At 42.5% G+C, this 115343-nt stretch carries 101 protein-coding genes, 2 tRNA genes and 1 riboswitch (1 of these 104 only partly in view); of the genes, 49 read left to right on the top strand and 54 right to left on the bottom strand.

Annotated features, from left to right (window positions below):
* The 8 genes from sucC to sdhC form a co-directional block, all read right to left on the bottom strand.
* On the bottom strand, positions 1 to 381 hold the 5' portion of the coding sequence (gene sucC / locus ACR63N_RS00740) for an ADP-forming succinate--CoA ligase subunit beta (RefSeq protein WP_367104935.1). The gene continues 786 nt to the left of window position 1, outside the view; 381 of the gene's 1167 nt are visible here — the first part of the coding sequence; its start codon is at positions 379 to 381; its stop codon lies beyond the left edge, outside the window.
* Between the two features lie 102 nt (positions 382 to 483).
* Positions 484 to 1938 carry a dihydrolipoyl dehydrogenase gene (lpdA, locus tag ACR63N_RS00735; protein ID WP_367104934.1) on the bottom strand — a complete coding sequence of 485 codons (1455 nt, stop codon included), beginning with the start codon at positions 1936 to 1938 and terminating at the stop codon, positions 484 to 486.
* Positions 1939 to 2221: 283 nt separating this feature from the next.
* A complete protein-coding gene (gene odhB / locus ACR63N_RS00730; protein WP_367104933.1) occupies positions 2222 to 3529 on the bottom strand; it encodes a 2-oxoglutarate dehydrogenase complex dihydrolipoyllysine-residue succinyltransferase in 1308 nt (435 codons plus the stop codon).
* A gap of 243 nt (positions 3530 to 3772) precedes the next feature.
* The gene (locus ACR63N_RS00725; RefSeq protein WP_367104932.1) at positions 3773 to 6658 is read right to left on the bottom strand and encodes a 2-oxoglutarate dehydrogenase E1 component; all 2886 of its coding nucleotides are present in this window, start codon (positions 6656 to 6658) and stop codon (positions 3773 to 3775) included.
* A gap of 651 nt (positions 6659 to 7309) precedes the next feature.
* Complete coding sequence (locus ACR63N_RS00720; RefSeq protein WP_367104931.1) at positions 7310 to 8020, bottom strand: succinate dehydrogenase iron-sulfur subunit; 711 nt, start codon at positions 8018 to 8020, stop codon at positions 7310 to 7312.
* Between the two features lie 228 nt (positions 8021 to 8248).
* Positions 8249 to 10099, bottom strand: a complete 1851-nt coding sequence (gene sdhA / locus ACR63N_RS00715; RefSeq protein WP_367104930.1) for a succinate dehydrogenase flavoprotein subunit — start codon at positions 10097 to 10099, stop codon at positions 8249 to 8251.
* Positions 10100 to 10336: 237 nt separating this feature from the next.
* On the bottom strand, positions 10337 to 10741 hold the full coding sequence (gene sdhD, locus ACR63N_RS00710; protein WP_367104989.1) for a succinate dehydrogenase, hydrophobic membrane anchor protein: 405 nt from the start codon (positions 10739 to 10741) through the stop codon (positions 10337 to 10339).
* A gap of 2 nt (positions 10742 to 10743) precedes the next feature.
* Positions 10744 to 11130 carry a succinate dehydrogenase, cytochrome b556 subunit gene (gene sdhC / locus ACR63N_RS00705; protein WP_367106724.1) on the bottom strand — a complete coding sequence of 129 codons (387 nt, stop codon included), beginning with the start codon at positions 11128 to 11130 and terminating at the stop codon, positions 10744 to 10746.
* 987 nt (positions 11131 to 12117) lie between these two features.
* Between sdhC and gltA the strand changes: the two genes are divergently transcribed.
* Positions 12118 to 13413, top strand: coding sequence for a citrate synthase (gene gltA / locus ACR63N_RS00700; RefSeq protein ID WP_367104928.1), 1296 nt, complete (start codon positions 12118 to 12120; stop codon positions 13411 to 13413).
* A gap of 90 nt (positions 13414 to 13503) precedes the next feature.
* Here the strand turns inward: gltA and ACR63N_RS00695 are convergent, their stop codons facing one another.
* Together ACR63N_RS00695 and ACR63N_RS00690 are read right to left on the bottom strand one after the other, a co-directional pair.
* Positions 13504 to 14388 (bottom strand): hypothetical protein, encoded by an 885-nt coding sequence (locus ACR63N_RS00695; RefSeq protein ID WP_367104927.1) that lies wholly within the window; start codon positions 14386 to 14388, stop codon positions 13504 to 13506.
* Positions 14389 to 14601: 213 nt separating this feature from the next.
* The gene (locus ACR63N_RS00690; RefSeq protein WP_367106759.1) at positions 14602 to 15156 is read right to left on the bottom strand and encodes a type IV secretion protein Rhs; all 555 of its coding nucleotides are present in this window, start codon (positions 15154 to 15156) and stop codon (positions 14602 to 14604) included.
* 48 nt (positions 15157 to 15204) lie between these two features.
* Here ACR63N_RS00690 and ACR63N_RS00685 point away from each other — a divergent pair, with 48 nt between their 5' ends.
* Both ACR63N_RS00685 and ribBA read left to right on the top strand, forming a co-directional pair.
* A complete protein-coding gene (locus tag ACR63N_RS00685; RefSeq protein ID WP_472782312.1) occupies positions 15205 to 16494 on the top strand; it encodes a replication-associated recombination protein A in 1290 nt (429 codons plus the stop codon).
* A gap of 204 nt (positions 16495 to 16698) precedes the next feature.
* Positions 16699 to 17811, top strand: coding sequence for a bifunctional 3,4-dihydroxy-2-butanone-4-phosphate synthase/GTP cyclohydrolase II (gene ribBA, locus ACR63N_RS00680; RefSeq protein WP_367104925.1), 1113 nt, complete (start codon positions 16699 to 16701; stop codon positions 17809 to 17811).
* Positions 17812 to 17967: 156 nt separating this feature from the next.
* Here ribBA and ACR63N_RS00675 read toward each other — a convergent pair whose 3' ends face one another.
* From ACR63N_RS00675 to ACR63N_RS00650, 6 genes are all read right to left on the bottom strand, one after another.
* On the bottom strand, positions 17968 to 18438 hold the full coding sequence (locus ACR63N_RS00675) for an acyl-CoA thioesterase (RefSeq protein WP_367104987.1): 471 nt from the start codon (positions 18436 to 18438) through the stop codon (positions 17968 to 17970).
* Between the two features lie 136 nt (positions 18439 to 18574).
* Positions 18575 to 19561: a hypothetical protein gene (locus tag ACR63N_RS00670; RefSeq protein ID WP_367104924.1), complete on the bottom strand. Its 987-nt coding sequence runs from the start codon at positions 19559 to 19561 to the stop codon at positions 18575 to 18577.
* Between the two features lie 73 nt (positions 19562 to 19634).
* A complete protein-coding gene (locus tag ACR63N_RS00665; RefSeq protein ID WP_367106723.1) occupies positions 19635 to 20558 on the bottom strand; it encodes a uroporphyrinogen-III synthase in 924 nt (307 codons plus the stop codon).
* A gap of 126 nt (positions 20559 to 20684) precedes the next feature.
* Positions 20685 to 21692, bottom strand: coding sequence for a hydroxymethylbilane synthase (gene hemC / locus ACR63N_RS00660; protein WP_367104922.1), 1008 nt, complete (start codon positions 21690 to 21692; stop codon positions 20685 to 20687).
* A gap of 334 nt (positions 21693 to 22026) precedes the next feature.
* Positions 22027 to 22764 (bottom strand): LytR/AlgR family response regulator transcription factor, encoded by a 738-nt coding sequence (locus tag ACR63N_RS00655; protein WP_367104921.1) that lies wholly within the window; start codon positions 22762 to 22764, stop codon positions 22027 to 22029.
* A gap of 405 nt (positions 22765 to 23169) precedes the next feature.
* Positions 23170 to 24216: a sensor histidine kinase gene (locus tag ACR63N_RS00650; protein WP_367104920.1), complete on the bottom strand. Its 1047-nt coding sequence runs from the start codon at positions 24214 to 24216 to the stop codon at positions 23170 to 23172.
* A 212-nt stretch (positions 24217 to 24428) separates the two neighbouring features.
* Between ACR63N_RS00650 and argH the strand changes: the two genes are divergently transcribed.
* The 3 genes from argH to thiC all read left to right on the top strand — a co-directional run bounded on the left by argH (position 24429) and on the right by thiC (position 28678).
* Positions 24429 to 25802 carry an argininosuccinate lyase gene (gene argH, locus ACR63N_RS00645; protein WP_367104986.1) on the top strand — a complete coding sequence of 458 codons (1374 nt, stop codon included), beginning with the start codon at positions 24429 to 24431 and terminating at the stop codon, positions 25800 to 25802.
* 73 nt (positions 25803 to 25875) lie between these two features.
* Complete coding sequence (locus ACR63N_RS00640; protein ID WP_367104919.1) at positions 25876 to 26166, top strand: oxidative damage protection protein; 291 nt, start codon at positions 25876 to 25878, stop codon at positions 26164 to 26166.
* A 95-nt stretch (positions 26167 to 26261) separates the two neighbouring features.
* Positions 26262 to 26396: riboswitch (TPP riboswitch) on the top strand.
* Positions 26397 to 26641: 245 nt separating this feature from the next.
* Positions 26642 to 28678: a phosphomethylpyrimidine synthase ThiC gene (thiC, locus tag ACR63N_RS00635; protein WP_367106720.1), complete on the top strand. Its 2037-nt coding sequence runs from the start codon at positions 26642 to 26644 to the stop codon at positions 28676 to 28678.
* 114 nt (positions 28679 to 28792) lie between these two features.
* Here thiC and ACR63N_RS00630 read toward each other — a convergent pair whose 3' ends face one another.
* A complete protein-coding gene (locus ACR63N_RS00630; protein WP_472782311.1) occupies positions 28793 to 29683 on the bottom strand; it encodes a fructose bisphosphate aldolase in 891 nt (296 codons plus the stop codon).
* Between the two features lie 254 nt (positions 29684 to 29937).
* Positions 29938 to 30798, bottom strand: a complete 861-nt coding sequence (locus ACR63N_RS00625) for an EamA/RhaT family transporter (protein WP_472782310.1) — start codon at positions 30796 to 30798, stop codon at positions 29938 to 29940.
* Positions 30799 to 31109: 311 nt separating this feature from the next.
* Between ACR63N_RS00625 and ACR63N_RS00620 the strand changes: the two genes are divergently transcribed.
* From ACR63N_RS00620 to ACR63N_RS00610, 3 genes are read left to right on the top strand one after another with little or no spacing between them, the layout of a single operon-like run.
* On the top strand, positions 31110 to 33029 hold the full coding sequence (locus tag ACR63N_RS00620; RefSeq protein ID WP_367106717.1) for an ABC transporter ATP-binding protein: 1920 nt from the start codon (positions 31110 to 31112) through the stop codon (positions 33027 to 33029).
* Between the two features lie 46 nt (positions 33030 to 33075).
* A complete protein-coding gene (locus tag ACR63N_RS00615; RefSeq protein WP_472782309.1) occupies positions 33076 to 33984 on the top strand; it encodes an alpha/beta fold hydrolase in 909 nt (302 codons plus the stop codon).
* Positions 33985 to 34605, top strand: a complete 621-nt coding sequence (locus ACR63N_RS00610) for an alpha-ketoglutarate-dependent dioxygenase AlkB family protein (protein WP_472782308.1) — start codon at positions 33985 to 33987, stop codon at positions 34603 to 34605.
* A 31-nt stretch (positions 34606 to 34636) separates the two neighbouring features.
* Here ACR63N_RS00610 and ACR63N_RS00605 read toward each other — a convergent pair whose 3' ends face one another.
* From ACR63N_RS00605 to ACR63N_RS00590, 4 genes are all read right to left on the bottom strand, one after another.
* Positions 34637 to 36592 carry an EcsC family protein gene (locus ACR63N_RS00605; protein WP_472782307.1) on the bottom strand — a complete coding sequence of 652 codons (1956 nt, stop codon included), beginning with the start codon at positions 36590 to 36592 and terminating at the stop codon, positions 34637 to 34639.
* Positions 36593 to 36680: 88 nt separating this feature from the next.
* The gene (locus ACR63N_RS00600) at positions 36681 to 37439 is read right to left on the bottom strand and encodes an endonuclease/exonuclease/phosphatase family protein (RefSeq protein WP_367104912.1); all 759 of its coding nucleotides are present in this window, start codon (positions 37437 to 37439) and stop codon (positions 36681 to 36683) included.
* Between the two features lie 203 nt (positions 37440 to 37642).
* The gene (locus ACR63N_RS00595) at positions 37643 to 38482 is read right to left on the bottom strand and encodes a glutathione S-transferase N-terminal domain-containing protein (RefSeq protein WP_367104911.1); all 840 of its coding nucleotides are present in this window, start codon (positions 38480 to 38482) and stop codon (positions 37643 to 37645) included.
* A 150-nt stretch (positions 38483 to 38632) separates the two neighbouring features.
* Positions 38633 to 39745 (bottom strand): AOC03_06830 family ribosome hibernation factor, encoded by a 1113-nt coding sequence (locus ACR63N_RS00590; protein ID WP_367104910.1) that lies wholly within the window; start codon positions 39743 to 39745, stop codon positions 38633 to 38635.
* Between the two features lie 580 nt (positions 39746 to 40325).
* Between ACR63N_RS00590 and ACR63N_RS00585 the strand changes: the two genes are divergently transcribed.
* The 5 genes from ACR63N_RS00585 (at position 40326) to ACR63N_RS00565 (ending at position 45266) form a co-directional block, all read left to right on the top strand.
* A complete protein-coding gene (locus ACR63N_RS00585; RefSeq protein ID WP_367106712.1) occupies positions 40326 to 42569 on the top strand; it encodes a M3 family metallopeptidase in 2244 nt (747 codons plus the stop codon).
* The gene (locus tag ACR63N_RS00580; protein WP_367104908.1) at positions 42569 to 42826 is read left to right on the top strand and encodes a YheV family putative metal-binding protein; all 258 of its coding nucleotides are present in this window, start codon (positions 42569 to 42571) and stop codon (positions 42824 to 42826) included. The genes ACR63N_RS00585 and ACR63N_RS00580 overlap by 1 nt, the downstream gene beginning before the upstream one ends.
* Positions 42827 to 42941: 115 nt before the next feature.
* Positions 42942 to 43463, top strand: a complete 522-nt coding sequence (locus ACR63N_RS00575; RefSeq protein WP_367104907.1) for a hypothetical protein — start codon at positions 42942 to 42944, stop codon at positions 43461 to 43463.
* A gap of 56 nt (positions 43464 to 43519) precedes the next feature.
* On the top strand, positions 43520 to 44092 hold the full coding sequence (locus ACR63N_RS00570) for a hypothetical protein (protein ID WP_367111182.1): 573 nt from the start codon (positions 43520 to 43522) through the stop codon (positions 44090 to 44092).
* A gap of 202 nt (positions 44093 to 44294) precedes the next feature.
* Positions 44295 to 45266: a hypothetical protein gene (locus ACR63N_RS00565; RefSeq protein WP_472782306.1), complete on the top strand. Its 972-nt coding sequence runs from the start codon at positions 44295 to 44297 to the stop codon at positions 45264 to 45266.
* Positions 45267 to 45382: 116 nt separating this feature from the next.
* On the opposite strand, the gene ACR63N_RS00560 is transcribed toward ACR63N_RS00565, so the two are convergent.
* The 16 genes from ACR63N_RS00560 to tpiA all read right to left on the bottom strand — a co-directional run bounded on the left by ACR63N_RS00560 (position 45383) and on the right by tpiA (position 60730).
* A complete protein-coding gene (locus ACR63N_RS00560) occupies positions 45383 to 46306 on the bottom strand; it encodes a glutaminase (RefSeq protein ID WP_367104904.1) in 924 nt (307 codons plus the stop codon).
* A 111-nt stretch (positions 46307 to 46417) separates the two neighbouring features.
* Positions 46418 to 46702, bottom strand: a complete 285-nt coding sequence (locus tag ACR63N_RS00555; protein ID WP_367104903.1) for a type II toxin-antitoxin system RelB/DinJ family antitoxin — start codon at positions 46700 to 46702, stop codon at positions 46418 to 46420.
* Positions 46703 to 46909: 207 nt separating this feature from the next.
* The gene (gene pnp / locus ACR63N_RS00550; RefSeq protein ID WP_472782762.1) at positions 46910 to 49024 is read right to left on the bottom strand and encodes a polyribonucleotide nucleotidyltransferase; all 2115 of its coding nucleotides are present in this window, start codon (positions 49022 to 49024) and stop codon (positions 46910 to 46912) included.
* A gap of 564 nt (positions 49025 to 49588) precedes the next feature.
* Entirely contained in the window at positions 49589 to 49855 is a 267-nt protein-coding gene (gene rpsO / locus ACR63N_RS00545; protein ID WP_367104902.1) for a 30S ribosomal protein S15, read from the bottom strand.
* 348 nt (positions 49856 to 50203) lie between these two features.
* Entirely contained in the window at positions 50204 to 50389 is a 186-nt protein-coding gene (locus ACR63N_RS00540; protein WP_472782305.1) for a hypothetical protein, read from the bottom strand.
* A 116-nt stretch (positions 50390 to 50505) separates the two neighbouring features.
* The gene (locus ACR63N_RS00535; RefSeq protein ID WP_367104900.1) at positions 50506 to 50670 is read right to left on the bottom strand and encodes a hypothetical protein; all 165 of its coding nucleotides are present in this window, start codon (positions 50668 to 50670) and stop codon (positions 50506 to 50508) included.
* A gap of 205 nt (positions 50671 to 50875) precedes the next feature.
* Positions 50876 to 51400 (bottom strand): type 1 glutamine amidotransferase domain-containing protein, encoded by a 525-nt coding sequence (locus ACR63N_RS00530; RefSeq protein ID WP_367106708.1) that lies wholly within the window; start codon positions 51398 to 51400, stop codon positions 50876 to 50878.
* Positions 51401 to 51720: 320 nt separating this feature from the next.
* Positions 51721 to 52821, bottom strand: coding sequence for a tRNA pseudouridine(55) synthase TruB (truB, locus tag ACR63N_RS00525; RefSeq protein ID WP_367104898.1), 1101 nt, complete (start codon positions 52819 to 52821; stop codon positions 51721 to 51723).
* Positions 52822 to 52830: 9 nt separating this feature from the next.
* Positions 52831 to 53220 (bottom strand): ribosome-binding factor A, encoded by a 390-nt coding sequence (locus ACR63N_RS00520; protein ID WP_367104897.1) that lies wholly within the window; start codon positions 53218 to 53220, stop codon positions 52831 to 52833.
* A 135-nt stretch (positions 53221 to 53355) separates the two neighbouring features.
* Complete coding sequence (infB, locus tag ACR63N_RS00515) at positions 53356 to 56082, bottom strand: translation initiation factor IF-2 (RefSeq protein WP_367104896.1); 2727 nt, start codon at positions 56080 to 56082, stop codon at positions 53356 to 53358.
* A gap of 198 nt (positions 56083 to 56280) precedes the next feature.
* Positions 56281 to 57765, bottom strand: a complete 1485-nt coding sequence (gene nusA, locus ACR63N_RS00510) for a transcription termination factor NusA (protein WP_367104895.1) — start codon at positions 57763 to 57765, stop codon at positions 56281 to 56283.
* Between the two features lie 175 nt (positions 57766 to 57940).
* Complete coding sequence (gene rimP / locus ACR63N_RS00505) at positions 57941 to 58441, bottom strand: ribosome maturation factor RimP (RefSeq protein ID WP_367104894.1); 501 nt, start codon at positions 58439 to 58441, stop codon at positions 57941 to 57943.
* A 372-nt stretch (positions 58442 to 58813) separates the two neighbouring features.
* A tRNA-Met gene (locus ACR63N_RS00500) sits at positions 58814 to 58890 on the bottom strand.
* Positions 58891 to 59039: 149 nt separating this feature from the next.
* Positions 59040 to 59124, bottom strand: a tRNA-Leu gene (locus tag ACR63N_RS00495).
* A 216-nt stretch (positions 59125 to 59340) separates the two neighbouring features.
* Positions 59341 to 59649 carry a preprotein translocase subunit SecG gene (gene secG, locus ACR63N_RS00490; protein ID WP_367104893.1) on the bottom strand — a complete coding sequence of 103 codons (309 nt, stop codon included), beginning with the start codon at positions 59647 to 59649 and terminating at the stop codon, positions 59341 to 59343.
* A gap of 277 nt (positions 59650 to 59926) precedes the next feature.
* A complete protein-coding gene (gene tpiA / locus ACR63N_RS00485) occupies positions 59927 to 60730 on the bottom strand; it encodes a triose-phosphate isomerase (protein ID WP_367111178.1) in 804 nt (267 codons plus the stop codon).
* Between the two features lie 209 nt (positions 60731 to 60939).
* Between tpiA and pilB the strand changes: the two genes are divergently transcribed.
* The 4 genes from pilB to coaE all read left to right on the top strand — a co-directional run bounded on the left by pilB (position 60940) and on the right by coaE (position 65664).
* Entirely contained in the window at positions 60940 to 62646 is a 1707-nt protein-coding gene (gene pilB, locus ACR63N_RS00480) for a type IV-A pilus assembly ATPase PilB (protein WP_367104891.1), read from the top strand.
* Positions 62647 to 62731: 85 nt separating this feature from the next.
* Positions 62732 to 63955 carry a type II secretion system F family protein gene (locus ACR63N_RS00475; protein ID WP_367104890.1) on the top strand — a complete coding sequence of 408 codons (1224 nt, stop codon included), beginning with the start codon at positions 62732 to 62734 and terminating at the stop codon, positions 63953 to 63955.
* Between the two features lie 7 nt (positions 63956 to 63962).
* Complete coding sequence (locus tag ACR63N_RS00470; RefSeq protein ID WP_367111176.1) at positions 63963 to 64862, top strand: prepilin peptidase; 900 nt, start codon at positions 63963 to 63965, stop codon at positions 64860 to 64862.
* Between the two features lie 166 nt (positions 64863 to 65028).
* Positions 65029 to 65664, top strand: a complete 636-nt coding sequence (gene coaE, locus ACR63N_RS00465; protein ID WP_367104888.1) for a dephospho-CoA kinase — start codon at positions 65029 to 65031, stop codon at positions 65662 to 65664.
* Here coaE and rlmB read toward each other — a convergent pair.
* The gene (rlmB, locus tag ACR63N_RS00460) at positions 65627 to 66397 is read right to left on the bottom strand and encodes a 23S rRNA (guanosine(2251)-2'-O)-methyltransferase RlmB (protein ID WP_472782304.1); all 771 of its coding nucleotides are present in this window, start codon (positions 66395 to 66397) and stop codon (positions 65627 to 65629) included. The genes coaE and rlmB overlap by 38 nt on opposite strands.
* A gap of 171 nt (positions 66398 to 66568) precedes the next feature.
* Positions 66569 to 66904 (bottom strand): pyrimidine/purine nucleoside phosphorylase, encoded by a 336-nt coding sequence (gene ppnP, locus ACR63N_RS00455; protein ID WP_367104886.1) that lies wholly within the window; start codon positions 66902 to 66904, stop codon positions 66569 to 66571.
* Between the two features lie 647 nt (positions 66905 to 67551).
* Between ppnP and recN the strand changes: the two genes are divergently transcribed.
* From recN to ACR63N_RS00410, 9 genes are all read left to right on the top strand, one after another.
* The gene (recN, locus tag ACR63N_RS00450; RefSeq protein ID WP_367106701.1) at positions 67552 to 69231 is read left to right on the top strand and encodes a DNA repair protein RecN; all 1680 of its coding nucleotides are present in this window, start codon (positions 67552 to 67554) and stop codon (positions 69229 to 69231) included.
* A 90-nt stretch (positions 69232 to 69321) separates the two neighbouring features.
* Positions 69322 to 69885: a YqgE/AlgH family protein gene (locus ACR63N_RS00445; protein WP_367104884.1), complete on the top strand. Its 564-nt coding sequence runs from the start codon at positions 69322 to 69324 to the stop codon at positions 69883 to 69885.
* Positions 69878 to 70369, top strand: a complete 492-nt coding sequence (gene ruvX / locus ACR63N_RS00440; protein WP_367106700.1) for a Holliday junction resolvase RuvX — start codon at positions 69878 to 69880, stop codon at positions 70367 to 70369. The genes ACR63N_RS00445 and ruvX overlap by 8 nt, the downstream gene beginning before the upstream one ends.
* A 70-nt stretch (positions 70370 to 70439) precedes the next feature.
* Complete coding sequence (locus tag ACR63N_RS00435) at positions 70440 to 70907, top strand: hypothetical protein (RefSeq protein WP_367106699.1); 468 nt, start codon at positions 70440 to 70442, stop codon at positions 70905 to 70907.
* A 55-nt stretch (positions 70908 to 70962) separates the two neighbouring features.
* Positions 70963 to 71289 (top strand): sulfurtransferase TusA, encoded by a 327-nt coding sequence (gene tusA / locus ACR63N_RS00430; protein ID WP_367106698.1) that lies wholly within the window; start codon positions 70963 to 70965, stop codon positions 71287 to 71289.
* A 60-nt stretch (positions 71290 to 71349) separates the two neighbouring features.
* A complete protein-coding gene (locus ACR63N_RS00425; protein WP_367106697.1) occupies positions 71350 to 72579 on the top strand; it encodes a methyltransferase in 1230 nt (409 codons plus the stop codon).
* Positions 72569 to 73507 carry a site-specific tyrosine recombinase XerD gene (gene xerD / locus ACR63N_RS00420; RefSeq protein ID WP_367106696.1) on the top strand — a complete coding sequence of 313 codons (939 nt, stop codon included), beginning with the start codon at positions 72569 to 72571 and terminating at the stop codon, positions 73505 to 73507. The genes ACR63N_RS00425 and xerD overlap by 11 nt, the downstream gene beginning before the upstream one ends.
* 210 nt (positions 73508 to 73717) lie before the next feature.
* Positions 73718 to 74056 carry a DUF3817 domain-containing protein gene (locus tag ACR63N_RS00415; RefSeq protein WP_472782303.1) on the top strand — a complete coding sequence of 113 codons (339 nt, stop codon included), beginning with the start codon at positions 73718 to 73720 and terminating at the stop codon, positions 74054 to 74056.
* Between the two features lie 282 nt (positions 74057 to 74338).
* On the top strand, positions 74339 to 75199 hold the full coding sequence (locus ACR63N_RS00410; RefSeq protein ID WP_367106694.1) for a hypothetical protein: 861 nt from the start codon (positions 74339 to 74341) through the stop codon (positions 75197 to 75199).
* A gap of 282 nt (positions 75200 to 75481) precedes the next feature.
* Here the strand turns inward: ACR63N_RS00410 and ACR63N_RS00405 are convergent, their stop codons facing one another.
* Both ACR63N_RS00405 and ACR63N_RS00400 read right to left on the bottom strand, forming a co-directional pair.
* Entirely contained in the window at positions 75482 to 75658 is a 177-nt protein-coding gene (locus tag ACR63N_RS00405) for a hypothetical protein (protein ID WP_367106693.1), read from the bottom strand.
* Between the two features lie 92 nt (positions 75659 to 75750).
* Positions 75751 to 78273, bottom strand: a complete 2523-nt coding sequence (locus ACR63N_RS00400) for a penicillin acylase family protein (protein WP_472782302.1) — start codon at positions 78271 to 78273, stop codon at positions 75751 to 75753.
* A gap of 230 nt (positions 78274 to 78503) precedes the next feature.
* Between ACR63N_RS00400 and ACR63N_RS00395 the strand changes: the two genes are divergently transcribed.
* Together ACR63N_RS00395 and ACR63N_RS00390 are read left to right on the top strand one after the other, a co-directional pair.
* Complete coding sequence (locus tag ACR63N_RS00395) at positions 78504 to 78959, top strand: MgtC/SapB family protein (RefSeq protein WP_367104875.1); 456 nt, start codon at positions 78504 to 78506, stop codon at positions 78957 to 78959.
* Between the two features lie 169 nt (positions 78960 to 79128).
* The gene (locus ACR63N_RS00390) at positions 79129 to 79737 is read left to right on the top strand and encodes a class I SAM-dependent methyltransferase (RefSeq protein WP_367104874.1); all 609 of its coding nucleotides are present in this window, start codon (positions 79129 to 79131) and stop codon (positions 79735 to 79737) included.
* A gap of 80 nt (positions 79738 to 79817) precedes the next feature.
* On the opposite strand, the gene lptG is transcribed toward ACR63N_RS00390, so the two are convergent.
* Positions 79818 to 81017 carry an LPS export ABC transporter permease LptG gene (gene lptG, locus ACR63N_RS00385; protein ID WP_367104873.1) on the bottom strand — a complete coding sequence of 400 codons (1200 nt, stop codon included), beginning with the start codon at positions 81015 to 81017 and terminating at the stop codon, positions 79818 to 79820.
* A complete protein-coding gene (locus ACR63N_RS00380) occupies positions 81017 to 82264 on the bottom strand; it encodes an LPS export ABC transporter permease LptF (RefSeq protein WP_367109054.1) in 1248 nt (415 codons plus the stop codon). Before ACR63N_RS00380 ends, lptG begins: the two co-directional genes overlap by 1 nt.
* 413 nt (positions 82265 to 82677) lie before the next feature.
* On the opposite strand from ACR63N_RS00380, the gene ACR63N_RS00375 reads away from it, so the two are divergent.
* The 4 genes from ACR63N_RS00375 to sstT all read left to right on the top strand — a co-directional run bounded on the left by ACR63N_RS00375 (position 82678) and on the right by sstT (position 87222).
* Positions 82678 to 83283 (top strand): cysteine hydrolase family protein, encoded by a 606-nt coding sequence (locus ACR63N_RS00375; RefSeq protein WP_367109603.1) that lies wholly within the window; start codon positions 82678 to 82680, stop codon positions 83281 to 83283.
* Positions 83284 to 83571: 288 nt separating this feature from the next.
* Positions 83572 to 85248 carry a leucyl aminopeptidase gene (locus ACR63N_RS00370; protein WP_472782301.1) on the top strand — a complete coding sequence of 559 codons (1677 nt, stop codon included), beginning with the start codon at positions 83572 to 83574 and terminating at the stop codon, positions 85246 to 85248.
* Positions 85249 to 85291: 43 nt separating this feature from the next.
* Positions 85292 to 85819 carry a DNA polymerase III subunit chi gene (locus tag ACR63N_RS00365; protein WP_367106691.1) on the top strand — a complete coding sequence of 176 codons (528 nt, stop codon included), beginning with the start codon at positions 85292 to 85294 and terminating at the stop codon, positions 85817 to 85819.
* Positions 85820 to 86019: 200 nt separating this feature from the next.
* Complete coding sequence (sstT, locus tag ACR63N_RS00360) at positions 86020 to 87222, top strand: serine/threonine transporter SstT (protein ID WP_367104868.1); 1203 nt, start codon at positions 86020 to 86022, stop codon at positions 87220 to 87222.
* A gap of 86 nt (positions 87223 to 87308) precedes the next feature.
* On the opposite strand, the gene ACR63N_RS00355 is transcribed toward sstT, so the two are convergent.
* Positions 87309 to 87638 carry a chaperone modulator CbpM gene (locus ACR63N_RS00355; RefSeq protein ID WP_367104867.1) on the bottom strand — a complete coding sequence of 110 codons (330 nt, stop codon included), beginning with the start codon at positions 87636 to 87638 and terminating at the stop codon, positions 87309 to 87311.
* Between the two features lie 125 nt (positions 87639 to 87763).
* Positions 87764 to 88768, bottom strand: coding sequence for a DnaJ C-terminal domain-containing protein (locus tag ACR63N_RS00350; protein WP_367104866.1), 1005 nt, complete (start codon positions 88766 to 88768; stop codon positions 87764 to 87766).
* Positions 88769 to 89648: 880 nt separating this feature from the next.
* On the opposite strand from ACR63N_RS00350, the gene ACR63N_RS00345 reads away from it, so the two are divergent.
* Positions 89649 to 90011 (top strand): septal ring lytic transglycosylase RlpA family protein, encoded by a 363-nt coding sequence (locus ACR63N_RS00345; protein WP_367104865.1) that lies wholly within the window; start codon positions 89649 to 89651, stop codon positions 90009 to 90011.
* Between the two features lie 98 nt (positions 90012 to 90109).
* Here the strand turns inward: ACR63N_RS00345 and ACR63N_RS00340 are convergent, their stop codons facing one another.
* Positions 90110 to 92188: an ABC-F family ATP-binding cassette domain-containing protein gene (locus ACR63N_RS00340; RefSeq protein WP_367106690.1), complete on the bottom strand. Its 2079-nt coding sequence runs from the start codon at positions 92186 to 92188 to the stop codon at positions 90110 to 90112.
* Between the two features lie 458 nt (positions 92189 to 92646).
* Here ACR63N_RS00340 and erpA point away from each other — a divergent pair, with 458 nt between their 5' ends.
* The 9 genes from erpA (at position 92647) to ACR63N_RS00295 (ending at position 102127) form a co-directional block, all read left to right on the top strand.
* Positions 92647 to 93027, top strand: coding sequence for an iron-sulfur cluster insertion protein ErpA (gene erpA / locus ACR63N_RS00335; protein ID WP_367106689.1), 381 nt, complete (start codon positions 92647 to 92649; stop codon positions 93025 to 93027).
* A 433-nt stretch (positions 93028 to 93460) separates the two neighbouring features.
* Positions 93461 to 93817, top strand: coding sequence for a roadblock/LC7 domain-containing protein (locus tag ACR63N_RS00330; RefSeq protein WP_367106688.1), 357 nt, complete (start codon positions 93461 to 93463; stop codon positions 93815 to 93817).
* A gap of 296 nt (positions 93818 to 94113) precedes the next feature.
* Complete coding sequence (gene gshA, locus ACR63N_RS00325) at positions 94114 to 95676, top strand: glutamate--cysteine ligase (protein WP_367106687.1); 1563 nt, start codon at positions 94114 to 94116, stop codon at positions 95674 to 95676.
* A gap of 97 nt (positions 95677 to 95773) precedes the next feature.
* On the top strand, positions 95774 to 96292 hold the full coding sequence (locus ACR63N_RS00320; RefSeq protein WP_367104860.1) for a disulfide bond formation protein B: 519 nt from the start codon (positions 95774 to 95776) through the stop codon (positions 96290 to 96292).
* An 826-nt stretch (positions 96293 to 97118) separates the two neighbouring features.
* Positions 97119 to 97745, top strand: coding sequence for a copper resistance protein NlpE N-terminal domain-containing protein (locus ACR63N_RS00315; protein WP_367104859.1), 627 nt, complete (start codon positions 97119 to 97121; stop codon positions 97743 to 97745).
* A gap of 233 nt (positions 97746 to 97978) precedes the next feature.
* The gene (gene mpl, locus ACR63N_RS00310; RefSeq protein WP_367106686.1) at positions 97979 to 99544 is read left to right on the top strand and encodes a UDP-N-acetylmuramate:L-alanyl-gamma-D-glutamyl-meso-diaminopimelate ligase; all 1566 of its coding nucleotides are present in this window, start codon (positions 97979 to 97981) and stop codon (positions 99542 to 99544) included.
* A gap of 275 nt (positions 99545 to 99819) precedes the next feature.
* On the top strand, positions 99820 to 100074 hold the full coding sequence (locus tag ACR63N_RS00305; RefSeq protein ID WP_367106685.1) for a GlsB/YeaQ/YmgE family stress response membrane protein: 255 nt from the start codon (positions 99820 to 99822) through the stop codon (positions 100072 to 100074).
* A 213-nt stretch (positions 100075 to 100287) separates the two neighbouring features.
* Positions 100288 to 100842, top strand: a complete 555-nt coding sequence (gene def / locus ACR63N_RS00300) for a peptide deformylase (RefSeq protein ID WP_367106684.1) — start codon at positions 100288 to 100290, stop codon at positions 100840 to 100842.
* A gap of 109 nt (positions 100843 to 100951) precedes the next feature.
* A complete protein-coding gene (locus ACR63N_RS00295) occupies positions 100952 to 102127 on the top strand; it encodes a type III PLP-dependent enzyme (protein ID WP_367106757.1) in 1176 nt (391 codons plus the stop codon).
* A gap of 66 nt (positions 102128 to 102193) precedes the next feature.
* Here the strand turns inward: ACR63N_RS00295 and ACR63N_RS00290 are convergent, their stop codons facing one another.
* The 3 genes from ACR63N_RS00290 to dnaJ all read right to left on the bottom strand — a co-directional run bounded on the left by ACR63N_RS00290 (position 102194) and on the right by dnaJ (position 105378).
* Positions 102194 to 103042 (bottom strand): hypothetical protein, encoded by an 849-nt coding sequence (locus tag ACR63N_RS00290; protein WP_367104855.1) that lies wholly within the window; start codon positions 103040 to 103042, stop codon positions 102194 to 102196.
* A gap of 34 nt (positions 103043 to 103076) precedes the next feature.
* Entirely contained in the window at positions 103077 to 103907 is an 831-nt protein-coding gene (dapB, locus tag ACR63N_RS00285; protein ID WP_367104854.1) for a 4-hydroxy-tetrahydrodipicolinate reductase, read from the bottom strand.
* Positions 103908 to 104244: 337 nt separating this feature from the next.
* Positions 104245 to 105378: a molecular chaperone DnaJ gene (dnaJ, locus tag ACR63N_RS00280; RefSeq protein WP_367104853.1), complete on the bottom strand. Its 1134-nt coding sequence runs from the start codon at positions 105376 to 105378 to the stop codon at positions 104245 to 104247.
* A gap of 489 nt (positions 105379 to 105867) precedes the next feature.
* Here dnaJ and ACR63N_RS00275 point away from each other — a divergent pair, with 489 nt between their 5' ends.
* The gene (locus ACR63N_RS00275; RefSeq protein ID WP_367104852.1) at positions 105868 to 106527 is read left to right on the top strand and encodes a DUF2939 domain-containing protein; all 660 of its coding nucleotides are present in this window, start codon (positions 105868 to 105870) and stop codon (positions 106525 to 106527) included.
* A gap of 115 nt (positions 106528 to 106642) precedes the next feature.
* Here ACR63N_RS00275 and ACR63N_RS00270 read toward each other — a convergent pair whose 3' ends face one another.
* Positions 106643 to 107782 (bottom strand): thioredoxin fold domain-containing protein, encoded by a 1140-nt coding sequence (locus ACR63N_RS00270; protein ID WP_367106682.1) that lies wholly within the window; start codon positions 107780 to 107782, stop codon positions 106643 to 106645.
* Between the two features lie 80 nt (positions 107783 to 107862).
* A complete protein-coding gene (locus tag ACR63N_RS00265) occupies positions 107863 to 108567 on the bottom strand; it encodes a pseudouridine synthase (RefSeq protein WP_367106681.1) in 705 nt (234 codons plus the stop codon).
* Positions 108568 to 108730: 163 nt separating this feature from the next.
* On the opposite strand from ACR63N_RS00265, the gene ACR63N_RS00260 reads away from it, so the two are divergent.
* The 4 genes from ACR63N_RS00260 (at position 108731) to ACR63N_RS00245 (ending at position 111595) form a co-directional block, all read left to right on the top strand.
* A complete protein-coding gene (locus ACR63N_RS00260; RefSeq protein WP_472782300.1) occupies positions 108731 to 109324 on the top strand; it encodes a YigZ family protein in 594 nt (197 codons plus the stop codon).
* Positions 109325 to 109534: 210 nt separating this feature from the next.
* Entirely contained in the window at positions 109535 to 110602 is a 1068-nt protein-coding gene (locus ACR63N_RS00255; RefSeq protein WP_367106679.1) for a YheT family hydrolase, read from the top strand.
* Between the two features lie 40 nt (positions 110603 to 110642).
* On the top strand, positions 110643 to 111185 hold the full coding sequence (locus tag ACR63N_RS00250; RefSeq protein WP_367106678.1) for an acyl-CoA thioesterase: 543 nt from the start codon (positions 110643 to 110645) through the stop codon (positions 111183 to 111185).
* A gap of 155 nt (positions 111186 to 111340) precedes the next feature.
* Positions 111341 to 111595: a DsrE family protein gene (locus tag ACR63N_RS00245; RefSeq protein WP_367106677.1), complete on the top strand. Its 255-nt coding sequence runs from the start codon at positions 111341 to 111343 to the stop codon at positions 111593 to 111595.
* A 466-nt stretch (positions 111596 to 112061) separates the two neighbouring features.
* Here the strand turns inward: ACR63N_RS00245 and ACR63N_RS00240 are convergent, their stop codons facing one another.
* On the bottom strand, positions 112062 to 112814 hold the full coding sequence (locus ACR63N_RS00240) for an SDR family oxidoreductase (protein WP_367106676.1): 753 nt from the start codon (positions 112812 to 112814) through the stop codon (positions 112062 to 112064).
* A gap of 232 nt (positions 112815 to 113046) precedes the next feature.
* Here ACR63N_RS00240 and ACR63N_RS00235 point away from each other — a divergent pair, with 232 nt between their 5' ends.
* On the top strand, positions 113047 to 114090 hold the full coding sequence (locus tag ACR63N_RS00235; protein WP_367106675.1) for an NAD(P)H-dependent flavin oxidoreductase: 1044 nt from the start codon (positions 113047 to 113049) through the stop codon (positions 114088 to 114090).
* A 127-nt stretch (positions 114091 to 114217) separates the two neighbouring features.
* On the opposite strand, the gene ACR63N_RS00230 is transcribed toward ACR63N_RS00235, so the two are convergent.
* Positions 114218 to 115165, bottom strand: a complete 948-nt coding sequence (locus tag ACR63N_RS00230; protein WP_367106674.1) for an alpha/beta fold hydrolase — start codon at positions 115163 to 115165, stop codon at positions 114218 to 114220.
* Between the last annotated feature and the right edge of the window lie 178 nt (positions 115166 to 115343).

The following is a 115343-nucleotide window of genomic DNA, read 5'->3' as shown; positions in this document are numbered from 1 at the left end:
TGAGGCCATAAAAGTAACGCGGCGAGTTGAGCGATCAACCACGGCGCCAAGGTACAATTCATTCTGTACCGGATACATGTCTTCTGCTACCAACACAAAGTTGACGGGCTGACCATCAGCGTCAGTTTGAAAGGTCACCAAATTAGTGCCGATCAAATCGTCTGTCACTTGCTTGGCTTCTTCGCGAGTTTTAACGACTTTTACGCCGCCCGCTTTACCGCGGCCACCAGCATGAACCTGCGCTTTGATTACTGCCATATCGGTAGGCGTTTTATCAAAAGCGGCAGCGGCTTCTTCGCCACTATAAGCGGTAATACCTTCTTGAATGGGTAATCCGTAGCTTTTTAATAACTCTTTTGCTTGATACTCATGTAAATTCATTGATTGTATCCTTTATTTTTATCATTAATAAAAAATGAAAATGAGCTTATGAATCAGCCTTTAAATAAACTAAATCTAAAGCTCATCGTTTGCTTAAGCGGCTTATTTTTTACGCTTTTTGCGTTGAATAGCATGGATAGCGCGACCATCTGCTGATAGTGCAGCTTCATGTACCGCCTCTGATATCGTTGGATGCGCAAAAGTCATCAATTGTAGATCTTCGATACTAGAGACAAACTCCATCGCAATCATACCTTGATGGACGATATCGCCTGCGCCTGCAGAGATTGCATGCATACCTAACAAGCGGTCTGTTTTGGCATCAGCGACGACTTTGATAGAGCCTTGTGCCTCGCTTTGCGCCAAAGCACGACCGTTGGCGGCTAAGTTAAATGATCCCGTTTTGACTTCATGGCCAGCATCAACTGCTTCTTGCTCAGTAAGACCAACCCAAGCGATCTCTGGATGGGTATAAATGACATTGATAATAGTGTCATAGTTAACCTGAGCTTTTTCGCCGTGGATGCGCTCAACGGCCATCATGCCCTCTTCCATCGCTTTATGCGCAAGCATAGGACCACGTACCAGATCACCAATGGCATAAACGCCGTCAAGATTGGTCTGACATTGGTCGTTGACATCGATGAGACCGCGCTCAGTTAGCTTAACACCGCTATCATCACCAAGCAGTTTTTCAGAGTAAGCGCGGCGTCCGACACAGACGATCAACTTATCAAAACTCTCTTCCGATGATTCGCCGTTGTTTTCGCTGGTGACTACCACTTCATCGCCTTTAACTTCGGCATTGGTTACTTTGGTATCGACGCGAATATCTAAGCCTTGTTGTTTGAACATTTTGCGGGCTTCTTTAGCCATATCTTTATCAGCTGCCGCTAAGAACTCAGGAAGCGCTTCGTACACCACAACTTCACTACCTAAACGACGCCATACTGAACCCAGCTCAAGTCCAATAACACCTGCACCAATCACACCTAAACGCTTAGGGGTTTGGGTAAAATCAAGAGCGCCTGTCGAATCAACGATACGTTCGCCGTCCGTTGGAGCGACTGGAATCTCGATAGGTACTGAACCTGAGGCTAGAATGACGTGTTTAGCCGTAATCGTACTCTCGCTTTCGTCTTCAAGCGCGACAAATTTAATCTTCTTCTCGTCGCCTTTGCCATCAATTAGCGTACCCCAGCCTTGTAGCCAGTCAGCGCCATTACCTTTTACCAAAGCTGCGACGCCGCCCGTTAACTGCTTGACGATGCCTTCTTTGCGCTCAATCATTTGTTCAACGTTGATCTCAACATCGCCGGTGCTAATGCCATGCTCGTCAAGGTCATGCTTGGTCGCTTCATAACGATGTGAGGTGTCTAGTAACGCTTTGGATGGAATACAACCGACGTTTAAACAGGTACCACCGAGAGCCGGCTCCCCTTTATAAACACGTTTTTCGATACAAGCCACGCTCATACCCAGCTGACCTGCGCGGATAGCGGCTTCATAGCCACCAGGACCACCGCCGATAATGACTAAATCATAATTGTCTTTCATAGTAGGTTCCTATTATAACTTTTGATATAAAGTAACTAAAATAATGTAAATTTCAGTATATTTTTTTAGTCTAACTCTTAATTCATTTTGGCTTTTATCAATACTCAGCAAGCTTTGTCATATGTTATTTTACAACGGATAAACAAGCCCTAAATTATGCCTTGAGCTTATAGTTAATACACCAGTTTATAAGTCCGTATGAAGAATGCTTTTTGAATTGCAAGATGGTTTAGCATAAAAGCAAAAAGCTTGTATCAGCGATTGCTAATACAAGCTTAGAAGCTTATAGATCTAGTAGTAACATGGCAGGGTCTTCAACCAGCTCTTTGATAGTAGATAAGAATAAGACTGCTTCTTTACCATCAATCATGCGGTGATCGTAAGACAATGCCAGATACATCATAGGTAAAATCTCAACTTTACCATCAACAGCCATAGGACGCTCATTGATAGCATGCATACCTAAGATCGCTGTTTGTGGTGGATTCAAGATAGGCGTTGACATCAGTGAGCCAAATACACCGCCGTTTGAGATAGTGAAAGTACCACCAGTCATCTCATCAAGACTAAGCTTACCATCTTGCGCTTTACCGCCAAGCTCACGGATTTTGCTCTCGACATCTGCCATACTCATACGATCTGTATCGCGTAGTACAGGAACAACTAAACCACGATCTGACGATACAGCAACTCCGATATCATAAAAACCATGATAGACGATATCATCACCATCGAGTGACGCATTCACTGCTGGGAAGCGTTTAAGAGCTTCGGTAGCGGCTTTTACGAATAATGACATAAAGCCTAGGCGTACGCCATGACGCTTCTCGAACTGATCTTTATACTTGGTACGCATATCCATCAATGGCTTCATATTGACTTCGTTGAACGTTGTAAGCATTGCGGTTTCTTGCGTTGCAGATAGTAGACGCTCAGCTACGCGCTTACGTAGACGGGTCATAGGTACGCGTTTCTCACTACGCTCACCAACTGCTTCTGCCACAGGACGACCACTGTCTGTTTTGATGCTACTGTCTGCTTTAAGCTTTGGATCTGCCATATCAGACTTGGTAACTCGGCCACCGCGGCCACTACCTTCAACTTCTTTTGGATCAACGCCTGACTCTTTGGCCGCTTTACGTACTGCTGGGCTTTGATCTTTATGATCAGCTTCAGGATCACCTTTTTTATCCGTAACTTGTACAGGTTCGCCGCCATCTGTGGCTTGCTTTTTCTGTACTGGCGCTGCTGGTTGATCAGGATCGACTGCTGGAGCATCGTCCTTATCTTTGTCAGCGTCAGACTGTTGATCAGCTTCTGCGTCATCACTAGCACTGGTATCGCTACTGCCACTAGCGCCTGCTTCAAATTCGGCAATTAAATCTGCAGACTCAACGGTATCGTCAACTTGTTTAACAATCTTGGTCACCACACCATCATCAGGCGCAACAACTTCTAAAACGACTTTATCAGTCTCGATTTCTGCTAAAAGATCGTCACGGCTAACTTGTTCACCTTCAGCGACATGCCATTCAACAATGGTACCGTCGGCAACTGATTCTGGGAAAACGGGGGCTTTGATATCAGCCATCGAAAATACTCCTTAGATTTGAGTTTTGATATTTATTATAAGATAAACTGTTACTTCCTATAAAAGGGTGCGTCATAAAGAATGATACACCCTCATAAATGAAGAAGTCGTTTGTTCGTTGGTAAGTTTATTATTGATAGATAAAATACTTAAATAACGAACACTATCGTAGTCACTATTTACTTTAATAAATTATTCTAAAAGAGTCCTTTATCGTTGATAAAGAACCCTCGTTATAGGCTTTTATTTAGTTAATTCTTCAACGCTAACACCTAGACCCTCTGCCACCAACGTTTGCTGCTGCTGAGCGTGTAACTTAGGCGATCCTGTCGCTGGCGCTGCACTAGGAGGACGTGCCACAGGCTCCATGACTTTAGCTTTAGTCGGATGCGGTACTACGATACGGAACATATGCGGAGCTAAATAGTACCAAGCACCTTGGTTTAGTGGCTCCTCTTGCGTCCAAACGATCTCTTTTAGGTTGCTGTATTTTTCAATCTCAGCAATCAAACGCTCTTCTGGTAACGGATAGAGCTGCTCAATACGCACGATTGCAACATGTTCTAAGCCAAGCTCACGGCGCTGCTCAAGTAAGTCATAATAAACCTTACCACCGCATAATACTAAGCGCGTGATCTTATCAGCGTTGTGCTCATCAATCTCTGACAATACAGTTTCAAACTTGCCATCAGCCAGCTCTTCTAGAGTAGACGTTGCCAATTTATGACGCAGTAAACTCTTTGGTGACATCACAATCATCGGTTTACGGATTGGACGCACCGCTTGACGACGTAGCGCATGGAATATTTGCGCAGGTGTGGTGGGCGTAATCACTTGCATATTATCTTCAGCACATAGTTGCAAGAAGCGCTCAAGACGTGCCGAGGAATGCTCAGGGCCTTGACCTTCATAGCCATGTGGTAATAGCATAGTTAAGCCACAAACACGCTGCCATTTAGTCTCACCACTAGCGATGAACTGATCAATGACAACTTGAGCGCCGTTGACGAAATCACCAAATTGAGCTTCCCAAACGATCAAGGCATTGGGAACGGTCGTCGCATAGCCGTATTCAAACGCTAAAACAGCTTCTTCTGATAATAAAGAGTTGTAGATAGCAAAACGGGCTTGATCTTTACTGATATGAGCTAGGGGTACATACATGCTACCATCAGCGGTATTGTATATCTCGCTATGGCGATGCGAGAAAGTACCACGGCCTACATCTTCGCCCGTGATACGTACTAGTGTATTATCGTTAGCGACTAAACTGGCATAGGCTAGCGTTTCAGCTGCGCCCCAGTTCAGCGGTTCCTCACCTGTTTGCATGGCCAGACGCTGTTCAACGACTTTTTGTACTTGACGCTGCAGCTTATAACCTTCTGGCATCTCTGCCATTTTGCGACCATAATCTTTTAGCTTTTCTATATCGACACTGGTATCCCAATCATCAACCCAGTCATGGCCAAGATAGGGTGCCCAGTCTACAAAAAGCTTTTCATCAGGATCGCTCACTAGTGAATTGGCTACATAATCACCACGGTCTAAAGACTCACGATAGCTGTCTTCGTACTTCTTCGCTTCGTCACTATCAATGACACCTTCTTCGATCAGTTTTTCAGCATAAATTGCACGCGTGGTGGGCAGTTTTTTGATAACGGCATACATAAGCGGCTGAGTTGCTGATGGCTCATCAGCTTCGTTATGACCATTACGGCGATAGCAAAATAAATCAATAACGATGTCTTTATCAAACTCATGGCGATAATCAAGCGCTAGCTGGGCGGCAAATACTACCGATTCAGGATCATCTCCATTCACATGTAAAATAGGCGCATGTACCATTTTTGCCACATCAGTACAGTATTCTGTCGAACGGGCATCTTCTTGGCGGCTGGTAGTAAAGCCAACTTGGTTATTAATAACAATATGTACCGTACCGCCTGTAGTATAGGCACGGGTTTGTGACATCTGGAAAGTCTCTTGTACCACGCCTTGAGCAGCAAAGGCAGCATCACCATGAACCACGATAGGCAATACTGAGTTGCCATCCTTGTCACTATGACCCGGCTGATCGTTGCGGCGAACTTGGCGCGCGCGTACCGACCCTTGTAGCACAGGTGCTACAATCTCTAGATGCGAGGGGTTGAAAGCTAGTGCTAAATGTGCCTCCCCGCCCGGCGTCATGACATTTGATGAATAACCGTTATGGTATTTGACATCACCTGAACCTTTCTCTGGCTGCACTTTACCATCAAACTCATCGAACAAATCCGCTGGGTTTTTACCCAAAATATTGACCAGTAAGTTTAAGCGTCCACGGTGTGCCATGCCAATAACCATCTCTTTGGTACCATAGCTACCAGCACGTTGAATGATCTCATTGACCGCAGGAATAAAGCTCTCACCGCCTTCTAGACCAAAACGCTTAACACCAGTATATTTACGTGCCAAATACTTCTCTAAACCTTCAGCAGCACTTAAGCGCTCAAGAATAGACAAGCGTTTTTCTTTATCAAATTCGATATGGCCTAGGTTGCTCTCAAGATATTGCTCCATCCAGCGTTTCTCAACACTAGTAGTGACATGCATATACTCTACACCGATGTAGCGGCAGTAAACCCGCTCCATGATCTCTATAATCTCACGTAATGGCGCTTCTGATTTGCCAATATTAAGATCACTTGTCGGATATACCGTATCAAGATCATCTTCTGATAAGCCGTGATAAGCTAGTGTCAAATCGACAACTTCTTCGCGTGGATGTAGTCCTAGCGGATCAAGCTGAGCACGGCGATGACCACGGCGACGGTAGGCTGAGATAAGCTGTTGTACGCCCATCTGTTTAGGATCGGCACAGTCTACCAAACTTGTTGCATCGTTTGCAGCAGGCGCAGTCGTCACTTTATTAGCAGTTTGATTGCGCGCTAGCAGCAAGAATTGATCCTGAATGGCGTTGTGCTTAGCATCATCAGCAGACTGATATTGCTCAAAATACTCCTGCCAATCCTCGTCAACATTCGCAGGATCGTCAAGATACTGTTCATAAAGGGATTCAATGTAGTAAGCATTGTCAGCTGCAAGTTCAGTATGCCCTACATTAGCTGATTTTTTATTTGTACTATTCATAATAATCGTCTATTTAATAGATAAATGAATGGAATCGTGCTTGTTGTTATATCGTTTTTGTATGCTAAATTGCAGAAAAATGACTTAGGTCTATAGTAGTATTTGGTAGATATTAACCTTGTAATAAGGTAAAAATTAGTTATCTTTATGCTCTCATACCCAATAATTATAGTCTTTGTATAATCGTTAACTACGACTACTATAAGTTTTTCTAAAACTTGGCCCTATTGGCTCTAGTGTCAAGCATACATTGCCACATAGCCTATCATGTCATAAATAATTGATACAGTTTGTTTACTTAATACTAAGTATTTACTTAATGAATAACAAATATACTTATATTAATATTTTATCAATCATAACTAGAACTACAACTTGTTTTTCTATAACCTATGTTTAATGATATATGATAAATTTATTGAGTCATTACTATACTTTACTCTGCTAAAAATTATCTTATTCAATCGTAGTAATTACAAGCTAACAACGTATTAATAATATGACATTACGTACTTATGACGGTATTTGTATCAAAACTATCAGCTTTTAATACAAGAACACCGCCTATCTATAGACGGTGTTCTTAAGTAGCTACTACTCAATAGCATAGCACTGTAGCAATTGATACCACTCCACACTTATATAACGACATTAGCCTGCCTGATCAATAAGCATACTACGCAGATGTCCAATAGCTTTGGTAGGATTCAATCCTTTAGGACATACTGATACGCAGTTCATAATGCCGCGGCAACGGAACAGACTAAACGGATCTTCTAAACGAGCTAGACGTGCTTGCGTATCGCTATCACGACTATCCACTACAAAACGGTTAGCATTCAATAAAGCTGCTGGACCTAAAAACTTATCAGGGTTCCACCAAAATGAAGGACAGCTGGTCGAACAACAAGCGCATAAAATACACTCATATAAACCATTCAATTGTTCGCGCTGTTCAGGAGATTGCAAACGTTCGGTTGGCGGTGCTGGCTGATCATTAATCAGATAAGGGTGTACCTTTTCGTACTGTGCATAAAACTGGTTCATATCGACAACTAAATCACGAACGACCGGTAATCCTGGCAGAGGGCGAATAGTAATCTTTTCAGGTAATGTGTTCATATTGAGCAAACAGGCAAGACCATTTTTACCATTGATGTTCATACCATCAGAACCACAGATGCCTTCACGGCAGGAGCGGCGAAAGGTAATGGTCTCGTCTTGCTTTTTCAGACGTAATAATACGTCAAGCAGCATACGATCTGACTCTATTAGCTCAACCGTATAAGTTTGCATACGTGGCGCTGCATCCTTGTCAGGATCGTAGCGATAAATTTCGATGGTGCGAGTACCTCGGCTCATAATGCTAAACTCCACACATAGGTGACGGCGGGCGTACAAGGATTGCAATATACCAATACTAATAGGTTATTTAATAAACTATGAGACTGCTTATTTATCGATCAATTATTTCAACAATCAATACATTGGTATTTGCATGTAGCTGGCGGTCACCTTTTAATAAGTTGGTAATAATAAAATCTGGCTTTCAATCAAAATAATTTTACTATCGTTAAAATATTACTTTGACTAGTAAACCCGAACTTTTGGTTCAATATAATCTACTGTTAATGGCACCTTACGGACTGGCTTGTAGATTACGCGGTTGCCTTCAGAGTACCATAAAGTATGTTTCATCCAGTCATGATCGTTACGACCATTTGGTGCATAATCATCATCTTCTGGGCGATCATAGTCCGATACACTATGGGCACCGCGGCTCTCATGACGGTTAGCCGCTGAAATCATAGTAGCTTTAGCAACTTCATATAAATTAATAACTTCAAAAGCTTCAATACGTGCAGTATTGAATACTTGCGATTTATCAGCAAGATGGATATTTTCAACTTTTTCACCGAGTGCTAGAATTTTCTCTACGCCCTCATCCATCAGCGCTTGCGTACGAAAGACACTAGCGTGCTTTTGCATAGTAGCGCGAATCTCATCTGCCACTTCTTGTGCGTTGTAACCCTCGGTTGATTTTTGCAGCTTATCCAAACGGCTAAGTGTAAAATCAAGGACATGGGTATCTAGCGGCTTATAATTGTGATCGTTGTGGTGATATTCATCAACAATATGCTTACCAGCAGCACGGCCAAAGACGACCAAGTCAAGCAAAGAGTTGGTACCTAGGCGGTTGGCACCATGGACGCTGACGCAAGCACACTCACCGATTGCATAAAGGCCTTTGACTATCTTGCCTTCAGCGTATAGACCCTCTTCATCAGTGCCCGCTTCTAAATCAGGTACAATAACTTGACCGTGAATAGTCGTTGGAATACCGCCCATCATATAATGAATAGTTGGAATAACAGGAATAGGCTCTTTGGTGATATCAACGTTAGCAAAGTTTTTACCAATCTCAAAGACTGATGGCAAGCGCTTCATGATGGTATCAACCCCTAAGTGAGTCATATCCATAACGATATAGTCGCCATCAGGGCCACAGCCGCGACCTTCTTTGATCTCTTGGTCCATTGAACGTGATACCAAATCGCGCGGCGCCAAATCTTTTACCGTTGGTGCATAACGCTCCATAAAGGCTTCGCCGTCTTTGTTACGCAAGATAGCCCCTTCACCGCGGCACCCTTCGGTCAAGAGTACGCCCGCACCAGCAACACCTGTGGGATGGAACTGCCAAAACTCCATATCCTCTAGTGGCACGCCTGCACGTACGGCCATACCAATACCATCGCCAGTATTAATATAGGCATTGGTAGAGGCAGCGAATATACGCCCTGCACCGCCTGTGGCGAGTACAGTAATAGGGGACTGGAATACAGCAACCGTACCAGTTTCTTGTTCAATCGCGACTACCCCGTTGATGTTACCGTCTTCATCTTTGATCAGATCAAGAGCGATCCATTCAACGAAAAACTGTGTACCTTGCTCAAGATTCTTTTGATACAAGGTATGTAGTAAAGCATGCCCTGTACGGTCGGCGGCAGCACAAGCACGTTGCACCGCTTTTTCGCCGTAGTTAGAGGTATGACCACCGAATGGACGCTGATAAATAGTTCCGTCTTCATTACGGTCAAACGGCATACCCATATGCTCAAGCTCGTAGACGACTTTTGGTGCTTCGCGGCACATGTATTCAATAGCGTCTTGATCACCCAACCAGTCTGAGCCTTTTACCGTATCATAAAAGTGAAAATGCCAATTGTCGTTACTCATATTACCAAGGCTGGCACCAATACCACCTTGAGCGGCAACTGTATGCGAGCGCGTTGGAAACACTTTGGTGATAACAGCGACATTCATACCCGCTTCGGCTAACTGTAACGAGGCGCGCATACCTGAGCCACCACCACCAACAATCACAGCGTCATAGTTGAGATTTTTAATATTACTAATAGTATTATCTTGTCTTGTTGCCATTACAATATTCCTAATGCTTGTTGATGCCTAGAAGGTAGATATAGAGATCATCTATATATCTAAGCTCAATAAGTAATTGATATGTGCCCTATCGTTATCGAAATTAACACTAGCTCACTAACTGATCTATTATGACTTACTCGCCAGTTATTAAATAATTAATCTGTTATAAATTAGGCAATAGTTATCTAGTACTAAATCTCTATAATAAAAAGTTATGATTATAAAACTGACAACTTATACCGCGATAACGCCGAAGCCACTGCCCCAAAAAATCATGATACCCCAAAATAAATAGACTAAAATAGCAATGATCATTAAGGTCTGTAACACTAATCTTAATTTTGGTGCATCTTCACCCATTTTCCCAGACGTAATATAGTCAGTAAAGACCGTCCACATACCTACCCAAGCATGTCCAGCAAGCGCAAGAACAGCGACTAAACTAAATAATCGCATGGGCAAACTTGTCATAAACGCTGTCCATGAATAAAAATCTACATTACTGTGCGTTAAAAAAAAGCCTAGTAATACAACACTATATACCGCTAGAACAACAGCGCTAATGCGTTGTACCATCCAATCACGGGTACCTGAGCCTGTCAGACCAGTAGCACTCTTAATTCTTGAATCATTTTTTATCATTAGAACATCACCCATATAAATGACATGACAATTAAAATCGCTGCAATCACAAAGCATATATTAGAAACCATACGTGCAGATTTTAGCTCTTCGTTCTTGCCGTTATCTGCAAATAAATGTTTAATGCCCATTACAAAATGATAAGCGATTGCAGCAACAAATATCCATGTTAGAAAACGAATAAAAATATTGTCAAATACCGTCTCAAAGCTCTCAGGTGAAGCTAGAGAGGTTTGTAATAGCCATAACATGACAGGGATTAACAAAAATAAAATAATGCCAGATATACGATGTAAGATTGAAGCAATTGCGATCGGTGAACGATTAACGCTAATTACTTGACTTAGAGGTAAATTAATAGGTCGGTTGCTTTTCACAGCGGGCATCCTTTTGCGGTTATACTCCTGTATCTGCTATCAATACTTAATAAAGCCAACTTAAGCAAGTACCAGTATTGAGCAACACACGAGACGAATAAAGTAATAAGGAGGAGCTAGCTGACCTTGCTGATTGTGTCTGCTGGTTACTTCTTCAGCTATCAATTCTATACACAGCAGTACTATGGAAAACATTATGATATAGGCTGTTATAATGTAGTCATCAACCTATGTGACTCACTTGTGTCTCAAAAATAAGAAGACGATGCTAGATCCCATTAAAAATATGGTTAAGCATGGTCATCTTTATAAACACATCTTTGTTAATCTACAAACAGACTTTTAACCATAGCAAAATATAAGTCAGCGGCGTGCTTTATCAATAACTCTTTGATAGCGGATAACACCGACTGACCTCAGCAAAGCTTATGTCAGTTAAATTGTGCTAATTATAAAATGACTGCCCACTAATTACAAACTTATCACGCAAATATTAGGTATGACTTTTGATATCAAGAATAGTAAGGCTCCGTAATATTACTACTTAAGTATTACGCCTTGTCGTTTATTTACAATTTGCATCTTATCTGCTTGATATGCATTCTCTAGCAGTCGTTGCCAGTTAAAATTATAAATTTAGGCTAAACAATTTTTTGAATAATTAACTTCTCTTATTCAATTATTAATAGGTGTCATTGTTTTTTTAAAGCTCTTTTGTAGATATAAATATAGGGTTAGACATATTTTGATACAAAAATTACAGGGTATAAGTACCCTGAAACCGTGTGACATAGGGTGATTGCTACTAAAAGTCTTTTCAAATTATATAGAATTACTGGTAACATAGCCGAAATACTGATGCAATCGACTCTGTATTTGCCTGTTCAATTATTAATGACGCAAACAGCATATGCAAAAAAAAGGCGCATGATACAAGCAAGGATGTGCGTCGACAGTACTTTTATTCTAATAAACCAAAATCGATGGAGAAAAATTATGGCTGACAACATTAAGTCTGATAACGAAGCCACATTAGCTGTAGATGGTAAGGAATACCAACTGCCTATTATAAAAGGTACTTTAGGTCGTCCCGTTATCGATGTTGCTAACCTACAAGATTCAGGCTTTTGGTCGTACGACCCAGGGTTTAAAATAACGGCTCCGGTTGAGTCAAAAATTACTTTTATTAATGGCGGCGAAGGTGAGCTACTATATCGCGGCTATCCTATTGACCAATTGGCTAATGAAGCTGAATATTTAGAAGTCGCTTACGCGCTTATTCATGGCGATCTGCCTAACAGTGAGCAAAAAGAAGACTTCTACGCGAAAATTCGTAAGCACTCAGGGGTTCATGACCAACTACGTAAGTTCTTCGAAGGCTTTCGCCGTGACGCGCATCCAATGGCTATTATGGTCGGTGTCGTGGGTGCTTTATCCGCGTTTTATCACGAAGATCTAGACATCAGCAATGAAGATGATCGTGAAGCTACGGCCATACGTTTAGTTGCCAAAATGCCAACACTTGCTGCCATGAGTTATAAATACTCTCAAGGCGAGCCATTTATGTATCCGCGTAATGACTTTAGTTATGCAGAGAATTTCTTATATATGATGTTTGCAACCCCTGGCGACGTCGATTATAAAGTGAATCCAATTATCGCCAAAGCAATGGATAAGATTTTCACTTTACACGCTGATCATGAGCAAAATGCTTCGACCTCTACAGTACGTTTGGCAGGTTCTACTGGTGCCAATCCTTACGCTTGTATCGCAGCTGGTATTGCAGCGCTTTGGGGCCCCTCACATGGCGGCGCTAACGAGGCCGTTCTTGAGATGTTAGATGAGATCGGTACTGTTGAGAACGTTCCAGCATTTATGGAAAAAGTGAAGAGCCGTGAAGTTAAGCTGATGGGCTTTGGTCACCGTGTCTACAAAAACTTTGACCCGCGTGCTCAGGTGTTAAAAGAAACCTCAGATGAAGTACTAAGCGCTCTTGGTATCGATGATCCTAAGCTGCAATTGGCTATGGAGCTTGAAAGAATAGCGCTAGAAGATCCGTTCTTTATTGAGCGTAATCTTTATCCAAACGTTGACTTTTACTCGGGTATCATTCTAAAAGCTATTGGTATTCCAACGTCGATGTTTACCGTAATTTTCTCTTTGGCCCGTACCTCAGGTTGGATCAGCCATTGGCTTGAGATGCACAGTGCGCCATTCAAAATTGGTCGTCCACGTCAGCTATATACTGGCGAGACCAAGCGCGATTTTGTAAAAGTCGAAGATCGCAAATAGTCTGTTAGATAGCTAGCATTAGCTTATAGATATAAAAATCCCGCTTGTAGCGGGATTTTTTATACGTTTACATTGCTAGTTATTTTATGGTCACTGAAACTCTTCTAGAGTTTGTTCGTATTTGGCAATTTGTTCATCATAGCTCTCAATAGTATCGTTAAATTTTTTCATCAGCGCCTCAAACTCTTGCTGCTGATTTATTTTCATCTGCTCCATATCGAGCGCTTGTTGTACTTCTATTTGTTGCCATACTTGGTGCTGAGTAATCAGACGAGCAAGCGCCGGACTTTTTATACTTACGCGCTCAGCAATCTCTGCATGCTCAAATAGCTCTGGCAACAAGGTCATGATATTAAGCAAAGTATCAATATCCTGTGCACTAAGAGGTATCGAAGCTGGCTCATAAAGTGCTTGCATAGCTTGCTGATAACGCTCTATAAGCTGATTTTCAGTCAAAAGGCTGGGTTTACGAGGACCAATTCGAATAAGCTTTAATACTTCTAAATCACGCTCGCCAACCTCAGTACTAGTGTTTATCTCAGCTCCAGCCTTGTCAGTAGACACCGCGCTAGTGTCTGCATTCGAAGCTGTATTTTCAGAAGTCGCTGCTGTCGTTGTACTGTCTGTGTCAGTATTCTTATCAGTATCATTAGGCGTAGGCTTTGACACGCTATTAGGTAGTATGCTGCTACTATCAGGCGCATCGGCTGCTTGTAGGGCTTCGTATTCAGCTTGCAAACGCTGCTGCAATTCTTGCATCTCTTTAACGTATAAAGGTTCAAATTCTTCTATACGCGCAGCCGCGGAATCGCTTTGCACGCCAGGCTTAGAGTCAGCCTCTGATTGCGAGCTTACTTGGTCGTCATCTGCAGGCTTTGCTGTGGGCTGACATCCTGTCAATGATAATGTTCCTAAAAACGATGCTACTATTAGCATAGATATTGGGAGCATCGATACGGGCTGCCTGCTATTCATAAGCTTGTTATCTCCATAGCAGTCCCTTCTTTTATGTATAACTTTTTTTTGCTTATTACTGTCCAATTTTGCAGTCAAAAAAGTAAATATCACAACACAGATCCTTGGTTGAGGCCGAAATTTATTATTGTTAAATGATACGAGTTAAATGACTAATAGTCATAGTTGTTGGAAACTACTTTATAATAGCGTTTATTAGGCGTTAGTTGAAAGTTAAATGTTGAGTGAGCTATCGCTACTGACAGTGTTCTTGTTGTTGTCTGCGGCTATTATGCCTAAATTGGTATCTAAAAAAGGAATGCAATCTGCCCATGCCTGACAGTCTTGTCCGCGTTGACGACGTATAAAATAGTCTTGCACCATTTGCGCTTGCTGCTCTATTCCATAGCTAAAAAACGACTTACCCTGTTTTAAATGATAACGATAACGGCGGTTGATAATAGCGCCGCGTACCACTTTTAAACCTTGTTGTAATTGCCACACATGAGTAAGCTCATGGATCAGCCAACTCTGCTTACCAATTGATGCCGCGCTAAAGTCCGTAATCCAGTTTTCAGGGTGAAAGTAAATATAACCATTAGGACTTACCGCATAATTTTTGAGCACCCACCAAGCGGTTTTCAGCTGTACCTTATCAACATCAAGGCTATGGCCAAATACTGAACGTGCCAGCGCTTTTTCACCTTTGGTAAGTGGGCGTGATTGTTGTTCAAACCGGCTTGATAAACGCCGCTTTTGGCTCAATAACTGCTTTGTTGTCTGCCATATTTTGGTCAATTAGTATCTCCGTTATTTTTATTGTAAGTTGAGAATGTTATGTCCCCTACTTTTCATGCCAAGACTCCGCTTGCTCAGCGTATGCGTCCCAGCTCTCTTGACGCTATTATTGGTCAAGAGCATTTATTGGCTGATGGCGCGCCGCTACGCCGCTTAGTTGAGCAAGGGCATCTACCATCAATTATACTACACGGTGAGGCCGGTATTGGTAAAACTACTATTGCTATGCTACTGGCTGATGCCGCCCGCCGGCCTTTTCACGCTCTATCAGCGCTCAATACTGGCGTTAAGCAGTTGCGAGAAGTATTGGACAGTAAAGATGGTTTAAGCTTTGACGCGCCTGTAGTCTTCATTGATGAGATCCACCGTTTTAATAAAGCGCAGCAAGACGCTTTGCTTGGCGCAGTAGAATCAGGTGATATTACCTTGATCGGGGCAACAACTGAAAATCCCTCTTTTAGTGTCAACAACGCTCTATTATCGCGCTGCCAAGTTTATCGATTGGAGCCACTCAGTACCGAGCAAATCGAGAGCGTTCTGGCGCGCGCTATCGATGAAGACCCTATATTTCAATCATTATCTATTGATTTGCAAGCGCAAGATTTTATCAATCAGCTAGCGCATGGTGATGCTCGTAAAGCGCTTAATTTATTGGAGCTGGCGGTACAGACGGCAGACCCCAAGCAGTCACCTATTATCATTGATGATGAATTGGTAAGCCGGGTCGCTCAAACAGCGCTGGTACGCTACGATAAAGATGGTGAACAGCATTATGACATCGTCTCAGCGCTGATCAAATCCGTACGCGGCTCCGATCCTGATGCTGCTTTGTACTGGATGGCGCGCATGTTAGTTGGCGGTGAACCTGCTGACTTTATCGCGCGGCGCTTGGTAATTTTAGCCAGCGAAGATATCGGTAATGCTAATCCTAACGCTTTATTGCTCGCGGATGCTGCCCTGCGTAGTGTGCAGTCCATTGGTATGCCCGAGGCACGGATTATTTTAGGTCAAGTAGTGGTTTATCTGGCGACCAGTGCCAAAAGCAATAGCACTTATAAAGCCATCAATGCGGCGATGACGCTGGCCGAAAAGGATGCCTCGCCAGTACCGCTACATCTAAGAAATGGCGTGACCAAGCTGATGCGCGAGCAAGGCTATGGCAAAGGTTATACTTATCCGCATAATTATCCCAATCACTACTACGCGCAACCCTATTTACCTGATAATTTAACAGGGACACGTTTTTATGAGTATGCAGACAATCAGCGTGAGCAGCACAGTAAACAGTTTATGGACTGGCTAAAATCGCAAGCAGCAAGCAATGATTAACAAGCTACGACTATATCGTTAGGTTTTAAGCCATCAAACGCCAAGTTATAACCATACAACGGCTTATTGCGACAAAAAATTTTAAAATACACCCATGGTAAAACTATAGGGGCTGATACAATAGACAAATCGCCTTTTATACCTTACTTTTAACTGACTAATAAATCTAACCAACTAATAGATAATAAACCTTGAGACTTTTTTATGAATTTAAACACTATTCCTGAGATTATCGAAGACATTCGTGCTGGCAAGATGGTTATCTTAATGGATGATGAAGATCGCGAAAACGAAGGCGACATTATCATGGCAGCCACGCATGTACGTCCTGAAGATATCAACTTTATGATTACTCATGCCCGCGGCTTGGTTTGCTTAACTTTATCGCAAGCACGCTGTCAGCAGCTGGCACTACCACTGATGTCTGATCGCAACGAAGCAAAATTCAGCACCAACTTTACCGTATCTATTGAAGCGGCAGAAGGCGTTACCACTGGCATATCAGCCGCAGATCGTGCGCGCACCATACAAGCTGCAGTTTCGTCCACTGCCAAGCCTGAGGATATTGTACAACCGGGTCATATTTTTCCAATCATGGCGCAAAATGGCGGCGTCCTACATCGCGCCGGTCACACTGAAGCGGGCTGTGATCTAGCGCGCCTTGCAGGTCTTGAGCCAGCTGCGGTGATCGTTGAGATTATCAATGCCGATGGTACGATGGCACGCCGTGACGATCTTGAGATATTCGCTCAAGAGCACGGTATCAAAATCGGAACGATCGCTGATCTTATTAACTATCGTATCGCTAATGAGCAAACGATAGAAGAGGTCGACAGCTATCCTTTTGAGACTGAATATGGCACTTTTACTTTGCACCGTTTCCGTGAATTCGGTGCTGATGAGACGCATCTGGCTTTAGTCAAAGGCGACGTGAATGAAGGCGTCAGTACCGTACGTGTCCATGGTTTTCATCCGCTACGTGATTTATTTGCCGCAAAAAAAGACACGACAGGGCGCAGTGGTTGGAGTGTCCAGTCTGCATTAGAGGAGATTAATGCTTCGGAGCGCGGCGTCTTGGTATGGATTGGTAATCATCAACCCATTGATTTGGGCGATGCTTTAGATAAAGCTTCAAACAATCAGTCGCTCTCAACCCTTACTCAGCAGCCTTATCGTAGCATTGGAGTCGGCGCGCAGATTCTGCGTCATTTAGGGGTGCGTGATATGCGTTTATTGTCTTCACCGATGAAGTTCTATGCATTATCAGGATTTGATTTAAACGTAGTTGATTTTATACACGCTCCTAAAAAGGTTTGATGGTCTTTAAAATTAGATAGTTTTGGGATTGAAAACTTCTTAGTGCTACCAAAAATACTCTGATGTCAAAAAGGTACGCTACTTATGGTAACGTACCTTTTTTATTAACTGGCTTTATTAAGTAGCACCTTATTGTTCAGAACATCAACAGCGTTATTATAATTCTGGCTCATGACCAAACTTGCTTTCTAAGGCTGACAAACGAGCGCGTTCATCAGCGCTCCAAGCCAGCTTATGTTGTCCTGCACTATCTAAACGTACAATCACAGCTTCAGCAGTAGCAACGATAGCTTGCTGCATGCAGCTATAATAACTGTATTCTAATACGATGCTAGTATTACCCAAACGTTGACAGCGTACCCCTAATAGTAACGTATCAGGATACATCACCGGACGCAAATACTGACAGCTCGACTGAGCCAGCATAGTCACCATACTGCCATCAAACATACCCAGCGCCTGTAGGTAGGCGATTCGCGCTGACTCAGCATAACGGTAATAAACGACATTGTTAAGATGGTTAAAAGCGTCCATCTCGCCCCACTGAATAGGCTGATAGTGAATAATAGGATACTGCGCTAATGCGCTAGGAATCTCTTGACAAGTATTGCCGTGGGCAAAGTCCATCGGACTTCGTCTGGGACTGTTTGTATTATCTGTATTATTATTCATAACTGACCTATGTTTTACTATTCATATTAAAGGCTTTGCACTCAAAGACTTATGTTCAAGGCTTTTATATTTACGTAGGATTTATTTTTATCTAAGATAAAAACTCCTGCCTTAGAATTTGAGTGGTGACCAAGGGTGTGGACGTCGGCGCGTTAGCAATCAATTTATCAAGCCACCCAATCACCTCTTGAATATTTGCTGGCGGCGCCGTCGTTACTAAGCGAGCTTCGCTTTCAGATGCTTTTATCCTATCTTCTAAAGAGGATTGCACTGTACTGGCTGGTGTTTTTTGAGTAGTTGCTTGATTCACAATTAGCGTCTGTAGACGATCACGTGCTTGGCGCAAGTAGTCATTTAACTGCTCCGGTTCGCGCATATTACTAGCTTGAATAGCCAAATTTAAGGTCATTATCGCTTCATGAACTACTAATTGACGCCGCGTCAATGCTACGCTGTTGTCAGCCGTAGTAGCGATTGCAGCTGTATTGGTGTCTTTGCTACGCTTGTTGGTACTATTGATGTGCTCATAGCTGTGCAAAAACTCTTGAATATTTTGAATGGCTATGTTTTGTAGCTGCCAAGCATTGGGTTGTAAGCTTTGCGCCTGCAAACGTTCGATATCTTTGGCAAGGCTTTGTTTAATTACAGTTGTTAGCGCCGGCGCAATCTCATTACTGTCTTGCGACAACTGCCATTGCAAACTACGCAGTAAATCTATAGAAGCGCTATAGTTATTATCAGCAAGCAATCGATCAGCAGCTTGGATCTGAATACGCAGTAAGTCTAGCTGATTTTGCGCCTGATTACTCGCAGCTGTGTTAGGTTTTGGTGATGCTTGCTGGTTAATGGCGAATAGGCGATCATCCATCTCATTTAAACGGCTGATTACTTGCTCATTGTTTTGCAGACGATCGTTGGTTTGGTTTTGAAAACGCTGCTGACTGACGTAGAGCCAAACCAAGGCGATAATTAGTAACAAAATAAGCAGCCACTGCAAACGCACTAATAACCTATGTGCTTGTCGACGCTGCCGATTTGGAGAGGGGCTATCAGGTGAAGCAGTAGGCTTAGTTGACATAAGGCAGCCCCGTCATTGATAAATTTGCTAGTATTTCTCGTTTAGAGATAGGTGGACAATTTAGGGTTACCATCTATGAATCATTATCCCTAATAGTTGCCAAAATAGTCTCAGGCGCTAAATCTTCTACTTGCCAGTGGTCAAGCTGTTGATCGGCTACCATAGCAGCCAAACGCTCGCCTAATACAATGTAAATATAGTCTGCTAAGCTTAGCGCTAGATGATTTGTAGTCGAATCTACCTCTATAGATTGCGTCTGTCTCACTATACTTGACCAATGCTCAAATGCGGTACCACTACTAATGATGACTATAGGCTTTTGCTGTGTAAACTGCTTTGTTTGTGTAGCAAATTGCTTGACAAATTGTTCAAGCCACTGTCGGTAATGAGTACTGGCATCGTTGGGCTGCGTACGTTCATACCAAGCAATACTATCAATATGGACGCCGCGCGCTTGCAGCGTATCAACCAGTAATCGTCTTCCGCCAAGACCACGCCAAATCAGTAACTTATCACCAGCTTGCAGACTTTGAATCTCTGGCATAGCAAGCATTCCTTCATTGTTAGCAATGATAGGTTGTAGCACTTGATAATCCGCTTGCTGTAAAACAGCTGCGGTCGCAGCGCCAACTGCAATTAAATGACTTGGCGGCTTCTTAGGATTAGCAGTGGTCAACTGTGATGTTGATACTTGACTACTATTTGAGTCTTGATCAAAGACATGCATCTCTGGAGCTAGCGTCTGCCATACCTCTAGTCCTGAGGCTGCTGCGGTTGGACTCACTATGACTAAGGCTTGGTAGTGGCCAGCAAGCCAGCGCTGCATGATATCGATGTCTGCAGCACTGGTCGGTAGCGGTTGTAGGTCCAACATGGGTATATCAACTACGCTTAAACCAGCTGCTTGCAAATAGCGGGTTAAGGGAGCCGCGCGCTCAACAGGACGCGTATTGATTACGATCGGTGCTGCCAGGGGTAAGCTTGATGATTGAGGCATAAAGATACCACTACCTAAAACTAATGAGTAAATAGAGTAAGTCATCGCAGCAAATGAGTCATCGCCGCAAACAAAGTATAAGCTTGGTTTATTCTACAATAGATAAGCTTATCGCTAATATCACCACTACGGATTATAGATGGCCTCTAAAATAGCGCCTGCACCCTCAGCGAGTAGTTTTTTGGCGACATCAATACCTAGCTGATTGGCCTGTGCTTCTTGTTCTGCTTGTGTACCTGTCAAAGTAACACGCTGTTCGGCTTTGAGTAGCTCACTACCGTCTGCTTGTCCAACCCGCCCCCGCAGCCATAAAATATGACCGGCGTCGTCATTGTTATTGTTATCGGTCTCAGTGGTTTGCAGCACAGCAAATGCAGCAATAGGGACTTGGCAGCCGCCTTCTAGATGCCGATTTAAAGCGCGCTCGGCGATCAGGCGAATGCGTGCTCTGTCATCATTGAGCGGCGCAAGCAGTGCCAGTACCTCAGGATCAGCTTCGCGGCACTCAATCGCTAAAGCTCCTTGCCCTACCGCTGGTAGACAAGTATCAATATCTAATTCACCGCGAATACGTTCATCAAGCTCAATACGTTGTAGGCCACTAGTAGCTAAAATGATAGCGTCATACTCGCCAGCATCAAGCTTACCTAAACGCGTTCCTACGTTACCACGTAGAGTTTTTATTTGTAGATCTGGACGATACGCTTTGATTTGGCACTGGCGACGCAGACTTGAGGTGCCGACTATCGCTCCATGTGGTAGCTCATCGATATTATTATAGGTGTTAGAAACAAAGGCGTCAGTAGGCGCAGCCCGTTTGCAATAAACACCAAGCATCAACCCTTCTGGTAATTGCATCGGCACATCCTTTAAAGAATGCACAGCAATATCTGCTTTTTTGTCATATATAGCTTGTTCAAGCTCTTTGACAAATAAGCCTTTGCCACCGATTTTGGCAAGCGGCGTATCCAAAATTTTGTCACCTTTAGTGACAATCTTCAGTAGGTTAATAGTTAGATCTGGATATAATTTTAACAACCTATCACGAATATGCTCTGCTTGCCATAATGCTAATGGGCTCTGACGAGTGGCAATATTCAGAGTATGTAAGGTAGATGGCTGTGTAGTGCTCATAAAAGACCTCAAAATTATTAATATATTATTGCTAATGCCAAGTGTGTCGTTAACTGATATGCCGTTAACTAATATGGATGTCGTTAATAATGCGCTTAATGCATCAGTAAGCTTTGCCTTAGTAAGCTCAAAGCGGGCGCAAAAAAATACCCCTATTTAAGCATAAATAAGGGTTTGATGATATGACTTAAGCGCTTTGATATCTTATCGATTCTTAAAAATTGTTAGATGACTGTTAAATAGATACTTATTAAACTGGTTCCTACTAAACAGATAATTATCAAATCAAACATTTATTTCGGAGCAATTGAGTAGTTAGTAAGAATGCTTGTAATCACATACTTTGAATTTTATCTCGCAACGATGGTAGATGACGACGACTAACAGACAAGGTTTCATCAAGGCCTTTAAAGCGAACTTGGTACTGACCAGAATCTACAGTTTCTAAATAATCCAAAAAACTCAAATTAATGATGGCGTTACGATGTACTCGAAACAGACGATTCTCAAATTCTTGCTCAAGCTCTTTTAAGGTTTCATCGATAAGTACTGTGCCCTCTTTATGACGTACTTTGACGTACTTTTGATCAGCTGTAAAGTAGTAAATGTCTTTGAGCTTAATCAGCTCTACACCGCGATGGGTACGAGCGGCAATATGTTCGCGCACAGGCCGAGCAGTAGGGTCTTCAAGCTTGCGAATTTCATTTAACTGGGCGGCGTTTAAGTTTTTGGCCTTACTCAAAGCTTCAAGTAATTCATCCTTATTGGCAGGTTTTAATAAATAACCAATAGCATTCGCTTTAAAAGCCATAATAGCATAGTGATCATAAGCGGTTACAAAAATGACCGCCGGCGGATAATCAAGCTCATTGAGCGCTGCCGCGCAGTGTACGCCATCCATCTCTGGCATGCGGATATCAAGTAAAATCACATCAGGTTGCTGCGACTTTACGGCAGTAATGGCTTCAATGCCAGTAGTGGCTTGCGCGACCACCTCATGCCCTGATTCTTGTACAATTCTGACCAAACGCTCACGAGCGAGTGGTTCATCGTCACAAACAACAATTCGCATGTAAATTCCTCTCTTACAGCATGATGAGTATATTATTAATACTGTATCGATAACAGGTCTAAGACGCTCTAAAGTTTTAGTCTATACCTATAGCTCATACATTTATGAACAATTATAATCAAAAATCTATTTATAATAAGCTTACGAAAGTATAAAAATAATACGTTCTAAAAGAACTCTGCTCTTCTACATTTTAAATAAAATAAATTTCTAAGTTAAAAATTATTTGTATATTTTGTATATTAAGGTTTTAGTTAAAGGCTTGTAGCTGCGGCTTTTCTAGAGCTTGCCAATAAACAACTATTACACAATAAGCATTCATAAGGTAACAAGCAATAAATATGCCATAAGTGTTCAAATAATAGACAAGAGACAAATTAAGTGCAGAGATTGATACTAAGAAAATTAAAACCCAACATCATACAAAGGATAATCAATCACTGTGACAATCTGTTCACTAGTGACTTTACTTTGGATGTTAGCGCTCTGATCAAAATAAGCTTTGAGGCGTTCTGCCTGAATATGGAAGTCTACGTGTCGGCGTAGATCGTGGGAAATCATCAAAGTTTTGCTTGGAAGTTGAACGGTGACCGTAATAGTAACGCGATGCTGTTGCCACTTTACACTAATAACAATGTAGATGGTTTCAGTGGTCATCTCGACGACATTGAGGAGCATTTTTTCAAGGACGGTTTGGAGTGTTAATGCTGTGATAACCATATCGTACATGATGTCATCATCAGGCAGATCCCAGCTTACTACCAGCTTATCTGCCAATCGGCTCGACTCAATCGCCAAATAGTGCTCACAAAGTGCCACTTCCTCCTCAAAACTAATCTCGCGCGCGCCATTAAAGCTGGCTCGGAAAAGCGCGGAGACATGCTGCAAAAGATCAGCTGCCCGCGGCGGATTAGACTCAATAAGTGATATCAAGGTATTAACAGTATTAAAGAAAAAGTGCGGCGCGATACGCGCTTTCATCAAATCATTTTGGGCGGTAAGTTTGTCTTCAAACGATTGTTTAAGCGCCATCAGCTCACGGTAACGGCGCATAAAATAGAGCAAAAATACAATAGTAAAACCACTGGTAATCAAGACATTAAACAATATATTTAAGATAAATGCTTTACGGTCATACACCATCCAGCCCATATTTATCATGACTAACATAACCAAAGTCACCGACACTATAGCAGTAGTCGTCAGTATTAGTAAGATACGTATACTGACGACAATAGGATTAGCCCGTTTAAAAACTGGACGCAGATAATCAATCAAATAAAACGAGGGAATAATGCTTAGCGTGTATTGAACAATTCGGCTAACAAACTTGATGAAAAAATCTGACCACGTTGCTAGATCATGACGATCAATAGTGGTCACAAACAACGACCAAAAAAATATATAGAGCAGCCACTGCCAAGGTTTCATTACCTCCATGAGCTTTGGCATAAAAAACTCTAAGCGCTCGGCTAGTAAGGCAACCTCATCCTTTGCTATACTTGAGCTCTTATTCTCTTGACTTGTCTTAGACCAATATGAACGCAACTTCTTCAAATTCCAACATTCCTGAGCAAAATAAAAATCCAAGTGCCACTGATTTTAGCATAAATGCAGCGGATAGTACGTTACAAAGCGGCGCGACCAATAGTCAAGGTCAGCAAATGTGGGGCGGACGCTTTAGCGAAGCGACAGATAGCTTCGTCGCCGCCTTCACCGCCTCGGTAGGCTTTGATCAGCGTTTTGCTCGTCACGATATCGAAGGTTCTATCGCGCACGCGACCATGCTCAAAGAGTGCAATATTCTAACCGACGAGGAAGTCGCCACTATTATCGATGGCCTCAAGCAAGTATTAAGGGAGATTGAAGCGGGCGAATTCAATTGGTCTACTACCCTTGAAGACGTGCACATGAACGTTGAATCGCGCCTGACTGATATCGTAGGCGCAGTCGGCAAGAAACTGCATACCGGACGTAGCCGTAACGATCAGGTAGCAACCGATATTCGTCTTTGGCTACGTGAAGAGACCGATAATATTATTGCGCTACTGGTGCGTTTGCAAAGCGGCTTGCTTGATTTGGCCAAGCAGCATACCGATACGATTATGCCAGGCTTTACCCATCTGCAAACCGCGCAGCCAGTAAGCTTTGGTCACCATGTAATGGCATGGTTTGAGATGCTCTACCGTGATACCCAACGCCTTGTCGACGCGCGGCGCCGTATTAATCAGCTACCGCTTGGCAGCGCCGCTCTTGCTGGCACGACTTTTCCAATAGATCGCACTATTACCGCTGAACTGCTCGGTTTTGAAGGTATTTGCCAAAACTCCTTGGATGCGGTCTCTGATCGTGACTTTGCTATTGAATTTACCTCCGCTGCGTCCATTTTAATGATGCATCTATCGCGTATGAGCGAGGAGATTATCCTATGGATGTCGGCGCAGTTTAACTTCGTACAAATACCAGATCGCTTTTGTACCGGCTCCTCAATCATGCCGCAAAAGAAAAACCCTGATGTGCCGGAGTTGGTACGTGGCAAAGCGGCGCGGGTCTTTGGACAGCTGATGACTTTGCTTAGCCTGATGAAAAGCCAGCCACTGGCGTATAATAAAGACAACCAAGAGGACAAAGAGCCGCTATTTGACTGTGTGGATACGTTGACCGGCTCGCTCCTCGCTTTTGCTGATATGCTGCCGAACATTGTCCCAAACAAAGAGAATATGCGTGCGGCCACTATGAAAGGCTACGCAACGGCTACTGATTTGGCCGACTATCTAGTGCGTAATGGCGTTGCTTTTCGTGATGCCCATGAAGTAGTTGGTAATACTGTCGCTTTGGCTATAAAGGAAGGCGTTGACTTGAGCGATCTGTCTTTAGCACAGTTGCAACAATTTAGCACTGCGATCGGTGATGATGTGTTCGACTTTTTGACGCTCGAGGGCTCACTGGCTGCCCGTGATCATTTAGGTGGTACTGCGCCCAATCAAGTCAAGCAAGCCGTTATTAATGGTCGTGCACGCCTAAAGGCTTTCGCTTAATTGGATCAAAACAGTAGACAACCAAACCCACTACCAAACTAATAATTATCACACTAATAATAGGGAGTTACTCATGGCTGATACTTTTAATCCCCAAGCTAATACAGTTTTTTGCCGTAAATACAAGCAAGATCTACCAAAAATGGTCAATCCTCCTTTTCCCAATAAAAAGGGACAAGAGATACAGGAAACAGTTTCTGATAAAGCATGGCAAGAATGGCTTGAGCAGCAAACTATGCTGATCAATGAAAACCACCTTAGTATGATGGATCCTGAAGCTAAGAAGTTCTTAACAGAGCAACGTGAGAAGTTTTTAAATAACGAAGATTACGAGCGCGCGCAAGGCTGGACGCCTGAGAAATAAGTTTATTGCTGTTGTTTTTAGAACTACTACATAAGCCAGCTGACAAATAGCTACTTATCCTCATAAAAGTTTGCTAGTATAAAAGACTCACAACACTGACAGACTCGGGGTGCGGTGTATTTTAGTTTAACTGCTTTTTAAAAGCACTTAATCAAAGTACATTCGCTGAGAGACCACCCGTTGAACCTGATGCGGTTAATACCGACGCAGGGAAGTCTTCAGCAAAAAGTTTACATACAAGCGACGCGCAGAAATGCCTTTTTCATAGTCACTGTTTTATTAGTCATTGCTTTGATACAGCTTTAACTTTAAAAGTGATAATAGATAAAAGCGACGTCTAATTATTGATTAAAACCGTCTATTACTATTCGCTTTATTACTTTGACCGTTTTAACTCAATCAGTTTTGTTTGTGAACCTTTGCTTCCTCCGCGCTCTGCGGTGTTGCTTTTTTAAACAACACGCTAGGAGCACCTATGACGACTCAAGCCCCCACTCAGACCAAAAAATCAACCAAAGCCGATGCTTTAAAAACACCTGCCCATCGTCATCAAAAAGACGCTCGTTTTGAAGAGGACGCGCGCGATTTACATCGCATTCTTCCAGCCTCCAAAAAAGTCTATATCCAAGGCTCAAGACCAGATATTCGAGTGCCAATACGCGAAATCACTTTGGATCCCACACCTATTCAAGGCGTCGATGCGTCCAATTGGGAGCAAAACCCGCCTTTTTATACCTATGATACCTCAGGCGTATATACCGACCCTACTGTTGATGTCGATCTCACTAAAGGTCTGCCAAAACTGCGCGAAGGCTGGATAAAAGAGCGCGGTGATATCGAAGAGCTTAGCGGTCTATCTAGCTCATACGGTCAAGCGCGTGCTCGCGATATCACTACTGCTAATCTAAGATTTGCCCATATCGACAAACCGCGCCGCGCTAAAACAGTCGATGGCAAAGCAGGTAATGTCACGCAAATGTATTACGCGCGCCGCGGGATTATCACCCCTGAGATGGAATATATCGCCATTCGTGAAACTCAAAAGCAGCACGAGCAGACTGATATGCGCCAGCATGACGGTGAAAGCTTTGGTGCCAATACCCCTGAAATTATCACCCCTGAGTTTGTCCGTAGTGAAGTCGCAGCTGGTCGCGCCATTATCCCTAATAACATCAACCACCCTGAATCTGAGCCGATGATTATCGGTCGCAACTTTTTGGTCAAAATTAATGCCAATATCGGTAATTCAGCGCTTGGCTCCTCTATCGACGAGGAAGTCTCAAAAATGACGTGGGCGACGCGTTGGGGCGCGGACACTATCATGGACTTATCTACAGGTAACCATATTCACGAAACCCGTGAGTGGCTGATTCGTAACTCGCCTGTGCCTATCGGTACGGTGCCTATTTATCAAGCGTTAGAAAAAGTCGATGGCGTAGCAGAGGATCTGACATGGGAGATATTCCGTGATACTTTGATCGAACAAGCTGAGCAAGGCGTCGATTACTTTACCATTCACGCTGGTGTGCTTTTGCGTTATGTACCGCTGACTGCCAACCGCTTAACGGGTATTGTCTCACGTGGTGGTTCTATCATGGCGCAGTGGTGTTTGGCGCATCACAAAGAGAGTTTTTTATACACTCATTTCGAAGACATCTGCGAGATTATGAAGCAGTACGATGTCGCGTTTAGTCTTGGTGATGGACTGCGCCCCGGTTGTCTGCAAGACGCTAACGATGAAGCACAGTTTGGCGAACTGCGTACATTAGGAGAGCTTACGCAAGTGGCGTGGCAGCACGACGTACAGGTGATGATCGAAGGTCCCGGACACGTGGCGATGAACCGTATTAAAGAGAACATGGATTTACAGCTTGAGCTGTGTAACGACGCGCCTTTTTATACCTTAGGACCACTGACCACAGATATCGCGCCCGGCTATGACCATATTACCAGCGCTATTGGCGCGGCGATGATTGGCTGGTTTGGCACCGCGATGCTGTGCTACGTAACTCCCAAAGAGCACTTAGGTCTGCCTAATAAAAAGGATGTCAAAGATGGTATTATCACCTACAAGATCGCAGCTCACGCGGCTGATCTAGCCAAAGGTCATCCGGGAGCGCAAGCACGCGATAATGCGTTGTCCAAAGCGCGTTTTGAGTTCCGCTGGGATGATCAGTTCAATCTAGCACTCGACCCCGATACCGCGCGTGAGTATCATGACGAGACGCTGCCTAAAGACGCGCATAAGTCGGCGCACTTTTGCTCGATGTGTGGACCGAAGTTTTGCTCGATGAAAATCACTCAAAACGTGCGCGAGTACGCCAAAGGTTTGGACAATGCTGTGACGCCAAGTACCGGCGATCTTAAGGATGCCAACCACCGTATCAAACAAGTTGATACTGATCTGGTCGAGCAAGTAGGCGCAGGCACTCCTGAAGAAGTACGTCAAGGGATGGAGGAGATGAGTGAAAAGTATAATCGTGAAGGTCGTCAGCTGTATAAAGAGGTCTAGTCTGAATGATTTAGCTCTGTATTTGCATCCGTAAAAAAGCCCTGCTTTTAAGTACTCACTACTTATTTAGCAGGGCTTTTTTTTGTTAGAATTATTTTCTCATTTCAATAGCCACTAGACTTTTGACGCCTCATAAATCTCATTAATCGAATGATCAATAGTATCGGCAAATTCCTCATCGCTTTGTTGTTTGCTCAAACCTTCGGTAAAGGCACGTGAGAAACTAGCAATCATACCCGGATTCTGCTCAAGCTTATCACAAGCCTCTTTACGGCTATAACCACCTGATAACGCTACGACTTTGAGCACCTTTGGATGATTAATCAGCTCTTGATAAAAACCCTCTTCTTCTGGCAGAGTCAACTTAAGCATGACTTGATGATCATCGTCGAGATAATCCAAATGACGTAAGATCGCTGTTTTTAATACCAGCTCACAGTCGTGTTTTTTGGTGCTATCAATATTGACTTCTGGCTCTACGATAGGCATAAAACCTTTTGAGAGAATTTGTTTAGCGACATCAAATTGCTGCTGCACTACTTTCTCAATACCATCGACACTAGGCTCGTAAATGACTGAACGCATCTTAGTACCAAACACTGGATACTTTTTAGCCTTATCTAATAGCGCATTTAGACCTGGTATCGGACGCATTACTTGTACGCCATCCATTTGCTCAGCAAGACCTTTATCTACCTTTAAAAAAGGTACGATATTTTTATCTTCCCAAAGATAATTAGCGGTAGGTTTACCGTTAACTTCGCGATCCATAGTGTCTTCGAATAAAATAGCACCAAGGACGCGCTCATTATCAAAGGCATTACAGGTCATGATACGAGCGCGCATCTCATGTACTAAATCAAACATGGATTCATCATTATCATATTCATCGCCGCTTACGCCGTAGTTCTCTAATGCTTTTGGCGTACTGCCACCGCTCTGATCGAGCGCTGCAATAAAACCTGAACCATTCTTTATCTGTTGTAGTTGCTTTTCGTATTCCATTAATCGTACATCCTATGCTTATTGGTATTAATTAAAGTTAATAAAAGTCAAATTTTATGATTCTATATTAAAAAATATAAAACACTATGCATACTGTTTATCTAATTATAAATAACCTTACCACAAGACATATCAGGTGCCTATATTCAATAAGTTAACGAAACGCTTATTTTAAGAACAGTTGTTGGTATTTTGTAGATTATCATTACGCTTTATTATATATATTGCTACCAGCATATACAAACTGAACCTTTTTATGCCAAAAACAATACCACTACGCAGGCTACTGCTAATATGAGCCCTATTACATTAACTCGGTTCAAAGATTCTTTAAAAATACCTACCCCGATGAGTGTCGCAACTGTGATAACGCCCACGTTCATGCCGGTAAATACAATACTCGGCGACTCAGATAACACTTGATGAGCACGCACATAAGCATAAATGTTACCCATGTTCAGCGCACCTAGCAACAGCCCTGCTACCAGTGCCTTGCCTTGCCAGCGTACCCGTGTAATGAGTAGATAGATGAATAATAATAAGCCGGCCAGTCCAAAGCTTACCAATAAAGTCAGCGCAAATGCCGCTCCTTGTTTGGCAACCTGCTTAAATAAAATATCGATAATACCGTAGCCTGCCCATACCCCAAATAGCCAAAGTGGTGTCTGCCGAGCCGATTTATTAGCAGTATTATCTATAGCCTGTTGATGCGGACGATAAACCAATGCTCCCAAAGCTAGAAATCCTAATATCAGTCCCAATATACGAGTTCCTGTTAGTATTTCTCCAAATAAAAGGAATGCGGCAATAATGGGAATAATTAAGGATAGACGCTGGGCGGCGTCAGTTGCGACCATACCAACCGCTGCAATAGCTCGGCCTAGAATAACGAACACAGCAGGCAACAAAACTCCAAGGGCAATAATAATGCTCCATACGCTGCCAAGGGTACTTAACCCGCTTATATCCGGGTCTAGTAAAACCAAAGTGAGCAAAAAGGCAACAGGGTAACCTGCCACAATAGTTTGACGAATATCTATATTTTTTTGCCGCAGCACTTTTAAAAGTACTGAGACTGCTACACTACATAACACTGCAATCGTCAAATACACCATAGTTTCTATCCTTGAATAAAAATGTAGCAAGATTATAAAAGTTGATTATAAGTAAATCGTTCGGCTATAGAATGTAACAATATATTTCATAGTTATCAATTTTTATATTTTGACTAAACCGTCTACTCTGTTTTATTTTATGTCGTTTATTAATGACACCAGTACTAGTCCTCAAGCTCAAATTACAATTAGCAAGCAGGATGGATTAATAAGTTTTGCTAAAATAATGTACTTTTTTTACACCCCTAACCGCTCAAGATCGCACTGGTAAGCTTACTGATCCCGTCTTAGCCTATGGTTATTAATTACTTATGAATGCTCTATTTCGCTTTTTTGAAAATCGGCTTCCCGCCTTTCCTGAAACCCCTATGATGTTGCCCTCTCCTCGTGATGGGCTCCTAAAATTTTTGTGGGCCTGTACGAAAGGTCTACGTGGCTGGCTGCTACTATTCATGATCTTGTCGGCTGGTATTGGGGTTTATGAAGCGGTACTGTTTGCTTGGATTGGGGACATTGTCAATTGGCTTGGCCTTTATACGCCGCAAACGCTATGGAGCGAGAAAGGCGATATGTTGCTGCTCATGCTGGCCGTGATGGTGCTGAGTCCCATTTGGATTGCTTTAGCGTCATTTGTCCATTTCCAAACGATCAATGGCGTGTTTCCGATGCAGATGCGCTGGCGTTTTCATCAGCATATGCTGGGTCAATCGATGCAGTTTTATCAAGATGAGTTTTCAGGTCGTATCTCTGCTAAAGTGATGCAAACGGCGCTAGCAGTACGTGATACAGTAATGACCGTCACTGATATGTTTACTTATGTTGGCGTGTACTTTATCACCTCTGGTATCATCTTATTCAATCTTGATAGCTTATTATTAATACCATTTATCATCTGGTTTATATTGGTTGGCTTTAATCTGCGTTTCTTTATTCCTAAGCTTAAACGCACCGCTATTGTACAAGCCGACGCCCGTGCCTTGATGGTGGGACGAGTGACCGACGCTTACGCCAATATTATGACCGTTAAGCTATTTAGCCATTCACGCCGCGAGCTGGGTTATGCCAAAAACGCTATGGGCCAGTTTTTAGAAACGGTGCATGGGCAAATGCGCTGGGTTAGTCGTTTGGAAGTCTCGACCCATGTCATCAGTGTCGTTTTGATCGGTAGTACCGCTGGCATTAGTGTTTATCTTTGGCAACAAGGCGCTATTGGGGTGGGAGCGGTTGCAGCCGCAACAGCAATGGCGCTACGATTAAATGGTATCACCCACTGGATTATGTGGGAGACGGCAAGATTGTTTGAGAGTATTGGTACCGCGCAAGATGGTATGCGCACCTTGTCAGCGCCGCAAACCATTATCGATGTGCCCAATGCACCTGCTTTAAAAGTCACCGAAGGTCATATTATCTTTGATCACGTTGATTTTAGTTATGAGAGCGTACAAGACGCAGATAGCTTAGAAGGTGAAAAAATTAGCGATGTTAATATTGATGAGTCTGAGCTTAGCGCCTCGCCAGTGAAGCTACTTGACGACTTTTACCTAAATATTAAACCTGGCGAAAAAATCGGTTTGGTCGGACGCTCAGGTGCTGGTAAATCAACCTTGGTTAACTTGCTTCTGCGTTTCTTCGATGTCGATAGCGGTAAAATCTGTATCGATGGACAAGCGATCAATGAAGTCACTCAAGAGTCTCTACGCCAGCAAATCGGTATGGTGACGCAAGATACGTCTTTGCTGCACCGGACCGTACGCGAAAACATCGCCTATGGTCGCCCAGGGGCTAGCGATGCAGAGATTATCCATGCCACCAAGCAGGCACAAGCTTGGGACTTTATTAAAGATTTACATGATGATAAAGGCAATACAGGCCTTGATACCCAAGTCGGTGAGCGCGGTGTTAAGCTATCTGGTGGTCAACGTCAGCGTATCGCCATCTCACGGGTTATGCTAAAAAATGCGCCTATTTTGTTGTTGGATGAGGCCACCAGTGCCCTTGATTCTGAAATTGAATACGCTATAACTGAGAGCCTAAATGATATCATGATGGGCAAAACTGTCATTGCTATTGCCCATCGTCTCTCGACTATTGCTGCTCTTGATAGACTGGTAGTGATGGATAAAGGTCGTATTATTGAGCAGGGCAGTCATGAAGAACTGTTGGAGTTGGATGGTGTTTATGCTGGATTATGGGAGCGTCAAAGTGGTGGTTTCTTGGGAGCAACTGAGTAAGACGATAAGACATCAAGCTGGATCATTATAAGGACGTAGCATTTTTATGGAAACCTTTGTAAAAAGCATAATGATAAATGGTAAGCAAGCGCGCTATTACGATTTATCTACTTTGACGCAAAATGCAGGTGAAAATACAAAGCCAGCAGCGCATTTTTACGGGGGCAATGGTTTTGCGGTTGGTACTTATGAGCCCCTACTCAAAGCGCTGGCACATGAGCTGAATCTTAGCGCTCTTGCATTACAAGGTTATTGGTATGACACGCCAACAGCTAAAATAATGACTCGCGAGCAAGACGCCGATATGCTCATTGAGTTTTTGGAGCAGACGCAGGATAAACCGGTCGTCGGCATTGGGCACTCGCAAGGCGCGTCTGCTACGGCGATGGCGGCGGCTAAGCGTCCTGATTTGTTCTCACAGCTGTATCTTATCGATCCGGTAACCTTTACCAAAGCGCAGTCGCTCCTGTATGGAAATACTCCTAGACGTATTTTGATGACCCAAGAACCTTTTAAAAGCACTGCTAAAAAACAAGCTGAATGGGTAAGCATTGATGATTATTATCAATTTTTGCGCCAGCACCGAGCGTTTAGACGTATCAGTGATGAGCATCTTTATACCTTTGCTAGCAACAGCTTAGTCAAAAGAGACGATGGCAGTTATACCTTGCTCTTTAAGCCCAAATATGAATTAGCCAGCTATTTTGGTACTCCATACATTACTAAGGCCTTAAAAAAGCTCAATAAAATCAATCTGCCTTACACCTTAATCCTTGCTAAACCCTCAGTGTTTAATAGCAATAAAGTTCGTAGTAGCTGGCAAGGAGTAGTACCGGATAATCGTATCGTTACTTTATCGAATTACGGGCACTTAGTGCCTATGGAAGCGCCAGAGAAATGTGCTGATATTATTCTTGACTCAAACCGCTCTTTTAACTCCAAAATAGCCAGTTAGATGAGCAATTTATTTACACCTCACGCTACTGATAACCTATTGCCTTACGATGGCAGGGTTAGCGATTTAGGCATTGTTATTGATGATACTGATGTTCTTTATAATACTTTACTAGCTGAGCTTCCTTGGCAGTCTGACATCGTGACTTTATTTGGTAAAACTCATGTCACCAAACGCCAGATCGTTTGGATGGGTGAGGATAGCATCAGCTATCATTATTCTGGTCACTTGCGCCGCACCGCTCCTTGGTCAACTATAGTATTGCAAGTAAAACAACTTGTTGAGCAAAGACTTCTAAGCAACGGGATTAATGCCAATTTCAATTCATGTTTATTAAATTACTATCCTTCTGGTAGCGAAGGTATGGGCTATCATGCTGATGATGAGAAGGAGCTAGGCGAGCAGCCTACCATAGCCTCCTTATCTTTAGGGGCTACTAGAAAATTTGTCCTTAAACATAAAAAAACTCAAGACAAAATCGAGCTTCATCTTGAGTCCGGTCAGCTTATCGTCATGCATGGTGTGACTCAAAGCTTTTGGAAGCACACTATTACTAAGACGACCAAGGTAAATGAAGGACGCATCAGCCTTACCTTTCGGCGAACGCTAAGCACGCCTTAACCTTTTATCCTAGCTACTGTCTAAACCTACTTTATTCAGCAGCTTGACGATCCAAAAAACGCTCGCGATAGCATTGATAAGCGGCTTCACAAACGCTTGAAGTATAGCTAGCATTAACGCCGCCTGCGACCATAGCTCCTACCGCTGGAATGATTTGCGCCGCTTTAGTCTTGACCATATTGGTCGCCACTTTAGTTGCCGTTTGGCGCAGCACTCGTGAAGCTACTTTTTCGTTAACCTTATTAAAGGCTAGAACTTCTGGGTCTTTTATTGTACTAAAGGTATCATCAAGTGCCGATTGGCGTTCTTCAGCAGAAGCGGAAGTGGCAACCGCCAATAGTGACATAGCAAATAATTGCTCGTTTTTATCACTCATATCAAAACCGTAGTAAGTCGCGTATTCACCGATAGCACGCAGATTAGCGGTAATAAGACCCATTATATCGGCAGGAATGCCTGCCCAGCCAGCGATACCTGTTGCCACGCCTTGAGCGCTAGTTAGCGCCACATATTTACTCTTAAAGAGTTTGACTTGCTTATCGACGATGGCGATAGGCAAATTTTCGATGTCTTGAAGCTTTTTAACCTCTGAGCCGTCAATATCTGTTTCTTTTTGATAAGCTTCAATGGCATCTTGCACGTCTAATGTCCAATTCGCCGTATCACTTAATGTAGTTATCATCTTTTCAGTAGCTTGCTTCAAAGTTTCACCGAACTGCGGCGCCGCCATAAGCGTTTCCCCCGCTTTATCGATCGGCATACTAAAGGTAGCAAATGCTTTATCTAAAAGGCTTTTTTCAGGGTTCTTCCAAGCTTGTATTTGTTGGCGAACCTGAGATTCATAAGCTTCTTTATCAGCAGTACCGTTATTCTTAGTACTGGTATTAGTAGTGTCCTGTTTATTCGCTTCTTTACTAGTACTTGTCTGGTTATTAGTAGCGGTTTTCTCATCAGTACTTGTTTCTTCATTTTTATCATCAGCGACTGCTAGGACAATTTTACCAAAGGTATCGCCTTTTTGTAGCTGAGTGTGGGCTAAGGCCACCTCCGATAATGGATAAGTCTTTTGAATATGCAATTTAAGCTCACCATTAGCGACTTGCTCTAGCGCCTCTGCCATGGATTGGCCACTACGCTCAGCCTTAAAACCGTCTACCTGTAGATTTTTTTGGCTACCTGCCTCTTTAAGTTTATCAACCCAAATCGTTGGTAACACGTTGACACGCCCGCCAGATTTAAGCGTTTTAAGCGCACGAACGCCTGCATCATCACCGACTAAATCTAGCAGTACGTCAGCCTGCAGATCAGGGAAATCCTCGTCTTTGGTATAATCGATCCAGCCTTCAAGTTTAGTTTTATTGATAAACTGATCAAGCTTATCGTACTTGTCAGGTGAGCAAATAACTGTCACTTTTATATTGTCTTTTGCAGCTTTGTCCATCAATAGCTGTACGACCAATTGCCCAACGCCGCCTGCGGGCGCATTCATTACCACATGCTCACCAGCTTTAATGTCCGCAGATTCTACAAACTGTAGCGCGGTTTGACCCACACAAGGCAATGCTCCAGCTTGTTCTAAAGTGAGCGCCTTTGGTACTTTAGCCAATAGATTAGCATCAACTGCCACAAACTGTGCATAGCAACCACCGCCAAAAGTCAAGGCAGCAACCTTGTCACCAACTGCATACTTGGCACTATTACTTTTGACCACAGTGCCCGCCACATCAAAACCTAATATAGCAGGCTCATCGTGATCGAATTTATCTTTTTGAATAGCCTCTGCGCCCCAGCCTTTACCTTGACGGGTTTTATAATCCACAGGGTTAATACCAGCGTATGCTACTTTTATGAGCACCTGCTCATCATCAGGTTCCGGCATGGCTACGCCGTCCTGGTACTGCATAACTTCAGGCTCACCAAATTTACGTATAAGCACCGCATGCTGGTTCGTTGGTAAAGATTTATTTTCAGAGAAAAGATTAGACATAATAAAATATCCTTTTTTATATGTGAATGAGAACTACTAAAAGCTATTGATTTCTTCGGGCTTAAAACAACCTTGCAAAATTTTAAATTTATGCCAAAATCAGCTCCGCGCTAATAGGCAAATGGTCTGATAGCGTTGACCAAGGTTTACCACTATGCACCCAAGCGTTTTTTACCTTTAAATTGCGTACATAGATACGATCCAAACTCAAAACAGGCAGTTTTGCCGGAAAAGTAGGTGACAATTTGCCATGACAGTGTTTAAAAGCTTCCGTCATGCCCAGACTGACTGCCAGCTTATCACAAGACATCTTTTTCCAATCGTTAAAGTCACCTGCCAATATCAAAGGTTGATTAGAGTCAATCTCGTTTTGCACGTAGTCAGCTATAGCCTGATACTGCTTAATACGATCGCGCTCAAACAAGTTTAGATGCGCGCATAAGACTACTACTGGTTGCTCCCAACCCACTGGCTGTACTTCACAGTGCAGCACCCCGCGCTGCTCAAGCTTATTAACCGTAATATTAACATTATGCTTGGGGTCTAGAGGAAAGCGGCTAAGCACGGCATTACCGTGGTGACCATTATCATATTCTGAATTCTTACCATAGCTATTTTGCAATTGTAGATACTCTCCAAACCATTCGTGCTGCGACTGATCGGGGTATTCGTTGTACTGTATGTTGCGTTTTAGGTTTTGGCCTTGGACTTCTTGCAAACACAATATGTCTGAACCTATCGTATCAAGCGCTTGCGCAATACCTTGCATCTTGACTTGACGATTGAGGGGCGACATACCTTTATGGATGTTGTAACTGGTTAGAACGAAGGAGCGGATCATGGTCATAGATTCAATAATTTATTAAAAGTTAAGAAAAATCGTTATTAAAATAGGTTTGATAACTTATCGATAGACGCGTCAAGATTATAGACTGACGTCAAAACCGTTTGACAATAAAGCAAGTAGCAAACTAACGGGGAAGCTAAAGTTTCAGAATTATAAAAATTGTTAGGACTATCATCAATCAGCTTAGCAAAAATACGGCTTGATTACCCGTAAGTCTCATCTAAATAATCAATAATTTCTTTTGATTCGTACAGGACAACATTGGTATTGGGATCAATAAGATAAGGAAACTGCAGTTTTCTAGTCATGACCTGATCTTTAATGCGTTCGCGTTTGCCGCCTTTGACCGGACGATACTTTTTAGGATGGCGAGGAGCGCTAAAGACACTAAGATTGATACGTTTGCCAAACACTCCAATGTCCTCTATTTGCTCACGAGCAACGTTGTGATTAATATAGCCCACTTCAAGCTCGCTTAGCTTTTCACGTACCAAACGACAAAAGGGACTAGCCTCAAAACCGTAAAGATGCAGGAGCTCATCAGGCTTACCTCGAGCTTGATTATGCGCTGGATTCTCAGCTTTGACGCCGCGCATCATAGAGACCACACTGGCCACTTTATTGACCAAGGTAGCATGATCATCAGTACTTGGTTCTTGGTAGTCTTTGGGCGTTATCCCTTCTTTAGAATAGTGAGTAAAGAGGTGATCAATGATAGCTTGTGAATCGAGTATATAATCATCAGTGTTAACATCAATTAAAAAAGGGACTTGTACCTTGCCAGCGAGCTCTTTGAGCTCGTCACGATATACATGGCCTTCATGGGGACTAGGACGACTCTCAAAATCCAAATTCAAATAAGTCATTACTTCACGCACTCGGCACGAGTAAGGGCAAGCTTCGTGCTCATATAAAATAAGAGCTTCGCTTGGTTGCATTGGGAACGGCGTACCCATATTACCGCGTCCAGCGCGCAGCAGAGTTGAGGTCGTCGCCTGCAAACTCTTTATCGTATATCCCAGAGTATTGTTTGGAATTTTCATGACTAGCCTCCTTGTTAAGTTAATCAGCGTTAGCAATAGTAATGTCTGTAGCTACTAAAAATATAAAGTATTTAATGAAAAAGAGCATTGGATCGCAAAGAACCAATGCTCTAATTATTTACTGGTATGTCTTTATAGACACATTAATAATTAATAGCGTGTAACTAGAGCAATAGGCTGATCTTCACCCATAATCTCTTGCGGCATAAAGACCACTTCACCCCCATTATGCATAACTTGCTCAATAATCTCGCCGATAGCATCGTCAGTAACACCTTCGCCAGCAGCATCATCTACCATAGTAAGCGTTTGCGCTTTTTCGTCGATTTTTGCAGGCTGCATATAACCACGGCGTACATAAAGGGTCTCGCCTGCCCCTTGGAAAGCCCCGCGATAAACTTCTTGTAAGTCAGTACGTAGCATCTGTACCCCACGAGCTCTATCAATCTCGCCAAGCGCCGCTTCGTGCAATGAAGAGCGATACGCTTCTACTGCTTCTTGCACACCATCAATGATGTGCTGGGCACTACCATCTTCTAATTGAGTAACGTTAGTAACCGTACCGATAATATTATCTGGGCGATCACAGACTTCTTTATAGTAACCAACGTTTTTTGCATCGCCGACGATAACGAGCGGCATTTTATGCTCGCCCCATAGCTCTTGCACGCTTTTATCTACTTGGTTAAAGAACTCTTTTAGATGGCTACTTTCGTTGTTTGATGAACGATCAGAACCACCGTCACCAGTAGTATATAGGCCATTATTTTCGATAGGAAATGGGATGTTTTCCATGTTATTTTGGATGTTATCATCCGTATCAAGCTCTTTGACTACACGGTCGTTGGACGCTTCAATTAAACGCGCCATATCGCGAGTGATTACCACAGCATAGAAATGTACGGCGCTTGCCATATCACGAACCAAGTCGCGGGTAGCGAAACTGTCTGAGATAACGACACGCTCAGTGGTATCAAGCGGCATACGAATGATTTGCACATCATCAGTGCTGGCAAAAATAGCTAACGTATCGAGATTATAGTTGTGGTTTAGCTCGTCCGTTTTGGCATGAATACCTTCCATAATCGTAGCGGCGATATGCTTGTCGTATTCATTCGTCAATCGTTCTTCTGCGACTTTTAATTGGTTCTTTAGAGCAATAGGATCTTGATCATTAGCGGGATGTTCACGATGGGTTTTAACAAAAATACTAACCGCTGGATCGGCTTTGGTTTCACGTAGGCTCTTAAGCGTTGCTTTCATAGATAATTTTCCTTCTTTTGTTGTCGTCAATTTTAAATAATGAATAGAATCTAATTTTATTTATAAGATAGTTATTTATACTACATTCTATTCATGGTACTCCAAATAAATCTGCTTTGGTTTTAATTGCTAACTTTTCAACTATCAGCTTTTTATTACCCGTTAACTTCTTAATTGTTTTGCTTAACCATTACGATGCTAACAAGTTCCCGCCAATAGCTGTATGGTTAGTTTGCAAGCAAATGATGACGCTTTGTAAGTACAGTCGTCAAATTGAGCACTCTAAACCATCTAATCTTAACAAAAAGATGGATACCTTTAAATAATCACTAGCTATCTTTTAGCGACTTGTATTCAGGCTAGAACATACCCATCTTTAAAATAACTTACTGTTAAACGTCTGATAAGCAGTTTATATTCAATTCATCCATCATTGAATTGTTATTGAACATTTATAATGAAGGCCTATAAAAGGACAGAATAATTATAATATTGACCGCTGTTCATCCAAATATTGACCGCTTTTTAACAGTTTCAACTCAATTCAATCTTTTCGCTCCGCCTATTAGGGAATATTTTTATGACTACTTTTGCAGCAGATTTGCACCTTGTGGACTTTACAGCAGCAAACCCTAACGACTTGCAAGTACAAGTCAATGCAGCTATTGACAAAGCCAATGCTTTTTTAGATGAGCTGTCAGTAACAGAAGACAACCAAGCTGATAGTAAAAGTATTGATACTACAAAAAATAATGTTGATGCTCAGCAAGCATTAGCAGATATTATTGATTTTGATCATATTAATTTAGCGCTAGATCGCAGTTGGGGTATTTTATCGCATCTAAACAGCGTGATGAGTAATGATGAGATTCGTCACGTTCATCATGAACTACTACCCAAGTTATCGGCTTATGGCACTCGTGTGGGTCAACATCAGCCACTCTTTAGTCGCTATCAAGCAGTAGTGGCTGATAAGGATTTTTTCGCCAAGCTTGAGCCTGCACGCGCACGTGCTATTGAGCTTGCGCTGCAACGATTTGAGTTATCAGGGGTCGCGCTACCAAAAGATGAGCAAGACAAATTCGCTGCTATTCAAAGTCAGTTATCCACCTTATCAGCGACTTTCTCAGATCATGTTTTAGACGCTACCCAAGCCTTTGCATTACCGCTTAAATCCGAGCAATTAGCAGGTTTGACCGAAAGTGGTTTGGCGCTGTTAGCTGATGCCGGCGAGCAATACAAAGCCAATCAGCGTAAAAATGATACGCTCAGCCAAGACGAGATTGACGCGTTACCAACACCTTATTATGTGGCGACTTTAAACATTCCCGTCTATTTGGCGGTGATGACTTATGCCGATGATCGACAGCTACGTGAGACACTATACCGCGCCTACGTGACCCGTGCCTCAGAGTTTGATGACCACACTAACAATAAAGGTGAGTCGTTAAATAATGCTGATGTCATGAGCGAGATCTTAGATCTGCGCGAAAAAAAGGCTAAACTATTAGGCTTTAGCAATTACGCTGAAGTATCATTGTCTACAAAAATGGCGGACAACGTCGCTGAGGTTGAAACCTTTTTACGTAATTTAGCTGCTAAAGCCACGCCTACCGCTAAAGAGGATTTAGCTGAACTACAAGCGTGTGCGCGTGATTATGATATCGCTGAGCTGCAACCTTGGGATAGCGCTTACTTGGCTGAAAAGATTAAGCAGAGTAAGTTTAGCTTATCGCAAGAAGAGATACGTCCTTACTTCCCACTACCTAGAGTGATTGATGGACTGTTTGCTATTGTTGAGCGTCTATATAGTATTACCGTCAAAGAGCAAAAATTTGACGATATCGTTGAAGGCACAGATACCATATCAACCGGGACTGTCTCACGCTGGCATAATGATGTACGTTTTTATCAACTGTTCGATAGCGACGATAGTTTAATCGGTGGTTTTTACTTTGATCTATTTGCGCGCAGTGGGAAGCGCGGCGGTGCTTGGATGAGTGGTTTTCAGGCGCGCTATCGTCATGAGGGCGAGGACTATGAGCAATTACCAGTCTGCTTTATGGTCGGTAACTTTACTCCGGCACTCGATGGTAAGCCCAGTCTTTTGACCCACAATGAAGTGTTAACTTTGTTCCATGAGTTTGGTCATGGCCTCCATCATTTGCTGACGCAAGTGAGCGTTGGTGATGTTGCTGGGGTTAACGGCGTTGAATGGGATGCAGTCGAGCTACCCAGCCAATTTATGGAGAACTGGGCGTGGGATAGCGAGGGTATTGCCCTGATCAGTAGCCATGTTGAAACCGATGAACCCTTACCTAAAGACAAACTTGAGGCTTTACTTGCTGCCAAAAACTTCCAAAGCGGTATGCAAACCTTGCGTCAGATTGAGTTTGCTTTGTTTGATCTACTGATTCACGCTCATACCCCAGCCCTTGACTATGACGGTATTTTAGCGACTTTAGATAAGGTGCGCGGCGATATCGCAGTGATGGATACGCCTGACTATAATCGTTTTGCCAATGGCTTTAGTCATATCTTTGCGGGCGGCTATGCGGCTGGGTACTACTCGTATAAATGGGCAGAACTGTTGTCAGCTGACGCTTTTAGTAAGTTTGAAGAAGACGGTATCTTTAATCCCATTACTGGTAAAGCGTTTCGCGAAACTATCTTATCAGTAGGCGGCAGCTTGCCGGCTAAAACTAACTTTGAAAATTTCCGTGGTCGTAGCGCTAGTATTGATGCGCTACTGCGTCATAGTGGTTTTGACAACCCTACATTCAATAATGCAGCCAACGATCAGGACCAACAGGAGGTGGGCTAATGCGTTACCAATCCGATCGTCCAAAGCGACGCTTTTTAGCAGGTGTTAGTTGCCCTAAATGCCAGGCCATGGATGCCGTAGTACAAGTCAATGTTGTGACGCCTGAACCTGACGAGTATATTGAATGTACTGAGTGCCAACATACTGAGCATCGCCCTGACCCTAGTGTAATTAGTGCCAAAAACCATCTTGAAGATCAACTCACTCGTGACGCTATGACCACCGGTACTAGCGGGACCATAAAGTTTAAACGGTAAATTTGTACGTTAGCATACTCGTTATTTAAAAAACAAAAGCCTATCTACTGATAGGCTTTTGTTTTGAGTTTTGTTATAGTAAGGTAACTTTGTTTTGATATAACTTGGCTTACGCATGACTTCTAAAAAAGCATCACTTAAACCGAATAATACTCCAAAATCCGCTCCACATATTAGTGCTCGCTCAAAAAAATTGATAGCTGTTATTTTATTGCTATTAATTATGGTCATTGGTTATTTTATCTGGCAACGCTCCTCTTTTACCATCCCATCATCCGTACAACAGACATCCGCAGTCTCTGAAGAAGCTCAATTAGAACCTGCTGGGAGCATTAAGAATACTAATATTGACAATACTAACATCAAAAATACTGATAACGACCCTATGGGTGATGAAATTGTTGATACCCAAATACCTACAGCTGAAAAAATACTAAATGCTCCGCTACCAAAAACAGATAGCTTAGCGAAAGAAGAGATTGATCGTTTAGAGGACGAATACCAACGCCTTACAGAGCAAGAACAACTGGCCAGTGAACAAGTACAAATGAATAAGAAACTGACCGAAATGAAAGCAGAGCAAATTAAGTTACTTGAACAGCAAATAGCACAGTTAGAAGCCGCACCAACTCAATAATAACTATCAATTTTGGCTATATTATTTATTAAAGTATCTACTCAGGGGGTTATATTATGACTACTTTACAGCTTACTCATGCCCCTATTTTAAATAGTAGCGCGCAAGTACTAATCTTGCCTGTTAACACAGCTAGTATTTTTTTAGATCCTGTTTTGATGCGTACCAAAACCCTATACCCTGATAACTATCAACGCTATCATCGTGCCTGCCGTGATGGTAGTTTAGAGGTAGGAAGTTGTCTGCTACATAAGCGTGTTCGCGAGCAAGCGGGTCTTAGCGCCTCCCATAACGGCAATCAACCAATTTATGTCGCCAATCTCACAGTCTCCGATCATCCTTATCACCCGGCTCGATCCCAATGGTTAAAGACTGCTCTCGTTGATTTGCAGCAGCAACTAATACCACTAATACGCTATCAAGGTGTGCGTAAAGTGGCTTTACTAGCAAGGCCTCTCATCTTTGATCATTCATCTACTAACATAATAAGTAAAGAAGAAAGCTCAACTAACAGCCTACCTTTAGATTGGCAGACCTTTACTTTACCGCTAATAACTCAATATCTGCAACACTTACCTAAATTGCGTACTGAAGTGCATGTACCAAGAAGTGTTCCTATCGCAAGCTAACAAAAATATAAACATTACTATATTCTGCTTTGTAGAATAAGCTATTGCAAAAAATAGAAGTCGCAACACTAGAATGTGTTTTTCTGTAGACATTAAAGGGTAGATTTATATCAAGATATTGACTAAGAAAAGACCTTAGCCTAGTATCATTAGTATTGATGGTGAATGATTTTTACCTAAACTTTAAAAAGGATAATAATTTATGTCAAACAACACTTCTAAGAACAATATGAAAGACAAGTCAGCAGACCCTCTTAAGAATGATGCAGTAACAGCGGTGGAAGTTGTCAAAGATGATACCGTAGTATATGAGGAAGGCGACTTCGAAGACTATAATGCCGATCATGACTATCAAGAAGAGACAGACGCTAGTTCGACCAGTAGTAATAAATCAGGTAAAGGTAAGTCAGACAAAGAAGATAAAGCTGAGAACACCAACAAGAATAAAAACGCTGGTAAAGATCAAAAGTCTAGTGAAGAAAAGTCATCTGGCAAGGATAAAACATTAGTCGAAGAAAAAGAGTCGCTTGAAAAAGACAGTAAATCTAGTAAGGACGATAAGTCTGATAAAGATCAGAAATCTACTAAGGATGATAAGTCTAAACAAGACAATGACTCTGATAAAAATGTAGAATCTAGCAAAGATAAACAATCTAAGCAAGATACTGATTCTGACAAAGAGGGCACATCTAATAAAGAAGAGTCTTCTGAGAAGGATGATAAATCTAGCGAAGAAGAGACTGATGCTAAAGATAATGAATCTGAGCAAGAAGATAGAGCTGACGAAAAAGAGCAGTCTGAGCAAGATGACACTGCTAGTATGACAATGTCTGGTATGTTTCAGTGGGCATCTAAGCTTCGAGAAGACTTTATGTCTGAAGCAATGAATATTACCAGTGGCGTCACAGAAAAAGCGACTGCCATGACGCTGCAAAGGTTAATATCTGTGGTAGATATGGAATTAGCAGCTTTTGATAGGAGCGTTGAAGTTGCTAAAAACCTTATAGCCAACGTAGAAGAAGAACGTACTAAGATTGCTGATAGAAAAGAGAAATACCAAGATATGCTTGATAAACTTGATCAAAAGGACCAAGACAATCAGAACGATCAAGACGATCAAAAAGATCAGGACAATCAAGACGACAAAGAAAATCAAAACGATCAAAATAAATAATCATATATAAAGTATAACTGATCCAATGTTAGACGTTTAAAATAAGCGTTTAACATTGGATTTTTTTGTCGCTTTAGGTTTCCTTACTGGTCATGACCTTGCTGGTATTAACACCTTTATTGTGAAAAAACAGACCATCCTGTTTTCTTGACTAGACGCTCCAGTGCTTTTGAGCCCAGTTTAGAGTTACCTACCGGATTAAGGCCTGGTGACCAGACAGCGATTGCGCCTTTACCCGGCGCTATCGTCAAAATTCCGCCGCCAACGCCGCTCTTACCTGGCAAACCGACGCGATAAGCAAACTCACCAGAGCCATCGTAGTGACCGCACATCATCATTAAGGAATTGATCCGTCTAGACTGTTGTGAACTGATCACCCTCTCCCCTTTAGGTTGATTGACACCATTGGACACCAAAAACAAGCCTGCACGGGCTAACTGCTCGCAGCTCATGGCAATCGAGCACTGATGAAAGTAGGTGTTAAGTATCTTATCCACATCATACTTTAGATGACCAAAAGACTTCATAAAATGCGCTAATGCTGCGTTGCGATTTTTGTGATCAATCTCAGACGTTGCCACTTTATAATCAAAACAAATCGACTCGTCACCTGTCACAAAGTGCACGAACTGTAAAATCTCATCCAATATCTCTTTAGGCTCGCGTCCCATCGTTATAGCATCGACTACCGCAATGGCGCCTGCATTGATAAAAGGGTTGCGCGGCCGGCCCGATTCATACTCCAATATAGTAATGGAGTTAAAAGGGTCGCCGGAGGGCTCACGACCCACATGACTCCAAAGCGTACTTCCTAATTTGCTAAGAGCAAGGGTTAAAGTAAAGACTTTGGAGATACTTTGGATCGAAAACAGTGTGCTGGCATCCCCTGCTGAATACATCTGCCCATCAGGGGTTGCCACAGCAATGCCAAACTGGTTGGGGTCGACATGAGCGAGCTGCGGGATATAATCCGCTACTTTGCCACGGTCAGTCTCACAAGCTATTTCTGCGGCAATATCATCTAAAATTTGTTGCATCATAATGGAGTAACCATGTTTTCACTGTTTTATCGAATTATGCTAAAAAATCGTTGCAAACTATAGAGGATCACTGTATCACCCTACGAACTATTTGCTTTTCTGTGAACTCAGTTATATATGTTTTTCGGCCATTCTAATAGCTAGTTTCAATAAATCATCGGCTGTTATGTCTTTTAAAGGTTCTAGTTTATCTATATCCTCGGTTTTTATAACCTTTGCCATTGTGTCCTGTTGGCTTGCCAAGTTGAGCTTTTTAGAGTTATCAACATACTCTTGCATCATCTCACGTATGACTAGCGATTTTGTATAGCCGTTCTGCTCAACTACTTGCTTGAATTCGTTTGCCAACTTTTCATCGCAACGAATATGAATAGATGCTTGCTTAGGTTTACTCATAAATATTTAAGCTCCTTTGTATAAAAATTAAATATTTTGTAGTAACAATTGGTACTGTTGTATAAATATCTACTGTAACATTTGTGGCCTATTTTGCAACACATTATCCTTGTGCCTACATTAACAAGCAAATAACAGCCAAAAAAAACGCCTTGAGTGCTATTACTAACAGCTCAAAGCAGTTTTTAATCTTAACCGAAAAACTATTTATTCAATAGCAGCAGTAGCTTCCTGCTCAACACCTTTCATAGTCAACTTGATACGACCACGATTATCTACGTCTTGCACAAGTACTTTAACGGTTTGGCCTTCTTTTAGATAATCAGAGACATTCTCTACGCGCTCTTCTGCGATCTGTGAGATATGTACCAGACCATCAGTGTTTGGTAAGACGTTTACAAACGCACCAAAGTCAACGATACGCGCAACGGTACCTTCATAAGTTTTGCCGACTTCAACTTCAGCGGTTAGTGCCTCAATTTTACCAATAGCTGCTTTGGTTGCGGCTTTATTCTCACCAAAGATACGAATGGTACCATTATCATCGATATCGATAACCGCGCCCGTCTCTTCGGTAAGCTGACGAATCATCGCACCGCCTTTACCAATAACATCACGGATTTTATCAGCATTGATCTCGATAACCGCATAGTTTGGCGCATGAGCGTTGATCTCAGTACGGCTCTCAGGCAATACTTTATTCATGGCCTCCAAGATATGGATACGACCTGCATGAGCTTGTTTAAGCGCTTGCTCCATAATGTCAGGGGTAATCCCCTCGATTTTGATATCCATCTGCAGCGCAGTAATACCGTCTTTTGAACCGGCAACTTTAAAGTCCATGTCGCCAAGATGATCTTCGTCACCCAAAATGTCAGATAGTACGGCAAAGCGCTCCCCCTCTTTGACCAGACCCATTGCAATACCAGCGACCGGCGCTTTCATCGGTACGCCTGCATCCATTAGTGCTAAGCTTGCGCCGCAAACAGAGGCCATAGAAGAAGAACCGTTCGACTCGGTAATCTCTGATACCACGCGGATGACATAAGGAAAGCGTTCGCTATCGGGTAGCATCGCTTCTACGCCGCGGCGCGCTAGGCGACCATGACCAATCTCGCGGCGTTTTGGAATACCTTCACGTCCAGTCTCGCCTACTGAGAAATGCGGGAAGTTATAGTGCAGCATGAAATGATCGCGGATCGTACCTGCAAGCGAATCAATCATATTGACATCACGGCTGTTACCAAGCGTGGTCGTTACCAATGCCTGAGTCTCACCGCGAGTAAATAATGCTGAGCCATGCGTATAAGGCAATACCCCAACTTGGATATCAAGAGCACGAACCGTTTCAAGGTCACGACCATCAATACGCGGCTTACCGGATAAAATATTATCACGTACCGTACGGTATTTTAGATCATTATAAATGTCTTTAAGCTCAGAGACCTTGCTATCATAGTTCTCAGACTCCGCCTCACCTGCTAGAGCTTCAATAGCAGCGTCTTTGATCTCATCAAGCTTGGCATAACGATCTTGCTTATCAGTAATCGTATAAGCGTCGGCAACTTGTGCGCCAAACTGCTCTTTCATACTAGACTCTAAAGTCTCATTATGCTTAGGGGTTTCAAATTGCTGCTTGGCAGTGCCTACTTCTTCGGCAAGTGAGATGATGTTATCAATAACGATTTGCTGCTGCTCATGACCGTACAATACTGCGCCTAACATCTGATCTTCTGACAGCTCTTTAGCTTCAGACTCAACCATCAATACCGCAGACTTAGTACCAGCAACAACCAAATCAAGATCACTATTTTCTAACTGCTCAAGCGTTGGGTTTAATACATATTCGCCATCTATAAAGCCTACGCGTGCGCCGCCTACGGGACCGTTAAAAGGGGCATCTGAGATTGCTAGAGCAGCTGAAGCACCTATCATTGCAGCAATATCTGCATGACGAGATTTGTCTGATGAGACGACTGTGGCCGTAATTTGAATCTCGTTGACATAACCTTCAGGAAATAATGGACGAATAGGACGGTCAATCAAACGTGACGTTAGCGTCTCAAACTCGCTAGCACGGCCTTCACGCTTGCCATAAGCGCCAGGGATTTTGCCCGAGGCGTACATTTTTTCTTGATAGTTTACGGTTAGCGGAAAGAAGTTTTGACCTTCCTTGGCTTCTGATTTGACTACGGCTGCTACAAGGACTGAAACACCGCCCATATGTACCATGATAGAGTTGGCTTGACGGGCGATACGGCCAGTCTCTAATACCACCTGCTGATCACCGTATTGAAATTCACGTTTAATAGTATTAAACATTGTCGGATTTGTCATATATTTTTCCTAATGTTGGATAACAGGGCCAATACCAGTCCTACGTCTGTTTTGATATTGACTGTTATAGTTCTATAGTACGATTATTATTACTATTGCTTTTAGATAGTTTAAATTCGGTTTCGATAACTGCTAGTGATTTTAATGAAATAAAGGTAAGCTTTTTGCTCTTTACATGAGCAACTATCTATAAAACAGCTTAAAGAGTATGACAGCCAACTATACTTATAGTTAACTATGTTTTTTATAGTGCACTATTTTACAGGGATTTATAGATATTGACCAATCAATTGCTAAACTGAACAGATTTTAGTGTTTTTGACCAATGTAGATCCATTATTGATAGGTCGTTGTCGTCCTCTACCTTGTCCATTTAGTTTAATGGCTAATGACCATAAAAAAACGGCGTGAAACTATTTTCACACCGTTTTTATACTACTCATATTTTATGTCGATAACTTTATGCGAGCTATCTTTATCAACTTAAAATGATCGTGAAACTTTACAGTATCTCTAAAGTAGATTCCTGCTTGCAACACAGTCGCTGAATTAACGGCGTAAACCTAGTTGGCTAATCAAAGTGCTATAACGACCAAGATCTTTACCTTTTAAATAATCAAGTAGTTTACGACGAGTATTAACCATACGAATAAGACCACGACGGCTATGATGATCCGCCTTATGAGTTTTGAAATGGTCTTGTAGATCATTAATACGAGCACTTAGTAGTGCAACCTGAACCTCAGGTGACCCTGTATCATTCTCACTGCGTTGATATTGAGCAATAATGTTTTGACGATCAGTATTAGTTAGCATAAATTTCTCCAGCAATGCTAAAAGTTTCGATATTTGCTCAATCAGTTTGAGCACTTATGAAACTATAGAATAAATAAAAAGCTCACTACCCATTCAGGACAACCCTGCATTACTAGAGTTGACCTAGTGGACAATAAGCACAATAGATTGGCTTAGCACAGTACATAAAACAGTATTATTGAGTAAAAACAATCTCGTTAAGATAGCTTTTTCAAAATACGGTAAAAAACTGGCACATAGCTCGGCGGTTATTATAACAAAAAACTGCTGAACTAACAGCAGTTTTCAATATTAGTTTTGACATTTTTTCAGAGTTATGCAGTAAAGCTAACTTGATTTATATAGTACTTACTTGCTTTTGTTTTGCTTAACGTCATCTTCGGTAGCATTACCACCAAGAGCATCATCATCAAGCGGTACCGTAGTGGCTTCAGCCAAACTATCAGGTGCTCTGTCTTGTCTAGGATTAATATCCTCTGCAAGCTCCTCGATCTTTTTCTCTTGTTGATCCATACTTTTTTTTGAACTATCCATACTATCTTCCTATATCACTAAACTTCTCGTAACTAATATTTCTAATAATAGTAGCTGAACATATAACAACAGCTACTATTTGTTATTAGATTCTATAAGCAATCATTTAGTAAAGGCTATTTATCTTCTTCTTTAGCATTTTCTAAGTTATCAGCGATACGATCTGCTGCATCTTCAGTTTCTTCTTTATAGTTATTCTCAGTTTGATTCTTCAATGATGAGATTTCTGATTCAGATTTTTGTTGCTCAAGTTTGGTATCATTTGGATTAGGCTGTGTCATAATATTTTTCCTTTGTAGTTATCAAATTGTAGTTATTAAATTAAATGTGATTATAAGGACATAAGTTGGCAATTATCGCTAAGTTATGCAAAACACATTATATATCATATACCACGTACCAAGTAATAGATACTATTTGGATCATTTACCCATATTGAGGCATCTTCTCAAATAAATACTCAGTAATAGTATAGGAACCAAGCTATTACGCCAAGGCTTTGTCAATAGCTTCAACGAAGTTATCAATATCGTCAGGGTTACGCGAAGTAATCAAATTACCATCTACTTGTACTGTTTTGTCCACAAAAGTTGCACCAGCATTTTCTAAATCTGTTTGCAAACTGGGATAAGCAGTTAGTGTCTTACCCTTTGCAATGCCCGTATTGGCTAAAATCCAAGGGCCATGACAAATAACGGCTAGTGGTTTATTAGCGTCGTTAATAGCATTAACGATGCTATGCGCTTCTCTATTACCGCGTATAGTATCAGCATTTACCGTACCACCAGGGATTACAAGAGCATCATAATCACTGACTTTAGCATCTTTTGCAAAGATATCAGCGGTAAAGGTATCGCCTTTGTTAACATCTTGGTTCATGGCTTGAACCTCTTTGTCCTTATTGGTAGTAATAAGGACAGTCTCATAGCCTTTATCTTTTAGTTTATTATTAACTTCTTCATACTCTGCTTGTTCAAAATTATTATGAAGTAAAAAAGCAATCGTTTTCATAGTATTCCTTATATCATTATAGTTGAGCTTTAGAAGAACACACTGCCAAAAAACCATTCTAAACAAGTTTGGCGTTAGTTTTTTTATTGTATGCAAACTTTTTAGTGAATACGTTTCTTATGAATTGACTTCTCATATAGTGCCCTTTGTCTGACACAATTAGTGTATAAAAAAAGCAGATTTCACCATAGGTGAAACCTGCAATTAAATGTGACGATATGTGATTAGTGTAAGGCACTAGTAAGCTATATAAAGCTTTAGTAAATATTGTAGAAATATAAAAGATTTAATAAGAGCCTTAATAATTCTAACAAAAATATTTATAACTGAATAAGCTTTTTAGGTTGCAAACGACCATTTAAACTTACCGCTCCTAAACCGATAAACTGTCCTTGCTCATTGACAAGACGTATATCTATAGGGATCTCATAACTTGGCAGCTGCTCTACATTATCTCGGCTATTAGAATCGGGAGCTTGACTGATACTACTATTTTGTTCGTCGACTATAGTGTTATCAAGATTACCTGTATGGTCTATACTTTGCTCAACGTTATTTAAAATATAGGCTTTAAGATCGCTTGTAAGCTGCTCTGTTACATTCAAGCGTTGGCCTTGTCGTACCCGGCTGCTTTGCTGCGCTGACAGTATTAGCTTGGGCTCAATATTTACACAAGCTTCTACAGGCAAGAGCGGATCAAATCTACTCCTAAAATTTAGCGCTTCTAATTGCTCTAATGTAAGGGCATCCTCAACTTTAAAGTCGCCAACCTCTAAACGTCTCAGTGCCGTTAAATGTCCAAGTGTGCCTAAAGCATTGGCTATATCTTCTGCCAAAACCCGAACGTAAGTACCTTTAGAGCAAGTTACCGTCAGCTGAATATGATGGGCGTCTATCGCTACTAGCTCAATCGCTTTGATTACTATATTCCTTGGTTCTCGTTCAATCTCTATACCAGCACGAGCATACTCATATAGCTTTTTACCGTCTTTTTTTAGCGCAGAATACATAGGCGGAATCTGCTGCTGCGCTCCTAAAAATGCCTGAGCAGTACTATCAAGTAAAGCTTTAGTGACGATTGGTACGTCCTTTTGAGCTACTATCTGCCCATCCGCATCGCCTGTATCGGTCTGCTGACCAAGTAATATTGTCGCTTGGTAAGACTTATCAGCATCTAATTGATAATGACTAAATTTGGTGGCCTCACCTAGACAAATCGGCAATAAACCTGTCGCCATCGGATCAAGCGTACCCGTATGACCTGCCTTTTTACTGTCGTGCTCAGGTGATTTGAATAAATATTTGACCTTGGATACCACTTGCTGCGAAGTCATACCTATAGGCTTATCAATCAAAATAACCCCTGAAACCTTTTGTTTACTGGGTTGTTTATTAGACTGCTTATTCGCTTGTTTTGACATAGTGGTAGATTACTCGTCAGCTTCATTTTGCTCAGTTTTAGTAACGGCTTGATTGATCAAATCCATCATATAATTACCACGAGCGGTCACTTCATCATAATGAAAACGCAAGCGCGGCGTAGTACGAGTTTTCAAAATATGACTGAGCTGCGTACGCAAAAAGCCAGCTGCTTTGTTTAGTACCTCAATGCTTTGTTCATGATTGGTCTTGGTCATCGCATCGTTAAGCTCAGGCTCCATAATAGTGACATAAATATCAGCATAACCTAAATCGGAGCTTACTTTTACGCTTGAGATAGTCACAAAACCGGTAAGACGTGGATCGTTCACCTCATCTCGAATGAGAACAGCAAGTTCACGCTGAATCTGATCCCCTAAACGCTGTAGACGTTGGTTCATACTTTTATCCTATATTTATATTTTGAGTTAATAAGGCAGATGTGCGATAAAAAAGGCCTAGCAGGATGGACCTGTTAGGCCTAAGTAAATTTTAATCTAAGACTTAAACTAACATAATAGGTCTAAGCGGTAGGTTTAGATAGTACGCTCGAACTCTTGAATCTCAAAGACTTCAATCTTATCGCCTACTTCTACATCATAACCACGAACCGCAAGGCCGCATTCCATACCAGTACGTACTTCGTTGACATCTTCTTTGTAACGGCGCAGTGATTGCAGTTGACCGGTAAAGATCACCTTGTCATCGCGCAGTACGCGAATCGGTTTGTTACGATAGATCGTACCTTCAACCACCATACAACCAGCAGCGGCACCAAATTTGCTAGAGCGGAATACTTCACGCACATCAGCAATGCCAAGAATTTTCTCACGGTGTTCAGGAGCCAGCAGGCCGCTCATAGCCGCTTTGACATCATCAATTAAGCCGTAGATGACGCTGTAGTAGCGGATATCCATGTTGGCAGTATCAGCTTTGCGGCGCGCTGTAGCATCTGCACGCACGTTGAAACCTAACAGCACCGCTTCGCTAGACTCAGCAAGAGTGACATCGGACTCAGAGATAGGCCCCACGCCTGAGCTAATCACTCTGACTTTGACTTCATCAGTTGATAAATCGTTCAGTGCAGAGAGCAGCGCTTCAAGCGAACCGCGAACATCAGTTTTTAAGACGATATTTAAGAACGACACATCGCCTTGTTCCATCTGATCGAACATGCTCTCTAAACGCATAGCATTTTGACGTTCAAGTTGACGCTCACGCTCACGATTAGTTCTAAAGTCAGCCACTTCACGAGCTTTTTTCTCATCAGTAACGACTAAGAACTCGCTACCAGCTGCAGGTGTCTCGGGTAAGCCCAATATCTCAACAGGAATAGAAGGACCCGCTGATTTGATCCGTTGTCCACGCTCATCAATCATCGCACGAACTTTACCGTAATGCTCACCAGCTAGCACCAAGTCACCTTGCTTTAGCGTACCCTTTTTGACCAGTACACTAACCACAGGGCCACGACCTTTCTCAAGTTTTGATTCAATGACCACGCCTTGAGCAGCACCATCTAAAGGTGCTTCTAACTCCATCAGCTCGGCTTGCAGACTGATAAGCTCTAAGAGCTCATCAATACCTTCACCAGTCTTAGCTGAGATACGTGCCATTGGCGTATCACCGCCCCACTCTTCTGATACCACTTCTTTCGCGGTCAGCTCGTTCAGTACCCGATCAGGATCAGCACTTGGCTTATCCATCTTGTTGATAGCGACAATAAGCGGTGTACCAGCAGCGCGAGCATGATCAATCGCCTCTTCGGTTTGCGGCATCATGCCATCATCAGCGGCGACAACCAGTACTACAATGTCAGTCGCTTGTGCGCCGCGCGAACGCATCGCACTAAAGGCGGCGTGACCTGGAGTATCAAGGAAAGTTACTACTCCGCGGTCTGTTTTTACATGATAGGCACCGATATGCTGAGTAATACCGCCAGCTTCACCAGTAGCCACTTTGGTTTCGCGAATTTTATCGAGTAGCGAAGTTTTACCATGATCAACGTGACCCATGATGGTTACTACTGGTGGACGCGCCTGAACGTTGCTACTACGCTCATCAACCGCTTCGTGAAGATCATCTTCAACTTTAGTGTCGCTTACCGGTACTGGATTATGACCCATCTCTTCAACGATTAAACTTGCTGTCGCTTGATCAATAGTATCAGTCTCGCGTGCCATCTCACCCATTTTCATAAGCAATTTGGTAACTTCACGAGCTTTGACTGCCATACGTTGAGCCAGATCTGCTACCGTAATATGCTCACTAATCTCAACGTCATAAACGATTTTCTCAACAGGTTTCTCAAATTTATGCTGATTAGCCTGAGTTGAACGTAAACCATTTTTGGTGTTTTTGATCTCACGCTCGCTTTGGTTCTTACGACGACGACCACGTGCACCAGTACTATTAGCACCGCGTTTAATCTCGCGACGCTCTTTTTCAAACGACTCTTCTAGTGCGTCACCAACCAAACCTTCGGCCAGTGGCTCATCTTTACGCACTTCGGCAACCGGTTCACGGTCATTATATTTACCCGCCATTTTACGCATTTGTTCAAGCGTACGTTTTTGCGCTTCTTCAGCTTGAGCACGGCGAGTTTCAGCTTCGATCTCGCGTAGGCGATTCTCTTCTTTTTCGCGTGCTTCACGTGCTTTACGCTCAGCTGCGCTCTCAACTTTCGGTTTAGTAGCGACAGTTTTCTTCTTCTCTTTTTCTTTAGGCTTAACCTCAGCGGTAGCTTTGCCACCTTTTTTCACTACCACTGATGCTGCAACATCTTCATTCTTGCCGGTTGCGCTTTTGTTAGAGCCAAGACTTGCACGCATAGCTGCCAACGTTGCTGCCTGACGCTCTTCTGCTTCTTTTTTAGCAGCCGCACGCTCCTCGGCTTCTTTAGCAGCACGAGCTTGCGCCTCAATCATTGCTTGTTCACGTGCAGCCAGTTCTTTAGCTATTTTTTCAGGATCAGGCTTGTCAAATACTTTCTTTTTGCGCACCTCAACATTGACATTCTTTGATTTACCTGAGGAGCCAGTTACGCGTGCCGTACTTGTCGTTTTAGATTTGAGGCTAATACGACGTTTATCTTGTTGGCCGTGACTCTGCTTCAAATACGCCACTAGCTTTTCTTGCTCGCTTTCGCTGACCAAGTCATCTTCTGCACGAGCAGGCAAGCCAGCATCCTTTAGTTGCTGTTGTACAGCACTAGCGGTTTTGCCTACCATATCTGCCAGTTCTTTGACGGTCTTATCTGCCATTTATTATCACCCACTGTCTATTATTTGCTATATGTTCAATTCAATTGTTGGCTACAAATGATTGCGTTTAGGCTGATATCAACGTTATTTATTATAATTAAAATTAAATCAGTATAAGTATAAAAGGTAACGAGATTTTTTATCAGCACTTTATCGTCGATAGCATACCACCAAAAGACAGCGATATGCAGCTAACGCCTATTCATCGAACCAAGATTCCCGAGCTTTCATGATAAGCTTACCTGCGGTTTCGCTATCTAAGCCTTCAATATCTTCTAAATCAAAAACCGCTTGTTCAGCTAGATCATCAACGGTAATAATGTCTTTTTGTGCCATTTTATAGGCCCAACTAACAGTCATTCCTTCAAGATCTTGTAGTTCTTGACTCGGCTCTTTCATATTTTGTTGTTTAACGAGTTCATCTGCAATGACGACCTCTTTGGCACGCTCTTGAATCATATCAATAGCTTCGTCGTCCAAACCTTCTATATCATAAAAAGTTTCAACGGGTACATAAGCTACTTCTTCGATACTTGTAAAGCCAATATCAACTAATGCTTGTGCCAAATCATGATCTACTTCTAAACGATCATAAAAGAGCTCAATAAATGCTTTAGTTTCGTTTTCTTGACGCTGTTGATACTCTTCTTCTAGCATCATATTGAGTTTGTAACCGGTAAGCTCGGAGGCCAAACGAACATTCTGTCCTTGTGATCCAATAGCGCGTGCCAGCTGATCATTAGTGCTAAAAACAATGTCTGCTGTCTGAGTATCTTCATCTAAGATAATACTACTAACATCAGCAGGCTCAAGTGCGCTAATAATGTACTGCGCCGGATCATCTGACCACACCACGACATCAATACGCTCACCATCAAGCTCTTGCTGAACCGCTTGAATACGCGTACCGCGCATACCGATACAAGCACCCACCGGATCTATACGATTATCATTAGTCTTGACTGATATTTTAGCACGGGTACCAGGCAGGCGCGCGACATTACGAATCTCGATAATTTCTTCTGCAATCTCAGGCACTTCTTTTTGCATCAAGGCCGAGAGCATTTCAGGATGCGTACGCGACAATAGCAATTGTGCACCGCGATTTTCACGATTCACATGATACAAAATTGCGTTGATACGTGATTTCACCCGTAGCTGCTCGCGTGGCAGCATATGATCACGCGACAAATACCCTTCAGCATTGTCTCCTAAATCAATAATATAACCATCACGCGTCTGTTTTTTGACCTCGCCATACATCATCTCGCCAACGCGCGATTCAAAAGCGTCTGCTACTAAGGCACGCTCAGCTTCACGAATTTTCTGAATGATGACTTGTTTAGCTTGCGTGGCGGCAATACGACCAAACTCAATCGATTCAATTTGCTCTTCTTTAATATCGCCAATGGACCACTCATCTTGATCAAGATCAGTAATAGCTAATTGACAAGCTGGCATCTCATGATCTTCATCAGCAACTACTGTCCAGTAACGATAAGTATCATAATCACCAGTCGTACGATCAATAGCCACCCTTATAGCTACTTCTGGTTGATCGGTGTACACTTTTTTCTTAGTCGAAACCACTAAAGCGTCTTCTATTGCTTCAAAGATATCTTCAGGATTCAGGCCCTTTTCATTGCTGACGGTTTCAACTACCGTTAAGATTTCACGACTCATGATATACCTGTCCTATCATTCTATAATTAACTTAAATTTCATAACTTGTGTATTAACCTTGTATTGCTAAAGCAATCAATACGTCATTTGTTGTTTACTAAAGCGTTGCTTGTATGCAAATGAGAACAACTTGTAGATTTATTGTACATCTGACAGAATATTCAACCTTTTAAAGTTAGATATCTGTAAAAATTAAATTAGCCTTATCAATATTGCTAAAAGCGATCTCAAAGATCTCATCATCGGTGGCAGTAATCTGTAAAGCTGTATCGCTCATACTATCTAAAATACCTGTTACTTTGCGACGCTTCTTATCACCTTGCCCTATCGCTTGTATCAGACGTAAACTTACCGTCTGGCCAATATAATCGCGCATCTGCTCTTCTGAGAAAAACGCCCGATCAAACCCAGGTGACGATACCTCTAAGACATACTCACCAGCGATAGGATCATGAACCTCTAAAACCCCACTTACTTGGTGATTTACAGCAGCACAGTCCTCAATAGTTACTTGCTTATCTTGAGCTTGCTCTTCTGGCAATGACTCAATATAAATGCGTAATAAAGAGCGGCGGCCTTGCGGTACAAACTCTATACCCCAAAGCGCTACATCACAAGCAGCTACTGCTGGCTCAATAATATTGGTCAATTCTGTGACTTTAGTCGAAAGTTTCATATTTTATCTATTACTTCCTATTGACTGGTATTTAGGGTTTAGTAAAGCTTGATGGCCGTTAATAAAGAGCACTTTTAATGTTCGCTATAAGTATAAAAATACTTTAGATAGGCAATCGTAAAATGAGGCCTCACGACTCTTGCATACTAATTTACTGAAATATTATGGGATAGGCTCTAAGCTTACACTACTGACTTTATCAGTAAGCGAGCTCACTTAACTCTTCAATATACAGCGTATTAAAGTAACTTAACTCAAGAAATACAACGTAGCTGACCAAGTAACACTGTCTAATAGGTACAAAAAAACCCACAAACTAATGGTGGGCTAATTGCAACTGAAAATTTAGTGTACAAAAATCAGTATTGAAAGTGGTAGCGGGGGCTGGATTTGAACCAACGACCTTCGGGTTATGAGCCCGACGAGCTACCAGACTGCTCCACCCCGCATCAATTTAGAATGCATATTATAGGGAGATTCTATCAACCTGTCAATCTTTATTTAAAATTAACTTTAAATCAAATGACTATAAATACTAATAGTATTTAAGACCTACAGTACTTAAAGAAGTATCTATCTACTGCTACTATCTAAAAGTTGGTGCGATTGGGGGGACTTGAACCCCCACAGCTTGCGCCACCACCCCCTCAAGATGGCGTGTCTACCAATTCCACCACAATCGCTTATTACTTCCATCGAGCCTATTATATATAGAGCTCCATTATGGTAATAATTTTTACTATATCGCTAATATCAAGCTAAATTAACTGTAGTTAATGTCATGAGGATGACAACAAAATATAGCTATAACGAAATAAAAACGAGCAAGCATTGTAAAACTAACCCAATAAAATAGCAAGCGCTTCTAAGAAGAACAGCTTAAAAGTATTGCCTAACAGCTATTGAGGGTTTTCTGTTAATGGTCTAGGAGTTTGCGGCGCAGATACAGGAGCGTCTAGACGAAACTGATCTTCAGCCTGCTCACGCGCTTGAACCGCAAGGATCATACTGGTTACAAAAAACACCGCAGTCAGTACAGCAGTTGCGCGGGTCAAGAAGTTTGCAGTACCCGCTGCACCGAATACAGTGCCAGAAGAACCTGCACCAAAAGAAGCCCCTGCATCTGCCCCTTTACCGTGCTGAATCAAAATCAAGCCGATCATAGCAATCGCTACAATAATATGCAGGGCTAATATAAACGTAAACATGGTGGCCTCTTTTGCCGTGTAATGACGACTGCTAACAAAAATTTAAACTCAAACTTAAAAACTTGACGTTAAAAAACACTTAACGTTAAAAAATTAGGCATAGATTAACACCGTATCGGTATCTATCTACAGTGGTAAAAATACAATGACAGTAAATAAGGCGCATTGTACACGATTACAAGGGATAAATTAAACTCACTTTTAATAACTCATAAGGAGTTTTTAGACAATCTAACCTTCATAAGTCAGCATACTGCTTATCTTTTGATACTACTGCCTAACTTTTAGCACGATTAAAGGCGTTGGCAATAGCCAAAAAGCTATCTGCTTTTAATGAAGCGCCTCCTACTAGAGCCCCATCTATCATAGTGCTGGCAGCAAAATCATCGGCATTATCGGTATTGACGCTACCACCGTATAACACGGTAACCGCAGGCAAAGCTTTATCGAAAGCGGCTACAGTCTGTTTAATATGTTCATGAGTGGCACTTACCTCCTCTACAGTAGGTACTTTGCCCGTCCCAATAGCCCAAACCGGCTCGTAAGCGATAATTAGGTCCTCAGAGAGTTTTTTGCTATCAATATGTTGCTCTTTTAACTTAGCAATACTGTCTTTTATCACCGCCAATTGTTTATCAAGTACTGCAAAAGTTTGTTTATCATCGTACTGGGTTTGAGTTTCCCCAATACAAAATACCACGCCTAAATTGTGTTCAAACGCATTGTTGACCTTATTGACTAGTGTCTGGTGCGACTCCTTGTGATACTGACGGCGTTCAGAGTGCCCCAATATGGTCCATGTCGCGCCTGCATCCGCTATCTGCTGCGCTGAGCAGTCGCCAGTATAAGCGCCGATACTACTACTATGAGCACTGATATCTTGGGCAGCAGCTAATATAGAGGTGTTTTGCAAACGCGCGCTAACGCCGGCGAGATGAATACAGCTTGGCGCTACCATAAGCTGGCAGTGTTGATCATTAGCGTCTTTGTCTTCGGTTGCCGCTAACAAACTATCTAATAACGTATTCACTTCATCAATCGTTGCCGGATTTTGTTTCCAATTTCCAATTACAGCGTGCATTAGACATCTACCTTATATTATTTGATTTTGCCAACATGGCTATTGAGCGCAAGTATAACAAATATTTGTTAGAGCTACAGCACTGCACTACAGCTCAGGGTTGTACGTTGACTACTGCCAACTTCAAAATGACCTTGACTAAAATTGTCATGTTTCTTGCATACTCTTAGCTGTATTTAGTATATGAAGATCAAACTGAGGAGAGATCGATGTCTACGGTAGCTACGTTCGGTGGCCTAGCACAGCAGCTAACTAATGCCGGTGTGGTGAGCGAGGCGCACATGAAAACCGCGCAAACTGAGGCGCAGCAGCAGCAAATTAGCTTGGTTACTTATCTAGTAGATAATAAGATGGCAAACGCCTATCAGCTTGCAAAGCTGATGTCGCAGTCGTTCGGTGATCCACTTTTTGATCTTAATGTTCTTAGTAACGATATCATTCCAAAAGATTTAGTTGATGAAAAAATAGTACGCAAATTTAATGCTCTACCTATTTTTAAACGCGGACAGCGCTTATTTGTGGCGCTAAGTGACCCGACTCGCATCGACGCTATTGACGCTATTGCTTTTAATTCACGGTTGTCCATTGAGACCGTAGTGGTTGAAGAGGATAAGCTCAAAAAGCGTATTGAAAGCATTTATGCCGATACGATGCAAAGTTTTGGCGGTTTCGCTGATGGTGATTTGAGTGTCGATTTTGAGGACAACGAAGAAGATGCGGGCGAAACTAAGTTAGCGGACGGCATCGATGAAGCTCCTGTGGTAAAGTTTGTCAATAAAATGCTAGTCGATGCTATTCGAATGGGCGCATCTGACTTGCATTTTGAGCCTTATGAGAAATCTTATCGTGTGCGCTTTCGCGTTGATGGAGTGATGGAGAAAATAGCCAGTCCACCGGTACAGCTGGCCAGCAAAATCGCCGCACGTCTAAAAGTCATGTCACAAATGGACATATCTGAGCGGCGCATTCCACAAGATGGTCGTATTAAGCTTAAACTCTCCAAAAATAAAGCCATTGATTTTCGGGTAAGCTCCCTGCCAACCTTATTTGGCGAAAAGCTGGTTCTACGTATTTTAGACCCCTCTTCTGCAATGCTTGGTATTGACGCACTAGGCTATGAGACTGATCAAAAAGAGATGTTTTTGGAGGCGCTGCATAAGCCGCAAGGCATGGTACTCATCACCGGTCCAACAGGTTCTGGTAAAACGGTATCTCTTTATACCGGTATTAACATTTTAAATACCGGAGCGACCAATATCTCTACGGCTGAAGATCCGGTTGAGATTAACCTTGAGGGCATCAATCAGGTCAACGTTAACTCTAAAGTAGGCCTAACTTTCTCAAGCGCCCTTAAGTCCTTTTTGCGCCAAGATCCAGATATCGTCATGGTTGGTGAGATTCGTGATCTTGAGACCGCTGAGATCGCGATTAAAGCGGCGCAAACCGGTCACATGGTACTCTCAACACTGCACACCAACTCCGCACCTGAAACTCTAACTCGTCTGCGTAACATGGGCGTAGCTTCATTTAATATTGCCACCTCAGTAAACTTAGTTATCGCTCAGCGCCTTGCTCGCAGGCTTTGTAAAAACTGTAAAACTCCTCTTGATGTGCCAAGGCAAAGTCTGCTTGAGATTGGCTTTACCGAGGAAGATTTGGACAACCCCGACAATACCATTTACGAGCCCGTGGGTTGCTCGGAGTGCCGCGAGGGCTATAAAGGACGAGTCGGTATTTATGAGGTGATGAAAATTGTGCCTGATATCTCACGCATTATTATGGAGGATGGCAATGCAATCGATATCAAAGATGCAGCTCTCAAAAACGGCTTTCGTGATCTACGCCGTTCAGGAGTGCTCAAAGTACTGCAAGGCGTGACCAGTATCCAAGAGATGATGCGCGTGACTTCTGAATAATTAAATAAAATAGCACTACCAACAACTAAACAGCACCGACAACTATATAAGATGTATAAACTAGGTAACCTTTGAGGATAGAGACATGGCAAAAGCTAAGACTGACATGCTATTGGACTTTGTCTATGACGGTGTCAATCGGCGTGGACAAAAAATAAAAGGGGAGACTACCAGTCGCAGTTTGGAGCTTGCAAAAGCGACTTTGCGTAAGCAAGGTATTACGGTTAAAACCATTAAGAAAAAACCTAAACCGCTTTTCACCGTCAAAAAAGCCATCAAGCCCATTGATATCGCTATCTTTTCACGGCAACTGGCCACTATGATGAAAGCTGGGGTACCGCTTACTCAGTCGTTTGAGATTGTCGCAGATTCCTTAGATAATCCTAGTATGAAAGACTTGGTATTACAGATTAAAGGAGATATTGAAGCAGGCGGTACTTTTGCTTCAGCGCTACGCAAACATCCGCGCTACTTCGATGATCTATTTTGCTCTTTGGTCGAGTCTGGTGAACAATCAGGCGCACTTGAAACCATGCTTGAGCGTGTCGCTACTTATAAAGAAAAGAGCGAGCTACTCAAAGCGAAGATTAAAAAGGCTATGAAATATCCTATCGCCGTCATTGTCGTGGCTGTCATCGTAACCATTATTCTACTGATCAAAGTCGTTCCTGTATTCTCTGGACTATTTGCCTCCTTTGGTGCAGAATTGCCCGCTTTTACGCAAATGGTCGTAAACATGTCGGAATGGATGCAGTCATGGTGGTTTATTTTAATTATCGTGATTGGTGCTACTATCGTAAGCTTCTCTGAAGCTAAAAAACGTTCGAAGAAATTTCGTGATTTTTTGGACCGTGCTGCATTAAAGGCACCGATATTTGGTAATATTGCTTATCAAGCGGTCATTGCTCGTTTTTCGCGTACGCTTTCTACTACTTTTGCCGCTGGTGTACCCTTGATTGATGCTTTGGACTCTACGGCTGGCGCGGCCAATAACGTGGTCTTTTATAATGCGATTCAGCAAATAAAAAATGATGTCTCAACCGGACAGCAGCTACAGTTTTCTATGCGCACCACTAACCTTTTTCCAAGCCTAGCCATTCAAATGGTCGGTATCGGTGAAGAGTCAGGGAGCCTTGAGGAAATGCTCGATAAAGTGGCAGTATATTATGAGAACGAAGTAGATAACGCTGTCGATGGATTAACTAGTCTAATGGAACCACTCATTATGGCGGTATTGGGCGTATTGGTCGGTGGTCTGGTCATCGCCATGTATTTACCAATCTTCCAGATGGGCTCAGTGGTAGGATAATAATTTGATGGCGTTTATAGCATTACTACAAGACAATCTAATCCTAGCACTCGTAGTATTTGCGATCTTAGGTCTCTGTATTGGTAGTTTTTTAAATGTGGTGATTCACCGCATGCCGCTTATGATGATGTACAGCTGGCGGCAAGAATGCAGTCAGTTTATGGCGCAGCAGCCTGATATGCCGCCTGAGCATAGCGCGCCTTTAACAGCGATTACCGCGAACGACACCCCGATTACTTTGAGTCGACCTGCGTCGCGTTGTCCGCACTGTGCCCACAAGATTAGATGGTATGAAAACATTCCCTTAATTAGCTGGCTGCTCCTACGCGGACGTTGCTCGAGCTGTCATGCTCCTATCAGTATACGTTACCCTCTCGTTGAGCTAATCACAGCTCTACTCTCAGCCTTAGTTATCTACAAATTTGGGGTTACGGCCAGCGGTTTATCGGCGCTTGTATTGGTATGGACGCTGATTGCGCTAACCGGTATTGACTTTGATACCCAGCTGTTGCCTGATCGCTTGACTTTTCCATTAGCTGGTCTTGGTTTGGCGGTAAATTCGCAAGGCTGGTTTGTAACACCCACTCAGTCCATTTGGGGTTTATTGTTTGGGTTTTTATCGCTATGGGTCGTGGTCAAAATCTTTTATCTCATCACTAAAAAGCACGGTATGGGGCAAGGTGATTTTAAACTATTAGCGGTGATGGGTGCTTGGCTTGGCCCTATGATGCTGCCTTTAGTAATCTTGCTATCTTCCTTGCTTGGCTCTATCGTCGGTATTATCCTCATAAAAAAACAAGGCGAGAGCCGCCCGTTTGCTTTTGGCCCGTATATCGCTATGGCTGGCATAGTGGCTTTATTATACGGTACAGATCTGGTCAACTGGTACTTAGGTATGTACGTTTAGCTAGCAAAGCATCTTTTAGTCATCTCTTTTTAGAGGCATGAAACGACTGATGGTATAAATTACGATATTGCAAAGTCATGGGCATACCTTTATTATCTATGAGAATAGATCTACTCTGACATCAATGCCCTTCTTAATTTCAATATCTTAGCGGTAGCAAGCGAAAATGACGAATAAAACTCTAGTAGTTGGATTAACAGGCGGTATCGGTAGCGGTAAATCGGCGGCTAGTGACTGGTTTGCTGAGCAAGGAATTGACATTATTGATGCTGATGTCATCGCGCACAAGGTTGTGGCAAAAGACAGCGCAACCTTAAGAAAAATTCAAAAAAGATTTGGCGATTGGGTTATCAAACCAGACGGGCAAATGGATCGCGCCGCAGTACGTACCCATGTTTTTACTCATCCTGAGGCGCTTATAGAGCTTGAAGCCATTACCCATCCTGCCATACGTGAAGCGGCCAAAAGACAGCTGAACGAGAGCACCTCGTCATATGTTATCTTATCAGCGCCGCTATTGATTGAGGGCGCTGAAGCTGGGCTTGCTAACTTGTGTCAGCGCATTTTGGTTATTGATGTCAGTGAAGATACCCAGCTTGCTCGTGCCAGCTTGCGCGATGAGCAAAGTATGTCGAAGATTAAGGCTATTATGGCAAACCAGCTCGAGCGTACTGAACGCAACCGCCATGCAGATGACATCATCATTAATGAAGAGGATCTAGCGACTTTGCATCGACAGCTAGAACCCTTACACCAGAACTATCTTACCCTTGCCCAGCAGCTAAAGTACGCTGTCGATTAACTTCATATAGCGCCATACCAGTTGCGACACTAACATTTAAGCTTTGCAGATTCCCATGCTCGTTGCCGGACATGGGAATGTATACCAATTCATCACAGCGCTCAAGCGTTAAGCGGCGCATCCCTTCGCCCTCAGACCCCATAACCAAAGCGGTTTTCCCCGTTAAGTCTACCGTATGTATTGATTTGGCGTCTTTACTGAGCGCCGTACCAAATACGAAGACGCCTGCCTCTTTGATCTGTGTAAGCGTGCGCGCCAAATTGGTAACGCTGATAATAGGCATCATCTCAGCGGCGCCTACCGATACCTTTGCTACTGTTGGGGTGAGGCTTGCAGCATGATGCTTGGGACAAATAACCGCGTCAACGCCCATGGCCACTGCCGTACGTAAGCATGCCCCAAAATTATGGGCGTCAGTAATCTGATCAAGTACGAGCAGCAAGCATTGATCATGCCCAGAGATGGTGTCCAATAAACCCTCGTCAGCAAATGCCAATGGACGCGCATGCAACACCACACCTTGATGCTGCGGGCTGCCACACAGCTGTGTCAGCTTATCTTTTTGGGTCGGCTGAATACTTACGCCATAGCCTTGCGCTCGCGCGATAATGTCTTGTACGTGGCTATCGTTCTCACGGCCTTGCTGCACAAATAGGCTCAGGGCATCAAGAGGACGATGGGCAAGTAAAGCATCAATAGCATGAATGCCATAAAAATAGCTGGGTTTTGCCATAAAAAAACCTACTGGTTGTAAATAAGGTAGCAGCTAATATAATAGAAAATTGCTACGGTCATAAAAAATTGCATAAAAAAAGAAACGAACAAAATCTGATTGATATTATTAGTTTCTTTTCGGTTTGCTCTTTTAGCTGTAGCTAAAGCTAAAATTGACTTAGCGCTAGCGTCAGCCTTCTAGATGACAGACATATTGTACAATCTCTTCGGTACGCAGATTAAAACTGCTATTGCCTTCAACGACGAAAGACTGTCCGGCGCGGTAGTAACTAAACTCTTCATCTCCATTAATCTTGACTTCACATTCGCCGCTAGTAATCTCAATACGCTCAGAGGTATTGGTGCTAAAGTGGTACTGCTCAACAGCACTATCACAAGGCAGAATGACGCCCAGTGTTTTGTGACGTCCATCTTCGAACATAATAGTATGACTTGAACAACGCCCATCATACGTGACTGTAGCCTGAGCATTGACTGTTACGTTAGTATATTGTGCCGCTGACATAGTGGCTTCCTTATCAAATAATTATGACTAAACTAAAAAATAAGTGTCTGATGACATTACAACTTAAACCTTAATCTTTAATACAGCTTATTTTAAAACCACGACTTTTGACATCGTTATTTTTAATAAATGCACTGTAATACCAATCTAACTGTCCAATTCTCTAGATTCAACCCATAAGGTTACATAGGGCAAGAAGCCATAAGACAGCATGTGTAGCGCTTGTCGCAGAAGTTTACGATTAAGTGAGATTATGCTACCACATTATCTCCAAAAAGTTTGTTACAGCAGTGCTAGAAATGATGTTTATTGCTTATATCGATGTGGCACTCATGCTTTCAAGTAAGATCAGTAACTGCATGGTTGATACTATGTTTGCTATAACATGCATACTAAGTTAGTTTAAAATAACGGGTTAAACAAAGTTGCTTTTCATGCCTCTTATAGTTAGGCTAAATGATTAGAATATTTTAATACTATCAATCTGTTATTAATTTAACAGCGGTTAGTTTACCAACACTATATTATGAACTCTGAAGTCTTAAGGTTTGTATTTAAAACCTTTTACCACTATATATCATCCATTGGGCCAAATCTTTTATAATAGGATTTTATTTGATGTTCATTGTCTGTCGTGAGAGACGTTGATGCTTTTATCATTAACTTTATATCAATTTGCACTGATTGCTGAGCATGAGCTGAGCGTCGCTGAAGGCTTTAACGTCATCACTGGTGAGACGGGCGCGGGTAAGTCTTTATTACTTGATGCCTTGTCGTTGTGCGTAGGTGAGCGGGCAGATAGCGCTATGGTTAGACATGGTGCAGATTTTGCTGACATTTATGCTCAGTTCGATGTTGCCGACAATAGCGTAGTAGCAGATTGGTTTGTCGCGCATGAACGCGATTTGGAAGAGCCGGAGGTATTAATTCGTCGGCAACTAAGCAGCAGCGGCCGCTCAAAAGCGTGGTTGAATGGTACACCAGTAAGCCTAGCCGAGCTTAAAAGTTTAGGCGCGCTTTTAGTGAATATTCATAGCCAACACGCGCAGCAAGCTCTGCTCAAGCCGCAGTTTGTCGTACAGTGGCTTGACGCTATGGCACAAGTGACAGGGCTTGCTGAACAAGCTGCCAGCAGTTATCAGCACTATCAGCAGCTCAAACGTCAAGCCGATGAGATTGCTAGTCGCGAAGCCCAGCGTAAAGACCGCATTGAGCTTCTACAGAGCCAACTGGCCGATATTGCGCCGTTGTTAGAGGTTGATTATGCTGATATCGAAGCTGAACACGAAGAGCTCTCTAACATTGAAGCTTTGATGACAGAGGCTGGTCGCAGCTTGTATTTACTTGATAACGATACCGATGAGCCAGATGTTATGACCTTGCTTGGGCAAGCGATTAAGCTGTGTGATCAGCAGGTGGGCGTTAGTCAAACCTTTGGGCTGGCCTCCGAGCAGCTACATTTAGCTCAGCAGCAGATTACTGAAGCCACCGCTTTGCTATCTGACTACGCCGAACAGCAATTGCCCGATCCTGAACGTTTGCAAGCATTAGATAGTTTGATTAGCTTGGGGCACCGATTATCGCGCAAACACAATTTGCCAGCCAGCGACCTGATAGCTGAGGCCAAAGTATGGCAACAGCAATTAGAGCAGCTAGAAAATGAGCCAAGCAGTGATGTGTTGGCCGCCCAAATTGAGGCAGCTTGGCAAGATTATCTTAAGCTGGCAGACGAGCTTAACGATAAGCGTATGCAGGCGGCGCCCGCGATTTGTGCGCAATTGATTGCTCAGTTGCAGCCGCTGGCTCTGCCCAACGCCCGCTGCGAGTTTGTTTTTACTAAAAGAGCTGATCCCAGTCACTATAATGCTCAGGGCTGCTTTGATATTGACTTGCTGTTTAGTGCCAATGTTGGTATGCCAATGCAGCCGCTCCATAAAATTGCCTCGGGCGGTGAGTTGTCTCGTATGGCACTGGTCATGCAGGTTCTGCAAGCAACGAGTTCTGAGAGTAATGCTGCCAAACCCATGCTAGTATTCGATGAAGTTGATGTCGGTATCAGCGGCGGTACTGCGCAAGTAGTGGGTGAGCTGCTGCGAGCACTTGGTCAAACCCAGCAGCTGTTGGCGATTACTCACCAAGCGCAAGTAGCCGCACAAGCGCATCAGCATATCTTGGTACAAAAGCATCATGATAAGCAAACTCAAAGCGAGCTTGTTATTTTAACTCCAGAGGCGCAGATAGATGAATTGGCTAGGATGTCAGGCGGCATCAATATCACTGACGTCACGCGAGATCATGCACGTAGTCTATTGACCGATGTTAGATAGACATCAGTTAATACCGCCTTCTGTTGATTTTTTATCGATGATCATCATATAGTAGTGTCTCATCCCTTTATTTATGTTGCATTTGCCTCTATGTTCAAAGCTAATTTGACCCATCATTTCTTAATTGCGGCGCCTAGTTTATCAGACCCCAGGTTTGAGCAGGCGCTGATCTATATCTGTCGACATGATAAACATGGTGCCTTAGGCTTGATGGTAAATCGTCCGCTAAAACAGGCACGCGTGGGCAAACTACTAGAAGATTTAAATATCAATGTCACCAATCCGCAAGTGATGGATGATCTGGCGCTAGAAGGCGGTCCTATGTACCCTGAGGTGGGTTTTGTGCTACATACGGGGCAGCCGGAGTGGGCATCCTCTTTTGCTATCTCAGAGAATGTCTGTATCACTACCAGCCAAGATGTGCTCAAACGTATTGCAGCTGGCGAAGGGGTTGGCTATTATCACTTGTGCTTAGGCCACGCCAGCTGGAGTAAAAAACAGCTTGAACGCGAAATTGAGAGCGGTGATTGGCTCATCTGTCCGGCCGATTTAACTTTATTATTTGACACTCCTTTTGAGGAACGCTGGCAATCCGCTGCTGATAAGATCGGCGTTAATTTCGATTATTTGAGTAGTGATATTGGTCATGCTTGATAATGTAGCCGAAGCGATAGTTAAACCTCATCTTATGTTAGGACTTGATTACGGTGTCAAAAAAATGGGCATGGCGCTGGGTAACACTGTGACCGAAACCGCGCGCGCCTTTGATATTTTAGCAATGAACAACGGGCAGCCAGATTGGGATAACTTGCTAGGTATTATCAAGGTGTGGGGCGTGACCCAAGTGGTGGTAGGTTTGCCACTAAATATGGATGGCAGCAGCTCCATGCTAAGTAGGCGCGCGCATAAGTTTGCGCGCCGCCTAGCGCACCGTTTAATGGAGCAACGTTTACCAGTAGCAGTTAAAATGTGTGATGAGCGTTTGACCTCTATAGAAGCACGCGAAATTGCTTGGGAGAATGGCTGGATTGAAGATGAGCGCGACCCCATTGATGATATCTCAGCTTGTATTTTACTATCTACATACTTCTCCGACCCCAGTAGCGCGATGGCTATTGATACCATCAAAGTAGATTGAAAAGCTAAAGTCGATTAAAAACATCAAGCTTAGGGTATTATAAAAATATGTCTATAAAGGGCTAACTGCTATGACCACTGTTTTAGATCGATCCGGCCAGCATGGTTTTGCGCCCTTGGCTATTGCTCGTATTAAAGGCGCTCAGAACGCGAACCGAGTAGCCATCTATATGTTATACGCTGCGATTATTGCTTTTATCGTCTTTGGTACGATTGCCAGTATAAAGATGTTTCACGGCAGCCAGCTGCTTTATTGGTTGTACTTCAATCTACCTTATACGCTAATTACACTGACCATCCCTATTACCATCTATGATGCGCTAGTGATTTATCGTTATCGGCTAAGCCAGCCATCAATGATTGTGCTCAGTATCGGCGTATCTACTATTATTCTGCTTGGTGGCTTATTATTTGCTGATGCGGCGTGGCTAGGACTGTCTTGCTGGCTTGGCGTGGCATTTTTATTTAAATCTAACTTTAAGCGCTTTTTTGATTTTCTAGCCACTGAACAAACCGCTACAACAACTGTAGAACAATAACGAATACTGGTAAACATCCTTTAAATTCATTGAATAAACGTTTTATATGACTACTATGACAACTTCAACCCTTAACACTTCTATCGATCATCATTTGGATACGCAAGGTCTCATTTGTCCAGAACCGGTGATGATGTTGCACAAAACTATTCGTCAAGCAGATGGCGGCGAGGTGATTGAAATACTCGCCACTGATCCTGCGACCACGCGCGACATTCCCAATTTTTGTCGTCATCTAGGGCATGATTTGATTTATCAAGAAACGCTGGCTGAACAAGTAAATGTAGCTATTGATCCTGATGAAATAAGGGTTGATAGCGATGATAACAAACCTACTAGCGCGAGTCTTTATCGATACGTGGTAAAAAAGAAAAGTGCTTAAGACCGTTAAACATTAAAGCTTTATAACAGTCCTATCATCCCCCTATGAAAGGTAGATCACTTGTTACCAATAGAAAAAAAGTATGTGCAGTGGCATGAAAACGAAAACGGCAAAGATACCTTACGTCATGCTCGCTGGTTATCTGCAAGTGACTATACGCCGCCTACACGTGTTGTGTTAGTCGATGATAAAACAAGCGCTGATGAAGCTTACCGCTTAGCCTGTGCTGGCACATCAATGTTGTATCGCGGTGACTTTTATAACGGGCGGCAACTCTTGCAAGCGATCACTCGGCGTATTGAGCGTACTAATGAGCGCTCAAAGCTGCGTAAAATGAAAAAAGTGGTTAAGCAGCCTGCTAAGTCTAAGTCCATAGAAAAATCTCAAGAAACACCTAATCTTTTTCATCAACAGCGGCAACTGCAAGCCCAACGTGCGCGTATATTAAGCCGTTTACTATTAGAGCTGGATACTGGTTATGTCAGTAAGCTGCGCCGTGCCCCTGATGTGAGCGCAGCCTGCATAGCAGCTTTTGGCCAGTTGGAAAAAGGGGTAGATGAGTCGTGTCTGCTCTCATTTCGAGACTTGCAAGGTGCGTTAGGTGCGGCGCAGTGGCGCGAAAAAGGCGTAGCGATTGAAAGTTTAGGCCTCTCGATATTCCCGCATTATGGGGTCTTTGCACCCACCCGTCATGAGTATGTACAGCTATTGATCGATGCGCCCCTGCCAGATGCTTGTAATATTGCTTATGACATCGGTACGGGTACCGGATTGTTAGCCATTATTTTAGCGCAGCGCGGTGTGAAACAAGTAGTTGCTACGGACTTGAATCCGCGTGCTTTAGACTGTGCTCGCGAGAACTTCGCGCGCTTGCAACTATCTAGCATACAGTTACAGCAAGCCAATTTGTTTCCAACTGATGCGCCACTAGCGAATTTGATTGTCTGTAATCCGCCTTGGCTCCCTGCGAAACCCAGCTCGCCGCTTGAGTACGCCGTCTATGATGCCAATAGCACAATGTTGCGTGGGTTTTTGCAAGGCGCAAAGCAGTACTTAAGCGATCAAGGTGAAGTGTGGCTAATACTTTCAGATTTGGCTGAGCATTTACAGCTGCGCACTCGTGATGAGCTGTTGAGCTGGTTTGCAGATAGCGGACTGAAAGTAAAATACCGTCTTGATACCCAGCCCAAGCATGGTCGTAGCCAAGATGAGAACGATTCTTTATACGCGGCGAGGAGTGCCGAGATTACCTCCTTGTGGTGTTTAGTGAGTTCATCCTATGAGCCGTGATCGCGCCGTACAGCAGCGTCAGCCCAAAGCGCTAGCTGTCGATGATGAGCCAAGCTATATCACTGAGTTTCGTCAAGCTATGCTAGCACGAGGACTGGCAACGCGGACACGTAATGCTTATGTGCGCGATCTGCGTGCTTGCGAATTAACCAGCCCTACTGCCCTGACCAAATGGCAAGCCGATGATGTACTGCACTGCTTATCAACTCTTACTCAAGATGGCAAAACCCCGCGCACGCAAGCACGGATGCTCTCAAGTCTGCGTCAATTCTATCTATGGATGATTGCCAGTAGTCTACGTGAAGACAACCCCTGCGAGCGTATCAAAAGCCCAAAGTTGGGGCGTCCCCTGCCTAAAGACTTAAGCGAGTCGGACGTTGATAATCTGCTTGCTGCGCCGGACACTAGCACTGCCCTAGGTCTACGTGATAAAGCCATGCTTGAGGTACTTTACGCCTGTGGTCTTCGGGTTAGTGAGTTGATTAACCTGTCGCTTGAGCAAGTCAATCTCAATTCAGGCTGGCTACAGATCACCGGAAAAGGTAATAAAACTAGGCTAGTGCCATTAGGCGAATACGCCGCGGACGCACTGGAAGACTATCTAACGCATGGGCGCGGAGATTTGATTGCACATCTGAAATCTGGCAATTGCCAAGCGGTGTTTTTGACGGCGCAAGGCGGTTATATGACGCGGCAGAACTTTTGGTACCTGCTTAAAAAATACGCTAAAGTCGCCAGTATCGATAAAGAGTTATCACCGCACACCCTACGTCACGCCTTTGCTACCCATCTGCTTAATCATGGTGCCGATCTGCGTAGCGTGCAGTTATTGCTGGGGCATAGTGATTTATCCACCACGCAGATTTATACTCATGTGGCAACGGCAAGGTTGCAAAAATTGCATGCTGAGCATCATCCACGTGGTTAAAATATAAGATTGTAAATGTTTGATGTAGGGTGGGTTAGACTTAACAAATTCTCAAAGAGAATGCTGTTAAGACGTAACCCACCTTTTTTGATAACGTTATTTTAAACTTGGTGGGTTACTCTATCGCCCACCCTACTCGCTAATCCAGCTCAACTGAATAATTCAACTGTTCATATAAATAGTTATCAGTGATCGTAAAAGGACAATACAGTGTCGCAAGCTCAGTCATATCCCCTATCTACTCTGACAAAAGAACAAAACTCTGCACTCAAAACGCTGACTATTATGGGTTATTTAGAGGGTACTTCTTTTTTATTATTGCTTGGTATTGCGATGCCGCTAAAGTATATGCTGGGAATTCCCGAACCTGTAAGATATATCGGTATGGCGCACGGGGCGCTATTTATTGGCTATATTTTGACGCTTGTGTTCGCTACAAGTAAAATAAAAATGCCGCTTTGGGCACTGCCTGCTGGGGTCCTCGGCTCATTTTTGCCTTTTGGGCCGTTTATATTTGATTATTTATTAAAGAAGAGTTTGAGTAAATAGGATTGAGAAATTTTCTGTATTATAGATGCTTGGAAGTTAAACCCTTCTTGGTATAACAATTTATCAATCGCGCGAGGTCATTTCGTGTAGCGACGACGAGATTGCATGCTGATTACAATTCTAAATGTGAGACTGATGGGGTACAAAACATACCCTCCATAGACCACATGGAAAAATAGAGATTGTTATGTGGTTGACTACATATAGTGTGCGATGCCAATTTGCATCTCATATGTTAAATTCATATTTTTAAATATCTTAAACTATTTAGATGGGTAATAAATGAGTTATTCAATTATTTCTAATGATGTTGTCAACGTAGATGAGTTAATAAATCAAATCAAACGTTATGTGAAAAAATTTCAAGAATATGAGGAGTTTTTTATTCATTGCAAAAATGTAGAAAGGTTTGAAAGAAATCTGAAAGCACAAATACCTGATTTAAGTTATAAAATATCTCAAATTTATGCTTCAGGTAGAGATTTAGCTTCTTCAGTTCCTAGTCATATTTATGAATGTTTAACAATTGAACGAACGGCGTTATTAAAAACGGCTATAGACAAATTAGAGTTTCAGCTAACATTTTTGAAAAAATGGGCAGAAGCTGAACACTTTGAAATTAATGAGATTTATGAAAAAAGTGGATACAACGAGTGGTCTGTAAATCACATGCTTGCGAAAACACTTGAAATGTGTGATCAGCTTACTGAAATAATGACTCTTATTAATATAATAAAAGCTAGCTATTCTTATCAAATACAGTCTGGGGAAATTACTATGACTGAAGTCCGCAATCAAATGAGAGCTGAGATGAATACAGTTAACAATTCTGGGCATTTTCAACATAGCCAAATTTCTACTGGTAACAATAATGCTAGCACTATGACCATTAACCAAAACACTAGTGAAGAACTAGCAAAAATTTGTCAAAAACTAATTGATACTATAGATAATTCTTCAGCCAAAACTGAAGAAAAAGAGATTGTAAAAACTATAGTTTATGAAATGAAAGAGGCTAATACTCCTTCAAGCCTCAAAAGTATATACAACAAATTAATGTCTTCAATGTCTGAGCATATTACGGTTGGTACTGCGCTGTTGAGTAGTAGTATTCTACCTGAATTGACTAACCTAGTTGTGTAATGGAAATAGTTCGTAAAGTACGCAAAGTGTATCGTAACTTTTTTTAAAATTCTCAATCATGCATTAATCGTCTTCCGCTGCGATTTAGTACGCGTAAGCTGGGCTTTTAGCCCAGCTCTATCTAACAGAATAAAAAATATCTTCAAAATATTTCAATTTAGCATAGCTTAACATAAGTCTATTGTAGGGTGCGCCCAGCGCACCATAAACGAGATAAGGATCGAAAACCGGTGCGCTGGGCGCACCCTACCTACCCTTTCACTATTGCAGTTCAACAACAAGCTAAACCTGAATCAAACTAGGCTTTTTAGCCGTGACTGCCGTGGTATCCTGTGCGTCTGAGCGGGTTGCGGGCACTTGGCTAAGGGTAGTCTCGCTGAGCAGGAATACCATCAGCCAATAGTGACCGCCCCGCTCGGAGGTGCAGATACAAGCAAAAGGCGCGATTAGCTCAAGCAAAAACGATCCAAACCCACAACTAAAAACGCACACACTGTTCAATGAATAACAGGGTGTGCGCTATTTCTTTAGCTTAAGTTTCTTTAACCTATCTACTCCGATCTGTTAATAGAAATGGTCTGCGTATAGCTCGTATTAGCATCGACTTCTGCATCGGTAAACCAAACCCGCTTACGACCAAGCTCAGCGTATTCAGCGGTCTGATCATTATAGTGGCTCGTAGTCGTGCCATCGGGCGCGATAAAGCCGCTTTGTCCGGGGGGTACGGTTTCCCACGCTTTGACGCCGTCTTCGGTAAATACGGTCATATTATTTTCAGTACCGCGGTTCATGGCGATGGCAGTGTCTTGTTCCTGAGTAGGCAGGGTTTGCGGAATCTCACGGAAGTTTTTGTGGTTGTAGCGAATGATGCCGACAGGCGCTAACCAGTTTGCCATGTTGTCTCCGTATTCTTCACTAAGCTTCTTATCGGTAGCGTCGAGTGCTGACAATATAGCCGCTTTCGGTTGACCCTCAAAGAAATCATAACCTTGGCCGGATAAGTTGTAATGCAGAACTTTGGTACCCACTTGAATATTTTGGCCAGACGCTGTGGTAACCTCAGGCCCCGGATAACCAGCGTTGGCAAAAATGCCGTCATAAGGTTCGGGTAAACTGGCAAAGGTTTGCGTTAGCAACGTCGTCAACCACGTCTGCATAATGGCAACGCCGGGATGATCGTATTTGCCGTCGCCATCTTTGTCTTCTAACATAAAGTTCCAGTCTTGCAATTGCATAGCCAATTGATGACGCGGATCATTTGCAGGTAAACCTTCTACTGTTTCCAGCACAAACGGAACCATCTCGCCTGCGTTGACATCTTCAAACGAGGCATGGTCAACGACAGTGTCCCACACCTCATCAGGGGTAAAGTCATCTTTGCCTTCAAACTCATTGAATAGAACCTTGACGCGATCGGCGAGCATCCACGAGTACCAGTACTGATCCGGGTTTGGAAAGCCTTCGGCAGGGCGGTTGTTCCAGTTTAACAGCATATGGTTCGAGGGATTGAGCACTTGCGGGTTAGTATCAAACGGCATGATGCCTTGCCAATCCATATCGCCCTCGCCGGAGGCTGGCGTGCGCCCATCGTGGCCTGCAGCGCGTTTAGGATAATGACCGCCAAAGATATAACCGATATCGCCCTTTGCATCCGCATAATAAAGATTGACGTTCACCGCTGATTTTGCCGCCGCGGTTTTGAACTCGTCAAAATTTTGCGCTTTCATGATATCAACCCAAGACTCAAGCGTACTAAGTTCCTTACCGCTCCAAGCTCGCTTTTGTGCGTAGGCAATATTAGTGTCTTCATCTCTGGCTACGACGGGACCATGCACGGTGCGGTAAGCAGTGAACGCTACAGGATCGCCACCATTAACATTGATGGTTTGCTCGCTGCTCTCCATATCTCGCCAAGCACCTTTGTATTTATATTGGTCTGGATTGTCAGGGTTGAGTGTTTCACGGAATAAATCTACCAGATCCCCTGCCGCCCACGTGCTGCCCCAAGCAATTTGACCGTTATGAGCGAACATAATACCCGGGTAGCCATAAACGGTGTTGCCAGCAACATCGAAGCCTGCGCCATGTAGACCAATTGAATACGTGTAAGCAGGTTGATACCAGCCAAATTGTGGGCCGTTTAACAACACAGATTTTGCGCCCTCTAGCTTTTGCGGTCCAAGAATAGCCATGTTTGAGGCACCCTCATAACGCAGAGCTGCTGGGCCATGAGTACTTAGTGCCGCTATATTGGCATCGCGCCACTTCTCGCGCGGTAGAGCAGTTCCATCAGCGCCAATAAAATCGGTCGGTGCTGTAGCCGCTTGCCGCAAAATTTCGGGCGTAACCGCACCTTTTACTACCGGACGCAGATTCAGGTTGGCGCTCTCACGCTTTGCTGGATCCCAATCACTGGGTGGAATGGTAGTTGGTGCGTCGGGCACATCTAAAGCCAGTAAGGTATTAAAGATTTCACGACCTGTGGTTTCACCATGTTTTTCAATCAGAGCCTCAAGAAAAGCCGCGTTATCGAGTTCAGTATTATAATCGCCAAAGCGGTAAATCATAGAGCCGATAAATACCATCGCCACATCATAACCTGTCCAAGCTTTTGGCTCTACACCGTGAGTCAGGTATTCTTTAGGCATCAGGGTTTCGGGCTGAGCATTAACATGGCCAATCCAAGCATTGATACCAGCGGCATAGCCATTGAGCACATCGCGCTGATCTTTGCTGGCATTGTTTAGCTGCTCTTGCACCCGCCAAGGCCAGTAATTACCGCGTATTTGCTTATCAAAATCAACAAATTCTGCGCCTAGAATCTCAGATACCTCGCCGGTGCCAGTACGACGCGCCATATCTAGCGAAAATAGCCGATCTTGGGCAATCGAGTACCCATAACCATAAAACAGATCATAAGTATTGTTAGCATAGACATGCGGGGTACCATAGCCGTCACGTTTTATAGTGATGTCATCAGCGAAAGCTGAGCCGCTGGCGATAAGTGCAGTAGTTATAGATAGCGTGAGTAGCGAACGTGAAAATACTTTTGGAGATACTTTTAAGATTGCCATAGAAAATGTCCCTATTTTGCTGGCTGTATTGTTAACAATTATTCCCTTGCCGTTCAGTATAAGCGTTCTTTTTTGCCGGAGCAATCAGTTATTATTCAGATCACTGAATACAAAATTTGCTACTTATTGCAATATTAGTAATAACCTCTAGTCAATACTTTAAAGTTAGGCTACAGTAAGCTATTAGTTATGCCTATTAAAAGCAGTTTAACTAGAGAGCGCGACAAGTTATGTTTGGATTTGATATCGACTTTGCTTTACTAAAATATCATTCTTTTCAATTAAGCTTTGCTTTTATATTGTCTCTACCTATCGCCCTTAATCGCGAGATGAAAGACAGCGGCGCGGGTCTGCGCACGTTTCCACTGGTATGTATTGCTTCCTGTGCGTTTATGCTCGTTGGTCGTGATATTTATGAAGAGGGTGATGCTGAGGCGCGGATTATGTACGCTATCATCACAGGGATGGGTTTCATCGGCGGCGGCGCGATCTTCAAAAACGGCGGCAGTGTTAAGGGTACAGCGACAGCAGCAGGTCTTTGGAACACCGGCGCTATCGGTATCTCGGTTGCATACAGTCGGTATGAGATTGCAATTATATTATCGATAGTGAGTTTTTTGATCCTGCAGTTTTCAGCGCCTTTTAAATCCATTACTGAAAAAGAATCTCAAAAGGAGCAAGAGTAGTTTGAGTCCCTAGCATCCGATTTTATTGCTGGTAAGATTTAGAATCGCTTGTATTCATAGCTGCAAATCTATCACTTTATCGTTACAATACGGCCATTAGGTGCAAGCTGTTTTGAATAGTGTCTTGCTCTATTGTTTATCATCAACTTATTTATAATTCGAGAATCTAATGAGCCATAGACCGCCTGCTGATTTACTAAAAAGCGCCCAACACTGGCGCGAAGATATTAACTTTCGTCAAGACGTATTGGGCAAACCTTTTGACTTTGCCACCACGTGGGGGATTTTCTCCCCGCAAAAGCTTGATGATGGTAGCCTGATGCTGCTTGATTATGTGGACTTTCAGCGTGATGATGATTCGATAGATTTGGGCTGTGGCTACGGGGTGCTTGGCATGACGGCGGCGCGCGAATGCCCCAGTGGCATGCATACCTTGATTGATAAAGACTTTATGGCAGTAGAGTACGCACGTCTTAACTGCGAGAAGAATGCTTTAAACAACGTCGATGTACATCTATCCAACGGCTTTAATCATGTAGCAAAAGACAAAGACTTTAGTTTGGTGATGTCAAACTTGCCAGCCAAAGTCGGCAAAGAGCAACATTATTTGTATTTTCTTGATGCTCATGCAAGAATGCGTCAAGGTGGACGCTTCTATGTGGTGACGATCAATGGTTTACGGCAGTTTATGAAGCGTGCGTTTACCGAAGTATTTGGTAATAGCGAAAAGGTGAAACAAGGTAAGACTTATACGATTACTATGGCGACTAAAGATTAATTTTTAGCGCTTTTCGTTATTAACAAATAACCCGCTAAGACTTTAACGTTTTAGCGGGTTATTTGTTTGTTTTGTCTTAATTACATCTGTCGCTTCAATAAATAACCACCTAGTGCTGCACTCCCAATGATCGGTAACAATACCATCAATAGCGGCGAAAAACCCGTCGCCAAAGAGACAAAACCCACTAAATCTTGGATATAGCTAAATAACAAACCAAATAATAATGCCACTACAATGCGCAGGCCTAAACTGTGCGTACGTAGTGAGCCAAAGACAAAAGAGCAGGCGACAATAACTAACGATAAGATAGATAAAGGCGATAACAACTTTTGCCAAAAGGCCAGCTCGTGCTCAAGTGAGCGGCTGTTTTGTCCGCGCATAAACTGACGGTGTGCGTAGAGCTGAGTGAGCGATAGATCCTCGGCATCGCGTGTTAGTAGGTAAACCGATTCGGGAGCAAAAGGTAGGCTCAGCGTATCCGACGCTGTTTGTGATTGACTACTATCAAAGCCTTGATTGATCGTAAGCTCAGTCATATTGTTCAGTTGCCACTCATAACGATACTGCTGACTCAAAGCACTAGCTGGTCCATCAATCGGAGTACGCCCCATATATTCTCCACCCTCAGCATGGACAGCAGTTTGTAGTCGACCGTCGTTATCCAAATGCCAGCGCTTAACCTCACCAATATTACCTTGGATATCAGCATAATCAATATACAAAATATCACTACCCGCCGGCTGGATGCTGTCATCAGCTGAGGTTTCAAAACGTGGCTGCACCGTCCAATAACCTTGTACAGAAGTGATCCGTGCGCGGCTGTCTTTATCATCGATCTCAGCGGCTAATTGATTACTATACGGCAGTACAAACTGATTGATAGCTAAAGCGATTAGCACAAAAATAAGCGCAGGCTGCAATACCCAACCGACGATACGATAGACGCTTACCCCTGAGGCGCGCATGACTACCAGCTCACTTTTATTGGCCAGCAGTCCCAAACCTACTACCGCCCCAAGCAGTGCCCCTGTCGGAATAAACTGCTCCAAAAAATAAGGTGAGCGATAGACAATATATTTTAGAGCCTCAGACAAGGTATAGCTGTCAGACAATGAATCAAGCTCATTTAAGTAAGAAAATAAAATTTGTAGCGTCCACAAGCCTAATACTGCACCAACAATAGCCAGTAACGCATTGATTTTGACATAACGACCCAGTACTGGCAGTGCAGTCGATTTATGACTTTTAAGACGTTTAATCGGAGAAAAGGCACTCATTATAATGGTCCCTGCTGCGGACTATCAGCGGCCGCTAGCACTTTATCTTTTGAGCGCACGCGCAGCCGATGTTGAATACGGCTACCCCAATTTAGATACAGTGCTAGCGCCATAAATCCTAGTATTAGCCAAGCATAGGCCCATACCGTTACGCTACCTTTGCTAACCGCATTTTTGAGCGAGATGATACCTAATGCGCAGCTGACAAATAACAAGATAGAAGGAAACAGGCGTAGCCAGCGCCCTTGACGCGGACGCACTTGTGCCAGTGGTACCGCCAACATAGGCGCAATGATCATCAGCCAAGGCAGTGCAAAACGATAGCCAAGCTCTCCTTGTGCGGCTCGAATTGCGTCAATACTGCTCACTTGCGCGCTCCCTGTGGCAGCTTGCCACAAGGGTCCAACGGCTTGCGTCTCAATATTGTCCTCGGTCACCGTTTCTTGAGATGATTCTGTCAAGCTAATACGGTAACGATCAAAGCTTACTTGGTTGTATTTAAGACTACCTGCACCTACTTCATAACGCCGACCTTGAAATAAATCCAGCTGCGTCACGCCACTGTTACCTGTCTCTACCTGCTCAGCACGCTTAGCTAAAGTAATGGTATCAGTGCTAATAGGCGAACTACTAACTTGCGTAGCTATGGGATTATTAGGCAGATCTTCAGAAAAATCAGCAGGAATCTCAATCGATTCAGGGGTCGTACGATTTGCAGCTTTATCTTTTGGCTCAGTTTGAATCAGCACTACATCTTGTAACTGGGTTTTGTCGTCGCTAAGACTGCCGACATACAGATGATAATTGCCGCTACTGATAAACTCGTTAGGACGAATAAGATCAAAAGCACTGGTCAATGCTTGCTGCTGCCAAATAGTCTCCGATGAGCGCACACCCCAAGGTTTACCTACTATTGATAGCGCCGCCTCACCGACAAACAGCGCTAAAATCAGCGGCGTTATTAAGCGGGCAAGCTTACCTCGTGAGACACCGCTGGCATTAATGACCGCCATTTCTTGATCAATATATAGACGGCCAAACACTAGCATTAGAGCAATAAAAAAAGCTAGCGGCAGTATTAGCTCCAAAAAATAAGGTAGATTGTAGCCAATAATAGTAAACAGCAAACTGACATCCAAACGACCTTCTGCTGCAATACCAAAATAACGAATGAGGCGACCGCCAAGCATCATCACCACCAAAAACCCCAACACCAAAGCGGTAGTTGAGGCAACCTGACGGGTCATGTAACGGCGTAGTATCACAATAGGTACTCTTAACAAGGGGTTGGGGAGTAACAATCAAACACAGTACTGTTTTAAGTAAATATTTAAGTAGTTATAAACAGAGTGGAGCGTCTCATAAGCTATGACTGACAAACTTAAGTACTATAAGTAGCCGCTAATGCTAGCATGTTTTGGCAAAAAATAGCGGTAAAATGTGTTCGAAAACATTACCTAACCCTTACCAACTTACCCTTGTCTCTCCATTATCAGGGTAATTAAAATTTTGTTGCATTTTATTCATGTTAGTTTGTTGAGGGTTGGTATCATTGGGCGAATATCACCAGTATTACTTGGTAGAATCAAGAGTAGTTGTCATTCATCTCACAATATGCAAACTTATAGTAATTAGAAAATACCATACAACGGAGAATAAAATGTCTACACCCTTAACACTACTTGAATTAGCTGGCGGTAAATTTGACGCCCTTGATTGGTCAAACTGCGTCATGGTTTTTATTGATTTTCAAAATGAGTACGTCGATGGCGCTATGCCTTTAGGTGAGGCAGGCGCTAAAGCCACTGCTAATGCGCGCTTATTACTCGATAAGGCCCGGCAGGACAAGTTGCCCATCTTTCATATAGCTCATCACGGTGCCGAAAACGGCGGCGTTTTTGATCCATTATCTTCTAAAGTCGCTATCGTTGACGATCTAAAACCGATAGAAGGTGAGAAAACCATTACCAAAAAACACCCGAACGCCTTTCATGATACCCCGCTGCAAGAACTTATAAAAGACACTGGCAAACAGCAGGTGGTGTTTGTAGGTTTTATGAGTCATATGTGTATCAGCTCAAGCGTACGCGCCGCTTTTGATTTGGGTTTTCAAAACTTTGTTGTCCATGATGCTTGCGCTACTCGCGCTCTGCCCGATCAAAAAGGCGAAACAATAAGTGCAGATGTCATGCATAACACAGCAATGGCGGCCATTCATGACAGATTTTCTGCACTGCTGTCTACCGATGAGCTGCTCAAAGATTAGAGGTGGTTTGTACCGTTGAGTCACTTTAAAAGTATTACTGTTCGGTATAGCATAGACACAGCTTGTAAGTAAAATTAGTACCAGCAGTAGGTGGCTAAATACGTTAGTTTTATTTGAGATTAACCATAGATCGCTTGAGCTTTACGGTCCATATACTTAGATATAACGTCCACTATGTTACACTAAATCGCTAAATTATTATGATAATAAATACTTATAATTAGAGTACATTTATTGCTGATTTTTACCCAAAAAACGCTCACTTATACATCATACAAGGATAAAAAAATGAATATTAAACTAACCCAACAGCTACCAAAGACTCATACCCAAAAGATACTTAAAAAAGAAGCTAAAGATAAAGATGCGGCCTCTTTAGTGGTATTGATCGATGATGAGAAAAACATTATCGCAAAGTCAGCTTTAACCGATTATACCGACCGTATTGAACAGCTGATTGAAGTCTCGCATTTTAGTGGTAAAGCTGGTGAAACCGTTGCTGATTATGCTTTAGTAGGTGACAAAAAAACAGCCAAGCAAAACCCAGTACAACTATTATTAGTGGGTATCGGTAGCACTGATAAGCTTAACGAAACTACTTTGAAAAAAATTGCTAAGACTATCTATAACAGCACCCAAAAGCGCGTAGCTTCTATCACTGTGGCCTTGGGCGATGATTTAGAAGAGAACCAATTTAGCCAATTTGCGCTTAATTTATTAGCGGCAAGCTATCGATTTGACAAATACAAGTCTGAGCAAACAACTCCGGTATTAACGGATATTTATTTGCTTGCAGATAAGTCGCTCCAAGACATACTAGACTTTACACAATCAGTGTTTGCTGGTCAAAACTTAACCCGTGATGTAGCTAATGAGCCGGGCAATATCTGTTTCCCAGCCTATATGGCAGAACAAGCCCAAGAGCTGGAAAAAGCTTATCCTGATTTATTAAAAGTGACCGTACTTGGTGAAAAAGAGATGATGGCATTAGGTATGGAGTGCTTCTTAGCGGTGGCTAAAGGCTCTGCGCGCGAGGGCAAGCTGGTCTTGATGGAGTATCAAGGTAAGTCAAAATTCGGTGCGAAAATCTCCTCTACGGCAGGTATGGTGAGCGGCGCTAAAGTCAGTGGCGGTCTAAAAGCGCTTACTGATAAGCTACCGACTTCTAAGTCTGCTAGCAACAAGTCATCTAGTAAAAAATCCGCTAAGCATGTCGACAACAAAACACAAAACACCAATGATGATGCGCCTATTGTACTCGTTGGTAAAGGCATTACCTTTGATTCGGGCGGAATCTCTATCAAGCCTGGCGCGGGTATGGATGAGATGAAGTTCGATATGGGTGGCGCGGCATCTGTTCTAGGTACGATCAAAGCGTTATGTGAAGCGCGTCTACCAATCAACGTCGTGGGCGCTTTAGCTTGTGCGGAAAACATGCCAGCAGGTGATGCTACTCGTCCGGGTGATATCGTCAAAGCGATGAATGGCAAGTCGGTTGAGATCTTGAATACTGACGCTGAAGGCCGCTTAGTATTAGCAGATACTTTATGCTACGTGCAGCGTTATCAGCCCAAAGCTATCATTGATGTGGCAACTTTGACCGGAGCTATCGTAGTAGCTTTAGGTCATGTACGCTCAGCGGTATTTAGTAATGATGAAGATGTGTTATTTGCTTTAGAAAACGCTAGTGAGCAATCAGGAGATCTTATCTGGCACATGCCATTAGACGATGCCTATCAGTCGCTAATCGACTCTCCTATCGCTGATATGCAAAACATCGGTGGTAAAGGCGCAGGCGCAGTAACTGCCGCTTGTTTCTTATCGCGCTTCGTTGAAGAAGGACAGGCGTGGGCGCATTTGGATATTGCTGGTACAGCATGGAGCTCAGATAAAGATAAATCAGCAACGGGTCGTCCGGTACCTTTATTTATGCAGTATCTTAAAAATCATGCAAATATGGCATAGGTAGTCATAAGCTACTGTGTAATTGAGATGCAAAATAACTAGTATGCAAAAACCAAACGTTAGCTTTTATGTATTAAGTGAGAGTAAAGCCCAAGATTTCTTGGGCTTTATTTGTCATTTAATCCAAACAGCACTTAATAAAAGCCATGAGTCATTATTGATTCTTGTTGAAGATGAGAGCTTGATCAGTGAGCTTGATGATGCGCTATGGTCATATGCCGCTTCAGGGTTTATACCGCATCAACGTTTAATGCTCGATGCAAAGATTAGTGATTCCAATATTAATGACTCTAACGACGTTAACAATGCTCATGTTGCCAACGCTCATACAGTAACGAGTGCACTTTTGGCTCCTGTGTTGTTAGCCCCTTATCTGCCAGCAGAATTTAACGGTATTGTTGTTAATATCACGGCGCGTCCCGTCAATAATTTTATTACTACCACTAGTAATACCCGTCTTACTCGCATTCTTGAGATCATTAGACCTGACACTGCCAGTGTGCAAGAGGGTCGTCAGAAATATAAGCATTACCAGCAATTAGGCTACAAGCTTACGCATTTTAAAGTCTAGTAGGCGACTTATAAAACGCTTTATTCGCTTTATTGTAAACCACAAATTATCTTTTAATGCATGCTATAGCTATCTTATAGCGTATTTTTATTTAGCTGCTTTTAATATGGCAGTAGGTGAATAGCTTAAAAGATGCTACTATTCGGCGATTATTTACTGATGCTTTAATCATTTTTATTGACTTCTTTGAGGGGATAGTAATGCGTTCGCTGATAATGATGTATCAACGCATAGGGCTGGTACCACTAATTATTATAGGTTTAATCCTAGGAATTTTGCTAGGTTGGCTAGCACCTAATATCGGTATAGCCCTAGGGTTGTTAGGTACGCTGTTTGTCGGTGCGCTAAAAGCCGTAGCGCCGGTCCTGGTATTTGTACTAGTAATGGCTGCAATTAGCCAACATCGTAGCGGCAACGAAGTGTACGTCAAGCCTGTAATCATCATGTATATGTTTGGCACTTTTTTGGCCGCCCTTACCGCTGTAGGAGCAAGCTTTTTGTTCCCTACTGAGCTGACTTTAATCAATGCTGATATCGAACAGATACCGCCTGCAAACCTGCAAGAAGTCTTGACCAATCTGCTCTTAAACTTGGTGGCTAATCCTGTCAATGCCGTTGCTAATGCCAATTATATCGGTATTCTAGCTTGGGCCATTATTATCGGTTTTGCTTTGCGTCAAGCGAGCGACACCGCTCGTACTGTGGTTAACGATTTTGCAGAAGCCATCTCTCAGGTCGTTAAGTGGGTTATTGCTTTAGCGCCTTTTGGTATCTTAGGACTGGTTGCCAATACTGTAGCTGAAACTGGCTTTACAGCTCTAGCAGGATACGCCCGTATCTTAATGATATTGGTAGGCTGTATGCTTTTTATCGCTTTAGTTGCAAACCCACTGATCGTACTTATCAAGACTGGCAAAAACCCATATCCGTTAGTGTTTACTTGTCTGCGCGAGTCGGGAATTACAGCATTCTTTACTCGTAGCTCAGCGGCCAACATTCCGGTTAATATGAATCTTGCTGAGAAATTGGGACTACATCGAGATACTTATTCAGTAACCATTCCGCTAGGGGCTACTATTAATATGGCGGGCGCGGCGATTACTATTAATGTGTTGACGCTTGCCGCGGCGCATACTTTGGGTATCGAAGTCAGCTTCGCCTCAGCACTACTCTTAAGTCTCGTCGCTACTATTAGCGCTTGCGGCGCCTCAGGTGTTGCTGGTGGCTCGCTACTACTTATTCCTCTTGCCGCCAGCTTATTTAGCATTCCAAACGACATTGCTATGCAAGTAGTCGCCATCGGCTTCATTATCGGCGTGATACAAGATTCTGCTGAAACCGCACTGAACTCATCGACAGACGTGCTATTTACCGCCGCCGCTGATCCCAAGTTTTCTCGTTAATAATAGTTTACTCGTTAACAACCAATAAATAAGTTTGTTTTTATCCAACAAAAAGGGCTTTGATAAGCCCTTTTTGTTGGATAAAACTACTGGTTTTTTATGCTATCAGCATCTATTTCAATCATAGCTGTATCCGTTTCCCACTGGCGTTTGAACTGACGTAGCTGCTCAACCTCATCTAGCAGCTCCAGTATCAAACCAATAGCCGGTACGCTGGCGTCGAAATCACGGCTAAGACGTGAGGCACGGCGCACAGTGGTGAGCTGATAGCCAGTAAACTGCTTGGTTTCAGGCACATCATATTCGATAATATTCTCTTCTATCAAAGCCAGTATCCATTGGCGCTCTTGACCGCAAACGGACACTAATTCATCAAAGCTCATGATGATGTCGGTGAATTCATGGGATTGTTTCATAATTATTATCCTCAGTTGCTCTTTGTTTTATGATCGTCCGTGTTTGCTGTTCATTTTATCGTTATTATGAGCTTACTATTTACTATGGTGGCTACCTATATAGCTGCAAGTGATAGAAAGCTTAGTTAACGCCTTATACTAGTACCAGCAAAGGCTTGTTTTAACTGCTCATAAGCTTGGAATTCTTCATCGTTGCTAACTTCAGGATTAACGATATTTAAAGTTAAATATAAGTCGCCCGCTTGCTTGGCAGGAATACCTTTGCCCTTTAGACGTAGATTGCTACCAGATTTACTGTTTTTGGGAATAGTCACACCCAAAGTTCCCGCTGGCGTACTGACGTTAATTTTTTCACCTAAGGCGGCCTCCCATGGGGTGATATTTACCGTTTGATAAACGTTTGCCCCTTCTAGGCGAATATTATCAGCATGAGTAACCTTTACTTTTAAGAACAAATCACCGTTTTTGCCGCCACCAAAACCTGCTGCGCCTTGGCCAGATAAGCGAATTTGCTTACCGTCTGTGATACCTTTAGGGATCTTAATCTTCAAGGTTTTATTCTCATAATCGACGCTACCATTAGGCTGACGCACTGGCACATTTAATTTAATACTATAGTCGTCGCCGCTATAGACCGATGCCAAATCAACACTAATCTCCGCATGTTGATCTTGACCAGCGCTATCTTGCGCACCAAAACCGCCACCGAATTGATCAAAACCGCTACTTTGTCCCCCGGTTTGACCACGTGCGCCGCGTCCAAACGCTGAGAAAATATCATCAAAGCGGAAGCCGCCACCACCAAAAGCCTCGCCATCACCGAACTGATCTTTGATATCCTCCCAGCGAAAGCCACCACCGCTGCTCTGACCACCAAACCCTGCACCGCCGAAGCCACCTGCTTGACCAGCAAATGGATTATCGAGCATCGCATCATATTCGCTACGTTTGTCTTTATCTCTTAAGGTTTCATAAGCGTTATTGATCTCAGCGATCTTGTTATCAGAGTCCGGATCATCGCTGACATCGGGGTGATACTGGCGTACCAACTTGCGGTACTTTTTCTTGATGTCAGCATCTGAGGCGTCTTTTTTGACTCCAAGAATGTCGTAATAGTTTTTTTCTGCCATATTATTTTCCTTATATTTTTATACTTACTAATTCACTATATTCTTTATAACATAGCGCAATAAACATATATTTTGTGCTTTTAAAATCTAAATATCTTTAAAGTCTAAATAGTAACTACCTTTATCATAAAGGTTTATAGGGAAACTATATTTGGTTCTATAGTTACTTTTACAATGTTATTTTTATCTACCATTCTTACAAACAACTTAATAATACAGTATGCCATAAGCAAGGCGGCTGCAAGCTGACTGTAGCAAAATTCAAATACTCTTTTTGAACAAATTTATAACCAAAAAAAGGAGCAAACGATTTACTGTTTGCTCCTAAAAAGGTTAGATACTTTAGTGTAGATAATAAGATTTTTTTATTTACAGCTTAACTTGCAGTTAGTCTTGACGTTAGTTATAAGGAGGTATAAATCCTAGATGTTTCTAAGCTTACGTGGACTTAAGTAATGGGGCTTTAGTAATGAGGCTTTAGTAATGAGGCTTTAGTAACTAAATTTTGTTCGCAAAAATAATAACTATTATATTTCTTAAATGCAACATAAATGTAATTTTAATTACATTTTTATTTCTATAGTATTAATATTGTCATATTTTGTATTTAAAATCAAGAAGACAGATATATTAAATATGCAAGAATTGTGTCAATATTATTCGCTACCCCTTGTTAGTATGACGTTTGTTATAAATAATAGAATGGGTAGTTGCTTAACTTTATGATATACAAGCCTTTTTTCTACAACCCTTTTTACTCTTTAGTAAGAATACAGTAATAATTTTACCGTAAAATAGCCATATTATTTATACTCATGGGGAGTATAGATCATGTAGGCAAAAACATCTGTCTATTCTATAAATCGTAAAAAGGTAATGAATGTCTTATTTAATCAAGTCTTTAGTTATCACTTTATCACTACTATTAACGACTACGGTTTTCGCAGGTAACACCAGTTACTATGGAGATAAGTTCCATGGCAAGCGTACCGCTAGTGGTAGTATCTTCAATATGAATGCCATGACTGCAGCGCACAAAACGCTGCCATTTGGTACCGAAGTAGAAGTGACCAATAAGAAGACCAAGCAGAGTGTGATAGTAAAAATTACAGATAGAGGCCCTTTTACTCGGGGACGCATTCTGGATTTATCTAAAGCAGCTGCAGGTAAGATAAACTGTAAACTTTGTACGACTAGTATGAAGATACTCTCTTACGGTGATGGCAAATATCGTAGGCAGTAATATAATAAATAGCCCGTAACGTAATAAAAAAGGGAAGAGCTGGTGCTCTTCCCTTTTTGTATTTAATAATGATACTTAACGATAGTATTTAACAGTTTTTAGCCAAAATCTGCTTCCATCTCTTCTAAGGTTGTCATCGCCTGCAATAGCTTCTCTTCATTGTGACTATGCTGTTGTTGCAGTGAGGTTTGTTCTTCAAGTAATTTGAGCAGATCAGCTTTGCGATGCTCTTCATAAAGATCAGTAGCGGCTAGTTTTTCTTCAAGTTTAGCCAATTTATCTTCAATAGCGGCTAGTGACTTTTCTGTATTCTCAATATCTCGGCGAATAGGAGCCGTCAGCTTACGCTGTTCGGCGGCCAATTTACGCTGCTCTTCTTTGCTAAGTGTGCTTTGCTGAGGTATCGCCTGTTTGGAGGTTGTTTGTGCAGAGTTAGTTGATTCATCCAGCTTTGCTACCTGAATATCTTGACTACTGTCTGAGTGATTATTTGTACTTTTGATCTTTGTTGGCTGTGGCACAAACTGCTTATTAGCCTTTTTATCTTTTTTTTGCTTACCACTGTTTTTATCAGCCGTGTTTTCTTGCTTGCGCTTATCGCTTAGCCACTTACCATAGTCGCTGATATCTCCATCAAACTCATCAATCCGGCCGTCATGTACCAAGTATAATTCATCACAGACGTTGGCAATTAATTCGCGGTCGTGTGACACCAGCACCACTGCGCCCTCAAAACCTTGCAACGCTAAAGTTAAGGCTTGACGCATCTGCAAGTCCAAATGGTTGGTGGGCTCATCGAGTACAAGGACATTCGGACGCTGCCAGACGATCAAGGCTAGGGTCAAACGCGCACGTTCGCCTCCTGAAAACAGCTCGCTTGGAGTGTCAATACGCTCACCCCGAAAATCAAAGCTACCCAAAAAGGAGCGCAATAACGCATCGGAGGTTTTACCAGCCAGACGGCGCAGCATTTGCATCGGCGTAGCAGCAGCATCTAGGGCATCCATTTGATGCTGATTAAAATAGCCAAGTTTAAGCGTATCTGAGACACGGTAGCTGCCCGATAAGATACCAAGCTCACCCACCAAAGCTTTGATCAAAGTTGACTTACCTGCGCCGTTCATACCTAGCAGGCCAAGACGCGTATCGGGCGTCACCTGTACACTGGCGTTATAAAGAAGCGGCGTCTCGCTATAACCGATGTCAGCATCTATCATCTCGATGAGTGGCGTGCTCATATTAGCAGGGGGATAAAACTGGAACGAAAAAGGGTTATCAGCCATCATCGGTGACAAATCAGCCATGCGCTCAAGCTGTTTGATACGGCTCTGCGCTTGCTTTGCCTTACTGGCTTTGGCACGAAAACGACGAATAAAATCATCTAAATGGGCGCGGGTTTCCTGCTGCTTTTCGTAAGCTTGCTGCTGCTGCGCCATACGTTCATGACGGGTACGAATAAACTGCTGATAATTACCGGTATAAAGGGTGATTTTTTGTTGTTCTACGTGCAAGATGTGATCAACGGTAGCATCTAAAAACGCTTGGTCATGAGAGATGACAATAACGAGACCAGTAAACTGATTGATCCATGTTTCAAGCCACAATATCGCATCCAAATCCAAATGGTTGGTAGGCTCATCGAGTAGCATTAAGTCAGCGCGGCTCATCAAGGTTTTAGCAAGGTTTAAGCGCATGCGCCAGCCCCCAGAGAACCCCTCTACTGGCAATTCATGCTGATTAGTATTAAAACCAAGACCTGCCATAATTTGCGCCGCTTTGGTTGGCGTACGATAACCGTCGATCTCATCAAACTGCTGATGTAGCATTCCAATTTGCTCATCGCTCACCTGACTTAGATCACTTAGGGCTGCATTGATGGTGTACCACTGCTCATCACCGCTTAGTACATAATCAATAGCCGTTTGGCTGCTAGCGCCCACTTCTTGTGCCATGTGCGCGACATGCCAGCTATCAGGTATACTAATCTCGCCTTTATCAAGCGTGACCTCAGTGTCTCCAGCTCCCATATAAGTCAATAACAGCGCAAATAACGTAGATTTACCCGTACCATTATTACCCGTTAAGCCAATCTTTTGGCCAGGATGAAGCTGGAAGCTGGCACCGCTAAACAACATACGACCGTCACGGCGCACGCTTACGTCTTTAAATTCGATCATAGGTTTTCTTCATCTTAATAAAGGTTTTTTCGTCTTAATATCGGTATAAAGTATTAAAAAGCATACTCAGGGCATTTGGCGGCTATTATTTCAAACGCTTAGCCAATAGGCAAACGATTAAATGTTCTACCCCTCCTAAATAAGCATTTCAAATTTATACATTTATTGTGGCAAGTAACCTTGAGTTCAATAACAAATCCTGCTATTGACAAACTAAAGCTAACCCCCATTATGATATACTGCTAGGAGACACAGGACGGCTTATATATGCTTTTTAATACTTAACTGTCGCCACTGTTTTGCTATATATAACAGTCTCTATTGAATCAAAAACACTCGCTACTTTATTTGTAGTGTTGTTGATGAATACTGGCATAAGCAGGATAAGCCCCTATTTAATTTAGTAACTCAATTTTAGTAATTCAATTTTAGTAATTATGTTAGTAACTGAGGTAGATATGAACGAATCAACTAACCAATATGATCCAAACTCAAGTCAACCTGTAGATCCCACTGTATTAAATTTAACGGACAGTGCTGCCCAAAAGGTACGCCGCTTGCGTGAAGAAGAAGGAGATACCAGCCTTATGCTTCGTGTTTATGTGACGGGTGGTGGCTGTTCAGGCTTCTCTTACGGCTTTAGATTTGACAGTGATTTGAACGAAGATGATGCCAATTTCGATAATGGCGATGTAAGCTTAGTTATTGATGCCTTAAGCTATCAATACTTGCAAGGCTCTACTGTCGACTATACCGAAGGTCTAGAAGGCGCCCGCTTTGTGGTACAAAACCCTAATGCTACTACCTCTTGTGGCTGCGGCTCATCGTTCTCTATTTAGACTGTATTTTAATTAAGCCAATTTTTAATTTTAAAGCTGTCGTGCGCTTTACTAAAGCGTAGCAGGAACAGTAGTAAAGCTTGAAATCAGTAAACACTTGTAAACTAAAAACTTAGTTTCATACCGATAAGCCGTCCAAAAATGCGGCTTATCTCCTTAATATTGTATTAAAGTGAGAAGATGTTTAAATAGATAAACAATCTAGCTTATAACACCAAATGATAATTACGCTAGCATTGGGATTACCAAACTGTAGATAGATTACTTATCTCTAAGTAATATTTTAAAACATCTTTATTAAAGCTAAGTAACTCGCTAGACAATCTAGTTGATAAAGCATTTATCTGCTCTTATCACCATCTATAAAGATTGATTATTGTTGGTTACTAAATATCAAATCACTTTTAGTTTTTCATCATTGAGGAATGACATTATGGCTAAGTTATCACTTGACGCATTAAATGAAATTGACGGTTTTATCGCAGCAGCACTTGTTGACAGCGAATCAGGGCTAGCACTTGCTACTGTAGGTACTGGTATTGATCTTGAGCTAGCTGCTGCAGGTAATACTGAGGTACTACGCTCTAAGCGCAAAGTAGCTGAAGCTTTGGGGCTTAACGAAAACATTGAAGATATTCTTATTACCTTAAATAAGCAGTATCATTTGCTACGTCCTTTAGTACGTAACGGTAATTTATTTTTGTACCTAGTGCTTGATCGTCAAAAATCAAACCTTGCTATGGCTCGCCATAATCTAAAAGGTTTTGAGACTGAGCTTGATTTTTCGTAGATTTATTTACAACATTCGTTCAGCTTTGTGTTAAACTATATTCATATTTTTGTATAAACATACAGCTAACTATAAGAGCATCTACTTGTGAACAGGTAGATGCTTTTTTATATAGCGTTTGCCGCCTACCCAAAGGTTACTGAATTTGTAATAGTGCTTGGTTTTTTTTGTTGCTATAAGCTAAACTGACTGGATTCTCTATACCAATTATCCTCCCAAGTCTAAACTCTCATATCAGCTCACGAACACCAGTTGTGTGTTGATATAAAATAATGAATAACAATAGATGACATCTTATGAGTAACTTCGCCCAATTCAAAGTCCCAAGCTGGATGAGCAATCAACTTCTTACTGGTATGCTGCGTGGTATCGAAAAAGAAGGTTTGCGAATCAAATCTGATGGTTATTTAAGTCAATCTCCTCATCCTGTCCAGCTGGGCTCAAAACTTACGCACCCCTTTATTACTACGGACTATTCAGAAAATCTACTCGAGCTGGTCACTGACCCTAGAACCACTCCCAAAGATACGCTTTTAATCTTGCGTCAGCTACATGTACTTGTCTATCGGGCGCTGCCTGAAGATGAGCTGATGTGGCCACTATCTATGCCTTATATGCGCTCTGCTCTTGATGAAGATATTCCTCTAGCAGATTTTGGCAGCTCTAATACAGGCAAGCTTAAAACTTTGTATCGTAGTGGACTAGGTGTGCGCTATGGTCGCCGGATGCAGGCTATCGCAGGTTTGCACTATAATCTATCTTTTGGTGATGGTTTATTTGAAACATGGCAAGCTCAAATGCCCGAGGCACAAAGCCTAACTCTAACCGCATTCAAAGATGACAAATATCTTGGTCTTATTCGTAATTTTAAGCGCTTAACCAGTTTAGTGCTTTATTTACTGGGCGCCAGTCCAAACGTGGCTGCTAGCTTTTTGGCAGGACGAGAACATGATCTGATTTTGCAAAACGACTCTACCTATTATAAGCCGACAGCGACCAGCTTACGAATGGGCAAACTTGGCTATACCAATAGTGTGCAAGAAAACCTTGATATCCGCTACAACAATCTACCTGAGTATATCGTAGGTCTGCGCCGCGCTATTCAAACGCCGCACAAAAGCTTTCAAAAACTTGGCCTAAATGATGCAGATGGTAATCCCATTCAGATCAATGATCATATTCTACAGATAGAAAACGAGTACTACAGTCCCATCCGCCCCAAACAAATTGCCGGTCGCGGTGAGACACCAACAGAAGCTTTAGAGCGCCGCGGTATCGCTTATGTTGAGTTTCGTGCTATTGATCTTGACCCCTATAGTGACATCGGTATTCGTTTATCTAGTGCCTGTTTCTTAGAGATCATGGCTTTATATTGTCTCCTCAATACCTCACCTGATCTACTACCAGAAGAAGAGGATGAGCTGGCTATCAATATCGAACGCGTGGTTAACGAAGGACGCCGTGATAATGTCCATATCATTAACGATGGCATCGAGATCCCATTAAAGGACTGGATGCTTAAGCATTTAAACAATATGCTTCCACTAGCGGCAATGCTGGACTCGCATTATGGTGGCAATGATTACCGTGCTGCTCTAGCACTGATGCAGGGTAAAGCAGGTCAGCCTGAATTGACTATCTCAGCTCAAGTCAATGCGGATAGTGAAAGATTAGGCGGTATGTGGCAATTAGGATCTACTCTAGCCCAGCAGCACCGTGATACTTTGTTGCAGCAAACTTTGAGTCCCAATACCCAAGCCAAATATGAAGTGTTGGCCGAAAAATCACTCTTGCAACAAGCAGAACTGGAAGAAATAGAGACTGAGGACTTTATGGACTTTATACAGCAGTACAGATAATATGCTTGCTAAACTAACGGCTAAGCATCATTAACTAGCGACATTATTGCTCATTACTGTATTATATAGCCTTCATATTTATAAGAGTACGTCTTAAATGCAACGATTGACCACTTATCGCAGTTTACAAGTGTTATTAGTCATTATGAGTGTGATCGGTATGAGTTATGCGCTGTTGTTTTTGCAGCGCTATATGGGTTTATCGCCTTGTCCATTATGTGTCTTTCAGCGTATCGGGCTGATCACTATGGGCGGTTTTGCTCTTATCGCTGCACTTAGTAACCCCAAAACAACTCCATTCAAAATATTGCTATGGCTAGGTAGTTTGCTAGGTATTGGCTGGTCAACAGTGATAGCGGCGCGCCATGTATGGCTACAGCACCTGCCTGCCGATCAAGTACCCTCTTGTGGTCCAGGACTGGATTATTGGGTGGAGACGCTACCTATGAAGCAGGTATTTAGTGAGGTGCTCTCTGGTTCAGGGGAATGCGCAGTTATTGATTGGCAATTTATGGGGCTTAGTATTCCTGAACAGTCGCTAATCTTTTTTAGTGTATTATTATTGGTTCATGTCTTGATATTTTGGCGTATTGTGCGACCTGTCGTTGTTCGTTAAATAGCGCTGCTATTTTTTACATCCATAGTTAATTTATTTTACTACTTATTACCTTGTATCTCATTTAAACGCTTTATTAGCTAATGCTAGTAAAGCGTTTATTTTATTTAGTACTATTATTAATAACTTTTTTATATATTTTGAGTCTCAGCTACCTATACTTGTCTTCTCTATTATTACTCTTCTTTTATTGTCTGCTTTATTTGATCATTAAGTAAAAAATGTTGCAGATTAAAAGACGTCGCTGATGATCTAATTCCTGTAACTCATTCTACTTGTAACAAAATACCCACATATAGAATATTACGGTTTGCTATGTTGTCTACCTTCTGTAAACGATATATAACCGTTTATCTTGTTATCTCTCTTTGTAACTTATAAAACTCTGTTGAAAAACCTACAAACAATCTTTTTGCTATTGCTAAGAGGTATTTGGGATACGATAAGAGGCAGTTAAAAATAGTAAATCATAATGACGCTTTAACAACGTTGTAACATTTAATTAACGCTAGTATTAGTGTAGATGCATACTATTGATCAGTTGTGCTCTATAAAACTACATAGTCAATCTCAAATAAAGTAGGTATATCTTCTGTCACATGCTACTGGTACAAATCCTATTTGAATGCTGGAGGTAGCCGACGAAAGCTACCCAGCCTATATTTCGAAAAAGCATTCTAACAGCATTATACGATACTGATTTTAGAATGGTTTGATTAAGTGGTTTAACTATAGATAATAGATACTTGTGATTAGTAGTTATCTGCTTATACTTTACTTGTTTACGTTGTCATTCGTACGACCCTTGTTTATTGTTGGTATGAAGATGAATTATTCTACATTTACTGTCTTTACTACGATTCTTTCCATCAGACATTTTGGACGTCTATTACTGTCGCTATTTTTTTGTACCATTTTGCTCAGTTGTGATGATCAATCAGCTACTGTCACCTACGATGACGCCTCAAATCAATCAACGCCCGTTCAACAAACAGATGATGCAGCTTATAGTAAAAACCCAGCTTCGACAGATAATATAGAAGATATAAATCAAGGTGAATCACTAATTGCCGCCGCTCAACCAAACGATCCCAATAATAGTATACGTACAAGACGTGCGCCTATGATTTCTGAGACGAGTACTGATGAGGCGCTACAAGCAACCTTGATCGGAGATTATGTAGGGATATTGCCTTGTAAGTTTTGTACGGACATATCAGTGACCCTAAATTTATTTTCTGATGGATCAGTGCTAAAAACCAGCATTTACCAAAATCCAGAGGAGCCTACGTTACCGCTTATTGAACCTGGTATTTATCGTCAGGACAATGCAGTGATTACTGTGGTTTATGATAATAAAAATATTGAAAGCTACAGTATTCAAAATAATCATTTGGTCATGATGAATAATGATGAAAGCTTAAACGCTGATTATACGTTGTCGCGTAAGTAAGCAGTATTAGCCGGTAATAATACAGTTTTGGCTTCAAAGTCCTTTGTAAATGTTTATAGAATAAAATACTTATCAAATGCAGCACCCTATTGGCGCCTACTTATTGGGCGTTTTTTATTGGTTATCTATCAAGGTTTACTCTACAATGAGAGCTGACAAGACTGGCAAATTTCTCATTATTGTATTTGCAGTATTTTAACTCCTTTGACTCTTTAGTTTAGCTCGGAACTTTTATGCATATTCATATTCTTGGTATTTGTGGCACCTTTATGGGTTCGCTTGCACTCTTAGCCCGTGAGCTTGGATTTACCGTTACTGGCTCAGATGCTAATATTTATCCGCCGATGTCCACGCAGCTTGAGCAAGCTGGTGTCACTATCGAGGAGGGTTATCTAATAGAGCATTTGCAACCAGCGCCTGATTTAGTCGTGGTGGGCAATGCGATGAAGCGTGGTATGGACGTCATCGAATACATGCTCGATCAAGGTTTGCGCTATACCTCAGGGCCACAATTTTTATCCGAGCAGGTACTGCAGTCGCGTCATGTTATCGCTGTTGCCGGTACACATGGCAAAACAACGACCACGACCATGCTGGCTTGGATACTGCATTATGCAGGTATTGATACCGGGTTTTTGATTGGTGGTGTGCCTTTGGTAAATACTCCAGATGAGCATCTACAGCAAGTCTTTGCTCATAGTAGTTATTTGGGAGCAAATCAAACAGACACTGCTGCAACCTCTTCTAAGGATGCCAATACAAGCTATTTTGTCATTGAAGCCGATGAGTATGATTCTGCGTTTTTTGATAAGCGCTCAAAGTTTGTACACTACCGTCCGCGTACCGCTATTCTAAATAATCTTGAATTTGATCATGCTGATATTTTTGCTGATTTGGGCGCCATTCAGACTCAGTTTCATCATATGGTACGTATGATTCCAAGTAGCGGTAAGATTATTATGCCAGCGGCCACCATTAGCTTAGAAGATACTCTAGCTAAAGGCGTTTGGACACCGGTATGGCGCACTGCTATAACCACTACCCAAAGATTGTCTGAGCAAAGTAATCAAGAGAACAGTAAGGATGAGCCCATTAATAGTGATTGGCATGCGAAGCTGATGAAAGCAGATGGCAGCCAGTTCCAAGTCTGTTTTAATGATGATCCAACGGCATCAGCTACGGTTGACTGGGCGATGAGCGGCATCCATAACGTCAATAATGCCTTGGTAGCAGTAGCCGCTGCTTATGACGTTGGTGTTGATACCGCCACAGCCTGTGCAGCATTATCTGCTTTTGCTGGTATTAAACGCCGAATGGAGCTCATTGGTGAAGTGGACGACATCTTAGTTTTTGATGATTTTGCTCATCATCCTACGGCCATTGCTACTACCCTAGATGGCGCCAAGAAAAAACTAGTAGGCAGGCGCCTTTGGGCTATCATTGAGCCGCGTAGCAATACGATGAAAATGGGCATTCATCAAGATAGTTTGGCTCAATCAGCATTACTTGCTGATCATACTATATGGTATGAACCTGCAGGTCTTGAATGGGGTCTAAAAGAGGCAATTGAGGACGCTGATATTGTTGAGATAAGTGGTAATTTAGAAAAAGAGACTGTCAATAAAGATCGAGATAATAAAGATCGGGATAAACAGCAAGTCCTAAGTAGTACTGATGATATTATCAATTATATTAGCGCTCATGCTAATAAAGGTGATGCCATCATTATTATGTCTAACGGCGGTTTTGAAGGCATTCATCAGCGCCTGATAACCGCATTAGACAAAACTTTTGTCTAAAAAATATATAATGTTACCTTGATATAATAACTTTTATTAAGCCTAGTAGATGAGCATAGCACGAGGGTGATTCGTACCTATAAAATTACTTTTGTAACCTTCCATTTACCTACTTTACTCATGTGACAGCAAATATGCCGTTTTTCTCACACAGCCCATACACTGGTAACATTTTGCCCTTACCTTTAATTTTTAATTGTGTTTACAATACTCTTAACAATATTATTAACCAATATTAGTTGCGTATTACCAACACAGTTTATGAGGAGAACAAAATGGGTTTTATTTGGATGATTATTGTAGGTTTAGTAGCAGGTTTGTTAGCTCGTGCTATTAAACCAGGTAATGATGCTATGGGCTGGATTATGACCATCGTCTTAGGTATCGTTGGAGCAATGTTAGGCGGATTTATAGCTGGTTTGATTGGTATTGATGCAGATGGCGGCTTTACAGGTCTTATATTCTCAGTAATCGGCGCTATCATTCTCTTGTTCTTATACGAGATGATCATGAACAAACGCCGCGTATAAAGTACGTAGCTATTAAACCACTATTTAATATATTATCGAAAAAGACCTTATATGATATAAGGTCTTTTTTAATGTCTATTACTAAGGTGGATTGATAGGTTAACGTCTGCGTATGACTTGACAGACAATAACTGACATTGATAAATGTACCTTTTGCCCTCATTTACCTTATAATACCGCCTATTCTATTTACTATTATCGAGGTGCTCTATTATGGCATTGCTCCCTATCTTAAGCTATCCCGATCCGCGTCTGCGTACGATCGCCGCACCAGTAAAAGAGGTCGATGATGACATCAAAACACTAATCGCTGATATGATTGAAACCATGTATGATGCTGACGGCATTGGTCTTGCTGCGACCCAAGTTGATCGTCATATTCAGCTCATTGTTATGGATTTATCCGAGAATAAAGACACACCAATGGTCTTTATTAACCCTAAAGTGACGCCTCTAGTAGAAGAAAAACAGCCTTATGAAGAAGGGTGTCTATCAGTACCTGAGGTCTATGACAAGGTTGAGAGGCCTAATAAAGTACGTATCGAAGCTCTAGACGAGAATGGAGATACTATTGACAAAGAAGTTGAAGGTCTGCTTGCAGTCTGTATCCAGCATGAAATGGATCATTTAAATGGTGTTATTTTCGTTGATTACTTATCACGCCTTAAGCAAACTCGCGCTCGTGATAAAGTTAAAAAAGTGCTCAAAATTCGTGAAAAGCAAGGTGATAAACCTGCTAATAAAGAGCTACAAGCTACTAACGCCTAGCTATTATTATTCATATTCCTATAAAACGATCACTTAGCTTATTTTTACTTACTTATTCTGCTTTAAGCTTTGCTTAGCATACTTACCTTAGAGGTTTACCTGCATGACTATGATCAAAATTGATCAATATTTTGAGCCTGCCGCTTGGCAAAAATTTACTAAAGTTGCCGAAGGTCGCGCGACGCCTTTTTTGATTGTTGATCTTAGTCGTATTAAGACCAAATATCATGAAATGGTGGCTCACTTTCCTAATGCAAAACTACATTACGCTATGAAAGCGAGTCCTGCCGTTGAAGTTATTAACTTGCTCGCAGAATTGGGCTCAAACTTTGATTGTGCCTCTATCTATGAGCTAGATCGGGTACTGGACTGCGGCGTTGATCCTTCGCGCATCTCTTACGGTAATACTATTAAAAAAGCTGAGCACGTTAAGTACGCTTATGACAAGGGCGTGACTTTATATGCTACTGATTCAGAAGCAGATCTAAAAAACATTGCCAAGCACGCGCCCGGCTCCAATGTTTTCGTGCGTATTTTGGTGCAGGGTTCAGAAACCGCTGAATGGCCATTATCACGTAAATTTGGCTGTCATCCTAATATGGCAATTGACCTATTGGTACAAGCACGCGAATTGGGTTTGGTGCCTTATGGTATCTCGTTTCATGTGGGCAGCCAGCAAAAGGATGTGGCGGCATGGGATGATGCGCTCGCTAAAGTTAAATACATGTTTGACTGGATGCGTAACGAAGAAGACATTAAGCTGCAAATGATTAATTTAGGCGGCGGTTTTCCAACCAACTACATCAGTGAAGTCAATCCGCTGTCGGTCTACGCCTCCGAGATTAAGAGTTATCTGAGCGACGACTATAGTGATGAGGAGATGCCAGAGATTATTTTGGAGCCGGGGCGCTCATTGGTCGGTGGTTCTGGCGTACTAGTTAGTGATGTAGTACTGATATCGCGTAAATCAGATACTGATCTGACACGCTGGGTTTATACTGATGTAGGTCTGTTCCAAGGTTTGATCGAAACCTTGGGCGAAGCTATCAAATATCCAGTTTATACCCCCAAAATGGAAACCTCAACTAGCGAGGGCACGGTAGTATTGGCAGGACCAACTTGTGACTCGACCGATATCATGTATGAGGAAGCTGGATATCAGTTGCCCCAAGAGCTTGAGATTGGTGACAAAATTTATTGGCTGACCACAGGCGCTTATACCAACTCCTATTCATCGGTTGAGTTTAATGGCTTTCCGCCGCTTGAAGTGGTTTATATTGACTAATCGATAATAAAGCTATGAGAAAAGCGCGATACTGATATCAGTATCGCGCTTTTTTACGTTAATAAACTACTGTACTAATAGCGAGATGGGCACATCATTACGGCTGATATTACCTTGATGGCTGCCATAGCTTGAGCTTTGATTTTGCTTAGCTTGCGCTATTTGTCCAATAGTCACCCATTGCCCGCGCGGCACAATGATAGTGCTGTTAAGTCGTTGAGCTTGGATAGCTCGGTTTTGATTATAAGGATTATTAGGCTTTATTAATTCTTCTTCCACTTGGCTTAATTGCACTTCTACTTGTCCATCTGGCAACACTCTAGGCGTCACTTGAATGCCTTGTGTGGTAGGTAATAATACCTGCTGCTGGATAATAATTTGTCCTAAAGGTTGACTGCCTAAAGAACGATATTGAGTCGGATAAATATTGGCATTATAGGTTTGCGTTAGAGAGTAAAGCGTACCGGTACTAATGCTCGCAGCGCTACCCGATAGCGTTTGTACTTGGTATAGATTATTGCTTTGCTGCTGGTTACGGCTTTGATTGATTACGCCTGCGCCTTGAATACCGCGATTGCTGATAATCACTTGGCCTCGCTGAATATTATCTTGAGCACTGCTGTTACTGCCTACGCGCACTGCTACGGTTAAAGACTCAGGCTGAGTGTCGATCTGAGATAATAACTGCTGCACAGTTTGATAATTAGTAGGAGTCGTTTGTAGTACCAATCTGCCTTGATAAGTCGTTACGCTACCACCGTCGGGGCTAGTGTTTAATTGCTGGCGTACGGCAGGCAGTAGCGAGGCGCCGCCGTAAGTATCGATGACGTAGGTTTGGTAAGTGGCAGCTTGGACTGAAAAAGACCCGCTTAGGCTTGTTATCAAAATCATTACCGGTATCACTAAATTATTCATGCGTATCTTCTTCTAGTCGTCCTAAGCATAGATCTTACTCACTCAAACCTAGCACATCCTGCATATTGTACTGTCCTTTCTTTTGTTTGATTATCCAAGTAGCGGCACGCACCGCGCCTGCGGCAAAGGTCATCCGTGCTCGTGCGCGATGAGTAATCTCGACCACTTCGCCATCAGCGATAAACATTACCGTATGGTCGCCGACGATTTCGCCGCCGCGTACCGCATGAAGACCAATACTGCCTTTTTTGCGCGCGCCCGTTTGCCCTTCGCGGCCATATATGGCAACTTCTTTTAAGTTCTGACCGCGTGCTTCCGCTACCGCTTCGGCCATCATATAAGCGGTACCTGATGGGGCATCGATTTTGTGCTTATGATGCGCTTCAATGATCTCGACATCAGCGTCGGTGCCAAAAGCTTTGGCGGCCATCTCTAGTAGCTTTAACGATAAATTGACGCCAGTAGAATAGTTGCCAGCATAGACGATAGCGGTATGCTTGCTAGCCTCAGTCAATACCTGCTCCTGCTGCTCGTTAAACCCTGTGGTACCGATAACCATGGCGACTTTATGCTCAGCGCAAATCTGCATGTTTTGTTCAGTGGCATCAGGTAAGCTAAAGTCAATCAACACATCGATGTCTTTAATAACTGCCATTAGGTCATCAACCACTTGTACGTTTAAGCGCTCAATCGCTGCCAGCTCGCCGGCATCGGTACCAACAAGACTTGAGCCTTGGCGCTCAATCGCAGCGCTCAAAGTAGTCTTAGGATTATCTTGTACCGCCTCAATTAACATACGTCCCATACGTCCGCCTGCCCCAATAACGCCAACGTTTATAGTTTTATTATCTGTTTGCTTACTCATATTTTTGTCCTAAAATTTTATAATTTAAAATTAGTATAGTTAAGCTATTTTAAAATTAGTACCGTGTTAGTGTCGCTGGTACGAATTTTACTTGCGTGCTGTGCCTTCGCAGACAGAGGCTGCGCAAAATTCATACCAGCAACACATCACATAATAGGTACCGATTTTATTTAAGATTAACCATATTTGGTAAAACCATAATTACTATTTAATGTTACAAATATCATAGCATGAATTGTTTTTACGACTATCAATGAAATAACAATAAAAAAGCCCAACCGTTTCACGTGAAACGGTTGAGCTTGAGTAAAGTTTTCAGTAAGGCTAAGTTAAACCACTAGTCAAACAATTCGCCAATCTTCTTAAAGAAAGATTTTTTATGCGGAGATTGCTGATGTTTGCTGTCACCATCTAGCGTATCTTGGAACTGACGTAGTAAGTCTTTTTGTTCACGAGTTAGGTTCACCGGAGTCTCAATGACCACGCGGCAAATCAAATCGCCTTTCATGGTCGTACGTACTGGCGTTACGCCTTTACCGCGAACTCGCAGTAGTTTACCGCTTTGGGTACCCTCAGCGATTTTGATATTGACTTTACCATCAAGGGTTGGAATCTCAACTTCTTTACCTAAAGCTGCATCAGTAATACTAACGGGCACATCCATATACAGATCAGCGCCTTGACGAGTAAAGACGTCATGCGGTTTGACGCGAACCTCGACGTATAAATCGCCGTTTTGCACGCCAGCGCCGCCCGCTTCGCCCTCCCCTGCTAAGCGTACGCGGTCGCCATCGTCAACGCCTGCTGGGATAGAGACCTCAAGGGTACGCGATTTTTCTTCAACACCGCTACCATGGCAAGTAGGGCATGGGTTTTTAATTTGCTTACCTGAGCCGCCGCACTGCGGACAAGTTTGCTGCACCGCAAAAAAGCCTTGCTGCATACGGATTTGACCCTGACCATGACAAGTCTGGCAAGTGACTATGTCTGAGGCGTCTTTAGCACCTTTACCATCACAAGTATCACAAGGCGCAGGAGCGGTAAAGCTAATCTCTTTTTTGCAGCCACGCACCGCTTCCTCAAGTGTCAATTCAATCACATAACGCAAATCGGAGCCACGACGCGTACGTCCACCGCCGCCGCGCGCTTGACCAAAGATATCGCCAAAATTGCCAAAAATATCACCAAAAATATCTTGGAAGTTACCACCAGCACCGCCGAAGCCGCCTGCGCCGCCCATACCATTTTCAAAGGCAGCATGGCCCATACGGTCATAAGCCGAGCGCTTATCTTCATCGCTAAGCACTTCATAAGCCATCGAGGCTTCTTTAAATTTATCTTCACTATCTGGATCATCAGAGTTGCGATCTGGATGATATTTCATAGCAAGCTTTCGGTAAGCCCGTTTAATCTCTTTGCTATCTGCAGTCTTACTCACCCCTAATACTTCATAAAAATCGCGCTTACTCATGGGCTCTCCTATTGTTCTCACCGTATCGTCAGCTTTCAACTTTATATAACCACTTTTACCACGCCATACTTTTTACTGTTTCACATGAAACATAAAATATGGAAGTTGGTTAGTTATATAATGATCGTAAGGCAAAAGAGCGAAATACGGTTTAACCAAATCAATTAATAAAAGTTTGCGCTATTTATGGAGATGACACTAGTAATTATCAAGCAGTCGAGTTGATAAATTATTGTTTGAACTGACTTAGCTTTTATAAAAAGAGAGTCAGAAAAGTAAAAGTAACCCAAACGCCCGTAGAAGCCACATATAAAATCCAGCTAAAAACATAGCCAAATAGAAATACAGCCAGACAGAAACACAGATAGAAAGCCAAACTTTTTTTATACCTACCTAAACAGAAGTCATGCTAGTATTTATCACCGTCATAATTACCCTGATTTTAATAATATAAGCGGTTAATAAACTCGTAACAAGGTATCAATATTTATGAAAAAGCTGATTGCATTTATTCTTTTGCTGGTTGTTATTGCTGTAATAGTATATGCCGGTTCACCTTATTACAGTGCTTATCAGCTTAAAAATGCTTACGAGGCCAAAGATGGTGCTGCCATAGCTGCCGCTATTGATTACGAGCAAGTTCGCCCTAGTGTACAAGATCAGCTGACCAATAAATTTGCCAATACTATGACCCAGTATCCGCTGGTCGCTGAGCTTGGTGGCGAACCTTTAGAACAGGCAGCCAATGAGTTTATTATGCAGGCCGTAGATAATGCCGTTACACCGCAAAACGTAGAGCGGCTTATCAACACGCAAGGTCAGGCCAATACGGCTACCAAAGAGCTGGCAGCAGCTTGGGCAATCGCGAGCAACCAAGTCGATCTGCGTGATCTAATCCGAGATATGATTATCCAGCGCGGTGATATCAATGCTGTGATCAAAAACCAGATGCAACAAATTATGGCAAAGCAAGCAGCTGAGCTGCAGCAGCAAGCAGCACAAGGGACTGATAGTAATAAACCTACCCTAAACTACTGTGGTATAAATTGCTTTATGATTAGCGGACAAGTTAAAGGCTATCCACTGACTATCCAGATGCAGCGTGATGGTTTTGTTAATTGGAAAATCGTTGATATGGTATTGCCTTGATCCTTGAATTAACTAAGCTTGGGTTGACGAAGCTTGAATTACAATACTAATGTAAAATTAAAAACGGCTGTATAAATGATTGATTATGCAGCCGTTTTATTGTATTTAATAGCGACTACTTTACGCCTAAAAACTCCAAAAACTCTGGGCTATCAAAACTGGCTTGGTACAGCACTCCGTCATCTCGATAAATCGCAGGCGTGGCAATAACAGCAAGTCCAGCTGCTTTTTCGCGATTGGGTGTTACAAAGTCCGTCGTACAACTGGCAGGCGCAGGCGTCATTTTACCTGCTAGCATGGTATTATCTAAGGCCTTGCGGCGACTATCTTTATCCGGTTGACACCAGATAGCGCGCATTTGCTGAGGCGACTGCTCATAAATGGGATAGCCGATCATTTTGACCGTTACCCCTTTTCTATTAAGCCTATTAATTTGCTGATGCAGCTTACGGCAATAAGGGCAATTGACATCAGTTGCCACATAAATAATGGCGCGCTCGGCACTAGTCGCTGGATAATTAATAAGCTGTGATTCATCTAATGCACTAAATACCGATTGGTTTTTGCGAGCCTCGAAATCTTCATCCAGTCCGGTAAATTGTCCATTTTCAATAACTGATATCTCACCATCGGTAATATACTGTGCATCATCAGACAACAAGAACGGAATGCCCTCAAGCGTTGCGCCCCAAATGACCCCAGGTACCGCCGTGTAAAAAAACGGTGTCTTTTGGCTCATGTTTTTAAGCGCACCCATATTAGCAAGCATGGCAGATTTTACCGTAGCACTCACTGGCACACCTGCTTGTTCACTATTACTCCGCTCTTGAGTTGCAGTCACTACACGTTTGCTGGGATTCTTTTGTAATTCTCCTTGAATTACATATCTACCATCAGCGGTGATATGTAGTGGCGGCTGGCCCACTAAATTGACTTGATACATATTAGGAAAGTTTGAGGGCACAATAGAGGTAATATCGGTCTTAATGCCTGCTTGCTTTAACACTTGACGTAGATGACTGTCTATGGCCTCGCTTACCATAGCTGAGCTTACAATAGTTGGTCTCGTTTTACTGGCAACTTTTTTGTCTTCTACGTTTTGACTAGTATTTTGCTTAGCAGTTTGGCTTATAGCCGTCGTCTTGTTTATAGTCGCAGTATTAGACGGTGTACACGCAGTAGCGAATAGTAAAACAGCACTAACGATACTGGTGGTTTTAACTATATTCGCCGCTTTAAATAAAGGGAGTTTCACAAGGATAATCCTTTTAAAATATTGACAATAAATTGTGTTCAATATTTATGAGTTTTCAATAGTTACAAGCAAAGCCGCTATTAAAACTTTGCCACTTCTTCCGCAGTTAAAAAGCGACTATCACCTTTATCAAGACCTTGTAGGTCGATATGACCGATGCTAGCGCGGTGCAGCTCGACAACTTTATTACCAAAGTAACCCATCATCCGCTTAACTTGATGGTATTTACCTTGCTCTAGAGTCAGGCGCGCATGAGTCTCATCGATGAATTCAAGTAGTGCAGGTTTGGTAGGCTCGTAATCACCTTCTAATAAAATCCCCTCCCCTACCTTTTTAATCGCTTTTGCTTGTGCGTCCTCATCCATAGGATCGGCTAACCTCAGCTCATAAACTTTGGCGTGCTCATGCTTAGGACTGGTGACACGGTGCAGCCAGCCGCCATCATCACTAAGCAGTAATGCTCCGGTAGTATCAACGTCCAAACGTCCCGCAATACGTAAGCTGTCAAGCTCTGGCACCGCGATAAGTTCAGTGACGATGGGGTATTCTTTAGCTTTTAAAGAGCATTCAAAACCTTCTGGTTTATAGAGTAAAATATAGCGATTACCCGTCGCCACCGATAATGGCTCGCCTGCCCATAGCACCTCATCATTGGTGACATCAACATGGACGCCCGGGTCTTTGATAACCTCATCGTTGACGGTCACTTCGCCAGCATGGAGGATTTTTTTGGATTCTTTACGCGACAGCTCAGTGGCTTTACTAATAAATTTATCTAAACGCATGCTATTTGCTACCATTAGTTTTGTTATAGTGGGGAGAATAAAAGTAATGAAAATTATGCCGAATAACGACTCTATTATTTATTCGACAAGTTTACCATATTCAATCTAAACTAAGGCTGTTCATCAAAAGACATCTCATTGAAGGATATAGCATAAAAACAATATGAGTTATCAAACCCTGCAAAAAGCCGTCACTGCCAGGCTAGAGATTAAAAAATCTGAGTTTATCACTTATGCTTATCCGGTCAATACGCGGGAGCAAGCGATGTTTCATGTGGAACAATTACGTGATAAATATCCTGATGCGCGTCATTGGTGCTGGGCTTATATCATTGGCGATCCTGACAATACCACTAGCGCCGGCTTCGATGGTGATGGTGAACCGAGTGGAACCGCAGGACGGCCGATATTAAATGTCCTCCAGCATAAGTCTATTGGTAATATCATCATCATTGTCGTGCGCTATTTTGGCGGCATTAAATTGGGCGCGGGTGGGCTGACGCGCGCTTATGCTGGCTCTGCACAAGCTGCTGTCGATAAAATGACTTTACAGCCTTACGTGCCGATGACGCAAGTACAAATACTCGCTGACTTTGCAACCGAAGCCCAATGCCGCTATGTGGTAGAAGGCTTAAACGGTCATATTGACGACGTCACTTATAGTAAGCAAGTGACGCTGACTGTAACCTTAGCTGAAGCTGATATTGAGGCTTTGAAAGAAGGTTTGGCGATGGATGGACGAGTGCTAGAGAACTAACACAGTTAACTACGTCAGTCATCCTTTGTTCACTCAGCCGTTCACCAAAAGCTATTGGTGCTATCCTCATTGCCTAGTATCATGGCTTATTCAAAATCGACTACCTATTTATAGCGTTTGAAAACTATATTTTTTGTTTCACGTGAAACTTTATGCTATCCCTTTACCTTCTTCTAATTCCCTTCAAATTATTATTGATAAGACTAAAATATGCTACTCTCAAATCCACCAAAATCATTTTCCCCTAACCCTTTTAAACCACCATTTTGGCTTAGTAATCCGCATCTACAAAGCATTCTACCTAAGTTTTTTGCCCCAAAAGCTCCAAAATATCGACGTGATATCTTACAAGATTCGTTAGATGAAACCGATATTGCTTATGACTTTTATGATGCGCATTTCATAGCAAATACAAATGATGATACGCTCGAACAGACACCTTTAATCGTCCTGTTTCACGGTATGGAAGGCAGTAGTGATAGCCATTACGCGCGAGCACTGGCCTACCAGATGCATGCGCAAGGCTGGCACTTTGTGGTTGCGCACTTTCGCAGCTGCGGCGGTATTCCAGCCAATGGTCGCGTTTTTTACAACGCAGGCGACACGGCTGAGGTGCATCATATGCTACAAAACTTAAGTCAGAAATTTGCTAATATTTATGCGGTTGGCGTGTCCCTTGGCGGCAATGCTTTGGCAAAATACATGGGCGAATATGGTGATAAAGCATTATGTAAAGCAGCTGTGGTTGTCTCTGCTCCTGTTGATATGTCATCAGCGGCTATTAGTATGCATAGCTTTTTGAGCCATCGTATTTATACGCCGTATCTGCTGAACCCCATTATCAAAAAAGCCTTGGCAAACGACATAAGCGAGGAGGAGATCCACTCTATTAGAGCAGTCAATCGTATCAGTGATTTTGATGATATCTTTACCGCGCCGCGCCACGGCTACCGCTCTAACAACGATTATTATCATTCTGCCTCGGCCCTACCTTATCTGAGAGATGTAAACCGTCCCCTACTACTGATCAGCGCCAAAGATGATCCATTTCTGGGCTTCACTGCCACGCCAAACGACGTCTCTGATAGCGTTACTATTTTGGAAACTGAACACGGCGGACACGTAGGTTATATTCGCTATCGTTCAGATAAAGGTAAGTCCAATAGGGAGCAGCTAAACGGTAAAGACACAAAAACCTCTAAATTCGATATCAACTGGATACCTGAGACTGCTAGTGCTTTTTTTCAGTCTATTGGTGTGACTACTGATAATAACTAAGTTAACCCTAGTCCTACTCTTCTAATTTTGAGAGCGCCTTATGTATCCGTTTATTCGTTATGCCAGCACTATCGTAAAAGCTGCTGTGCAAGCTAAAAAGGGTAATACCCTCACTTTAAAAGACAGCAGCGAGATTAGCTTTTATTGCCGTCTATCCGACATCGATAATTTCCTTGAGATGAATAATGGCCGCGTGCTGACCCTTTATGATATGGGGCGCACCGACTTTGCGGTTCGTACTGGACTTGGCGTGCAGCTGCTCAAACAGCGTTGGGGCCTGGTGGTCGCAGGCAGTACCATTCAATATCGTAAGCGTATTCGTGCTTTTGACAAGGTAACGATGAAAACCCATATCGCAGGCTTTGACGCGCGCTGGATCTATATCGAGCAATCGATGTGGGTTAAAGGTAAACCCTGCTCCTCTGCCCTACTACGCACTGGCGTGACTGAGGGCGGCAAAGTCATTGAAACTGCGCGCGTATTAGAAGCTTTGGGTCAAGTGGATTGGGAGTTGCCGCCAATAGGCTATGTGGCAGAATGGATTGAGAGCGATGATGACCGTCCTTGGCCGCCGCGGGGTTAAAATTTTAAGATTCAAAATAGTCTAAGGCAACTTTCTAATTCCTTTAACCTTAAAACTACTGTTTGATAACAATACATTATACAAATAAGTATATTAAATGTTAGAGTATTAACCATATACCGTTTATCTAAAATAAAGCTCACAAGGAGAATAATATGGTTAATAATACGGATTACGTTGGAACTCTATTTGATAATAGTGAATCAAATCCAAGTAAAATTACCTTAGCCTTTACGATGGCGGGTGTTGCGCTTAAAAAAGGTCACTCTGCATCAGTGATACTGATGGTAGACGCAGTACACCTAGCATTGCCTAATGCTTTGGATAACGTCGATATCGGTGCACCGTTTGACCCTGCTAAGGATTTGTTAGAGGCCTTTGTCAAGAAAGGTGGTAACATCCTAGTCTGAGGCGCGTGTATGGAGCACAATAGCGTAGAAGAGTCGGCTATTGATAAACGCTTTACCAAAATTAGTGGTGATGATGTGGTTGAGCTGTTGATGAATGCGAAGGGTTCTTTGCAGTTGAATTAAAATATAGATAATTTTTAGAAAATAGGCTAGTTTTCTTAACTATCTTTTGATGGTTTTAGGAACTGGTCTATTTTTTTGTCGCTATCACTTAACTACAGTTCTATAGTCAACTATTTTAACTACAAAACCGTAGTCAAAAAAAAGAAACACCAGACTACCTGATGTTTCTTTTTTAGCTTAAAGGCAGTATTTTCTGAATGACTTAAATTTTTAGGTAGGGGTGCCGTCCTGCGCACCGATTGCTTATTTCGATAGTGCTTAATGAGGTTTAAAGCTAAGTTTTTGGTGCGCGGGGCGCACCCTACTCACTCTTCGTAAAAATTATCATAATAGAATTCATTATTTAAATGACATCTGGCGTTTCCGGTAAGATAGCGCCTCCATCAATCACTAACCCTTGTCCTGTAATGTATTTTGCTTCTTTTGATGCAAAAAAGACCACCGCAGCACCAATATCTTCGGGCTCTCCAAGTCTCTTCATTGGAATAGATTTCGCTCCTGTTTCAGCGAGTACGCCCAATTCTCTTTTTAAGCTTTCTGTCGCAATCATCCCGGGTTGCACAGAGTTCACTGTGACCCCATATTTGGCGTATTCAACGGCTACGTTTCTCATAAAACCTAAATTAGCTGCTTTGGTTGCCCCGTATAATCCGCCACCCGGATAGCCCGTAATATCGCCTGTAATGGATGAGGTTAAAATAACTCTACCGTACTCTTGTTCTTTCATTGCTTTTAATACGGGCTTTGCGACAAAGAACATGCCTTTTAAGTTAATACTCTGAATGCGATCCCAGTCTTCTTCTGTCATATCTTCGATGGTTACTTCAGGGTAAATACCTGTATTTGCAGCTAAGATATCAATGCGCTTATGCTTATTTAATATATCAGTGACTACTTCATCTGCTCTTTTGACATCTGCTACATCTAATTCATAAAACTCACCATTAAATTCTTCGGCTACTTCTTTTCCTGCTTCCACGTCAATATCAGCAATGATTACTTTCGCGCCTGCATCTGATAAACTTTTTACGATACCTCTCCCAATGCCGTTGGAGCCACCAGTGACTAAAGCTATATTTCCTGTTAAATCAAACATATCATCGTCTCCATGTTATATTCTTTCATTCAAATATAACATGTATCTTAAATAAGCTCAAAGAGGGCGGTTGAGCTCCTAAACCTTCTATAACTAAACTATTTTAATTAAAATCTTTTTAAAACTTACTTTTATATTCAGCAACTAAATAAACACTATCTAACACGCTCTTTACCTTCCTCTGTTAAAGTAAGTCATATAAAACCTAGAATAAGACAAAAGGACGCCCATCATGACCTTACTTGAAACCCTTAATATCACCTACCCTATTATCCAAGCGCCGATGGCTGGCGCGACCACGCCTGAGCTGGCAGCTACAGTTAGCAACTTTGGCGGATTGGGGTCGTTGGGGTCTGGCACGACGTCGCCAGAGGTTTTAAATGACCATATTAATACTATGAAAGGACTCACCGACTGCCCTTTTATGATCAATCTGATGGTGTTGTCGGAGCACGACTCTAGTACGTTGGACAGCTCCATTCCTGCTTGGTTAAATGAGTATTATGAAAAAAATAATATAAAAATGGCGTTACCTGCACGTCCAGCACTAAGGTTCGCAGATCAGCTACAAGTGCTCTATGACAATCCTGTTCCTGTCGCCAGTTTTACCTTTGGTATTATTAGCGCCGAACAAGTGCAGCGCCTGCAAAGTCTAGGCACACGCGTCATCGGTACCGCCAATCATCCATTGGAAGCAAAAGCATGGGCGGATATTGGCGCTGATGCGGTATGTATTCAGGGATCAGAAGCTGGTGGTCATCGCGGGGGTTGGTTGCCCCAAAGCACAAACGATCCCATGGGGTTATTGACGCTGATTAGTCAAACGCGTGCTTGTACCAATATTCCGTTAATCGCGGCTGGCGGTATTATGACTGGACAAGCTATCAAGGCGATTCAAACAGCTGGCGCTGAGCTGGCGCAAATCGGGACGGCATTCTTGACTACAGATAAATGCAGCATTAATGACACTTATAAACAGGCGCTACTCGATGCCAGTCAAGATAAGCGCAGTAGCGAAACACGTTTAACAAGACTGTTTTCAGGTAAGCAGGCACGCGGCTTATTAAATGATTATCTGCGTGATTTTGCTCAATTTGAGAGCGCTCATGAGCTACCACCTTACCCACAATTAAATGCCATGACTAAAGACTTGCGTGCGCATGCGAAAAAGAAACTTGATGCAGAACATCAGTCTTTATGGGCAGGACAAGGAGTCGCTTTGGTCAGACAAGAGCGCACGACTCAATTGCTAGAGCGACTGGTAAAGGAATTATGATTTAATTAGCGTAGTCCCGGTTTTTAACCGTGAGAAGCGTTAAAAAATTATAATGCAATTTTAGCTTTACAAGGAAAATGCTGGGTTAAAAATCCAGCCTACCATCTATACTTAAATAACTATTTAACTACTTCTTCAACCCTTCACGAAAATGTTTGTAATCCTTAGCCGTCCGCTCCACCGCTTCAATCATCGGCACATGACCGATATCATCCATCATAATCACTTGCGATTGCGGAATGATCTCTTTTATTACATTAACAGTTTCAGGCTTGATAACCTGATCTTTATCGCCCCAAACCACTAACGTTGGAATATTGTACTCGGCAATAACTTCGGCACGCTTTTCTAAATTATCCATAACGATTTGCTCAAGGATTTTGGCATCCAGCGCTTTATTAGCGATACGCTCTTGGGCAAAAACCGCTTTGACTGACTTTGGAATATAAGGCGGCTGATACATGACAAAGTCGTATAGGTTGTAAAAATCTTCTTTATCGTTTACTAGCAGCGGATTGTCATCAAGGGTCGCCCCTTCTAGTGCTTCATGAATACCGGCTGACCAAAAGCCCGCCGTATCGACCAGCCATAAGCTTTTAACTTCGTCAGGATACTTGGCAGCATAAGCGACACTGATCGCGCCGCCCATCGAATTACCACCGACATGAATGTGATTTGCCAGACCTTTAGCTTGCAAAAGCTCATACAAGCGCATGGCCTGTGCGTCCGCACGGTAGTCAGCGTCCATAGGTTTACTCGACTCACCAAACCCAAGCAAATCAGGAATGATCAGATGATAGTTTTGTAGTTCATCAGCGATACGGGTGAAGTTATCTTTATTACCACCAAAACCATGAATCAATAATAACGGCTCACCTGCCAAACTATTATTTTCGGCATAAACCAGTTTATCGCCGGAAGACAGGGTATAGGATTTGATCGCAAGATCTGACTTATTGCGCTCATATTGGATAAGCTTTTGGGTAGTCGCCACCGCAACTGTATTAGGCGTGGTAGTACAGCCTACGATAGAAAGACTAAATAGCGCGGCAAGTCCAAAACGTTTTAATAGCATTAAAACGCCCTTGTTGTAGATGGTAGATAAAAAAGAGAGAATAGCTTAAAAACGTAATCCTAGCACAAGCTCGTCTTGAGTTTAGACTGCAATCACTACTATATGCACAACTGCTAGGAAAAATACCGCTGTAGAACTTTATTACAGCACTTAGCAAAAGCATTATAACTATTTAAAA

It is taken from the genome of Psychrobacter sp. M4 (assembly GCF_055699795.1).
This window is presented reverse-complemented; position numbering and strand designations above follow the sequence as displayed.

Bases quoted from the DNA above. Each gene is read 5' to 3' on its own strand.
- lpdA (WP_367104934.1), bottom strand. From the start codon at position 1,938: ATGAAAGACAATTATGATTTAGTCATTATCGGCGGTGGTCCTGGTGGC.
- odhB (WP_367104933.1), bottom strand. From the start codon at position 3,529: ATGGCTGATATCAAAGCCCCCGTTTTCCCAGAATCAGTTGCCGACGGT.
- ACR63N_RS00725 (WP_367104932.1), bottom strand. From the start codon at position 6,658: ATGAATAGTACAAATAAAAAATCAGCTAATGTAGGGCATACTGAACTT.
- ACR63N_RS00720 (WP_367104931.1), bottom strand. From the start codon at position 8,020: ATGAGCCGAGGTACTCGCACCATCGAAATTTATCGCTACGATCCTGAC.
- sdhA (WP_367104930.1), bottom strand. From the start codon at position 10,099: ATGGCAACAAGACAAGATAATACTATTAGTAATATTAAAAATCTCAAC.
- sdhC (WP_367106724.1), bottom strand. From the start codon at position 11,130: ATGCCCGCTGTGAAAAGCAACCGACCTATTAATTTACCTCTAAGTCAA.
- gltA (WP_367104928.1), top strand. From the start codon at position 12,118: ATGGCTGACAACATTAAGTCTGATAACGAAGCCACATTAGCTGTAGAT.
- ACR63N_RS00695 (WP_367104927.1), bottom strand. From the start codon at position 14,388: ATGAATAGCAGGCAGCCCGTATCGATGCTCCCAATATCTATGCTAATA.
- ACR63N_RS00685 (WP_472782312.1), top strand. From the start codon at position 15,205: ATGTCCCCTACTTTTCATGCCAAGACTCCGCTTGCTCAGCGTATGCGT.
- ribBA (WP_367104925.1), top strand. From the start codon at position 16,699: ATGAATTTAAACACTATTCCTGAGATTATCGAAGACATTCGTGCTGGC.
- ACR63N_RS00675 (WP_367104987.1), bottom strand. From the start codon at position 18,438: ATGGACTTTGCCCACGGCAATACTTGTCAAGAGATTCCTAGCGCATTA.
- ACR63N_RS00670 (WP_367104924.1), bottom strand. From the start codon at position 19,561: ATGTCAACTAAGCCTACTGCTTCACCTGATAGCCCCTCTCCAAATCGG.
- ACR63N_RS00665 (WP_367106723.1), bottom strand. From the start codon at position 20,558: ATGCCTCAATCATCAAGCTTACCCCTGGCAGCACCGATCGTAATCAAT.
- hemC (WP_367104922.1), bottom strand. From the start codon at position 21,692: ATGAGCACTACACAGCCATCTACCTTACATACTCTGAATATTGCCACT.
- ACR63N_RS00655 (WP_367104921.1), bottom strand. From the start codon at position 22,764: ATGCGAATTGTTGTTTGTGACGATGAACCACTCGCTCGTGAGCGTTTG.
- ACR63N_RS00650 (WP_367104920.1), bottom strand. From the start codon at position 24,216: ATGCCAAAGCTCATGGAGGTAATGAAACCTTGGCAGTGGCTGCTCTAT.
- argH (WP_367104986.1), top strand. From the start codon at position 24,429: ATGTGGGGCGGACGCTTTAGCGAAGCGACAGATAGCTTCGTCGCCGCC.
- ACR63N_RS00640 (WP_367104919.1), top strand. From the start codon at position 25,876: ATGGCTGATACTTTTAATCCCCAAGCTAATACAGTTTTTTGCCGTAAA.
- thiC (WP_367106720.1), top strand. From the start codon at position 26,642: ATGACGACTCAAGCCCCCACTCAGACCAAAAAATCAACCAAAGCCGAT.
- ACR63N_RS00630 (WP_472782311.1), bottom strand. From the start codon at position 29,683: ATGGAATACGAAAAGCAACTACAACAGATAAAGAATGGTTCAGGTTTT.
- ACR63N_RS00625 (WP_472782310.1), bottom strand. From the start codon at position 30,798: ATGGTGTATTTGACGATTGCAGTGTTATGTAGTGTAGCAGTCTCAGTA.
- ACR63N_RS00620 (WP_367106717.1), top strand. From the start codon at position 31,110: ATGAATGCTCTATTTCGCTTTTTTGAAAATCGGCTTCCCGCCTTTCCT.
- ACR63N_RS00615 (WP_472782309.1), top strand. From the start codon at position 33,076: ATGGAAACCTTTGTAAAAAGCATAATGATAAATGGTAAGCAAGCGCGC.
- ACR63N_RS00610 (WP_472782308.1), top strand. From the start codon at position 33,985: ATGAGCAATTTATTTACACCTCACGCTACTGATAACCTATTGCCTTAC.
- ACR63N_RS00605 (WP_472782307.1), bottom strand. From the start codon at position 36,592: ATGTCTAATCTTTTCTCTGAAAATAAATCTTTACCAACGAACCAGCAT.
- ACR63N_RS00600 (WP_367104912.1), bottom strand. From the start codon at position 37,439: ATGACCATGATCCGCTCCTTCGTTCTAACCAGTTACAACATCCATAAA.
- ACR63N_RS00595 (WP_367104911.1), bottom strand. From the start codon at position 38,482: ATGAAAATTCCAAACAATACTCTGGGATATACGATAAAGAGTTTGCAG.
- ACR63N_RS00590 (WP_367104910.1), bottom strand. From the start codon at position 39,745: ATGAAAGCAACGCTTAAGAGCCTACGTGAAACCAAAGCCGATCCAGCG.
- ACR63N_RS00585 (WP_367106712.1), top strand. From the start codon at position 40,326: ATGACTACTTTTGCAGCAGATTTGCACCTTGTGGACTTTACAGCAGCA.
- ACR63N_RS00580 (WP_367104908.1), top strand. From the start codon at position 42,569: ATGCGTTACCAATCCGATCGTCCAAAGCGACGCTTTTTAGCAGGTGTT.
- ACR63N_RS00575 (WP_367104907.1), top strand. From the start codon at position 42,942: ATGACTTCTAAAAAAGCATCACTTAAACCGAATAATACTCCAAAATCC.
- ACR63N_RS00570 (WP_367111182.1), top strand. From the start codon at position 43,520: ATGACTACTTTACAGCTTACTCATGCCCCTATTTTAAATAGTAGCGCG.
- ACR63N_RS00565 (WP_472782306.1), top strand. From the start codon at position 44,295: ATGTCAAACAACACTTCTAAGAACAATATGAAAGACAAGTCAGCAGAC.
- ACR63N_RS00560 (WP_367104904.1), bottom strand. From the start codon at position 46,306: ATGATGCAACAAATTTTAGATGATATTGCCGCAGAAATAGCTTGTGAG.
- ACR63N_RS00555 (WP_367104903.1), bottom strand. From the start codon at position 46,702: ATGAGTAAACCTAAGCAAGCATCTATTCATATTCGTTGCGATGAAAAG.
- pnp (WP_472782762.1), bottom strand. From the start codon at position 49,024: ATGTTTAATACTATTAAACGTGAATTTCAATACGGTGATCAGCAGGTG.
- rpsO (WP_367104902.1), bottom strand. From the start codon at position 49,855: ATGCTAACTAATACTGATCGTCAAAACATTATTGCTCAATATCAACGC.
- ACR63N_RS00540 (WP_472782305.1), bottom strand. From the start codon at position 50,389: ATGGATAGTTCAAAAAAAAGTATGGATCAACAAGAGAAAAAGATCGAG.
- ACR63N_RS00535 (WP_367104900.1), bottom strand. From the start codon at position 50,670: ATGACACAGCCTAATCCAAATGATACCAAACTTGAGCAACAAAAATCT.
- ACR63N_RS00530 (WP_367106708.1), bottom strand. From the start codon at position 51,400: ATGAAAACGATTGCTTTTTTACTTCATAATAATTTTGAACAAGCAGAG.
- truB (WP_367104898.1), bottom strand. From the start codon at position 52,821: ATGTCAAAACAAGCGAATAAGCAGTCTAATAAACAACCCAGTAAACAA.
- ACR63N_RS00520 (WP_367104897.1), bottom strand. From the start codon at position 53,220: ATGAACCAACGTCTACAGCGTTTAGGGGATCAGATTCAGCGTGAACTT.
- infB (WP_367104896.1), bottom strand. From the start codon at position 56,082: ATGGCAGATAAGACCGTCAAAGAACTGGCAGATATGGTAGGCAAAACC.
- nusA (WP_367104895.1), bottom strand. From the start codon at position 57,765: ATGAGTCGTGAAATCTTAACGGTAGTTGAAACCGTCAGCAATGAAAAG.
- rimP (WP_367104894.1), bottom strand. From the start codon at position 58,441: ATGAAACTTTCGACTAAAGTCACAGAATTGACCAATATTATTGAGCCA.
- secG (WP_367104893.1), bottom strand. From the start codon at position 59,649: ATGTTTACGTTTATATTAGCCCTGCATATTATTGTAGCGATTGCTATG.
- tpiA (WP_367111178.1), bottom strand. From the start codon at position 60,730: ATGCACGCTGTAATTGGAAATTGGAAACAAAATCCGGCAACGATTGAT.
- pilB (WP_367104891.1), top strand. From the start codon at position 60,940: ATGTCTACGGTAGCTACGTTCGGTGGCCTAGCACAGCAGCTAACTAAT.
- ACR63N_RS00475 (WP_367104890.1), top strand. From the start codon at position 62,732: ATGGCAAAAGCTAAGACTGACATGCTATTGGACTTTGTCTATGACGGT.
- ACR63N_RS00470 (WP_367111176.1), top strand. From the start codon at position 63,963: ATGGCGTTTATAGCATTACTACAAGACAATCTAATCCTAGCACTCGTA.
- coaE (WP_367104888.1), top strand. From the start codon at position 65,029: ATGACGAATAAAACTCTAGTAGTTGGATTAACAGGCGGTATCGGTAGC.
- rlmB (WP_472782304.1), bottom strand. From the start codon at position 66,397: ATGGCAAAACCCAGCTATTTTTATGGCATTCATGCTATTGATGCTTTA.
- ppnP (WP_367104886.1), bottom strand. From the start codon at position 66,904: ATGTCAGCGGCACAATATACTAACGTAACAGTCAATGCTCAGGCTACA.
- recN (WP_367106701.1), top strand. From the start codon at position 67,552: ATGCTTTTATCATTAACTTTATATCAATTTGCACTGATTGCTGAGCAT.
- ACR63N_RS00445 (WP_367104884.1), top strand. From the start codon at position 69,322: ATGTTCAAAGCTAATTTGACCCATCATTTCTTAATTGCGGCGCCTAGT.
- ruvX (WP_367106700.1), top strand. From the start codon at position 69,878: ATGCTTGATAATGTAGCCGAAGCGATAGTTAAACCTCATCTTATGTTA.
- ACR63N_RS00435 (WP_367106699.1), top strand. From the start codon at position 70,440: ATGACCACTGTTTTAGATCGATCCGGCCAGCATGGTTTTGCGCCCTTG.
- tusA (WP_367106698.1), top strand. From the start codon at position 70,963: ATGACAACTTCAACCCTTAACACTTCTATCGATCATCATTTGGATACG.
- xerD (WP_367106696.1), top strand. From the start codon at position 72,569: ATGAGCCGTGATCGCGCCGTACAGCAGCGTCAGCCCAAAGCGCTAGCT.
- ACR63N_RS00410 (WP_367106694.1), top strand. From the start codon at position 74,339: ATGAGTTATTCAATTATTTCTAATGATGTTGTCAACGTAGATGAGTTA.
- ACR63N_RS00400 (WP_472782302.1), bottom strand. From the start codon at position 78,273: ATGGCAATCTTAAAAGTATCTCCAAAAGTATTTTCACGTTCGCTACTC.
- ACR63N_RS00395 (WP_367104875.1), top strand. From the start codon at position 78,504: ATGTTTGGATTTGATATCGACTTTGCTTTACTAAAATATCATTCTTTT.
- ACR63N_RS00390 (WP_367104874.1), top strand. From the start codon at position 79,129: ATGAGCCATAGACCGCCTGCTGATTTACTAAAAAGCGCCCAACACTGG.
- lptG (WP_367104873.1), bottom strand. From the start codon at position 81,017: ATGAGTGCCTTTTCTCCGATTAAACGTCTTAAAAGTCATAAATCGACT.
- ACR63N_RS00380 (WP_367109054.1), bottom strand. From the start codon at position 82,264: ATGACCCGTCAGGTTGCCTCAACTACCGCTTTGGTGTTGGGGTTTTTG.
- ACR63N_RS00375 (WP_367109603.1), top strand. From the start codon at position 82,678: ATGTCTACACCCTTAACACTACTTGAATTAGCTGGCGGTAAATTTGAC.
- ACR63N_RS00370 (WP_472782301.1), top strand. From the start codon at position 83,572: ATGAATATTAAACTAACCCAACAGCTACCAAAGACTCATACCCAAAAG.
- ACR63N_RS00365 (WP_367106691.1), top strand. From the start codon at position 85,292: ATGCAAAAACCAAACGTTAGCTTTTATGTATTAAGTGAGAGTAAAGCC.
- sstT (WP_367104868.1), top strand. From the start codon at position 86,020: ATGCGTTCGCTGATAATGATGTATCAACGCATAGGGCTGGTACCACTA.
- ACR63N_RS00355 (WP_367104867.1), bottom strand. From the start codon at position 87,638: ATGAAACAATCCCATGAATTCACCGACATCATCATGAGCTTTGATGAA.
- ACR63N_RS00350 (WP_367104866.1), bottom strand. From the start codon at position 88,768: ATGGCAGAAAAAAACTATTACGACATTCTTGGAGTCAAAAAAGACGCC.
- ACR63N_RS00345 (WP_367104865.1), top strand. From the start codon at position 89,649: ATGTCTTATTTAATCAAGTCTTTAGTTATCACTTTATCACTACTATTA.
- ACR63N_RS00340 (WP_367106690.1), bottom strand. From the start codon at position 92,188: ATGATCGAATTTAAAGACGTAAGCGTGCGCCGTGACGGTCGTATGTTG.
- erpA (WP_367106689.1), top strand. From the start codon at position 92,647: ATGAACGAATCAACTAACCAATATGATCCAAACTCAAGTCAACCTGTA.
- ACR63N_RS00330 (WP_367106688.1), top strand. From the start codon at position 93,461: ATGGCTAAGTTATCACTTGACGCATTAAATGAAATTGACGGTTTTATC.
- gshA (WP_367106687.1), top strand. From the start codon at position 94,114: ATGAGTAACTTCGCCCAATTCAAAGTCCCAAGCTGGATGAGCAATCAA.
- ACR63N_RS00320 (WP_367104860.1), top strand. From the start codon at position 95,774: ATGCAACGATTGACCACTTATCGCAGTTTACAAGTGTTATTAGTCATT.
- ACR63N_RS00315 (WP_367104859.1), top strand. From the start codon at position 97,119: ATGAATTATTCTACATTTACTGTCTTTACTACGATTCTTTCCATCAGA.
- mpl (WP_367106686.1), top strand. From the start codon at position 97,979: ATGCATATTCATATTCTTGGTATTTGTGGCACCTTTATGGGTTCGCTT.
- ACR63N_RS00305 (WP_367106685.1), top strand. From the start codon at position 99,820: ATGGGTTTTATTTGGATGATTATTGTAGGTTTAGTAGCAGGTTTGTTA.
- def (WP_367106684.1), top strand. From the start codon at position 100,288: ATGGCATTGCTCCCTATCTTAAGCTATCCCGATCCGCGTCTGCGTACG.
- ACR63N_RS00295 (WP_367106757.1), top strand. From the start codon at position 100,952: ATGATCAAAATTGATCAATATTTTGAGCCTGCCGCTTGGCAAAAATTT.
- ACR63N_RS00290 (WP_367104855.1), bottom strand. From the start codon at position 103,042: ATGAATAATTTAGTGATACCGGTAATGATTTTGATAACAAGCCTAAGC.
- dapB (WP_367104854.1), bottom strand. From the start codon at position 103,907: ATGAGTAAGCAAACAGATAATAAAACTATAAACGTTGGCGTTATTGGG.
- dnaJ (WP_367104853.1), bottom strand. From the start codon at position 105,378: ATGAGTAAGCGCGATTTTTATGAAGTATTAGGGGTGAGTAAGACTGCA.
- ACR63N_RS00275 (WP_367104852.1), top strand. From the start codon at position 105,868: ATGAAAAAGCTGATTGCATTTATTCTTTTGCTGGTTGTTATTGCTGTA.
- ACR63N_RS00265 (WP_367106681.1), bottom strand. From the start codon at position 108,567: ATGCGTTTAGATAAATTTATTAGTAAAGCCACTGAGCTGTCGCGTAAA.
- ACR63N_RS00260 (WP_472782300.1), top strand. From the start codon at position 108,731: ATGAGTTATCAAACCCTGCAAAAAGCCGTCACTGCCAGGCTAGAGATT.
- ACR63N_RS00255 (WP_367106679.1), top strand. From the start codon at position 109,535: ATGCTACTCTCAAATCCACCAAAATCATTTTCCCCTAACCCTTTTAAA.
- ACR63N_RS00250 (WP_367106678.1), top strand. From the start codon at position 110,643: ATGTATCCGTTTATTCGTTATGCCAGCACTATCGTAAAAGCTGCTGTG.
- ACR63N_RS00245 (WP_367106677.1), top strand. From the start codon at position 111,341: ATGGTTAATAATACGGATTACGTTGGAACTCTATTTGATAATAGTGAA.
- ACR63N_RS00240 (WP_367106676.1), bottom strand. From the start codon at position 112,814: ATGTTTGATTTAACAGGAAATATAGCTTTAGTCACTGGTGGCTCCAAC.
- ACR63N_RS00235 (WP_367106675.1), top strand. From the start codon at position 113,047: ATGACCTTACTTGAAACCCTTAATATCACCTACCCTATTATCCAAGCG.
- ACR63N_RS00230 (WP_367106674.1), bottom strand. From the start codon at position 115,165: ATGCTATTAAAACGTTTTGGACTTGCCGCGCTATTTAGTCTTTCTATC.